Genomic DNA, 102,759 nt, shown 5'->3' with positions numbered 1-102,759 from the left:
GGCTTTGTTGCGTAATTCGGACAGAAAAACAAACCGCCCGAAATTGTGCAATTCTTAAACAACAAACTGAGTTTCAGGCATACCAAGCCCTGTAAGCTTGTTCAGCGCTTTAATCATGGCGTAGGTTTCGCCAACCTGAGCATTGTAGTTTCGCAGGCTTAACCTCCCACCTAGCAACTGCTTCACTCGATACATGGCTGTTTCTGATAGTGAACGTTTGTGATAACCATACCGCTTTTTCCACTTCTTGTTGGAGCCGTAGAGCTTTTGGCAACCCACTGCTAAATTGCGAGGATGTCCTTGTTCCCAGAAGGCTGCCCCTTCTCTTGGTGGGATAAGCGGAATAGCTCGCTTAATCCGTATGGCATCATGGCAGTTCCTTGTGTCGTAAGCACCATCTCCAGATATCTCGATGATTTGTCGACGTGTTTGCTTGAGCAAATTAGGAAGGACTTCTGAATCAGTGACATTAGATAAACTCAGTTCTGCTGCTACTATCTCGTGAGTACTGGTGTCGACTGCTAAATGCAGCTTTCTCCAGACTCTACGCTTCCCGTCAGTACCGTGCTTCTTGACCTTCCATTCACCTTCGCCATAAACCTTGAGACCAGTGGCATCAATGGCCAGATGCTGTATCGCACCTCTGGTTTTAGTTTTAAATGAAACCTCAACCTGCTGGGCTCGACGGCTTATACAGGTGTAATGCGGACAAACAAGCGGTATGTTAGCCAGCTTAAATACTGAGTCTAGAAAACCTTGCAGCGCTCTCAATGGCATAGAGAAAACGCGTTTTACCATCAGTGCGGTAGTAATGGCTAGGTCGCTGAATCGACGAGGCCTGCCGCGCTTACTCTGTTTGCTTTGCTTCCACTCGCGTATGGCTTCCTCATCAATCCAGAAAGTGAGTGAACCACGGTTGATTAGGGCTTTGTTGTACTGTTTCCAGTTAGTTGTTTTGTAACGAGGTTTCGGCATAAGGCTACGATGATTAACTGATGTAGCCGATCAGATCGTAACTTCCTGATTTAGTTCCATCGAATTACGCAACAAAGCCAAAGAAACTTCATCGTAAGATTTAGAACTGAATACCGCGACATCTATCATAAAAACCTCTCTAAGATAGCGGGGAGAGTAATCCCTTTATTGAATACTTAATTCCGGCAAAAATAAACCATGAATTATCAAGGGCTATTTTTAGACTTGGAATTAGGTAAGCCTTTGAACTATATTGATTGACAAATTTCATATGGTTGAATCGTTGACATGGTGAAACTCATTCCATTGAGAACGGAATTACTTGAAGATGTAATTAAATTATCGGTTGAAGAAAAGCAGTTGCCGTACGTGGGTACTGTCGATCAAGTGTTAATTAATGCCGACGAAAATACGCATCCACATATTGTACTTAACGATGATCGGGTAATCGGCATGTTTCTCATTGATAGACTCTATTCACAGGCGTATGAATTTGCACAAGGTGGCAGTCTGGGTTTTCGAGCATTTCTGATTGATCAGCACCAACAAGGTAAAGGCTATGGCGGGGAAGTGATGAGTCAATTGCAAGACTATCTTGCCCTGTACTATCCAAGCTATCATTCCATTTACCTTACCGTTAATTGCAAGAATGTAGCTGCCTACCAGTGTTACGTGAAAAATGGTTTCTGCGACACCGGTGAGTGTTATTTAGGTGGAGAGGCGGGACCACAGCATATTATGTTGATGAAGTTGCATACATAAGGCAAATATCAATTACTTGAGGTGACTGTTTTATTAATACCGCTTAAGTATTACTAATTTCATGTCATTGTTACACAAAGCATAAAAATTACTGCTACGTTGAAATTAATAAAAATTTAAATCGACCCTTTCTAACCATTAAATTAATAAGGCTTTAAGGGTCGGGAATTCATTATAATTTTGGTTAGGGTAAATAACTATGTTGGTAACGAAACTTAAAGAAGCCTCTATTGCTGTGAGGGCATGGTCAATTCTGGGACTGTTTGCGATCAGTCTACTTACAAATACTTTTCTGAATATCGATGCATCTCGCCAGCACATGCGCGAGAATTATGAACGTGGCGTAAAAACCATGGTTGAAAGTGCATTAGGAGTTGTTAAATTCTATCACCAGCAGAGCAAAAATGGTGCATTGTCGGAGGCTGTTGCTCAAGCCAGAGCATTAGAGACCATTACGGCGATGCGTTTTGATGGCGATAACTATATATTTGTCGGTGACAGAGAGGGAATCCAGCTTTCGACGGGTGTTGTTGCTCTGCTTGGCACCAATATAATGAACTTACAAGACAGTAGTGGTCAGTATTTTGTACAGAAACTCTATCAGACAGCGCAAAGTGGTGGTGGCTTTGTTGATTACTACTGGCGATACCCCGGTAAAGAAACGCTAGAGCCTAAAACCAGTTATGCAGCGATGTTTGAACCTTGGGGGTGGATGGTCGGGTCAGGTATGAATATGGATGCGCTACAGTCTGTAACTCAGCGTTCAGAGGTTAGCTCACTCAGTTATGCCGTTGTTATTCTATTGATCTTGTCGATTGTGGTCGGGTTCTTTATTAAGACGATTACGTCACCACTTAAACGAACTCTTAGAGCCATGAAAGTGCTTGCCCATGGAGAGGGGGACTTGACACAAAGGTTGCCAGAAGAGGGCAGCAAAGAACTCATTGTTTTATCGCGTAATTTCAATCGGTTTATCGCATCCATCCAGTCTATTATGCTTAATATTAACGATGCGGGCGCTCAGGTTTCTTCGTCTGCAGTGCAACTCTCCAACTCGGTGCATCACATCGATGATAGTTTGAATCAGCAGCAAGCGGATGTAGATATGCTTGCGACGGCTATGACAGAAATGCTCGCAACCGTGGAAGAAGTGGCGGGAAGAACGACAGAAGCGAACGATGCGAGTTGTCTCGCGGCGAAAGAGACACAAAATAGCCGCAATATCATCCAAAAAAATGTCGACGAGGCGAACCGATTATCTGAGCAAATCGGGGCAGCGAGTGAAGCGGTTCAACAGCTTGCTAACGATGCTCGAAACGTCGATACCGTGTTAGAAGTGATTCGTGGTGTCGCAGAGCAAACCAACTTACTGGCTTTAAATGCGGCAATCGAAGCGGCAAGAGCCGGTGAGCAAGGCAGAGGGTTTGCGGTGGTCGCTGATGAAGTACGTACATTGTCGCAACGCACTCAAGAGTCGACATTAGAAATCCAAAGCATTGTTGAACGACTTCAAGTTGGCGCCGAAAATGTGGTGGTGGTGATGAATCAAGGAGCTAGTAAAGCTTACCAAGCGGCAGAGTTATCTAACCAAGCTGGAGAAACTCTCAAGCAAATCGACCAAGAAGTGCGCACCATTCAAGAGATGGCTCAGCATATTGCGACTGCTGCTGAGCAGCAAACTGTGACGGTGAATGACATCAATAGAAATGTGGTGAGCTTAAGTGATATGGCTACATCTGTGTCAGGTGAGTCGTCACAAATGGCCAGCTCTGGGCGAGAGCTGAGGTCTGTGTCTGATAATCTGGTCAACATGATTCGCAAGTTCAAGTTGGCTTAAGCAAGTCAAGAGGCAATCTAATTGGAAACCGTGACTCGGCTAGTGTTAGAATCGCACAAATTTTCCAATAGATTGCTTCATGAGACACCTAAAAACTGCTGTACACCCAGACCTTCAACACCTAGATGATAAGGTTATCTTCAAGCGCAATGCCGCGCGCGCGATTGTCGTTGATGGTGAAGATATCTTGCTGCTCTACACTGAGCGCTACCATGACTACACCATTCCTGGTGGCGGTCTAGACGATGGTGAAGACATGATTGCGGGTATGGTGCGTGAGTTGGAAGAGGAAACCGGAGCCCAGAATATTCATGGTATTAAACCATTTGGGGTCTTCGAAGAGTTCCGCCCATGGTACAAAGATGATGCGGACGTGATGCACATGATCTCTTACTGCTACACATGCAAAATTGATCGTGAGTTAGGTGAAACTAACTATGAAGATTATGAAATTAAAAACGGCATGAAAGCAGTTTGGATGAACATTCATGACGCTATTGCGCACAATGAGCAGACCATCGCTAAGAGTGAAAAGAAAGGTATGAGCATTGAGCGTGAGACCTATCTATTGCACTTGATTGCGAAAGAAATGATTTAAAAGAAGCCAGCAAATTCGCTGGCTTCTTTTATTTAATCAGCCGAACACAATAGCTGAGCTGCTCAACGGTGGCAATCTGGCTAAATCATCGTCGTGTGCATAAGCATGGGCTAATTTGCTTCACAGAAACCGCTAAGGGCTTCTATACTTTCCCAAGTAATTGAATTATTAATATATTAATTATCTTATATTATGCGATTGTACGGAAACGACTGAGGGATTAGGGTATGAGAATGTGGCGACAGATTGCTTTAAGTGGGCTAGTTGCTTCAACGGCGACGTTTGGTTGTTATGCCGCTGTGGTTGAGACAACAACGTTGGTTGGATTTGGGGAAGCTAAATACGCCGAAGGATTCTCCCACTTTGACTATGTTAACCCTGATGCGCCGAAGTATGGCAAGGTCACTTATGGCCGAGTCGGTACTTACGATAACTTCAATCGATTTGCGTCACGTGGTGTTGCGGCGGCTGCAACAGGTGAACTCTACGACACCTTAATGTTCTCTCCGAGCGATGAAATTGACGCATACTACCCAATGATCGCAGAGCGTGTGCGCTACTCAGATGACTTTTCTTGGCTTGAACTTGATATCAACCCTAAAGCTCGTTTCCACGATGGAAAACCTATTACCGCTCATGACGTCGCGTTTACGTTTGAAAAGTTCATGTCTGAAGGGGTTCCTCAATACCGCGTTTATTATCAAGACATCAAATCAGTCACTGCAAAAGATGATCTAACAGTTCGTATTGATATGGTGACGCCAAATCGCGAAAAAATGTTCAGTTTTGCCCAGGGGACACGCGTATTACCTAAACACTTTTGGCAAGATAAGAGCTTATCAGAACCACTTTCAAGCCCGCCAGTTGGCAGCTCCGCGTACAAGATCACCGACTATAAACCTGGCCAGAGTGTCACTTACTCATTAGTTGAAGATTATTGGGCAGCGGATCTACCCGTCAACGTAGGTCGCAATAACTTCAAACAGGTTCAGTACGATTACTATCGTGATGACACTGTGATGCTCGAAGCCTTCAAAGCGGGTGAGTTTGACTTTCGCTTAGAAAACTCAGCTAAGTTTTGGGCCAACTCCTATACCGGTGTGAATTTCGACAAAGGGTATATCTCTAAATCTGAGATACCTCACCAGAAGCCAGAAAATACTCAAGCCTTTGTATTTAATACCAAGCGAGCTATGTTTAGCGACCCGAAGGTTCGTGAAGCGTTGACCTATGCGATGGACTTTGAGTGGATGAACAAGAACATGTTCTATGGCCAATATAGTCGTACTCGTAGTTACTTCCAAAATACGGATTACGAGGCGAAAGGCACACCGTCAGCAGCAGAGCAAAAAGTGCTGGCTCCATTTAAAGAACAGCTACCACCTCGTCTATATTCAGAAGAATATCAGCCACCTGTGACGGATGGCTCTGGCCGAATTCGTTCACAAATGCGCACAGCGTTTAAGTTACTCAAAGAGGCAGGTTGGGAGCTTAAAAACAAAGTGATGACGAATGTTGAGACAGGCGAACCACTGGCGTTTGAACTGCTGATCTACAGTCCAACCACTGAGCGAATTGCGATTCCAGTACAGAAGAACCTTAGCCGTATGGGGATTGATATGAAAATCCGTACGGTGGATACCACTCAATACATCAAGCGTTTAAGAGACCGAGATTTTGATATGGTGTCGTCGGCCTATAGTGCGAATCCATACCCAAGTCCAAACCTGATGATTGCTTGGAACTCGAACTACTTAGACTCTACTTATAACACCGCAGGCGTAACTGACCCTGTTGTCGATTTCCTAACGATGGAAATCTCCAAAAAGCAACAAGACCCAGAAGCGTTACTGACATTAGGACGTGCCTTAGACCGAGTTCTTCAGTGGAATTTCTATATTATTCCTCAGTGGCACGTTGGTGAGTATCGTGTTGCTATGTGGGATAAGTTTGAACGACCAGACATCTTGCCTAAGTATGATCTTGGCCTAGATACTTGGTGGGTTTCAAAAGAGAAAGCCCAAGCGCTTCCTGAAAAACGTCGTTAAAGAGGGTACATGGCTGCTTATATATTCCGACGTTTGTTACTGGTGATCCCTACATTGTGGGCGATCATCACTATCAACTTCTTCATCATTCAAATTGCGCCCGGTGGACCAGTCGAACAGGCAATTGCCCAACTTGAAGGTCATACATCAGGCATTATGGAGCGCTTTGCTGGTGGCGGGAGTGAGGTCAACTTAAGCACTGGCGATGAAGCCGATGCATCTGGTTATAAAGGCTCACGAGGCTTAGATCCAGAAGTGGTCGAAGCGATCAAAAAGCAGTTTGGTTTTGATAAACCAATGCATGAGCGTTACTTCGACATGCTGAAAAACTACGCCACCTTTAATTTTGGTGAAAGCCTGTTTAAAGGCGGCAACGTAATAGACCTGATTGTAGAGCGGCTACCAGTATCTATCTCTTTAGGGCTGTGGAGTACTTTAATCATCTATTTGATTTCTATTCCACTGGGGATATTAAAGGCCATTCATCATGGCAGTCGATTTGATATTTGGTCGAGTGCTGTCGTCATTGTTGGCTACGCCATTCCTGGCTTTTTATTCGCTATTATCCTGATCATTCTTTTCGCTAGCGGTAACTACTTTAGCTGGTTCCCTTTACGTGGCTTGGTATCAAGTAACTTCGAACAGCTCACTTGGTACCAACAAATCATTGATTACTTTTGGCACTTAGCACTGCCTATCTTTGCGATGGTGATTGGTGGTTTTGCAACGCTAAGTATGCTGACAAAAAATTCGTTTCTGGATGAAATTAATAAGCAATATGTCGTGACCGCAAGAGCGAAAGGGCTTGATGAGCGCGATATCCTCTACAAGCACGTATTTCGTAACGCAATGCTAATTATTATTGCGGGTTTTCCTGCCGCATTTATCAGTATCTTCTTTACCGGTTCTATGCTGATTGAAGTGATGTTCTCTCTGGAGGGTATTGGCTTGCTTGGTTTTGAGTCGACGATTCAGCGTGACTATCCAGTGGTGTTTAGCTCTTTGTATATCATGACTTTATTGGGACTGATTCTAAGCATTATCTCTGACCTTACTTATACATGGGTCGACCCTAGAATTGATTTTGAGGCGCGTTGATGCGGAAGAAAAAAACACCAAATCCATTAAATGAAGCTAGATGGCTAAGGTTTAAAGCCAATCGACGAGGATTCTGGTCATTGTGGATTTTCTCAACTCTGTTTGTATTGAGTTTGTTTGCAGAAATCATCGCCAATGATAAGCCGCTATTGGTGGAATACGACAGCCAATGGTTTTACCCAATCATCAATCAATATGCGGAAACCGAGTTTGGTGGTGAGTTTGAAACCGAGGCGGACTATACCGACCCTTATGTTATTGAGCTTATCGAAGAACAAGGTTACATAGTTTGGCCGCTTATCCGTTTTAGCTATGACACCATCAATTTCAATATCAGCGGGTCTGTGCCGTCTGCCCCGGACAGCGTTAACTGGCTCGGGACTGATGACAAAGGGCGGGATGTCCTCGCTAGGATCATCTATGGCTTTAGGATCTCAGTGCTGTTCGGCTTTGTTCTGACCATAGTTTCAAGTGTGATTGGCGTTGCCGTAGGCGCGACGCAGGGTTACTACGGTGGTTGGTTAGATCTCTTTGGTCAACGCTTTATTGAAGTCTGGTCGGGTATGCCGACACTGTTTCTGTTGATTATCTTGTCGAGCTTTGTTGAACCGAACTTCTGGTGGTTGCTTGGCATTATGGTGGCCTTCAGTTGGATGAGCTTAGTTGGGATTGTCCGCGCAGAGTTTTTGCGCTGTCGAAACTTTGATTATGTTCGCGCTGCACAAGCGATGGGTGTGTCTGATAAGCGTATTATGCTGCGCCATATGTTGCCAAATGCGATGGTTGCGTCATTGACCATGATGCCATTTATCCTTTCGGGCTCGGTGACGACGCTGACTTCTCTCGATTTCCTTGGCTTCGGTCTGCCAGCAGGGTCTCCGTCATTAGGCGAGCTCCTCGCTCAAGGTAAGTCAAACCTACAAGCACCGTGGCTTGGTTTTTCTGCGTTTTTTGTTTTATCTGTCATGCTGACATTGCTGGTGTTTGTCGGTGAAGCGGTACGTGACGCGTTTGACCCTCATCACCAAGGACGATAAACATGGCTGAAACAGTATTATCAATCAATGGGCTTTCGGTTGGATTTGGCCGTAAAAATGACGTTGAGGCAGTGACGCACGACGTGTCCTTATCGATCAAGAAAGGTGAAACGCTCGCGTTAGTTGGAGAAAGTGGCTCAGGTAAGTCGGTAACGGCCAACTCCATTTTAAAACTCTTGCCTAAGGGCTCATCGCACTACCTATCAGGTTCGATAGATTTTGATGGGGTCGATATGCTGAGCTGCTCAGAGCGCAAGCTAAGAGGCATTCGCGGCGGACGAATCGGCATGATATTCCAAGAGCCGATGGTGTCATTAAATCCACTGCATAAAATTGGCAAGCAACTTGTCGAAACGTTAGCAATTCATAGAGGTATGAGGCAAAGAGCCGCAGAACAGCTTGCCGTGGAGTGGCTAGCAAAAGTTGGGATACGTTACCCAGAGCAGAAGGTGAATGCTTATCCACATGAATTATCGGGGGGTGAGCGACAGCGTGTCATGATTGCTATGGCGTTAATCAATGAACCTGAACTGCTTATTGCTGATGAGCCAACCACAGCATTAGATGTATCGGTGCAGGCTCAAATATTGGATCTGCTCAAAGAGCTACAGCAAGAGCTGGGCATGGCGATGTTATTTATCACTCATGATCTGAGTATCGTTAGACGCATCGCTGATACCGTAGCGGTGATGCAGCATGGCCGTTTAGTTGAAACTGGGGCTTGTCATGATGTGTTTACCTCTCCAACTCACCCTTACACTCAGCAGCTCATTAACTCAGACCCGAAAGGTTTGCCTGTACCTGTTAGTCAAAATGCCCGCCCACTGTTAGAAGTGAATCAGCTTCGTGTCTGGTTTCCTATTACTGGGGGGATCTTCAAACGTGTGGTCTCTCACGTAAAAGCGGTAACGGATATGGCCTTTACCCTCAAAGAAGGGCATTCAATAGGGCTTGTGGGCGAAAGTGGCTCTGGTAAGTCAACAACCGGAATGGCGATACTCAAATTGCTCAAATCTGAAGGCTCTGTCTCTTATCAGGGCGTTGAGCTGCAAGGCTTAGACAGAAAAGCGATGTTGCCTTATCGAAGCAAGATGCAGGTTGTTTTCCAAGACCCGTTTTCTGCGTTAAATCCACGTATGTCAGTTGCACAAGTGATCGGCGAAGGTCTTAAAGTTCATCAGGAAATTGATGATGACGAAATTGATCAGCGTATATGTGAGGTGATGGCGGAAGTCGATTTGGACCCAGAAACACGCCATCGTTATCCCAACGAGTTTTCTGGTGGTCAAAGACAAAGGATCGCGATTGCGCGTGCGCTGATCTTAAAGCCTGAGTTTATTCTATTAGATGAGCCAACATCCTCATTGGACAGAACTGTACAAGCCCAAGTACTAGACTTGCTGAAGTCATTACAAGAAAAGTACAAGCTCACGTATCTGTTTATTAGTCACGATCTTAGTGTGGTCAAATCCTTGTGCCACTACACGATTGTGATGAAACAAGGTGAGATTGTAGAGCAGGGCGATACGCTACAGCTCTTCACCCAGCCTCAGCACTCCTATACGCGTCAGCTAGTCGATTTGTCGATGGTCTAGCGAGTTGCAGAGCTGAAAAAAAAGCTGCCGGAGATGGGCAGCTTTTTTTGTATTACATAATCACGCTAGTCGTGCTTGACCAAATGTGCTCGAACTCTTTGCTAATGTCGAACTCATTTAGGTGAGCGACGTGGAAGTTGAGTAAGTCTAAGTCGTATGATGGGGCAGTATAAACGCTGCCGCTATCAATGGCTGCAACTACACGGTCTGCTTGATTACGGGTGTAGTTATCTGGATCGTTCAATCGAGTTTGGCGTTCAAGTTGTTTGCGAACTTGGCTAACAACCATTTCGTATTCTGTCTGGGTAAAGCCTGACGCGAGCGCGCGTTTAATCTCTGACTTAACCACTTTTTTCACTTCAGTTTTGTCTGTTTCTTCAAGGCTTGCCACGCGTACCTGTGAAAGTAGACGATGATCAAATAGAACCTGGTTGTCGACGTCTACTTGAGCTTGTAGATGTTGTTTGTTTAGCGCGTCTTGGATGCGCTGTTCTAGCATTTTGTTCGCGAGCGTTGTCATTAGAAGCTCTTTACGATGAAGTTTACTGTCTTCTTCGTCGTTAAATGTACTTAAAGAGCTAATAGCAATTGGGCTTGTTTCTTCTTCTTGGCTGATAAGTTCAAGTTGAGGAGTAGAGCGTACAGATTCCGCTTGAGCGGTTGTGCGCCAGAATGAAAACTGACGTTCAATCGCCTTGATAGCTGACTTTTTCTTAATACCACCAACTACAACGATGGAGACTTGGTCTGGTGTAAAGTAAGTCTGCTTAAACTCTTTCACTGACTCTAATGGCGTTTGGTTTAGTGACTGCTCGTCTAGTGGCGCTAGTGCGTGAGTTAAGGTATCTAGGTGACGTTGACTAATCAAGTCATTAATGTCCTTGAGTGAACCTTGTGCTGACTCTAACAACTGCTCTGCGTTTGGTTGTTTAACTTCTTGGATTAAACCTGCATAAAGCGCTTCTAGTGCTTTTTCGATGTCACTGTTTGTCGCCGACGCGAAATCAATATCAAACACAGTTTGCTGATAGTCAGTCGAGACGTGCCAGTCAGTGTTTTGAATCGTATCTAAAGCGACAATACGTGCCGTTGGGAATTGGTTGTTTTCTTGTGCAACACCCGCATTAACACGCACACGGATTGATACTTCATCTGAGCTGCGAGTTGTAGGGAGAACAACGTATCTTAAGCCATTGTCCAAACGGTCAACTGTGGTCGATTTAGGCATGTTAATGTCAGTACTTGGGTACCAAAGTGATGTATTGCTAGCGGCAAGTACAGTCGGTGACGCAAGGGCAGTGCAGGCGAACAGAGTACTTAGGATTTGGCGGTATTGAATAGACACTTTCTTCTCCGGAGCAAGGTTAATTTCTCCTTGTTCAAAGCCTAAGTTATTGATTTTAGGCTTTAGTCTCTATCCTTGATACAGCATACGCAATGCGTGAAGCATGAACATGCTTTTATAAATTTGTGCGAATTCTCTACAACTTTAGTTAATTAGTCAAATGGAAATATAAACTTGCTGAATGTGTCTTAAGTTTGAGATTTGAATGGCTAGACTTTGGTGTAGTGGCTAGCACTAGCAAGAGAAAGGGGTTTTGAAAACCAATAGCCTTGTAGATAAGAAGCGCCCATATCAGTAAAGACACGCTGCATGGCGGCATCTTCAATACCTTCAATGACGATGTCAATGCCGTACGAATTACATAAATTAGTAATAAATGACAGGTACTCGAATGTCACTGGATTTTCAAGTGAACGCCAAGCGATGGACTTGTCGATTTTAATCTGTGAAAGAGGGAGATCGAAGAAACTGTTCAGTGAGCTATAACCGGCCCCAAAGTCATCAAGAGAAAGTTGAAACCCTAAGTCTTTGAGGGCGTTTAATTGAGTAATAGCGCTCTTGTTATCATCTAGACTGATTGTTTCGGTAAGCTCCAGAACGATAGAGGAGCTCTTAATGCCATGTTGCTCAGCTAGGCGCATTAATTCTTGGGGGAACTGTTGGCTTAGCAACTGGAGAACAGACACATTAACGTTCACACGCACATCACCAGTATGCGTTAATTGATACTGCTTAATAAACTGACAAGCTTTATTAAAAACAAAATAGCCCAGCTCACTGATTAAGCCATTCTTTTCTGCGACAGAGATAAATTCATCCGGATAAAGCTCTCCGAGTTCGTCACTTTTCCATCGAACGAGACTTTCAAAGCTCGCAATGCGTTGAGATTGAGAGCAAATGATAGGCTGGAATTTAACAGAAAGTTTGCCGTTATTAAGCGCATTCGCCAGTTCTTGTTCAATGAAGAAGTATCGATCCACTTTAGCTTTTGTCGAGCCAGTATAAACACGAATGAAACAGTCTTTTTGTTTATTGGCAAACTGACTGGTTTGCGCGGCAATTTTAACGACTTCTCCTGGGTTCTCGTGGCGAGAAATATTAGGGTAGATGCCGACACTGATGTCAGTCGCGAATAACAGATCAATGGCCTTGTTCGACTCTTGATATGCAGTATGTATACGCAGAGCGAGCTCTTTTAACTCAGCCTCGTCATACTGCCCGTAGAGAAGGATAGCGAAGTCATGGGACTGAATTCGATACAAATCAACGAACTTATCCGGAAAGCGATTCAAGGTGTTAGCTAGATGGGAAAGCATATTGCGTACTATTTGTGAACCATAGACAACTTGGTACGATCGAACGTTATCGAGCTGAACATACATCAAGTGGTAGCTTTCATTTGCCGATAGGTCATCTAAGTCCATCATTAGCTTTTGTTCGTTTGATAACCCAGAAGCTCCATCGCGAAGAGAGGCTTGCTGCACATAGGTTTCCATCAGCTTGCGATCGGAGATGTCTTTATGGCAGCCAATCATAAACCGTTTGCCATTGACCGTTTTGGTTATCGCCGTGCCTTCAAGCCAAACGTACTGCCCATTCTTAGAGCGGATACGATATTGGGTTGTGACTTTCGATTCGTTGTCTCGAATATGATCACCGACCTCGTCGCGTAAGGAGTCTCGGTCAAGTGGATGAACTAAATCGAGCCAATCTTGTAAGCAGGTGTGTCCTGATTTGATGCCGAACTTAGAGTAGAAAGAGGGGTTGTATAAACAAACATGTTCGGTATCTGCCATATAGAAAATACCATCATTCATCACATCAACCATGTGACAAAATTGGTTATCCATAAGATCGTCAAGCTGAGCGCCAGTCAACCCGATAGGCAGCTCGACCTCTTCATCGGTGCGATCGACACTCAATTCAGAGACAAGTGTTATCTTTGGTCGAGGCTGAATGCTTTTGATGGGTTGCGACATTGACGAGCGTTTACCTATTTAAACAAGAAAGTGATGTTACAAATCTATAGTTAGAGTAATACATTAAATATTTATGAATTCCTATCAAATTGATACTAATCTTGGTTTTATGATTAAAAAGTATTAACTGGAGCTCACTGGTTGAGCGAAAAAGTTGAAATTTTAATTAAATGACCGTATCGAAAATGAACTCTGCTTGTTTGACTCGAATTGAATAAATGGTAAATTTGTTGCTTAAAATGAGCCATGCTAAGGCGTTGTTTACTCGCTAGTTTGTCGTATTTTTATCCACCTAAACTCAACAATATCTTTATGGAGTGAGAATGAAATCTCAGCTTGACCTTAATCTGCTTAAGGTATTACCGCTGCTTGATAAGCATCGCCAACTAAAGCCAGTAGCAAAAGAGTTAGGTAAAACAGAAAGTGCGGTGAGCAAGCACCTTGCTAAACTACGGGAGCAACTTGGTGACCCGCTTTTTGTAAGGGGCGCATTTGAGTTTGAACCGACCGATTACACCATCAATCTGTTGCCGAAAATATCGGCGGGTCTCAACCTTATTGGTGAGGCTGTGCAACATGAAGAGTTTGATCCTGCCAGTTACGAAAAGACGATTTCTATCGCTTTACCTAGTCTTGCTCAAGACTTAATAGGTAAAGAACTACTCCTTGAGTTACTGAGCACCTTTCCAAAAGCGAAAATATCAATTACGACTTGGTCCGATACTTCGATCAATGAGATTTTGGATGACAATATCGATTTAGGTGTTCAATACTTCAATGAAGAGCTGACCAAAACCATTTATCAAAACCACCTTGGTAAGTACAAGGGTGCGATTGTTTGTTCTAAGAAATACGCAGAGCGCTCATTAGAAGAAAAGCTCTCTATGCCGTATGTCTTTATGGAAATGAAAGGTTGGCGCGATAAAGTGCAAGTTGGCCTAAGAGCCTTACAATCCAATGGTCTAGAAGTGAATAACATTGCTACGGTAGACAATATTACCTGTCTTTTTGACGTGCTCGAGGAAATTGAATGTGCAACACTGCTCCCGGCAGCTCGTCAGATAACATCTTCTACTCAGTGCCAAGCCACAGTGTTACCTGAAGAGCTGCAATTGGAGCATCCGCCGTCTGTTGTCGCTAACTATAAACTAGTTAACTATGATAGCCCGATGCACAACATGATTGTTGATATGATTAAGCGGCATCTCTTTTAAGTTCAGTCATATCAACATCGACATGCTGTTGAAGTCGAATTAATTCCACAATAGAGTCCACTTTGTACTTATCTAAGATACGTGACTTATAAGTACTGATAGTTTTAGAGCTTAGAGTCAGTATTTCTGAGATCTGCTTATTGGTATGACCTTTTAACAGGTAGTTGAATACGATCGTCTCACGTTTCGACAACTTAGTATGTCGACGTTGCGTACTGCCTTCATCGTTTTTAAATACGTTGAAACCACGAGTTACGCTAACAATCGCTTCTTTCAACATGGATATGTTTTCGGCTTTAGTGATGTAGCCGTTCGCGCCAATTTTTTTAGCCGTGTTGGAAAACATTGGATGTTGATTGGCAGAAATAAATAGGATCTTGCCACGGTAGCCGTGTGCTCGTGAGCGTCGAACAAATTCAAAACCGTCTGAGCCTTGAAGGTCAACATCGAGAATGACAAGCTCAATAGGGTGGTTATTAATAATCTGCAAACCAAATGATGAAGATGATGCTTGATAGACTTGGGTACTGACTGATAAATCATGAACTATTTGGCCAATTGCTTCACGCATGATTGGTTGGCTGTCGATAACTAAGACTTTAGAAATATGCATATACATTTTCTCCACTGACTAATTTGATTTGAACTATTGATCTATTCGTTAAGCGGGGTGCAATGTAAGGCATAACTGACGGAAAAGGGGGAAAGGCAAATTTTCCAAATTGGAAAATCAGTCAGCAACAAGTCAACTATGTCAGGGCTTAGTTACTAAGGTTATAGCGATGAAGGATCGCTTCTAAGGTTCCATCTTGCTTTAGCTTTTTAAGACTTGTGTTGAAGTCGTCAATGAAATCATCTTTATATGGGTAGCGTTCTGGGGTGACGTTGGTAAAGCCAAGGTAGCCGTGCTCACTCGAGACTGATGCACTCTCTATTACCATCCAGTCTTTAGGTAAAGAGCCTTCTTGAATCAGCTGCTTTATTTCCCACAAGATCGATATACGGTCGTTGATATAGCAATCGACTTTGTCATTGTGCAAGTTAAGAATGTTCTCCCGGTTGCCTTGGGCTTCTTTGATCTTTATTTGACCTTTTTTAACAGCCTGCCAGAACTCTCCGCCTCCTAAAGAAAACGACTCATTGATGCCAATGGTTAATCCGAAGTAGCTCTTTGGCCAAACGGAGAGTTCACGGCTACTTGCTGTTTTTTTAGAGCAAAATACGGATACTTCTTCTTTAAGGATTGCTTCTGAATATGGGGATATATAAAGCCTTTGTTCTGGATAATAATAGGGAGGGAAAAGCGCAAAACCTTCGCCGACTTCAAGCATTTTTAGGCCACGCTTCCATGGAAGGAGTTGAATTTGCACTTGGTAGCTAGGCATGGTTTCAAAGACAGTTTGTAGGATGTCGACATAAATACCAGCAGGTTGGTTATCGCTTAAATAACTGTATGGAGGGTACCCACTGTCACCATAAACCACCACCTTTGTTGGCGGGTGGTAAGCTGCGCTTTCAGCACTGTAAACTAGACTAATGAAAAGTAACCATCTCAAAGTAAATAGTCCTTACAAGTATTTTATACTTATTGGTAACTTTAGTTTATTTATAGAAGTATTGAGATTAGACTCTCTTTTTTTGTGAGTAAATCGACCTAAGGTAAGGTATGAGCCACGAGTATGAACAAGGCGAAGAAATAGAGATTGAAGCGATCGGTATCGAGGTGTCTTCACATCCGATCGAACTCTATAAAGTGTTTAAAATTGCTAACTTAGTCGGTGGCGGCGGTGAAGCTAAACACCTTATTTCTGAAGGCTTTGTTGCTGTAAATGGTGAGCTAGAATCAAGAAAGCGCCGCAAAATGTATGACGGAGATTTTTTCGAGTTTAACCAAGAATATTACGTTGTGATCTGTGATGCGCCAGTGACTGAGCCTGAAGCGAAGCCCGTAAAGCAAGAAAAGAAAGCTGAGAAAAAAACTGCCAAGAAGCCGAAATCACCATCAGCTAACACCTCTAAACAGAAGAAAAATGTTCAACAAGACAAGTCCGCGAGCAAGTCAAAGAACAGCAATGGACGTGGCTCGATAGATTTCTTCTAACAGATCATGATTGTTATTAAGGGGCTTTGAGCCCCTTTTTTGTGCCTGCAGTTTAAGGTTTGCCTTACGTTAGAGTGATGAATGTAAAAAACGTAAAGGGAAGATGACATAGTTACAAATCTAAATGATAATGCATTGCATTTGTAATTATGGAGTCTAACAATGAAAATGTCTACAGCAGTGCTAGTGACGGGGTTACTAGCGTTTGGCACTCAAGCAAAAATGGTCGAAATTGAGCATGCGCAGGGCACAACGAAAGTAGAATCAAACCCTGAACGTGTTGTGGTTATTGGCCTCGGTGCACTTGATACCGTGAAAGCATTTGGTATTGAACCTGTAGCGATTTCTACCGTAAGTATGTTCCCTGATTACCTATCGGAATACCGTGATTACAACTTCATTTCGGCGGGCAGCCTGCACGAACCGGATTTCGAAACTATCTACACGCAAAAACCAGATTTAATCATCATTGGTACACGCGCTGCGTCTCAGTTCAAAGAGCTTTCAGAAATCGCTCCAACGATCGTCTACGCATCAGACGCTAAGAAGGGTTACTGGGCAAGCACGCAAGAACAATGGCGTAACCTAGGTGAAGTGTTTGAAAAGCAAGACTTTGTAGAGAAGAAAATCGAGCAACTTGATAGCCAGTTTAAAGCAATCAGTGCGTCGAATCAGCACAACAACACAGACGCACTTACCGTTATGAGTGCAGGCGGCAACATTACCACGTTTGGCACGCAATCGCGTTTCTCAGCGATTTACAAAGACTTTGGCTTTAAAGAAGCCGTCGCAGGCATTAAAGAAAGCCGTCACGGCGATCTAGTCTCGTACGAATTTATTCGTGAGAAAAACCCAGACACACTGCTGATCATCGATAAAGATGTCCTTATCAATAAAGGCAAGCCAAGCACCGTAAAAAGTGATTTTGAGAACGATCTAGTGAAAGCGACAGATGCTTACCAAAACAAGAAAATGGCTTATTTAGACATTAATGCTTGGTACTTATCAATTGCTGGTATGCGTGCCACTGAACAGATGATCTCAGATGTTAAGTCAGCATCGTCAATAAACTAATACCTATTACAAAAAAATAAGAATAAAGCCTCAAGTTATTACTTGAGGCTTTTGTGCTGAGAGGCAAAGAGTGAAAAAGTTACTTCTGACGCTGGTTATATTGAGTTTAGCGTCATTGTTTGTTGGTGTCGGGCAGCTCAATCTAACATCCCTTTTGGCAGGCGATTCTGCTAGCTGGCACCTACTATTTACCAGTCGTATTCCGCGTCTATTTGCCGTACTATTGGCCGGTGCAGGCCTAAGTATTGCTGGGCTGATCATGCAGCAAATCAGTCAGAATAGATTTGCGTCTCCATCTACATCCGGCACGATCGAATGTGCCATGCTCGGTTATATCATCAGCTTAGTACTGTTTGGCAGCGAACAGCTTTGGCTAGTTTTTGCTGTGGCAATGGCTGGAACACTATTGTTTGTCCAGTTCATCAACCGAATTCAATTTAAGAACGCCATCTTTGTCCCCTTAGTCGGCATCATCTTCGGTAACGTAGTTGACTCACTCGCCACCTTTATTGCTTACAAATACGATGCGTTGCAAAACCTTTCTAGCTGGACAGTGGCTAACTTCGCCAACCTTCTTCAAGGCGACTATGAATTACTTTATATCGCGATTCCATTTGCGATATTCAGCTACCTATACGCTGCTCGTATCTCCGCGGTTGGCCTTGGTAAAGATTTTGCGACTAACCTTGGCTTGAACTACCAACAGGTACTGATCATTGGTGTATTGCTGGTTTCGGTGATGTCCGCTTCTGTGGTGATGATTGTTGGTATGTTGCCATTTCTTGGTCTAATTGTGCCGAACCTTGTCAGTCACTTCTTCGGCGACAATTTAAGACGCAATATTCCGCTTACGGCGATTCTTGGCGCATTGATTGTACTGTGCTGTGACTTAGCTGGTCGCTTAATTATCTTCCCATATGAGATTCCAATTTCGACCATCATCAGCATCTTGGGTGGCTCTGTGTTTATCTTCTTCATCTTGAAAGGGCAGAAAGATGCAAGATAGAACCAAACTCGTTTTGCTGGCAGCAACGGCAATCGTCTTTTGCTTTCTGTTCATAGGCATTGGCCTCAATGCGGACAACTACCAATACTTTTTGTCACGCCGCGTTCCTAAAGTGTTGGCAATGGTGATCGCAGGCATCGCCATCGGCCAGTCTGCGCTAGTGTTTCAAACCATCACGCACAACCGCATTTTGACGCCGAGCATTATGGGTTTTGACTCGCTCTACATGTTCACTCAAGTGCTGGTAGTTGTTTTGTTTGGTGGCATGAGCGCCATGGCGTTAAACGCGTACCTCAACTTTGGCTTGTCTGTGGCAGCGATGCTAGGGTTCTCTGTGTTGCTATTTAGCTTCTATTTCAGAGGTGAGCGACAGAACTTGATGGTATTGCTGCTTCTCGGGGTTATCCTCGGGCAGCTGTTCTCAAGTATCTCATCATTCTTCACTATGCTGCTCGATCCTAATGATTTCGCTGCAGTACAAGCGAATATGTTCGCCAGCTTTAACAACGTCAAGGTCGAGCTCGTTTATCTTTGCGCGCCACTGCTGCTGGGTATCAGCCTTCTGTTGTTCCGCTTGCACCGTACACTTGATGTATTTTGGTTAGATAAAGATAACGCAACCAGTTTGGGCGTCGACGTGAAGAAAGTGACGCTGCAAGTACTGATATTGAGCGCGGCACTTATCGCTGTCTCGACGGCCTTAATTGGGCCAATTATGTTCTTTGGCTTGTTAGTGACCAACCTTGCAAGAGAGCTGTTTAAGTCGTTTCAGCATAAGGTTTTATTGATCGGCGTATCTTTATTGTCAGTCGCTTCACTATTAAGTGGTCAGTGGATTGTCGAAAATCTATTTGGATTCTCAACCACCATCAGTGTCGTGATTAACTTTGTCGGCGGTATTTACTTCTTAACCATGTTGCTGCGCAACAAAATTGTCTAGGTTTCTATGATTTCATTAAAAAGCCTGACCAAAGCGTTTGGTCAATCTAAAGTGGTCGATAGCGTGAGCGCTGAGTTTAAAAAAGGCAAAGTGACCTCAATCATCGGCCCAAATGGTGCAGGGAAAAGTACTCTGCTATCTATGGCGAGTCGCCTAGTCAGTAAAGACAAAGGTGAAGTTTACATCGATTGTAAAGAGCTGAGTGATTGGGATACCAAAGAGCTCGCTAAGCGACTTGCGGTGCTGCGCCAAGCCAACAACATCACCATGCGATTTACTGTTCGAGAAATGATCGCCTTTGGACGTTTCCCTTATTCAAAGGGCAAGCTCAATGATGAAGATAACCAAATCATCAATAAAGCGATTGAGTACTTGGACCTAGTAGAGATTCAGCATAAATACCTAGATGAACTCAGTGGTGGTCAAAGACAGCTTTCTTTTATCGCGATGGTGATGGCGCAAGATACCGACTATGTATTTCTCGATGAGCCGTTAAACAACTTAGATATTAAGCATTCGTTGCAGATTATGCGCAACGTTGGCCGTTTAGCCCATGAGATGAATAAAGCCGTCGTCGTCGTGATTCACGATATTAACTTTGCTGCCTGTTACTCAGATAAGATCATTGCGCTTAAGAAAGGGCAGGTAGTGGCGCAAGGTAAAGTGGAAGAAGTGATTCAGTCTGACATTTTAGAAAGTATCTATGACACGCCGTTTAACATCATCGAAGTCGATGGCAAACGGATGTGTACTTACTACTAATGAAATTAAGGCCTTGAAATCAAGGCCTTTTTTGATCACTTGGTTAAATCTTCAATGATTGGACACTGGCTACCAGAATCACCTGGGCAAGCAGAGAGCCAGTTTTTGAGCTGACGCTCAATCTCTTTGAGCTCTTGTATCTTCACTTCTACTTCAGCCAGCTTCTCTTTTGCTATTGCCTTTACTTCGCTACTTTTACGGTTTGGGTTGGAAGCAAACTGAACAAACTCTTTACATTCGATCAGTGAAAATCCTGCATTTTTTGCCCGAGAGATAAGGTTAAGCTCTTGGACTTGTTGCTCTGAATATTCACGATACCCAGCATCACTGCGGCTAGGCGGAGTAATCAAGCCTTTGTCTTCATAAAGGCGAATAGACTTACTCGATAGTCCAGTTAGCTTTGATACAGCTCCGATGTTCATGTGTCGATCCTCAAGCTCAAGTCAAAATAGGGTTTAGAGTGTTTTACCACTATTGTAATGAGATTTGCAGCAATTTAATTACTAAGAGGCGATTGAAAATTAAAAGCCTACCTAGAATGAGGTGGAGGTGCTGTATAATTCAGCAATAGGGTGGGCAAAAGTGAACGGTTTGGTGTCACCCGTTTAAGTGTTAAATATCTATGGAGCCGCTTTTTTAACTTTATTTTGAGTGAGGGTTTCATAGTGGGCAGCGTCGCGGCTTAGAGTCCAGTTGATAGCTCGCTCTAACGGTAAAGCAGGGCTATAGTAGTAACCTTGGACGTAATCACAGCCATATTCTTTTAGGATGTTGATGACTTCTTCATGCTCGACACCTTCTGATACCACGGTGTAGCCAAGGCCATGAGCCAAAGAAATAGAGTTCGCAACAATTGAACGGTTTCTCTCATTTCTTTGCATCTGAGACACAAAGGACTGATCGATTTTGATTTGGTCGACAGGAAGATCACGAAGCAATGAAAGAGAAGAGAAACCGGTACCAAAATCATCAAGGCTAATTTTAAATCCCATTTGTTTTAATCTCTCTAAAAGAGGTGCAGGGCTGCGTAAGCGATTAATCGCCGTTGTTTCAGTGATCTCTAACACGACCATATTTACAAAGTGCTTGTTTAAAAAAGCCAAGCGACTCAACTGATTTTCAAGGTTCTTGGTCATCAAATCTTTAGCAGACAGATTGACATGTATTGGGCAGTGAATACCCGCCTTGATAAGCTTTTCAATATCACTAGCTACCTTATTTAGCATCCACTCAGTGATTGATGTGATCTTATTGCTTTGCTCAGCAATGTTAATGAAGTCAGACGGTGTGATTGGATTACCATCTTCATCTAACCACCGCATTAACGCCTCATAGTTGCATACAATATCGCGCTCCAAGCAGATAATCGGTTGATAAAATAAATCAAATTTATTGTTCTCGATCGCTTGATCAATTTGGCGAGAAATCTGTAGTTTTCGGCGCGCGTCTTGGCTCATATGTGAAGAGAAGTGTGCGACCTCATTACCATGTGTTTTGGCCCAATACATCGCGACATCTGCGGCATTAATAATCTGATCAACGCTGGTCCCATGTTTTGGGTATGAGCCGATACCGATGATAACGCTGCTGGTTAACTCAAATCCATCTATCGAAAACGGCTTTTTGAGTGATTGGTTTATTTTATGCGCAATGTCGAATGCATGATCCAATGATTGATTTGGCATGACGACTACGAACTCGTCCCCACCAATACGGGCAATAAAGTCGCCTTTACTTAAGTGCGCTCTTGAGCGATGCCCAATCTGAACCAGCAGTTGATCACCGCAAAAATGTCCCATACCGTCGTTAACTTGTTTAAAATTGACCACATCGAGCAGCATTAGTTGGAAAGGAATGTTGTCTGCAACGAGGAAGTTAACCGTTTCAATGCAGTGTTTACGGTTGGGCAGGGCAGTGAGTGGGTCATGAAGAGCATTGTGCTTTTCTTCTTGGGCGAGCATACGCAACTGTTGAATAGTACTTAGGCTAAACTTAGTGACCATAAACACAAAAATACTGCCTGAAAACAGAATCGTCGATAGACCAAATAAAATAGGGTCGACAGTTTTATCGATCAGCAGTGAACCTAAAACCAGAGAGTAGCCGACGACGAAACAGGCTATCAGCAGACTCAACAACCTCCACCCAGTGTGCTGGGTCTGAGCGCATATTTTTTTTGCTTGAGCTAACCCATAAACAAGAAAAATAATGCCGATGATGATGAGCGTGACCGCGAGTATAAACAAATAAATATCCAGTAACCGAATGTTGCTCTGCTAAGTTGTAGTTAGGTCGTTGTGAATATCAAGAAGGAGTATTCATAGATTAAATTTTAGTCATCAAATCCCTGTTTACAAAGATGACATTAATTTTCTTAGTCGAATTAAATCAACTGTTGCTCCAGATCAACAAAATTTATTTATATTGTTGAATCTTTCAAATAAAAGTTGAAAGATTAAAAAATTATTGAATAATGACTTAAACACTACAATAGAAGCACTACGCTTCATCAAATTGCTCTGATACAGGAACATACCCATGTCGAATTCGTTTGTGCTGGTCATTAACTCTGGTAGCTCATCATTAAAGTTTGCAGTGATTGACTCTGCGTCTGGCGACGCAATTGTCAGTGGTTTAGGTGAGTGTTTCGGCTTACCAGAAGCCGTAATCAGCTGGAAGTATAACGGTGAGAAAACTGAAGAAGCTATCGATGCTCCAGACAATCATCACCAACATGCTATCAACCGAATCGTAGCATTGATGGAAGCGTTAGGTTTCACAAAAGATTTAGTTGCCGTGGGTCATCGTATCGTACACGGTGGTGAAAAGTTCACTTCTACCGTACGAATTAATGATGAAGTACTAGCAGAAATTGAAAACTTGTCTGATTTGGCACCGCTCCACAACCCAGCAGGCGCAAAAGGTATTCAAGCTGCTATGCAAGCTTTCCCAAGCCTACCTCAATTCGCTGTATTTGATACTGCATTCCACCAAACAATGCCGAAAAAAGCATTCACAGGTGGGATTTCAAATGAGCTTTATAAAGAGTACGGAATCCGTCGATACGGTTTCCACGGCACTAGCCACTATTTCGTAAGCCGAGAAGCTGCGAAAATGCTGAATAAACCAGTTGAAGAAGCGAGCTTTATCTCTGTTCACCTAGGTAACGGTGCATCTGTATGTGCGATTGAAAAGGGTGAGTCAGTCGATACCTCTATGGGCTTCACGCCGCTTGCTGGTCTAATGATGGGTACACGTTCTGGTGACCTTGATCCAGGCGTTATCGAATTCCTAATCAAAAAAGGTTGGACGACAGAGCAAGTATTCGAAACTCTGAATAAGAAATCAGGTTTCTTAGGTGTTTCTGGCCTAACATCGGACGCTCGTGGCATTCTAGAAGCGATGGAAACTGGTCACGAAGGTGCGAAACTCGCATTTGAAGTGTTTACCTACCGCGTAGCGAAGTACATTGGTTCTTACCTAATTCCACTTAGCAACCTTGACGCAATTATCTTTACGGGTGGTATTGGTGAAAATTCACTACCTATTCGCCGTGAAATCTTAAACAACCTAAAGCTTCTAGGTTTTGTTGAAGACGAGAAGGGTAACGAAGACGCACGCTTTGGTAATGCAGGTATTATCGCGAAGTCTCATATTCTTGATGCGGTCGCCATGGTTATTCCAACCAATGAAGAGTTCGTTATTGCTCAACAGTCGGTAGACCTTCTGTAATCGATTTTAAGAAAATCAGATAATGAAAAGCGAGCCCAAGTGGCTCGCTTTTTTGTTTTATATGTTGGTTAAACCATCACAAACGATAGTTTCTTTGTCTAGTAGACCTTTGAGTTAACGAGGCTAGAGCTGACTTATTTTTGCCCCGAAACGTTTTAGCTGAATGATTTCTCTTAAAATGCTGATCTTCATTTTTTCTTAGAAAATGTTATCTGGAATGCGTGCGCAAATTGATCAATTGATGCCGCACCAATACACGGGTAGCTACATCGACGGCAACAATGGATTGGTTCACCTTGAGTAAGATCAGGGTGAAGTGATCCAAGATACCACACTCACCTACATTCACGAGCAAGCGGGCTATGTCTCGGTAGTGAAAGCCACTAAGGGGTATTTCTAAGCAGCTTTAGACGCCTATCGAGTAACGAGGCAAAGCGAACAGATTAAGAAGGAAGAGCAACAAGTAGAGCGAACGGTTGGGCCTCCCAATCTGCCTAATAAATAGCACTCCGACTCACACAAGCTAAGCTTGCTGCGTGTTAAATGCAAAAGCCCTAGTCTAAGGCTTTCTTTTGAATTAAACGGGTTTTAAACAATAGTGGTCATTGCTTTGAAGTCTTATTTCTTTCATCTAATAAGCTAACCACACAACTGGACTGATCCGTTGGCTCTAAATATACCGAAACCGATTTTTCGTGTTCTTCCGTTTTAACATTCATATTGAAGTATGTATGTTCAATTTTGAGAAAATCAAAACTTGTCCCAAATACGGTAGGGATTGGACTGTTTTCTACAAAAGAAATCTTATCAAGTGGGAACTCGCTTCCCTGATCGGGTAGCCGTTCGTAATGTTCTTTTGGCATTGAAAAGTCAAATGAGCCGACATCAGTGCCACTCGTGTGAATATTCCCCTCAGTTAATGAGCTAGCGGTAGTAAGTGCTATAAACTCATTTTCGGGAATTTCAAAGTCACAAAAAGTTGGCTCTGGTAGTTTGAAGTGAGATGAAAGTTTCTTAACGCAATCGACGACATGGACTAACTCTCCAATACTGACAAAAAAACGTTTTGTTTCACTAGAGAAATCTTTTTCGGCCTCAAATGGATTGAGTTCATACCCCTCTTCAAACTCAATACTGACCCCTAGGATACCGCCATTCAGCAAAATATCTTTTGCAGACAGAAGTCTCTTAAAGTACGGAATTTTGTTTAGGCTTTTATTACCCCATTGCTCAACAGATGCGACGAAGTTGTATTGGAGAGTTCCTCTGTCTGCGTGATAGAACATTGTGATCTTAAGAAATTTATTGAAAGCATAGGCCGTAAACTTAAGCCCATTTTCCAAAATGTATTGTTTTCCGTTGAACTCACCCAAGTAAAGATGTTTGTCATTCAATATCGCGTACAAAGACAACTTAATTTTTGTCGCATGTGGTTCTATTCGAAGCTCGCCACTTTCACCGAAGCCATCAGTAACCGCTTCGAATAGTTTAGAACCTGAAAACGAAATTGAACTCGTAGGTATTGTTACAGGCTTACCGGATGTTCTCATTTCTTTGAGTTGGCTATCGAAAGATAGGCCAGTCTCGTGGTCCATTGTCACCTTTACGCTAACATTGTCAGCAATGGGTGTAATAAGTGTTTGGGTATTACCATTTATGACATTTGTTTGAACTGAGAACCTATTGTCTAGTTGACTTAAATGCTTGTCAAAATGCTTGACTGCCATTGCACCTTTATTGAATAGCGAAGCGGGGTCTCGACCTCCGACATAGTTTAAAGTTTCAGCTATAGCTCTAGTCTCAATTTCTTCTTTTGGAAGCATCTGTTTTCCGACATTACTTCTTACATATTCAATGGTTTGGCTTTTCCAACTATTGAGTAACTCCACTGAATATGAAGCCGCATCGTCATCTATCAATCGCGAGCAATTCGAGCAGAGCCATACTCCGTTCTCATAGGATCGCCTTTCATCCTTTGTTTGATCTGGGTTATATCTTGGTCCACCAGGTGCAGCAGCACATATATGAGCAGCAACCCCAGTGTTTAAGGTTTTGTCCTTATCGGATACAGATGCAATAGTTAAAACACGACAGTTAGGATTTGAACAATAGCCAGCAACATTTTCTCTTAGTGTGGTGATTGTATTTTTTAGGAAATCATGTCTTGGGTGGGTCTTCATTTTATATGGATCATCCTTTGAAACCTTGAACATAAAATAACGTATGTTGTGTTCTGTTTTCTATAACTTTCATCCACTTTTGGGGTTTAGGAAAAACTTCATACAATCCACCACTTGGATGCCAGATATGACCATCATAACTTATCTATCACTTTGCTTTGAACTGCCAGCGGGTAGCGATGGCCGCCAGTTTAACAACGACAACCCAACCGCCGTTCTAGAGCACTTCAAAAACAAAAAGCGCCAAATCCCACTCGATATCGAGCACGCTACCGAACTCAATGGCCCGAAAGACGAACCTGCTCCTGCACAAGGTTGGTTGAGCGATCTTGAAATGATCGACGGTGAAACCTAGGCACCCGTTGCACTCAGTTCAGACGGTGAACGCCTCATCGAAAATGAGAACTACAAGTAGATCATCCCTGCGTTCTTGCACAACAAAGACGGGCAAATCATCGGTATTAGTATTGTCGGCCTCACCAAATACTATCAGGTTCAAGTCTTGCTTTTTTCTTGGCGGAGTTTCCTATACTTGAAGTTATCCATTAATTACTAATTTAGTAATGTAACTAACAAGGTTTTGTCCAAATCCGTGTTAGTAGGTGCAATACTAATAGGTTGCCAACCAATGAAGAGTTTGTGATTGCTCAACAGTCGGTAGAGCTTCTGTAATCTATTTTAAGAAAATCAGATAATGAAAAGCGAGCCCAAGTGGCTCGCTTTTTTGTTTTATATGTTGGTTAAACCATCACAAACGATAGTTTCTTTGTCTAGTAGACCTTTGAGTTAACGAGGCTAGAGCTGACTTATTTTTGCCCCGAAGTGTGCCGGCATCAATATATTCAAGGGTCTTCTAACCACAAAAGCCATGAAATTTGTTTATGTATGTGGCCAATTAAATTGACCACGACACCACAATTATTTAGATCTCCTTCGTAAGTGGATAAGATTATAGAATGAGCAAAGCGAGCTATGGTAGTTTTAGTGTCACTAGCTCGCATTGTTGAATTCTAATAACGATGGAAAAGCGTCTTCGGTAGATAACAGCGGGAAGTCACCCAATGAAGTGTAAGTTCGAATTTGTATGTGACCGCAACTAGGAGGACTTGGAACCTACGTCTAATGATACATTGTGAACTTCGGACATAACAGGATAAGGAAAGCGCATGTTTTATTTGTTTCTCATAGCATTGGCAATTACAGGAGAAGTTCTCCCAGAGGAGCACAACAGGTTTTATGCTTTGGGTACGGGCCAACCGCCGATTGTGTTGCTTAGAGAAGATGATGAACTTTGGAATGCAAGGATGATGGACCGAAAGAACTTGCAGCATATCCCTCAAGGCTTATTTCATCTCAATGGTTTGGCTGTTGGTAAGAAGACAAAAGAAGACTTCAATTATTATGATATGTCTGAATTACTGTCGATAGAAACAATCACCCAGTTGGTAACGAATAAGCGGTTTGATGTTCAAGGTGGCCGAGTTTATATCAATCATGATTATGAACTTGATGAACGAGAGGGGATAGAAGTTCGTTACTCATCAAATGATATTCGTGAGGAAGGCTTTTCTGTAGTCATATTGTGGGATAAACAGTTTGACGATGAAATGGTACTTCCAGCCAGTAAACATACCAAACTAAACCATGCGAATATATCGGGTTTTTCACCAGAAAAACTAAGAGTGGCACGAAACGAAATTTTTGCTCGCCATGGCTACATTTTTAGCTCTAAAGAGCTTACCTATTATTTTTCCACTACCAGCTGGTACAAACCTGAAACCAAAAATGTGTCGTTAACTGAGATTGAAAAGTACAATGTTATGTTCCTCAAGCAGCTGGAGCAGGAACAAGAAACGCAGTCTCAATCACCCAAAGCCAATCAACAACGCTCAGTCTATACCGATGACGAATTGATGCCGGGTTCTGATAAAAGGCCATTGAAGAAAAGTGAACTGACGGGTTTCTCTGCTCAGGAGTTACGTTTTATACGGAACGAGATATTCGCGCGGCATGGTTACATATTTAAATCTGAAGATCTGACAGAGCACTTTTCAAAAAGAACATGGTATTACCCGATTTTTGATTCGGTTGAGTTGTCCGCGATTGAAGCTGCGAATGTAAGGTTGATTAAGTCGCTGGAAGGTGGTCAGTAAGAATATTGAGTAAGTGAGTGTAGTGGATGAACAAAAATGGGCACTAAGATCGAGGTTTTGCCGTACCTCTGGTAATTCGTGAAATGCTAATTTAACAAAGTCACTGACACGTTTCTCTGTCCAAATCCGTGTTAGTAGGTGCAATACTAATAGGTTGCCAACCCATGAAGAGTTCGTTATTGCTCAACAGTCGGTAGAATTGCTGTAACAGCTTAAACAGGAACATAAGTCAATTTAAGGCCAACCATCAGGTTCGCCTTTTTTATTAAGTTAAACGACAATCCTGCGTCCATTCACAAGTTCACTTTCTTCTGGTACCTCAAATTTAGGATCCATAAAGTTGAACATCATGTCTGTTACTTCGAAAGAGTATACGGTAGGATCATTTTTAACATTTCGTTTAGCGACCCGCTGTCTTCGTGTCTCTTTATGCGCATCGAGGTAATGAATTTCAGCGTAGATACCTAAACCTCGAGCCTTATTTATAAAGATGCCCCGTTGTGCCTTAGTTGTAAAACCCAGATCAAGCACGACATTTCCGTCTAATGATAGAACTTGCTCACTGACTTCCCAGATTTGCTCATAACAGCGATTAACACGTTCCATCATCCATGAAAAATCAAGTGAATCCATATCTTTCGCAAATAATGTCTGCAACCAGGGATCTATTGAGAATTTCACTGCTTTGAGCTCGTCACATAAATTTATCGAGTACGTTGTCTTACCTGCGCCTGTAGGCCCACACACCAGAATTAACCTAGCCACTTTTAACTCCTTTTCAACCTATCCTGAGTATTACGCCAGTTATTAAATACAACTGAACACGTGATGCTCATTACTGTTCCCATTGCGATGGAATAACGGCTGCTTGGCCGCCTAACTTAACGACTTTTCCACCATGTTGGTTAGAGTAGCCAGTTGCTTCAGTGGCATTGGAGAACCAAAGAACAGGGTAACCAGCATCACGTAACTCAATACTATTGGGAAGTATTGAACCTTTAGGAGCTGTAACGATTTGTTGTTTGAAGTCTGCCCAACAACTCGCGCCATTTTCTGCCGCCAGCATTTGCAACAAATGCTTACGTTGGATAATCGAACTATTTTTCTTGAGTTCAACCAACGAGATATTGGTTAGCACGTTTGAATTGAGTAAACGTCTAAGAACAGGTAACGCGTCAGACAGTGACGTTGACTGGGTGAGTTTTTGTAAGACTTTTGCTTCTCGAAGCCAAAGTTGAAGATCGGGATTATTTTGTTGGCACATATCGTCCTCCTTTTAGTCAACCTACTCGCTGTCGGTGATGGGATGATATGCAAGTGAAAGGCTTGCTATAAATTTTTTAATCGTTGGTACTATCGTTTTTGCGAGGTAGGCATCCAACCGGCCTGTCTAAAGGCTACTACGCTTTGCAAGGTATAGCAACATAGCTGGGAGAATAGACCCCAGTAGTTTAAGCAATGGGAAAGGGTTGTATGGCATGTTTTGCGGCTCTCAACCCCATTTGATATCCAGCATCGAGCTTGTCTTTGTTCGTTGTGAGCCTTCCTACGGCAAAGTTATCTTCTGGGGCAATAACGTGAACCCTGCAGTCATGAGGCGGGTTATTAATAAACGCTAGAGTGTCGTTGTATTGCTGAGCTCGATTGATCATCGCATCAGCAAGATGCGGCGTGTTTTTCATCAGTCGACGTATTAACCAAGGAGCCTTTGGCGGTCGCTTCATATAGCCTGGCTTTTGCGACAGGATAACAGTGATTTCTTTTGCACCTCGCTTGTAGGCTTCCATCACCGGAATGGAATCAGCGACGCCTCCGTCGATCATTGTTTTTCCTTCAACATTAATCGGAGTGCGATAAGCCATAGGCAGTGAACATGACGCTTTTAGAATCATCTCTAAATTACTTTCATGTCCTAGGGTATAAACGGGTTCACCAGTCGAGACATCGGTTGTCACTATATGAAAGGGGATAGACTGCTCGGAGAAAGCTTGCATATCATAGGGATTGTGCAGCGCTATGTAATCCCATAGCCAATCAAGATCGAGCCAGTGACCACCTTTGGCAAAACGGCGGAAGTTAATGAACTCAGGGCGGCAAGAATAGTCTGCGATGATGGTATAGGTTCGACCCCGCTGGTTAGAAAGCCAAGAGGCGATATTGGTCGAACCCGCAGAAACGCCAATGCAAAAATCAAAAGGGTTGTAGTCGTAGTCAATAAAGCCGTCTAAAACCCCAGCTGCAAATATCCCTCGCATTGCACCACCTTCAACGACTAAGGCATGCTTTGTTTTTTGTGTCATGTGAAGTCCGTTTCCTGCATATTCTTGGTCAAAATAACAGAATTGGAATAGGAACTCTATTGCCTATTAAGCGGTTCATGTAGATTTCAACTTACTGAATGGTTTTCAGTCTATTCGGGTAATAAAGGTCTGCTCGTCATCGACAAAAGCGACAAAGCCGCCGTGATAGATAAATACTCGACCACGCCCTTCAACTAGGCAGGCAAGCTGTGGGTTCAAATCTTCTTCATTATCCGCGCTTTCAAATGTGCCAGTATCGGTGATTACGCCGTTAAGTGGAGGCAGATATCCATAAGTACGCTTGGCTTGATCAATCAGGCTCAATTCGCTGTTGATAGAGAAGCAAGAGGGGATCCTGCCAGCGTCTTCTATAAACATAGGTTTCAGTTCTTCAAAAGCGGTAATAACCAGCCAGTCGATGCCGTTAACGTGATGGATAAACATAGGGTATCTCGATATTTTTGATGCGGAGAGTCTATCACTATTTAGGGGAGAACCTAGTAGAGATTTAGTTGTTTACTCCTTCACGATAGCGCTGCGCAATATCGTTCAATACTGTTAATCCCATTCTCATTATCTTGATAGGTAGCAACTAGTGTCTTACAAGGAGAGAGTGTGAATAGCGTATTTTTAGCAATGGTGGTTTTCGCGCTGGTTGGAGCGGTGACTCCGGGGCCAGTCAACCTAATCGCAACTTCGACAGCGGCGCAATTTGGTAAATCCACTGCCGCTAAGCACGTTCTCGGTGCATCAGTTGCTTACGCGCTGGTGGTATTTATTACGGGTAATACGTTGAACAGTCTTGTCGAATGGCTACCGCGAATAGAGTTAGCTATGCAGATTGTTGGTAGTGCCTTTCTCAGCTATTTAGCTTACAAGATTTACACCGCGCCATTTGCCCGCTTGGATATCGAAGGTGAACGTCATTCTAGCTGGCTGAGCGGCGCATTGGTTCAGCTACTAAACCCTAAAGCGTGGTTGGTGGCGATGTCTGGCGTCAGCCTTTATGTAGTCGGGCAAAGTGAGCAGCAAGTTTGGTTATGGATGTACACATTAGTATCACTTATCGCGTGCTTAATCGGTGTAGGATTATGGGCTGTGGTCGGTACGATGTTTACCTGGCAGCTACAGGAGCAAAGAAAACAACTGTTCTTTAATCGTTCAATGGCTAGTATATTGTTAGCCTCAGTGCTAATGATTTGGCTTTGACAAGGAATGTCACAATGAAAAGAGATAACAGCGCTAGCTTTAAGCAAAACCAAGTTCTACCTTGGATTGAACTGAGAGTCGCTAATCGAAGTAGTGCCTGTTATGACGCTCATTCTCATGATGAGTTCTCTTTTGGAGTGATTCTCCAAGGCGCGGCAGACTATAAAAATCGCAATAAGTCCCATGTAATTAGTGTGGGGGACTTGGTCACGATTAACCCTTCCGATGTGCATGCATGTAACCCTGCGGCGGGCCTATGGTCATATAGTATGTTGTTCGCAAATGCGACAAAAATGGGCCAGTTACAGCGCGATATTTTGCGTGAGAATAACCTGCACATGCAGATGGATTACCAGGCATTCAATAATGACTTCGAGCGCAATGATGCGTTAAAAGCGCAATATCTGAACCTGTTTGATGTCTTGGAGAGTGAGCAATCAAGCTTAGACATTGAAACTTGCCTGTACAGCTTTGTTGAATCCAGTTTTCAAATAACCAGCCCGACAAGCCGACACAAGCAAGCAGAGCCGATTAAACGCGTTCGCGAAAAGCTGCTGGATGAAGTGACCGAGCACCATGAGTTAGAAAACCTAGCGGAAGAGGCGGGGATGAGCCGTTATCAGTTGCTGCGCGCGTTCAAAAACCAATACGGATTGCCACCATACGCCTACTTGATGGATGAAAAGATCAAACGCTCGAAAGTAATGCTAAAAGCGGGTGAGTCTCTGTCTGAGGTGGCACATAGCTTAGGTTTCTCCGACCAAGCGCACTTTCAACGTCAGTTTAAAAAGCGTTTGGCCGTGACTCCGAAATATTACCAATCGCACTTTGTTGGTGGCTAGCTTTCGGCGTTTAGCCTCTTGGTGTAATTAACCACACTATTTGCAACAAATTAGCGCTTATCTAAAGCCATTCAAAATGTATAATCATCAGTTCATTCTAGCCTATCGACGCGATGTTAAGGCTACTCAAACAATGGACTATTGATGAAACTACAAAAGATCGACAAGCAGTTATACCGTTCACGTTTAAACATTGTCATTGTCGCGTGTATCGCACTTTTGGCGGTATCAAGCCTTGCTATCTCTCAGGCGCTTATTTTCCTGTTTCCATCAGAGTCTGGCTCGCATTTCCACTGGAATTTATTGGGCGTGATTGTCAGCGCAATAGGCGTAGTGATGACGCTCATTAAGCTCAAAACACACTCCAAAATGCATGAAGTCGCTTACGTTTGGGATCTTAAACAGGCGTTAAACCTCATCTACCGTAAGAAGAGAAAGCTCGATGCCGCAGCAGAGCAGGGTAATGTCGATGCTATGCTCGCGCTTCAATTTAGCTATGACGGCTCTCGTCAACTTTGGCAATTGGACGACAACACCATCACTATGGATAGTTTGAATAAGGCTCAAGCTAAACTGGATGAGCTACTGGAAGAGTACGGTGTGACGTTAGATATTGAGAATTATGATTCGGCGATTCTTAAGGCGTTTTAGGCTGTCGTAGGTTAGATTCACGCTAACCATTTTCTTCCAACCCTTGTTTGATATGAATTCGCCTATATCAGGTTTTCTGCTTGCTGTTAGAAATCCCCCAACTCGGTCGTGCCTCCCTCTCGGGGATGACAGTGGCAAAGTTACCGTCATTCCATAGAGAGACGAAGGAGCGAGTTGGGAATCTTTTGAAAGATGTGAGACTTGCTTTAATCGCGGTGGTTAGAAAGGATGGTTAGAAAGTTGATTGCTGCTTTCTAGCATCTTCTCTGCAACGTAGCGGTGTGTCGCGGTCGTAGGGTGGGTTACATCCCAGAATACGAACTTCTCAGACCCCTCATAAGCACACTCAGAGCGTAGTGAATGGTTGTAGAGATAATCAGCCGCAGACGAACGGTTAATGTCCAAACATGCTTCACTCGCGTTAACAAAGCCATGCTCTTGCGGTGCAGAGGTTAACTCTTCAAACAAGGCATGAGTATCGTATAGCGTGATGCTATAACCCTGCATCGTGTAATACTCCACTTGTGATGTGATAAAGGTGTTCATCTCAACGATCTTTGCTCGGATCGCATTAATTTCCTCTTGGGTCGAATATTTAAACTGCGGAGCTCGCGTCGCATCCGGCAATGTCATTAAGAGTAAATTAGTTGCTCCTGCATCCGTTAGACGAATTAAAGCTTCGGCATAATCAGACTTCACTTCGGCCACACTACGGCCGTAGTTCATGAAATCGTTTAAGCCGAATTCTAATGTGAAGAGGGTGTTTTCTGGTCGGTAGTTCTTAGCTAACTTCGCGTAAGTTAAGTAAGAAGAAACCTGATCACCAACCCCAGTTAGAGCTATGTATTGGTTTTCACCCGCAGCGCCGCCAACCGCCCAGTTGTACAGAGGCAGTCCTTTGGCTTTAGCAATGTACTCTGTCCAAACAAATCCGTTTGAGAAATGACCTAAGAACCAGCTATTTGGATTAGGGAAGCGCCACTGCGAGGCATTAAAAATGTTACCTGTGTCAGAGAGGCTATCACCGAATGCGACCACTTTATTGATCTGCGATGGCTGCATCACAGGGTCATTGCTCCAAATTGTATGGTTGTAAGAGAAACGGTTATCAGCAGCAAAGAAGGTAATATCAGCGTTGTCGTTAGCAAGATCTAAGGTTTGCTCACAGCGCTGCTGAATAACACTTTGTGGTGTGTCGGTATAAAACATGTTTTTGAAAGAGACGGCACTCCACCAATACCCATCAATAGTGAAATAGCTACCATCAGGGTTTTCGGCCCATTCCCAGTCTGTCGCAGGTTCGTCTCTAGAGTAACTGGTTCGATACCAACAACGTACATAAGTATAGGTTTGATTGCTTCTCGCGCTCTCAACTAGTGCAGAGCTAACCATTTCTGGAGAGACGGAGGTTTCTGATGCGGTTGCAGTGAGTGGCAGCAAAGCACTCAATAAAATCATTGTTCTATTCATAATAGTCTCGTTATCAGTCGCAATAAATGAGAAATCCTCTCATCTAAAGGTCAGTTTCTGACTAAATACTCTAATATGTCAAATATCCATAGACTGAATGTTTCAGCTTTGGGTTGAAGGTCTACTTTCAATAGATTTAGTAAATGTCAACAAGTCCACTCATTTAGAATATCTACTCAGTTATGATGAAGTGTCTTGGTTGTTAAGTAATTGCTTTATAGGGGAAATGTAACGTTTCTATTGTTAACGGAAATTGTTGAGTCCGTAAAACATAAGGCGAACCAAGTGTTCGCCTTTTTCTTTGTTTATCAGGTATTTTTGAATTTGAACTGTGCTGTTTGAGCGGTCTTAGTTTAGTATTGAACTTAGTAGATAAGCACATGGAATTGATTTAATGCCCAATCTTAAGCGTAGCGCTGTTATTGCTCTTGCTGTTATATCCCTTGCTGGTTGTGGCTCTTTGCCAGAACAAGTAGTTCACTCAAACGAACCTGTGATCTTTGCAACCAGCACCTTGTCTCAACTCAGTGCTAAGTCTGAACCGAGTGAAGCAGCTGCAGAGGCCAGCTCTGTTGTGTTGCTAGAAAGCGGTTGGGATGCGCTTGCTCAAAGGCTCGCTTTAGTCGAGCTGGCCGAGCATACCATTGATATTCAATACTACATTTGGAACTCAGATGCATCGGGGTTGTACTTAGCCAATCGCTTATACGCCGCGGCGGACCGCGGAGTGAAAGTGCGCGTGATGCTTGATGACATTAACCTCAATGAGCGAGAAGATTTGCTAACGGCACTGGATGCGCATCCAAATATTGAGATTCGAGTGTTCAACCCCATTCCAACTCGGCGAGGCGTGACGAAATGGCTGAACTTCCTGGGTGATTTCTCTCGCCTAAATCGCCGTATGCACAATAAGTCATTTACCGTCGATGGGGCGTTTTCAATTGTCGGTGGACGCAACATTGGTGATGAGTACTTTGATCTTTCCGAGCAGATTAACTTTAAAGATCGTGATGTATTAGTCAGTGGCAATGCGGTGACGGATATCCAGTCTGGCTTTGTCGACTATTGGAACAGCCGTTGGGCGTACCCGGTCGAGCTGTTAGGGGGAGAGGTTGATACTTCATTGCCTACCTCCGATCAAATCGCGAAGCCGAGTTATGCAAACTATCCGCAGTTACCGGACAACAAAGTAGACTCTGCTCACTTGCTGACCGGAGTGATGCAGGGTGCTCATTGGGTAGAAGCGAACTATGTTTATGATGACCCCATTCCTCAAGAGGTCAGTGATACTGATACGCCAAAGCGTACTGCACAGTACTTATCTGAGTTAGTTGATACCGCAACAGATAGCGTGGTTATGGAATCTGCCTATTTGGTGTTTGATGACAATCAGTTAGAAGAGTGGCAAAAGCTTGAGCAAAGTGGCGTCGATGTTAAAGCGCTAACCAACTCAATGGCCTCTAATGATCTTGTGACTAACCATTCTGCGTATGCGGGTCGCAGGCAAGACATGCTAGAGCATGGCATTGATCTGTATGAACTCAAACCCGACAGCGAGCTATGCGTAGAGTCGACAAAAGATAGTAATAAGTGTGAGCCGTCTGTTGCTTATGGGCTCCATACTAAATCAGTTGTGATTGATGATCGTATTGCCTCTATTGGTTCGTTCAATTTTAATCTGCGCTCAACTTACTTGAATACCGAATCTATCCTTGTTATTCGTGATAAAGAGGTTGCTGAACTGCTAAACGTTAACATGGAGCACGCTTTGACTGATGCTAATAGCTGGCATTTAGAGTTAAAAGATGGCGATGTCTATTGGCTATCAGGAGGCAATGAATGGGATAAGGAGCCTGAAACAGGTAAGTGGCGTCGTATGCAGTCTGGATTCTTACAATTATTGCCAATTGAAAAATATCTATAAAAAGTTGAAATTAGCCCTTTACCTCAACTTAACTTGAGGTAATAGCATGTTCTCAGTTGCTTAAACGAATCAAAAATGAATAACCTAAGGAGAGCGCTATGATTCAACTAGAACATGTAAATTTGGTCGTAAAAGATATTCCAGAAATGCTCAAATTCTATCAAGCGGCGTTTCCCCATTGGTACGTGCGCGATGAAGGCCAAGGAGAGTGGTCGGGTAAGCCCCGTAACTGGCTCCATTTTGGTGATGAATACCAGTACATTGCGCTCAGCGATCACGGTGAAGGCGAAAATAGATATTTAGCAGGGCACCAGGTCGGACTCGCGCATTTTGCTTACGTGACACACAGTCTCGACTCAGTTATTGAAAGGCTGGTCGAAGCTGGGTTCCCGATTGCGAAAGATGGCGCAGAAGAGCCTTATCGTAAGAACATTTACTTTGTTGACCCAGCAGGGTTTGAAATCGAATTTGTCGAATACTTGAGCGATGATCCTAAGAAACGAAACTTAAGCAGTTAGTCGGTAATAAGTAAGAAGCGAACCAATCAGGCTCGCTTTTTCAATTTTTAGCTGTTCACTATGACTACTCTTGAGCCAAGGATTCTGCATCGCACACGACGTTGTAGACTAGGTCATTCAGTCGCTCGGGGCGCAAAATGTATTTGCTCGGTACTTGGAATCGACAAGCCATTATATTGTTGTACATTTCCCAGTGCTTAAGTAAGCACACTTCAATGTCATCGGTTTGATCGGCCCAAGTTTCTTTCATAAATGGCGTAAGGCTGGCAGCGCCGTGAGCAAACATCATCATTTGCCATTTTATCTCCCAGATTTTCACTGGTGTCTCTGGGTGATTTTCATTGTACTGCTCTGCTAGTCCCTGAACTAACTGCTCAATTTCACCTGAATTATCGATGAAGTAATCGAATAGGGCATCTTCTTGACGTACCGCATCAGCAATCAACTGGATCGGTTGTTTGCAATCAAGCATATGAGCGAGTAGACGAACGGAAAAGTGGTATAGCTTAACGCTAGAGCCGACACCTTCAGGCATATTCGCGATGATCGTGCGAATATACTTTTCCATGTAGAGGTGTAAGCCGTCACTGATCGAATACCAGATCTGCTCTTTGCTACCAAAGTGATGGCGAATAAGGCTGTGCGATACGCCTGCTTTTTCACTGATGTTTCGCAGAGAAACACGCTCATAGCCAAGCTCACAAAATAGCTCAGTTGCGACACGCATAATCTCACATTTGGTTCTCTCAGCGTCTTGAGCGCTTCGTCTGCCTTGCTTTCTTTCCGTCATAGTACCTAGTCAATTCGGTTCAACGCCTTCTTTCTACCAGAAAATCAGCATCATTTCATTAAAGAATCCGCTTAACGGTATAGCTACATAAAAATTATATTGTACAGGTGGAAAATAAATATTGATCTCACTCATATAATTAATATACTGCACGTATGTGTAATATAAGCAATGAACAGATCTCCAAAAGAATATGATCAATGGTGCGTTTCGTTGCTATCGGGTTATCCGTATTGGCGATTCCTGCGCGATTTAAAGAGATCTCGACTAAACCTGGCAGTGATACCAACAGCTACTCTGCCAGTGTGTCTATTGATCGCCCTAAGATAATGAACCTTCTTCCGGATATGACTGCGCAAGAAGCATTTTTTGGCTCAATGGCGATCACCATAATGGCAGGTTTAGGCTTTGCTACGGTGCTAACACTGATTGTTGTACCAGTATTATTCGCTATTTTTTTATCGAATCAAACCATCCACTGCCGGATAGTTCAAGGATTGAAACCGATTCGTTTAATGCCAGCCCGGATTTATTCCGGGCTTTTTTTTCATGTATTTAGGTCTGGAAAAGTCGACTGGATTTGATGATTTTTCACGGCGGAGAGAGTAAGATATTACTCTTCAATCTGCTTTCTAAACATTATCTTAAAAGCAGTGTGTTCAACACCTTCGCGTACTGAAATGCCACATTGAATTGCATAATAAAACTTTCTAGAAAGAACGAGTCGTATGACCAAAACTGAGTTTTTCGCGCATTACGTGCGTATGAATCGCAAATCGTATCTGCTTGCGATTGTATTTATCTTTCTTGTTAACTGGCTACAGGTCGAGATCCCTCATTACATTCAATTAGCGATTGATTTGATTGAAGACGCATCAGTAACAGGCCATGCACAGCTCAAAACCTACGTTGGTATTGTGGTCGCAATGTCGATTGCGATGGTGGTCGTGCGTATCTTATCTCGCATTTATGCATTGAACCCAGGTAGGATTACAGAAGCGGCACTCAAAAATACATTGCTTCAAAAGCTCAATCGCTTGCCGAGTAGCTTTCATCAGCAGTTTGCTTCTGGTCGCCTCATCTCAATTATCAATAATGACCTTAACGGAATTCGACTTCTATTCGGTGTCGGATTTTTGCAGTTTTTTAATGCCTTGTTAGCACTGTCATTAACCCCTCTGTATATGTGGCACATCTCTCCTGAGCTGACTTTGTATTCAGTTATTCCCATCTCAATTGCCTTCGTCATATTTCGAGTGGGTTTTACGCGCATGAAAACTTTGCACCTAGAGCACATGAGTCGACTGCAAAACTTGTCAGCTCAAATGATGAATTACTTGTCAGGTATCGACTTGATTAAGAGCCAGACCATGTCTCCTTGGGTGAAAGCTGAGATAGAAAAGCTTAATCAACAATTACTCCGTTGCCGCATGAGAATCATGCGTATACAAGTCTACTTTATGCCGGTGTTGGATTACGCTAATGACTTAATGAAGATTATTATTCTAGGTCTAGGCGGATACATGCTGATGGCGCAAGAACTCACACTGGGCGAGATAACGGCATTTTTAACCTATTCAGTGTTACTTGCTATGCCATTAATGCAGTTGGGCCGTATTGCGACTATTTACCAGCGAGGGATTGTTGGTATTCAAAGCGCTCAAACAATCTTGAATGCTGAAATGCCTGAGTTAGATGAAATTAAACTCTCTCAGCCTGAAGTTGATCAGCTCATGGGGAAAACTATCTCCGTCCGTAATTTGAGTTTTAAATATGATTCAGATGAAGAAAATGTTTTGTCCAATGTTAGCTTTGATATTCCGAAAGGGAAGAAAGTCGGGGTGCTGGGAGGGATCGGTGCGGGTAAAACGACGCTGGTTAACTGCCTAAACCATCATCTAGAGGTGCCCGCAGGAAGTATTTTTATTGGCGATAGAGACATTACCTCTTTTTCTCGTTCAGACTTGCGTCGCTATATCAAAACAGTAACCCAAGATCCGTACTTGTTTTCAGCAACGGTTGAAGACAACATCCGCTTTGGTAGCCAGAGTGAGGTAGCAAAAGCGCAAGTCGATGAAGTATTAGAACTCAGTCAGCTGGCCGGTGATGTGTCTCGTTTTGAACATGGTGACCAAACCCTAGTGGGTGAAAAAGGGATTATGCTGTCAGGCGGCCAAAAGCAAAGGCTTAGTATCGCGCGTGCGCTTCTAGAACCAGCAGAGTTGATCATTATGGATAACGTACTCTCTGCAGTGGATTACGAAACAGAGAGAAAAATCTTAGAGAATCTATTCGACCATTTAGGCGACAAGTCAGTTTTGGTTGTGTCTCATCGCGTCAATGCGCTTGAATATATGGATGAGATTGTTGTTTTAAATAACGGTGAAGTGATTGCGCGAGGGGATCATCAAACGTTACTAAAAACGTGTGATTACTATCTAGAAACTTGGCAACTTCAACAAAATGAGACAGAGGCAGCAGCATGTTAAAGGGTGTCGACGTCAAATACCTTAAGCACTTCTTTAAGTTTGCTAAGAAGTATAAAAAGTCAGCGATTTTAGGCATCGCAATGTTGCCGCTCACTGTGCTGACGAGTTTATTGTTTCCTTGGTTGATCATCCAAATAATCGATGTTCACCTCAGTCAAGGAGACATGGGAGGCTTGCTTGAATATGTTTCGTATTTAGTCGCGGTTCTGGTGATGAGTTACGTTGTTGATACGACTTACTCATACAACTTACGAAAAACGGGGCAAAATACCGTGACTGACATGCGCAGTGTCCTCTTTGATCGCGTATTAAAGTTACCACGCAGTTACTTTGATAGTACGCCTATTGGTGTCACGCTGTCTCGGCTAACAAGTGACTTAGAAACCATCGGAGAGACGTTTGTCCAATCGGTTGTGGGCTTAGTGAAGGATACGTTGAACACCATTGCCTTGCTGGTGATGATGTTTTTAATCGATTGGCAGCTGACCCTGATTGTATTAATTGTCATGCCGCCAGTGATGTATTTAACGGTATACGTGAGAAATCGATTACGAGAGCTGTATCTATTGACTCGATCTGCATTAGCAAGGGGCGTTGGCTTTTTACAGGAAGTCCTGTTTGGCATGAAAACCGTTCAAATGTATCGAGCAGAAAAACAAGTAGAAGAGAAGTTTAAAAGCTACACGGATGAGTTTTTACATGCGCAGAAAAAGATCAACAAATATGATGCGATTCTGTTTTCGTTTATCTCTGGTATCACCTCGGTAACGATCGCTCTACTGATTTGGTATGGTTCAGAGCAAGTAATTGAAGGTGCTTTGACTCTTGGTGTTCTGATTGCTTTTATCAACACACTGGAAAAAGTCTTTGTCCCGATACGCGACTTCACCTCCCAAATTGCCTCAATACAAAGCTCATTCGCTGCGTTTGACCATATTGAAGAGCTTTTCGCTCAACCGACAGAGGAAGAAGGGCGTGAGCTATTGCCAACTAAGGAAGTGAAACACCAACTAACACAGTTCGAAAGATTGGAGTTTCGTAATGTGAGTTTCCGCTACAAGAATGATGCCCCCTATGTATTAAATAATGTCTCCTTTGTACTCGAAAAAGGTCATCAAATTGCGCTGGTTGGTTCAACAGGTTCTGGGAAGTCGACAATACTTCGGTTGATCTCTAGGACTTATCTAAACTACGAAGGCAGCATCCTATTAAACGGTATTGAGTTGTCTGAAATTGCCGTAGAGGACTCCATGCACCTGTTTTCGTTAATGATGCAAGAGGTGCACTTATTTGAAGAGAGTATCGAGTTTAACATTGCTTTAGGTAAACCCGAGATTGAAAGTAAGGATGTTGAGCAGTCGGCTGAATATGTGTACGCAAATCGGTTTATCGATAAGCTCCCTGGGCGATATGATTTCAAAATCGAAAAGAATGGCTCGAACCTGTCAGTAGGGCAAACTCAGCTGATTTCATTTGCTCGTGCCGTTGCACAAGGTGGCCAGGTTATGATGTTAGATGAGGCGACGAGTTCGGTCGACTCCATCACTGAGTCCCTTATTCAACAAGCGATGCAGCGATTGTTTAATGATAAGACAGTTATCGCAATTGCTCACAGGTTGAGTACTGTAAGGCACTCTGACATGATACTCGTGTTGGAAAAGGGTGAGATCGTCGAGCGAGGAAATCATAAACAGCTGCTGGCCCATAATGGCTTGTACGCGGGCCTGTTAAACGACACTATCAAGTCGCCGACTCAAAATATCGAAACCGCAAATCCATAACGTAATAGCTAACTTAGCGACAAATCTAAAAAACACGTCAGTCCGGATCAGTTCCGGGCTTTTTTATATCTTTAAAACTTGAGTGTTAGCCTAATATTTAGCACGGATAAATAGAGAGGAATATATAGTGTGTATTTCTCCTTTAATAATCATTTATACAATAGTATAAATAGAAAATATTTAACGAACCATTGTTAATCATAATCTTATAAATCATGTGTTTATATCCTGTCTGAACTATTACCTCGATCTAATACTAAGGTTTAATCCGTATTGATAACATACCTACTAAATTTGATTAGGTTATGGAAAATTGCTAATTGATATTTTACGTAACGGAATTTTTATGCAACTTTAGTGGGGTTTTAAATTACTTGTTTTTTAACAATAACTTACATCTTAATGATTAAGTTGTAGATTAAAAAATGGCCAGTGAAAACATGCACTTAAACATAGTTAACATTAATATAACATTTCATTCCATATGAGACTTCGTTCAACTTTACGAACTAATTTTTAGAAAATATTTGAAGTGTAATAATTAAGGATTAATTTTAATAATTAAAGGGCGCAAGGAAGCCTTATTTGATTTCTATTTTATTTTAGTTTTTACGTATTGAGTTACGTATAAATTAGAAACTATCAATTTATATTTGTTTCTTGTTAGGAATGGAGTCCATTAATGAAGAAAATTGCTTTGATCACGGGTTCGAAAGGTGGGATAGGTTCCGCTATTTCGGAGCAGTTAGTGAATGACGGATATCGAGTCGTAGCGACGTACTTTACTGGTAATTACGAATGCGCTTTAAATTGGTTTAATGAGAAGCAATTTAATGAACAGCAAGTACGTTTGTTTGAACTGGATGTGACTAATACAGAGCAGTGTGCAAAGCGACTGGCGGTTTTGCTTGAAGAAGAAGGTACGGTTGACGTTATCGTCAATAATGCAGGCATCACTCGTGACGGTACGTTTAAAAAGATGCAAGCATCAGCGTGGAAAGAAGTGATTGAAACAAATCTCAATAGTGTATTTAACGTTACTCAGCCGTTGTTTGCCGCTATGTGTGAAAAGGGCAACGGTCGAGTCATCAACATCTCATCGGTTAATGGACTTAAAGGGCAGTTTGGGCAAACCAACTACTCAGCAGCGAAAGCAGGCATGATTGGCTTTTCTAAAGCACTTGCTGCAGAAGGTGCACGTAGTGGTGTAACCGTAAACGTTGTTGCACCGGGTTATACAGGTACGCCAATGGTGGAAGCGATGAAACCTGAAGTTTTAGACTCCATCAAAGCTCAAATTCCAATGGGTCGTCTTGCAACTCCAGCTGAAATTGCAAAATCGGTCTCTTTCCTAGTTAGTGATGCAGGTGCGTACATTACAGGGGAAACACTCTCTGTAAATGGCGGCTTATACATGCATTAAAAGGAGTTTGATCATGGAAAAAGCATTCATTGTAGCGGCAAAACGTACACCGATTGGTTCATTTGGTGGGACTCTAAAAGACATTTCTTCTGGCAACTTAGCGTCAATTGCAATTAAAGGTGCGCTGTCTGAAGGTTGTGTTGACGTGAACCTCGTTGATGAGGTCATCGTTGGTAATGTGATTAGTGCAGGCCAAGGGATGGGAATTGGTAGGCAGGCGTCTCTCTATGCGGGAATTCCTAATGAAGTGCCAGCATACTCTATCAATATGGTTTGTGGCAGCGGTATGAAATCGGTGATGGATGCCGCGAGTCACATTAAAGCTGGAGACGCTAACATCGTTGTCGCTGCAGGTGTTGAGGTGATGTCGCAAATCCCATTTACTATCCCTTCTGGTATTCGTGATGGCCACAAGATGGGCAATTTGAATCTGACAGATTTGCTGATCAATGATGGTCTGACGGATGTGTATAACCAATATCATATGGGTGTTACGGCTGAAAACATCGCGAAAGTCGTAGACCTTAGTCGTGAACAGCAAGATGAATACGCGTTAGGTAGTCAACTTAAGGCTGTATCAGCGATTGAAGCTGGAAAATTTAAGCAAGAGATTGTGGCTGTCGATGTAAAAAAACGCCGCGAAACCGTTGTCTTTGATACGGATGAATATCCAAAAGCGGAAGCAACACTAAGTGGATTGGCAAAGCTACGACCTGCGTTTGATCGTGAAGGTACGGTGACGGCAGGGAATGCTTCGGGCCTAAATGATGGTGCGAGTGCGGTTATTGTTGCCAGTGAATCAGCGGTTAAAAAACATGGGCTAAAACCTATTGCAGAAATCGTGAGTTATGGCCAGTCAGGCCTAGAGCCGGAGCTAATGGGGCTCGGTCCTGTAGAAGCAGTGAGCATTGCACTTGATAAAGCTGGTCTAACTATTGAAGACCTCGATTTGTTCGAACTAAATGAAGCGTTTGCAGCGCAAGCTCTCGGCGTTATCCATAAACTTGCGGATAAACACCAAGTATCGATTTCAACCATCTTAGATAAAGCCAACGTAAACGGTGGGGCAATTGCTTTAGGCCATCCACTCGGAGCGTCTGGTAACCGAATTCTTGTATCACTCATCCATGAACTCAACCGCCGAGGTGACCAATACGGTGTGGCGTCTCTATGTGTTGGTGGTGGTATGGGTACCGCGCTAATCATCAAATCAACCCTGTAATTATTAAATGGAATTAACCCAGGAGTAATACTTATGTACACAGATTTTTTTAAAACATTTAGCGATCAAACTGAAAAAAGCCTAGAACCATACCTAAAGTTCAACAAGCTAGTGACTAAGAATGTTGAAGTATTAACTGAGCTTCAGCTTAACGCGATGCGTACATACAGCGAAATGGGCTTAGCTCAAATGAAAGCGGCTAGCGAAATCAAAGATGTAACGTCTTTGACCGCGTTTAACAGCCAACAGCTAAGTGTTCTTACTAAGTTGTCTCAGCAAATGATGGACGATAGCAACAAGCTTCAAGCCGTTGCTAAAGAGTTCAAAGACGATGTGGAACAGATGACGACGGAAAACCTTAAGACAGTGACTCCCGCATAACACTGCCTATACTAGCCGTCGAAAGGCGGCATTTTTTCCGATCGTAGGAGTCAGACCATGTTACAAAACTTCTTTTCGGACTACCTTGTTAAGCTCCAAGAAACCAATCAAAAGTGGTGGGAAGATCTAGAACTCAGCAGGGCAGCCGCAAATACTCCTCTTAATAAAGCAATGCAAGAGGTGAACCTCGAAGACACCGTTAAGTTGTTAGAGGGCGCAGCCAACCAACCGGCAGCAATGCTTAAAATCCAAGCCGATTGGTGGCAGCAACAATTACAGATTTGGCAAAGTGTTGCTCTGAGCGCAAATACTGAGGATGTCATTAAGGCAGAGAAAGGCGATAAGCGCTTTACTCACGAAGAATGGCAACAAGATATTTTCTTCAACTTTATCAAACAATCTTACCTGCTTTTTAGTAAAACCTACCTTGAGACTATCGATAGTATTGAAGGTATCGACGAAAAGGCCAAAGAACGTATCAGCTTTTTCTCGCGTCAGGCTATTAACGCACTCTCTCCAAGTAACTACATCGCGACCAACCCAGAGCTGCTAAAGCTGACACTTGAGCAAAATGGTCAGAACTTGTTGGCAGGTCTAGAGCAGTTGAAAGAAGATGCGGAGTCTAGCGCCGATATTCTTAAAATTCGTATGACCAACAACAATGCTTTCCGCATTGGTGAAGACGTTGCTAACACCGCGGGTGATATAGTGTTTAAGAATGAGTTGTTTGAGTTAATTCAATACCGACCACTGACCGAGCATGTTAACTCAACACCTTTGATGATCGTGCCACCATTCATTAATAAGTACTACATTCTAGATTTGCGTGAAAAGAACTCGATGGTGCGCTGGTTACTAGAGCAAGGTCACTCAGTATTTATGATCTCTTGGCGTAACCCAGGGGCTGAGCAGCGTGATGTTGAGTTTGGTGATTATGTAACTGAAGGTGTTGCCAAGGCTGTTTCAGCAATTGAAGAAATTACCGGTCAAGATCAAGTTAATGCGGCAGGTTACTGCATTGGAGGTACTGTGCTTGCGAGTACCATTGCGTACTACGCAGCGAAGCGTATGAAAAAGCGTATCAAAAGTGCATCATTCTTTACGACATTGCTTGATTTCTCTCAGCCAGGTGAAGTTGGCGCATACATCAACGACACCATACTCACAGCTATTGAAGCTCAGAATGATGCCAAAGGTTACATGGATGGTCGTTCGCTCAGCGTGACGTTCAGCTTGCTGCGCGAGAACAGTCTGTACTGGAACTATTATGTTGATAATTACTTGAAGGGTAATAGCCCGGTTGATTTCGACCTGCTTTACTGGAACAGTGACAGCACAAACGTGGCAGCGAAAACACACAATTTCATGCTTCGAGAGTTGTATTTGAACAACAAACTAGTTCAGGACAAAGGGGTTAAAATCGGTGGCGTTTGGATTGATCTAAACAAGATTAAAATCCCTAGCTACTTTGTTTCGACCAAAGAAGACCACATTGCTCTTTGGCAAGGGACGTACCGCGGAGCTCTTAACGTGGGTGGCAACAAGACGTTTGTTCTTGGTGAATCAGGCCATATCGCAGGTATCGTGAATCATCCTGACAAAGAGAAATATGGTTATTGGACAAGCGACACACTAGATGAAAGTGCTGATGAATGGTTGGCTAACGCGAATCATACAGAAGGCTCTTGGTGGAAACATTGGCATCAGTGGCTAATGGCTTTCAATGCTGACGAACAAGTTACGCCTTTCGCGGTAGGTAGTGAGCAGTTCCCTGTATTGGGTCCAGCTCCTGGCAACTATGTGAAGCAAGTTCTGCCGATAAGCTCAGAATAACTGTGTAACTAAGTAAAACACGACAAGGCTTTCAAACTCTGTTTGGAAGCCTTTTTTATTTGTAATGTTTCATGGGATCTGTTTATTTATTTGTAACAAATAAACGCGAGGGTGAAGGGATGAAAACGATAGGGATCATTGGCGGTATGAGTTGGGAGTCTACTGCTGAATATTATAAGCAGCTCAACGAGGGCGTAAAACAGCACAAAGGCGGACTACATTCGGCGAAGATCATCCTCAATAGTGTCGATTTTGCAGAGGTAGAACTGCTGCAGCGTAGCGGAGAGTGGGACAAAAGTGCCGTATTGTTGTGCGATGCCGCTCAGTCAGTCGAACGAGCGGGCGCAGACTTCGTTTTGATTGCGACCAACACCATGCATAAGGTTGCCGAACAAGTGCAAGAAGCGATATCAATCCCTCTGCTTCATATTGCTGATACTACCGGTGACGAGCTAGTTAAGAAGGGCATTACCAAAGTGGGGCTGCTAGGAACCGCGTTTACAATGGAAGAAGCCTTTTACAAACAACGCTTAAGTGAAAACTTTGGGATTGAAGTCGTTGTGCCAAACGGTGTGCAGAGAAAGTTGGTACATGATGTTATTTACAACGAACTGTGTCTGGGTAAGGTAAACCGTCGTTCGAAAGATGATTTTCATACTATCATCAGTGATCTTGCCGAAAATGGTGCACAAGGTGTGATTCTAGGTTGTACAGAGATTGGATTGTTAGTCTCACAAGATGAAACGGAGACACCACTATTTGATACAGTTGAGATTCATGCTTTAGCCGCAGTCCAGGAGGCGGTGAGTTAATGAATCGCAATGTATGGCTATTGTCTCTCTGTCAAGCTCTGTTGATGACGGGCAATATACTCCTTATCTCGGTGATTGGTCTCGTCGGCAAAGCGATAGCACCCATCTTAAGTCTGATCACCTTGCCAGTCGCTTTACAGTTTTTAGGCTTAATGAGTGCCACGATTCCTGCTTCATTGATTATGGGGAAACTCGGTCGACGAAAGGGATTTAGCATAGGTAATCTTATTGGTATCGCGGGGGCTAGCGTTTCGACTTATGCGCTCTCTCAAGAGATATTTTACCTGTTTTGTGTCGGTACATTCCTGCTAGGGGTAGGCATCGGCTTTGGCACACTTTACCGATTCGCGGCGATAGAAGTTTGTGACGAAAGCGCAAGGCATAGGGCGATTTCGATTTCTATGGCTGGTGGCCTATTAGCAGCGATGCTTGGACCTAATTTGGCGATCTATTCGCAGCAGTGGTCGGCTGATGGCTTGTATGTTGGTGCATTTATGGCATTAATTGCTTTGAATATTCTAGCTTTGTGCTTGCTTCAGACGATTCAGTTTCCGCCGAGCCACCAAAACCAAGAGCATACTCAAACAGAGCCATTGTTAGACATTATCAAAGCGCCCAATTTTATGTTGGCAGTATTCGCAGCAATGGTGGCGTATGCGGTGATGAACATTCTGATGACTGCAACGCCTTTGGCTATGATTGGTTGCGGATTTGATTTTGAAAAAGCGGCAGGGGTGATTGAATGGCATGTATTGGGTATGTTCGTTCCTGCGTTTTTTACCGGGCGTTTGATTGAACACTTTGGTGCAAAGAACATGATCATATCTGGTGGCATACTGTTTGTGCTATGCATTGCCATCAACATTCACGGACAATCAATCTGGCACTTCAGTTTGGCTCTTATTCTACTCGGTGTAGGTTGGAACTTTATGTTTATCGCAGCGACAGGACTATTTAGTCAGTCTTACTCGCCACGTAACAAATCTAAAGCACAAGCTTTCAATGAATTCTTTGTCTTCAGTTGCGTAACCGTAACAGCGCTCCTATCAGGCTGGCTTGAATCTACAGTTGGATGGGAGATGATGAATATCTACGTGTTGCCGTTTGTATTAGCCGTGTTAGCCCTGTTTGGCGTAAACACATACAAAACACGACAATCTATCGCTTAGGTAAGAAATGTTATTGCTTTATCAAATAAAGGGCTACACGTAGCAGCCCTTATGCTTTTATTGAATTCATTCTGAGAGGAGGTTATTTAAGATTGTGTTGAATGAGCTCAATAAGTTCGTTTTCAGTTTCCGGCATTTTCTTTAGATCTACAGCACATGATGCGCCACCCTTGAGCATATAAGCGCTGGTTGTGCAGTGATCATGGTGAAACCACCTTCCATCAATACAAACATCTGTATAACAGCGAGGGTCTTGTTTCAATTCCATAACTTAATCCTTTGTTAAAAAGCTATTAACATACTATCAACATAGCCTTGTTTTAAATATAGTTAATTGATTTAGATCTATTTTACTTGGCCTATATACCAAGGTAGTAGTGATACTGACCACAAGTTGTGGCGATAAAAAAGGGGGAGCGAACGCCCCCCAAGTGCAGTGTTTGTGCTGGTTACGCTTGTGCGTATAGATAAGTACGGTATCCGCCAATAAGGTTTTTAGCTTTATAACCGTTGTTAACCAATTGTCTGTAGGCAACGTTACCGCGTAACCCAACTTGACAATAGATTAGGATCTCCTTGTCTTTTGGTAGTTCGTCCATACGGTGTCGCAATTGGTCTACAGGAATGTTGATCGCATCTTTGATAAAGCCAACATTTTCAAGTTCGCCAGGGTTACGTACATCGAGCAGGACTTGCTCTTCAGTTAGTGAGTCCATTTCATCAAAGTGAATCGGAGTGGCGTCACCCTTAATGATGTTGTTTGCCACAAAGGCTGCTTGGTTGATCACATCTTTAGCACTGCCATACGGCGGCGCGTAAGTGAGCTCAAGGTGTTGAAGCTGCTCGACAGTCATGCCCGCACGTTGTGCAACAGCCATTACATCAATTCTTTTATCGACACCGTCTTTACCCACTGCTTGAGCACCGAAGATCTTGCCTGTTTTTGGATCGAACAACATCTTGAATGAGACAATCTCAGCGCCTGGGTAGTAACTTGCATGGCTTGCGGTATGAACGTAGACCTTTTCGTACTCAACACCATCACGTTTAAGTTGTTTCTCGTTTTTGCCCGTTGAAGCAACCGCGAGGTCAAATATCTTACAGATAGCGGTGCCTTGTGTACCTTGATAGGTTTCACTGCGTCCAAGCATATTATCGGCAGCCATGCGACCTTGACGGTTAGCAGGGCCAGCAAGCGGAACCAAAGTTTGTGCACCTGTGACAAAGTCTTTTTCTTCGACCGCATCACCCACAGCGTAAATGCTAGGATCGCTGGTCTGCATCATTTCATTGGTGTAGATACCACCGAGCTCACCAACTTGAAGCCCTGCTTCTTTTGCCAACTTAGTCTCAGGGCGCACACCGATAGCCATGATTAAGATGTCAGTAGTTAGTGACTCACCATTGCTTAGAGTAAGATTGAGTTCACCTTCAATATGCTGGTGTTCGGTATCTTCACCAGAGCCGATGTTGGCTATATGCTCGTTCGGCACGTACTCGATAGCTTGAAGAGCAACGCCTAGTTTAAGGTCAATACCTTTTTGACGAATTTCAGCGTGAGCAAAGCCCGCCATTTCACGGTCGACAGGTGTCATCACCTGATCGGCCATCTCAATTAGCGTGGTTTTAATTCCCAATTGATGGAAGGCTTCCATCATTTCTAGACCGATGAATCCACCACCGACAACCGTTGCGTGCTCTGGCTTGTTCATCTGGATCGTTTGAATGATACGATCCATGTCTGGGATGTTACGCAGCGAATGGGTTAGTGGGTTATCAATACCAGGGATTGGCGGTACGATAGGGCCTGCGCCAGGGCTAAGGAGTAAGAAGTCGTAGCTTTCAGTATACTCGCTATTATCCAATAGGTTCTTAACATTAACCTGCTTGTTGTGTCGATCAATGGATATGACTTCGTTCATAACACGAACATCAACGTTAAATCGAGCTAAGAAGCTTTCTGGAGTTTGCAAGAGGAGCTTACTTCTATCCTTAATGTCACCACCTATGTGGTATGGCAAGCCGCAATTGGCGAACGAGACGAAACTTCCTCTTTCGAACATGATGATTTCTGCATCTTCACTCAAGCGACGAGCACGTGCTGCGGCTGATGCTCCACCAGCAACGCCACCAACAATAAGAATCTTTGTCATTACCTAACTCCAAATTTAATCGAAAGTACTTAATAAACCACTCTCTGTAAAAAGAGTGGTTTATTATTTACTTTTCTAAAGATACGAAAGGGCCGCGCTCGAACATGATGATTTCTGCATCTTCACTTAGACGACGAGCACGAGCAGCAGCAGAAGCACCACCAGCAACGCCACCTACGATAAGAATTTTTGTCATTTGAAACTCCGATTAATGAAAGCCAAGCTTTTTAAGGAAGAAGGCAGCAGGGCAAATACCCGTGAATGCACTTTGGATTAAGTTAACACCGACAAATACTGTTAACCATACAAAACCAGTATGGACAGTTAATGTTAATACAACTGATATCAAAACCATGCTACCAGCCAGTACACGAATTGCGTTATCAAGTGTCATAGTATCTTCCTTTACATGTTGTCTGTTTCCATAACTATAAGTTTATGTATTAGTATTGTCTAATGTTATTTTATCTAATTTGAATTATGCTAAATTAGGGTTGACTAATAAATGTATTTTAGTAACATCTAAATTAGATAAGCGAGTAGAGGTTGATATGGTTGAACATGAAATGAACCTAGCGGAAATGCAAGAGAGTGCAAGTGAAGCTGCCGAGTTGCTGAAGGTTATGGCGCATCCAGAACGTTTGATGGTGCTGTGCCAGTTAATCCGAGGTGAAGTTGGTGTTGGACAGCTGAAACTGAGTTCAGAGTTAAGTCAATCTGCCTTTTCTCAGCATTTGACTGTGCTACGCAAACATAATTTGATTCAAGCGCGCAAAGCCTCTCAGCAAGTATTTTATTCTCTGGCGGATCCTCGAGTGGAGCCGCTAGTTCAAAGCTTACACAGCGTTTTTTGTAAATAAGAAGGTGTTGATTTATATGTTAGATATCGTTCCCTGGCAGTCGTTATTTGGTGGGATGCTCTTAGGAGTATCCGCAACTCTATTAATGCTCTTCAACGGAAAGGTCGCTGGTATTAGTGGCGTTATTAACGGCCTGCTTACACCAAAAGAAGGTGAGTTTTCATGGCGATTGCTATTCTTCGCAGGCATGGTAATAGGGGGGCTTGTTAGTGTTATCGCGTTAGGGGTCTCTAGCCCTGTTACAGACGGGATTTCGCTACCTACGATAGCCATCGCGGGAATATTAGTTGGCATGGGTACAAGATTAGCGAATGGTTGTACTAGTGGACACGGGATATGTGGCATTGGTCGTTTATCAAAACGTTCGTTAGTGGCAACAGTTGTCTTCATGCTTGTTGCCGCTTTAACTGTTTTTTTCCGCTTACATGTTTTCCAGTAGGGGATGTTTGATGAACAAATTAGTATTTCGAATTTCAGCTTTGATTAGTGGTGTTCTATTTGGGGCTGGTATGGCAATTTCTGGCATGATTGAGCCCAAAAAAGTGATTGGTTTTCTGGATGTAATGGGTGCGTGGGATCCAAGTCTAGCATTTGTGATGGGGGGAGCATTGATGGTTTTTATGCCGTGCTACTTTTTAATTATCAAGCCAAGACATCAGGCACTGAGTGGCTGCGAGTACAGTCTACCCAAAGGACAGCGTATTGATTCGAAATTGATTTCTGGATCTGCTCTGTTTGGGCTTGGTTGGGGGATTGCAGGTATTTGTCCTGGCCCCGCAGTAGCGAGCTTAGGATTGGGAAATGGGTTAATAGTGATTTTTTTCTGCTCTATGGTTATAGGCTCTTTATTGGCAAAAATGATATTTGGTAAGAACAACAACCAACCACAAATAGTAGGCTCTAACTAACAACTGCGGGAGGTAACATGGAACGAAAAGAAACCAAGGATGGTGTTATTCATTCAGTGATGAATAGTTTCTTTCCAGCCATACTTATTATTCTCTTGCTGGCGGTAGGTGCGGCTGCTCTGTGGTTAACGCCAAAAGAGGAAGACCCGCAAATCGTTGTCCCTATGGCTGATGTGTTGATTTCTGCGCCAGGATTGAGAGCTGAACAAGTAGAGAATCAAGTCACCGAGCCGTTAGAAAAGCTTCTTAGCCAAATCGATGGCGTGGAGTATGTCTATTCATCTTCTATGGAAGGGGCAGCTCATGTTATCGTCCGCTTTTACGTTGGTGAGCCTCGTGAGGCGGCATTAGTCAAACTCTATAACAAGCTCTACTCCAACCAAGACCATATCCCTCCTTCTGTTACTCGTTGGTTAGTCAAACCCATCGAAATTGATGATGTACCGATTGTGGTAGCGGCAATTTACTCGACTGATGCCTCGAAAGTCGATCGCTATCAGCTACGCCGATTAGCCGAGCAAGCGACGTTAGGTCTTAAGTCTCTCCCTTCGACCAACAGTGTTGCCGTAATTGGCGGAGAATCCCGCAAAATTCACATCGAACTTGATTCAGTCGCAATGGCGAACTTTGGCGTAACAGTCGGTGATTTGAATTACGCATTAAGGGTAAGCCACAACAAGTCGCAAGCAGGTGGCGTTCAAATATCGGGTCAGCAATATCAGCTAGAATCAGGACAGCTGTTTAAATCAGCGCAAGAGATCCGAAACTTAGTGATCGCGGTGGTCAATAACAAGCCAGTCTATTTACAAGATGTTGCAGATGTCGTTGATGGTGCGACTGAAGCGGCAACAGATACTTGGTATATCTCCAAAGATAGCGCGACTGAGTATCCCGCGGTTTTTATCTCGGTTGCAAAACAAAAAGGCTCTAATGCGGTAGAGGTTGCGCAATCTGTCGTTGATAAACTCACTAGCTTGCAAAACGAGCAGTTCCCCAGAGAAGTGAAGGTCAATATTATTCGCAATTATGGTCAGACTGCAGATGACAAGGTCTCCAATCTTGTTTCTAGCTTGGCTATTTCGATAGTGACTGTGGTGGTGTTTGTCGGCCTATTTTTAAACTGGCGTAGTGCCTTGGTGGTAGGGATCGCGATTCCAATCAGCTATGGTGCGGCGCTGGGTATGGACCTGTTATTTGGTTATTCGATCAATCGTGTAACGCTATTTGCATTGATTTTGGCACTCGGTTTAATCGTCGATGATCCAATTGCCAGCATTGATAACATAGAGCGTTATCTTAAGCGTAAAGAGTTATCTCGTTCTAAAGCGATAGTATATGCGATGGCGGAGATTCGCAGTGCTTTGTTGATGTCGACAGTCGCTATTGTCATTGTATTTACACCGATGTTTTTCATCACAGGTATGATGGGGCCATATATGGCACCGTTAGCGTTCAACGTGCCAATCAGTGTCATCTTTAGCACCATAGTCGCGTTCTTTATTACTCCTTGGCTAGCGAAAAAAATCCTTAAGGCTGCACAGCAACAGGGGCACTATAACGTTGAAAATACGTCGCTTTATAAATTCTATGCCAAGTTGTTAACGCCACTATTGGTTAGTCGTAAAAAAGCGTGGTTATTTCTCGGATTAGTGGCAGTGCTGTTTATGGTCGCGGCTATGTTACCAGCGCTACGCTTAGTGCCGCTAAAGCTATTGCCGTATGACAATAAAAATGAATTCCAGTTGATCGTTAACATGCCTGAATCTACAAGTTTTGCCGATACTTCAAATACGTTACGTGTCTTTGCAGATTACCTATTGGATGTACCAGAAGTAGAATCAGTATCGGGGTTTTCTGGTGTCGCATCCCCTATGGACTTCAATGGTATGGTGCGTCACTATTTCATGCGTAGTGAACCGCATCAGGGGGAACTACGTATCGTGTTAGTCGATAAACATAACCGCTCCATGCAATCGCACCAGATTGTTACTCGCTTAAGGTATAATTTGGAACAAATTGCGGCACGTCATCACGCTGACATTCAATTGGTTGAAGTTCCACCAGGGCCTCCAGTCATCGCGACAATAGCTGCTGAAGTGTATGGTGATGAGCAAACAAGCTACCAAGAGTTGATTGCTCAGGCCGATATTGTTGCTAACCGTCTGAGAGATGAAGCATTTGTCACTGAGGTCGATACCAGTGTGCAGCAGAAATTGGAAACTTGGCAATTTATTATCGATCAAGAGAAAGCAGCTCTATCTGGGGTATCCATTGAGGATATTAATGACACCATTGTTGCTGCAAATAACGGTAAAGTGTTGGGCTATCTCGCAGCCCCTCGCGAAGTCTCTGCATTACCGATTGAGATCCGTCTGCCAGCCGCTGAGAGAGACTCCCTTGAAAGCATTAAACAGTTATATGTCCGTGGTCAAGCAGGCGTAGTAAAAATCACTAACCAAGGAACATTTAGTGATGCGCCTCAGCCTTTGGTGCAGCTGTCGGAGTTAGGGGAATTTGTTAAACGGTCTGTCGATACGCCGATCTATCATAAAAACTTAAAGCCTGTTGTATATGTGTATGCGGAATCTGTTGGTCGAGTTCCGGGTGAAATCATTGCTGATGTGATTGCCGATTACAATCGTGGAGACGAGGCAGACTTAATTGAATGGCAAGAGCGAACTTATTTATCTAACGGCTCTGGCCAAAACTGGCAGCTAGATGATCACATCAAAGTGGTTTGGAGCGGAGAAGGAGAATGGAAGATTACGGTCGATGTCTTTCGTGATTTAGGTATTGCTTATGGCGCGGCTTTATTGGGGGTATTTGTCGTGATGCTAATCCAGACTGGCTTGCCTGCGGTATCAGGGATCATCATGCTCGCTATTCCGCTCACTGTTATCGGTATCATGCCTGGGTTCTGGCTGCTAAATAGCTTATCCGCTGACATAAATGGCTATCCTAATCCAGCTTTGTTCACCGCTACCGCGATGATCGGCATGATTGCACTGGCTGGGATCGTCGTGCGTAACTCGTTAGTGCTGATTGAATTTATCCATCAGTCTTTAGCTAGAGGTGCGTCATTGCAAGACGCGTTGATCCAGTCGGGGGCGGTAAGAATGCGACCAATACTATTAACCGCTGGTACAACATTACTTGGTAACATTGTGATTACCCTTGATCCAATCTTTAATGGCCTTGCATGGGCAATCATCTTTGGTATTTCAGCATCAACCGTTTTCACTCTGTTGGTGATACCAGTTGTTTATAATCTCGCTTACCAGAATACGAAGGGACACGGACTTCCAGTAACGGAGGAAGAATAATGATGAATCGTAAGTTTTTTTGGGGCTTAGTTCTGTTCGCTGGATTAGCCCTAATGTTTCTCTACATGGCTGGAGTGTTTAGCCCCAAGGTTCCCGTCCAGATGCAAGCTCGTCAGTCGGTCATTAAGCCTCAACAAGTGGTGACCCTAGTAGCCACAGAGCAGCGTGTGATGCGTGATTTTCCGGGTACTGTCGTTGCTGACCAAAAAGCTACGATTGCATCTAGACTCACTGCTACGGTAGTGGAGGTACTGGTTGAAGTAGGTCAGCCGGTTAAGAAAGGTGATGTACTGTTGAGATTAGAAAGTGATGATCTTGACGCAAGAGTCAGACAAACAGAGCAGAGTTTGTCATCGTCACAAGCTCAACTTAATGCAGCAAGAAAAGAGTATGCACGAATTAAAGAGCTGCTTGCTAAAAAACTGGTTCCACAATCGCAATTTGATCAAGTTGAAAGCAAGCTAAAGAGCGCCACTGCAAATTTAGAGCAGGCGAAAGCTGCAGTATCTGAAGCTGAAACAACTTTTGGCTTTAGTGTCATTACCGCACCGTTTGATGGTGTCATTACCAATAAATCCGTTGACTCGGGTGACACATCGACTCCAGGTATGGCGTTGCTTTCAATGTATAACCCTGACTCCTTGATTGTTGAGGCTGATGTTGCTGAGTCAGTGATGCCAGTATTATCCATCGGTAGCACGTTGGCATTAGAAATCCCCACTTATGGCCTAGTATTAGATGCGACGATAAATGAAATCGCGCCTGCAGCGGATAGTGGCTCAAGAAGTTATCGAATTCGGCTTGGTTTTGATAGTGAATATACGCTTTATCCGGGGAATTTTGCTCGAGTGTCCATCGACCTTGGTTCGGAAAGAATTTTAAAAGTACCTGTGGCGGCTATTTACCAAGTAGGCCAGCTTGATTATGTCAAAGTTGTCGAACAGGGAACCTTACATACTCGATTGGTTCAACTTGGAGATGGTTTCCGAGTACGTAAGGGGCTAAGTGAAGGTGATAGGGTAGTGCTAAATCCTCGTGATTTTTAATTAGCGAATATAGGCGGATAGAGGACAGTGGTCACTTAACTGATACTTAAGTACATCCTGTACGGGAAAGATGTCTTGCTTAGGTGTTGAAGCCGTAAGGACTTTGCTGACAATAATATGGTCGATCAATGAACGAAATTGGTGAGTCTTATTAGGATTGTTTCGAGATCTCACCTTACATTCTGCTTTGCTTGACTTAGATGCCAGTACGGCTTTTGTACCTTGAGAAATTTCATTCCAAAGCCAGTCTCCTTGATAGCCCATATTATGGTTAAAATCACCAAGGATGACATAAGCGTCGTTATCTCTCTCACGAGCCTTTATCCATTTATTGAGTTCTTCACCTTGCGCTTTTAGCGTTCGGCACGCTTTACTCCCATTATAAGCTCCCGAACAGCGAGCTTTTAAATGGATCGACAGAGCATGGATGGGCTTGTGTGAGTCTGGGTGTAGCATGACGTAGCTAGCAAATCTAAGCTTACTATTGCGGGATGTGTCCAGTTTCAAGTCTGGCATATCTTTTACCACAATGCCTTTTTTAACCGCAAAACCAGTGTACTGATTAATGTCACTAAATTGATGGTGCTGATTGGCGGTATTTGAACGATGAGAGAAAAAGATTTGGTAATCACTGCCTATGACCTTCTTTAAGGCCTGCTTATCATTGACCTCTTGAAACGCTAAGACTTCACTTTCCATAGATGAGAAGTGGTGATGCAAAGATTGGTAGTCCTGATCATATCTCTGTGAGGATTTAAACTTGTTAGATGGTGTACTGCTCAACCACTCTAAATTCCAAGCTGAGTAAACAGTATCCGCATGACTGTTAAATGATCCGAATAAAGCGAGGATGCCAAGAATTGGCCATGTTTTTTGCATAATAGTTGACGCAATGTTTTGAATTCTACTGCAACCTTTATCCTATAAGTCATCGCAAAAAATCAAGTCTCAAATGCTCCATTTTTGCAATTTTCATGAATTACTTTCTAACTTGGATCAATGCCACCAAGATTGATTTGATCTTGAGCTAGGCTCTCTTTTTATTGATCGAAATCAATACTCGTAGCTGTGTCATTTCGTTAAATACGCCACAACATCTTGTGTCAGCAAAATAATAAATCGCCTATATAGTGTATTTGTGGATAACTCTGTGAGTATGCTTAGGGTAAGGAGAATCAGTGAAACCAATCGTAATCAAGCGTGATGGGTCGAGAGCACCATTTAGTCGAGACCGTATCCAAGCAGCAGTGGAAGCAGCAGCGGATCACAATAGCCAAGAGATCGCTATTTATGCCCTAAATGTGGCATTAGCAGTTGAGCTTAAGCTACAAGATCGCGATGAAGTTGAGATCACTGAAGTTCAGAATCTTGTTGAAGATGAATTAATGCAAGGCCCTTACAAAGAGCTAGCTCGTTCATACATTGAATACCGCCATGACCGCGATACTGCACGTGAAAAACAGAGCGCGTTGACGCAAGAGATCGAAGGTTTGATCGAAGAGAGCAACTTAGATCTTATCAATGAAAATGCCAACAAAGACGGTAAAGTGATTCCAACGCAGCGTGACCTGCTTGCGGGTATTGTTGCTAAGCATTACGCGAAAACTCACATCCTGCCGCGTGATATTGTTCAGGCACATGAACAAGGTGATATTCACTACCACGATCTGGATTACGCACCATTCTTCCCAATGTTTAACTGTATGTTGATCGACCTACAGGGCATGCTGACACGTGGCTTTAAGATGGGGAATGCGGAGATTGATACACCTAAATCAATCTCTACTGCGACAGCGGTGACGGCGCAAATCATTGCACAAGTAGCAAGCCATATATACGGTGGTACAACGATCAACCGTATTGACGAAGTGCTAGAGCCGTACGTGATGACGAGCTACGACAAACACTTCGAGATTGCAAAAGAGTGGAACATTCCTGATGCAGAAGCATTTGCCACCGCACGAACTGAAAAAGAGTGTTACGATGCATTCCAGTCGCTTGAATACGAAGTAAACACGTTACATACCGCTAACGGTCAAACTCCTTTTGTTACTTTTGGCTTTGGTCTTGGTACTAGCTGGGCATCTCGTTTGATCCAGAAATCCATCCTTAAGAACCGTATCGCGGGCCTTGGTAAAAACCGTAAAACCGCTGTGTTCCCAAAACTTGTGTTTGGCATCAAAGACGGATTAAACCACAAAGCGGAAGATCCAAACTACGACATTAAGAAGCTTGCTTTAGAGTGTGCTTCTAAGCGTATGTACCCAGACATTCTTAACTACGACAAAGTCGTTGAGATCACGGGTTCGTTCAAAACGCCAATGGGCTGTCGTTCATTCCTTGGTACCTACGAAGAGAATAGCGAGCTGGTTCATGAAGGTCGTAACAACCTCGGTGTTGTAAGCTTAAACTTGCCACGCATAGCGATTCAAGCCAACGGCAGTGAAACTAAGTTCTACGAACTACTGAATGCGAAGCTTAAACTGGCTCGACGTGCACTAGAGACACGTATTACTCGCCTTGAGAACGTGAAAGCGCGTGTAGCCCCAATTTTGTATATGGAAGGAGCATGTGGCGTTCGTTTAAAAGCGGATGACTCTATTGCGGAGATCTTTAAACATGGCCGCGCTTCAATTTCGCTTGGTTACATCGGTATCCATGAAACCGTGAACGCACTGTTTGGGACTGAAGTCCATGTTTATGATGATACAGTACTGCGTGAGAAAGCGCTTGGCATCATTAAGCATATGAAAGAAGCGGTAAATTCGTGGACTGACGAAACAGGTTACGGATTTAGCCTATATGGCACGCCAAGTGAAAACTTATGTAGCCGTTTCTGCCGTATCGACAACAAAGAATTTGGCGTGATTAAAGGTGTGACTGATAAAGGTTACTACACCAACAGTTTCCACTTAGACGTTGAGAAGAAGGTAAACCCTTACGATAAGATCGATTTTGAGATGCCATACCCTGAAATCTCAAGCGGTGGCTTTATTTGTTACGGCGAGTTCCCGAACATGCAACGCAACGTTGAAGCATTAGAAAATGTCTGGGATTATAGTTACAGTCGCGTGCCATATTACGGAACAAACACTCCGATTGATGAGTGTTACGAATGTGGCTATAACGGTGAATTTGACTGTACCAGTAAGGGCTTTACGTGTCCGAGTTGTGGCAATCACGATTCAACCAAAGTGTCGGTAACACGCCGTGTATGTGGTTACTTAGGCAGCCCAGATGCACGACCGTTTAATTTCGGTAAACAAGAAGAAGTTAAGCGCCGAGTGAAGCATCTTTAAAGGCTCACTTCCTCTCTCATACTTTGAAAATCAACCTGTAATGGGTTGATTTTCTTTTCGTAGATAAGGTTCCCTAATGAACTACCACCAGTACTATCCAATTGATGTTGTTAATGGCCCAGGTACTCGCTGTACGCTGTTTGTGTCAGGGTGCGTTCACCAATGTCGTGGTTGCTATAACCAATCGACTCAGCGTTTAGATTCTGGTATCTATTTCACTCAAGAGGCCGAAGACCAAATCATCGCCGACTTGAAGGATACTCGAATTAAAAAGCGTGGCTTGTCGCTATCGGGTGGTGATCCTTTGCATCCTGCCAATGTGGCGGACATATTGAAGCTCGTGAAGCGCGTCAGAACGGAGTGTCCTGGAAAAGACATCTGGGTTTGGACTGGCTACACATTAAGCGAATTGGATGAGGTGCAGAGAGAAGTCGTTGAATACATTGATGTGCTGATTGATGGCAAGTTTGAACAAGACAAGAAAGACCTCAACTTGGAGTGGCGCGGAAGCTCAAACCAAATCATTCATACCTTCAAGCTTTCGTGAATATAGTCTCAATAGCAAGTAGGGAATGTTGCGTGTGTGTTAAGTTCTACAGATTTTAATCCTGATTTGCTATTGGTCGCTAAAATTTGTTTCTGAATTTGTAAGTTAGATGATAACGTATCGGCTGTTACTTGAATTTCAAAGGGTTATGACTTTCATGTTTTCTAATCTACCAACTCCAGTATTAGATCCTATTTTATCTCTTTCCGTTGCATACCGTAACGACGAACGCACCAACAAGGTTGACCTTGGCATTGGTGTTTATAAGAACAGCGCAGGCGAAACGCCGGTCATGAAAGCTATTCAAATGGCTCAAGACGTTGTTATCGCGAATCAAAAAACCAAATCTTATGTCGGCCTTGCCGGTTGTGAAGAATTCAACCAAAGCATGATTGACCTGCTACTGGCGGGTACATCAACAACCGATCGCGTTGCTGCTATCCAAACGCCAGGTGCGAGTGGTGCACTTCGTATGTTGGGTGACTTAATGAAAATAGCGCAGCCAGATACGACTGTTTGGATCTCTAATCCAAGCTACGTTAATCATAAACCTGTTATGGAAGCGGCTGGCCTTAAGGTTAAGTTCTACCATTACTTCTCACCAGAGACTAAGCAAGTCGATACAGCGAAGATGCTAGAAGACCTATCAAAAGCAGGTCCATCTGATGTTGTTCTACTCCATGGCTGTTGTCACAACCCGACAGGGGCAGACATCGACTTTGAAGCTTGGCAAGCAATCACTAGGCTATCGCAGAAAAATGGTTTTACGCCATTTGTTGATATTGCTTATCAAGGTTTCGGTGACGGACTAGAAGAAGATGCAAAAGGCCTTCGTTATATGGCCGACAACGTAGAAGAAATGCTGATCACGACGTCGTGTTCGAAAAACTTTGGTCTATACCGTGAGCGTACTGGTGCGGCGATTGTTATCGGTAAATCTCAGCAAGATGTTGGCAATGCCAAAGGTAAACTTCTTACACTAGCGCGTTCGACTTACACTATGCCACCTGACCACGGTGCGGCGTTAGTGAAAACCATTCTTCAAAATCAAGAGCTAACGGCGATTTGGAAGCAAGAGTTGATTGAAATGCAGCAGCGCTTGTTAAACTTGCGTCAGACTTTGTGTAATGAATTGAGAAATACCCACAATACTTCACAATTCGACTTTATAGAGAGCCACAAAGGCATGTTTACTGTGCTAGGCTTTACGCAAGACCAAATGACGCAACTCCGTGATGAATATGGTATTTATGGGGTGGGCGATGGTCGTATTAATATCGCGGGCCTGACTGAAAAGGACATTCCTTACGTAGCCGAAGCGATTATCAAAGTATCATAAATATAATGGGGCGCGATGCGTCCCTTATATTATTTTGTCTAGATTAGGTGGTCGAATGAATAAACCATGGAAAGTGCTGATTCCAATTTTGTTCAGCTGTGGCTTAATGGCATGTTCCACAACAGGTACTACGCCAATCAAGCCTGAAGAAAAGCCTGTTGTCGAAGAGCCCATCGTTGAGCCTGAAGTTGCACAGCCAAAGGAAGAGGTTGTCGAGCTAGCCAAGCCGACAAAACCGAAAGAGCCAGTGGTTGAAGTGCAGGCAAAGAAAACATCCGATGGTAAGTTACTGTTAGGTGAAGAAGAGTGGGTCTATGTTCCTGGACTAGAGCAAAGCTTTAAGTCACGTGTTGATACAGGTGCAACCACTTCTTCAATTAGCGCTGTTGATGCTATTCCATTTGAAAGAGACGGCAAGGACTGGGTTAAGTTTAAAATTGAGCATGATGGTGTGAAGAGTAAAGAAATTGCACTTCCAGTTAAACGTTGGGTCAAGATTAGACAGTCTAATGCAGAAGGAACGCAAAAGCGTGCCGTTGTTGAAGCTTGGATTCAGCTTGGTGACTTGAAAGAGAAAACCGATTTTACCTTAGCTGATCGAACGCACCTATCATACCCATTGTTACTTGGACGTAGCTTTTTCAAAGATGTCGCTGTTGTCGATGTGAGCAAGAAATTCGTTCAAGATAAACATAAATAACCTATTTATGTTCTAGATAAAAAACCAGCACGATGATGATGTGCTGGTTTTTTTATTTCTAGATCATACTTTTTCGACCCATATCTGCATACTCTTTTCTCATAGGTTACTATTCGCACGTTTAGTCGGCCCCTCAAGGCGCTTGCGTTCCCCTACATAAAAATTAAACACGCAGGTTGTACGTACAAATAAAATAATAAGGAATATGGTTATGAAACACTTGTCTAAGGCTATTGTTGTGCGAGATGGCAAAGTTTTGGTTCAAGAGACAGTTAAGTCATCAAGTGGGGCTAAAGTCATCGACTTTCCACTTGGTCTAGTTAGCGACAATGAGTCAGCAACCGATGCTGCGCGCAAGCTAATTGTCGAAGCAGATGAGAATCAAGTTCAACATACTGCGACATTCAGTGGTGTTAATGAAAAAGGTGGGCGTACTTACTACGCTATTTTTAAGGCGGATGCCAAAGCTAAGTTGAAGCTTGCTTTGTCAGACATGCCTGAAAGTGCTCGTTGGGTTGAGCCAAAAGATTTGCCGCTCAATGATTTCTACGCAGGAGATATCGATTTTATTAAGACTCATCTGCCTCAATACAGCTAAATTATCTATTTGTTGCGAATAAAACCATTCCAGTGACAATAAAAAAGCCAACCGAATTTACCTCGATTGGCTTTTTGTTTACCCATGGCTGTTACTGAATTTCAAGTAGCTCCACGTCGAAAATAAGTGTTGACGCTGGTGGGATTGGACCCGAACCGTTTTTGCCGTAGGCCAGTGGGCTAGGAATATAAAGGCGGAACTTGTCACCCACACTCATGTAAGTTAAACCTTCTTGCCAGCCTTTAATGACTTGATTTAGCTTGAAGCTGATAGGCTGGCCGCGGTCCACTGAACTATCAAACACCGTGCCATCGATAAGAGTGCCGTGGTAATGCACCTTCACTTTGCTAGATGCTGTTGGCTTTTCTTTACCTTCGCCTTTGTGAAGAATTTTGTACTGAAGGCCACTTTCAGTGGTGATAACGCCTTCTTTCTTACCGTTCTCAAGTAAGAAGCTTTGCCCAATCGCAAAATTTTCTTCACCTGCTTTATTGTTTGTCCACGTACGGTAGATAAAGAACGCCGCTAGAACGAAGATAATAATTGGAAAAATAATCTTAGACATAAATCCTTTCCGTCGAATTATGGTTGAGTAATTAGGAATTTGATGGTGTTGGCGATACCTTCAACATCTTGGTGGGCGCTAGTATTGACGATGTATTTACCTTTTACAATGAAAGTAGGAACTGAATTGATCTCGCCTTTAGTGGTGATGTCATCTGCCAGTTGGATCGCAGCGAACAGTTGCTTTTTTTGCTCTTCATTGAAGTTATATGGGCTAGTTAGGCCTCGGATTTCAAAAGCTTGGTCGATTGCGAGTTTCTTATCGCCTAGTGACGCGCCGTCACCCATTTGAGTCGCAGCAAATAGTTCTAGCATCATGTCATGATCAGGCTTTTTACCCAATTGCATTTCAGCTGCGTAGTAAATCATCGCACCAATCTGGGCGCTTTCATTAAAGGTTACGTGAACTTTACCAATGCTTTCTCCAGTGAGCTTCTCGATAGTAGGCATTTCGTTTTCCATCTTACGACAATGGCCACAATTGAGAGAGAAGACTTCAGTGACAAGAGGTAGACGGAACGTAGCAAGGTTCGCTGGCAGTTGTTGGAAATGGGTGCCTTCTTGTGGGGTAGTGGTTTCCGAACACCCAACAAGCAATGTTGATAACGCAATCAGCGCGAAAGTAACAAGCTTTTTCATATTAGATTCTCATATCGGTACTACTGTTGCGCGAACACAATATGACAGTAGTTCGTAAATAGTTGATCAATTTTACTTTGTCCAAGTCAGAAGAGAAACAGCTAGGTTACTGAATTTGAAATAAAGTATGACTAATAGTTACACCAGTGCAAAGATTAGTCACCCGAATCAAAGATTTTTAGTTGGTAGGCTAAAGTCTTGGTAAATTGGCCGATACAGTTAGAGAACAGTAAAGGACTCACAGGTGAACGAATGAAGCGCTTGGTATTACCACTTATTTTAACATTGGCTGGCTGTAGCAATATGGCAGATGAGATAGCGACACTCGGCAATGATATGCTTGATACAGCGCCACGCTCTGATTTTGATGTTAGATACCCAGAGTGGGGTACACCAACCAATATCTCGCCTTCGGGAGTTAAAGGCCCGATGGGGCAGCAACGTACACAGAGCTATCACAATCTACAAAGCTTTTTGACCAGTAACGGTGTTGACTATGAGTTACTGCCTGGCAACCACGTTATGGTAAAGCTTAAAGACACTATTAAATTTAATACTGGCTCGTCAAACGTATCACCTGACTCACAATACTGGCTTGATATGATGGGCAGCTATCTCGCAACTCAGCCAGGAATCGATATCGTTATTGATGGTCACGCAGACAGTACGGGCGCATCGACGTTTAACGACGGTCTTTCAATGAAACGAGCGAGCGCAGTAAAACGTCTGTTGGTGCGTAATAACGTTGCGATGGATTCCATCTTTACGCGTGGGTATGGTGAGTATGTTCCTGCTTGTAGCAATAAAACAAAAGCAGGCAAGGCGTGCAACCGCCGTGTGGAAGTGCTCTTTATTGTTTCAAATAACTAGAATCTAACTGCTTTTTCGCGTATTTGACGCATTAAAAAGCCCCTGAATACGCTATTCAGGGGCTTTTTGATAACTTGTATTTTAGTTATGCGGCGCTTTTAACTTGATCGTCTTTTTTTTCGCTTTGCATCTTTGCTAGGAAATAAACGTTAACACACGCAATGAAGCCGTTAGTTACGACTACAGGCCAGGCATCAATCATAAGGCCGTATGCAGTAAACAGTGCACAACCGATGAAGTTAAGAACACGCAGTTTCACGATATCTTTCATCGTAAGTGAAATAGCGACCATGATAGACGCTGCATAACCTAGAATTTCAACCATATCCATAATTTGACCCTCTTAATTTTTGCCGAACATTGTCGGTACCAATTCTTCTCTTCTTGAGATAACTGAGGAAGCTCCGTGCCTCGAATGGTCTAATTGATTAACTGGGATGAACTATAACAGGGGTAAATGTGTGATGAAACCCCCAGAAATGTGAACGGAGAGGGTTAGCGATTACGCAAACGTTTTACGTATGTTTAACTCAATAAATAACCAAATTTGTTGGTAGCAAGTCTCAATAAAAAGCCCGCTGATTTCAGCGGGCTCTAAGAATATAGGTGAAACAAGAATTACTTCTTTTTACCTTGGATTACTTTATCTTCTTCAGTCAGTTCACGGATACGACGGCTGATGTCACGGCGCTCTTTAGAGATTTCAGCGCTCTTGATGATGTGATCATCGACGCGATCTTCGTAGTCAGCTTTCATGTTCTTAATAATGCCGACAATCTCGTCTGTGCTCATGTCTGAACTGATGTAATCAAGCAAGTTTTCTAGTAGGTCAACACGCTTACGGTTATCACGAACTTTCTTCTCGTTGTCGATAAGTTCACGTTTTAATTTATTTTTACGACGTGCTTCAGATACGATTTCAAATACACCGATCATAAGTCTCTTTCCCTAATTTTTGGTTAACTGTTATCGATTAAATCACAACATCTACTGTGATAACAGTCTTTAGATCAATCATTACAATGTGTTGACGCTTTTCTAGCCAATCTACAACGAGACAATTGAGCCTCTGCAAGGAACAATATATGATTTGTCCAATGTTAGTTAATTTAAGCGCAAGCAATGCGTACGTCCCAGATTGTCATTCCTCAACCTAAAGACGCTCCTGAAGGTAGAGCAAGTAAACTTGTATCAGCGTATAAAAAAGAGCGGACTCAGCAAGAGATTACAGAAGTAGAACTGAATCGCAGTAAAATTGTAATGATTGATGAGAACGGAGAGTTCAAGTCCGTCCCAATTTTGGCTGAGCACTAGTGGAATCACGTAACAAGAATAAGATAAGGAAACGGTATGAATATTGAGCTTAACCCTATTGAGGCGCGTGTTATCGGCTGCTTGATTGAGAAAGAAGTCACCACACCTGACTACTACCCGTTAACTCTTAATAGCTTAACAACCGCTTGTAATCAAAAGAGCAACCGAGACCCTGTGGTGGCACTGACCGATGATGATGTCCAGAAGGCCGTAGACGCGTTAATCTCTCGCCGTTTAGTTAGTGATGAAAGTGGCTTTAATAGTCGTGCTAATAAGTTTCAACATCGTTTTTGCAATACCGAGTTTGGTGATCTCAAATTAACCAAACAGGAGAAAGGTATTGTGTGTTGCCTGCTCCTACGTGGTGCGCAAACACCGGGTGAACTGAGAACACGTACTAACCGCTTAGCTGATTTTAGCGACGTTAAAGAAGTCGAAGCAGTGCTTGATAAAATGGCATCTCGCGAAGAAGGTGCGTTAGTCGTGAAACTTCCTCGTGAAGCAGGTAAACGCGAATCTCGTTACATGCACCTTTTTAGTGGTGAAGTGGATATCGAAGCGTTAGCTGTTGCAGCGCCAGTATCGTCCCCAAGTAATGATCGCATCGAACAGCTTGAGCAAGAGGTTGAATCTCTGAAAGCGGAAATGTCAGAGCTTCGCGCTATTGTTGAGCAGCTTAAAGCTTAATGAATTCAGCGGCCGAGACTTCAATTTCGGATTGGTACATCTATTTAATCCGAATGCGAAATAATGCGCTCTATTGCGGTATTACCACCAATGTAGAGCGCAGGTTTTCAGAGCATCAAAATGGTACTGGTGCTAAAGCATTAAAAGGCAAAGGGCCTCTTGAATTAGCTTGGTTTCATGAAGCTGGAAGTTCAAGAAGCAGCGCTTCTAAACTTGAATATAAAATCAAGCGCTTAAGCAAAAGCCAAAAAGAAACGCTCGTTTCTGGAGTAAAAGAGCTCTCTGATTTGGTAGAACTAGCACTAATTGACTAAAAAACGCTCTAAACCTCAATATTTGTATTAACCTTGGTAATGATAAGTATGCAACTTATAAGGTTAATAAGGATATGAATCAATTAAGTAAAATGTCATTAGTGGTGGGTTGTCTCGGCTTTTCAACAGTGAGTATCGGTGCAAACGTGATCGCTGATGGTCGAGGTAACGGTATGGGTAATACCGGTGTAACAAGTGCCGATTATCTATTAGCACCTTTCTATAATCCCGCGTTAACTGCTGTCCATCGAGATAGCGACACATTTGGTATTTTAGTTCCAGCGATTGGTGCTAACGTGCGTGATACCGACGGTTCACTTGATACCATCGATAGCCTACAAGATACCATCGAAAGCTTCGAAAACAGTAATAACCTTGATCCCGCTATTGCTACTCAGTTGAACGGCTATTTGACCGATTTGTCGGACGATAAGCCTTTAGCGGTAACAGGTGGGGCTGGGATCGCGGTGGCGATTCCAATCAATACACTATCAGCCAATATTTTCACTCGTGGTTATGCGGAGGTCATCGCGGTTACTGCAATTGCACCGAACAACGGTGATGGTTTAAACGAGGTGACAACCCGTTATGAAAACTCCGAAGTGGATATGATCGCCTTTGGCTATACAGAGTTTGGTGTTGCACTCGCTAAGCGTATGACTGTCCGAGGTCAGGATGTGTCATTTGGTGTCACGCCTAAGTATCAACAGCTAAGAACCTACAAACAGAACCTCTCCGTTGAAGATTTCGATGTCAGTGATTATGACGAAAGTGAAACGAAAGAAAACGCGTTTAACATAGATCTAGGTGCGGCTTGGTTTTATGACGCTTACCGAGTTGGTATTGCAATCAAAGACCTGTTTTCTAAAAAAATAGATACATTAGACGTCGGTAGTGGGGTGAGTACATATAAGTTGGATACTCAAGTTACAGTGTCCGGATCTTACGCAATGGAATACTTAGTTGCGAGTGTGGACTTGGATCTAACTTCCCAAGAACGTTTTTCTGATTTGAACGATGACACTCAGTATTTACGCCTTGGTATTGAAGGAAACGCGTTTGGTTGGGCTCAACTAAGAGCGGGTTACGAAATGGATCTAGAAAGTACCGTGGATGACTCAGTAACGCTGGGCATCGGTATCAGCCCAGGTGATTTAGTGAGCTTTGATTTAGCGGGAAGTTATTCTGGCAGTAACCAATTCGGTCTTTCAGGCAATTTAGCTTTTACGTTCTAGACACTATTCGGCATAATAGAAAATCTGAGATAAATGAATGAGTTGGACTCATTCATTTTGTCTCATTTTATAAATAACGAATAAGGCGCTAGAAACTCTAATATAATAAATAGTGCTCAGTCTGGTTGGTTACGAGAGAAATTTGCATGTCAAAAACGCTAATATTATCGATATTCGCTCTATATTCTTCGGCTTCATTTGCCCACACGACTCAAGTACTGAATGGTTACTGGCAGTACGATGAATACTTAGAAGCTCATCCAAAACAGAAACAACTTACGACTCAACTCAGCGACGAAGTTCGCCGTTATCCCACTCCCTTAGCGGTTCAGCAGCAAAAGCCAGTGACTATCTCAGTTGTCTATCCTGGGCAACAGATCTCAGATTACTGGAGCCGTAACATTAAGGCGTTTGAAACTCGTCTGGAGAAATTAGGCGTCAGCTACAGCATCAACCAAGTGTTTACTCGACCTAATATTGACGTCAGGCAACAGAGTCTTTCGTTACTTGAAGCGGTGCAAAATGACTCCGATTACTTAATCTTCACACTCGACACGACGCGCCACCGCAAGTTTATTGAGCATGTTCTTAGCTCAACGGATACTAAGTTGATACTGCAAAACATCACGACTCCAGTTCGTGCGTGGGATCATCAACAGCCATTTATGTATGTTGGTTTTGATCATATCAAAGGCACGCGTGTACTTGAAAACTACTATAAGGATCATGTAGACAAAGAAAGCCGTTACTCGGTGCTCTATTTTTCTGAAGGCTACGTGAGTGATGCTAGAGGTGATTCCTTTATAGAAGAAATGAGCCATCATGATGGCTATAAGCTCTCTTCATCGTTTTACACCAAAGCAACACGAGACTCAGGCTATCAAGCTGCGTTGGCCGCAATTGAAAAGGACCCTAATCTTAAATTTATTTACGCATGTTCAACAGACGTAGCATTAGGCGCAGCGGACGCATTAAACGAACTTGAGCGTACAGACATTTTATTAAATGGTTGGGGTGGTGGAACTGCAGAGCTCGAAGCTATCGCTGATAAGCGCTTAAATGTGACCGTAATGCGTATGAACGACGATACCGGTATCGCGATGGCTGAAGCTATCAAATGGGACATTGAAGGGCGCGAGGTCCCAAATGTCTACTCAGGGGGTTTTGAATTAGTGACCAGCGAAGATAGTGCTAGCAAGTTAGAGAAACTAAAACAACGCGCGTTTAGGTATTCGGGTCAGTAATGAGTGAATTTTTCTCACAGGGTAATAAGAACCGACTTGCAACGATACTTACCAACTCCATCTTTTTAGTGATTGGCGTATTGATCATTGTGATGGTGTTGCAAAATTATCAGGTCAATCGAGAGGTGGTCTCACAAGAAATCGGCCGTACTAAGCAACAAACCAAGAGTTTGGTCCAAGAGATTTTCAACCTTAGAATTAAGTCTTTAGAAATCCAGCAAGACAGTTATAGCCGAAACCGTGTCCTTCTAGAAGCGCTGCTGAGTGATGATGATCTAGCCCTTGGTCGATTTTTCAATGGAATTGACCAAGCCTCCCCTGAACTGGCTCCGGATTTTCGCTTCATTTATAGCAACGACGCGATTGTTTGGGATGATGCAAACTATCAGTTCTATGGGATATCAGAGCCACAGGTACTTCATTTAGCTGAAGATATGGTGAGTGGTACTGACTGGTATATTTCGCAAACGCCATCGAGCATGGGTATGCGTTACTTGATGATGCGTCGCACTGCGATTATCGATCTCTATACGGGTGAAGTGGTTGGTTATCTATTCATCGGAGTCGTACTGAATAATAACTTCTCTTTAGTTAATGCGATAACTAAAGGTGGCAATGCCGATGAGATACTGTTGGCGGTCGGCTCGCAAGTGATCGCTGCCAGTACCAAGGACCAAGACTTTCAGCATATCGAGTGGCTTGAGCAATCTTCGCATTCCTTAAACGCAAGCAGTTACATGGTGTCAAAAACGGATCTGACCATTAATAATGTGCCAACTTTTCTATCGGTTTATACCATTCAGGGCAATGAACACGTTGTTCAATTTGTTCGCAGTCATTACGTGTGGATCGCTGTCGCGAGTTTGTTAGTCATATGTATAGCCATCTATACGCGTATTTGGGTTGGAAAACGGGTATCTAAAGAACTGCAGAGTCTGATGAAATACGCTGATACTTCGATTCAACGCCAAACAGTTAGTGATTTTAAGGGCTCAAGTATTGAAGAGTTCGACCAGATAGGGCACTCATTCCAGCGTTCTTTTAAACGATTAAACGAGCAAGAAAAGCAGTTTGCTGATCTGTTTAACTTTTCTTTATCGCCAGTGACGTTATGGGATGTTGAAGGGCAGTTAGCTCAATTCAACCCTTCAGCTGAAAGGTGCTTTAAAACTGATAAAGCGCGTCAATTGCTGATTGAAAGTCTTCAACCACATATCAGAATGTGTGCGCAAGGGGTGACATTAACTGGTATTAATACCACCATCGTGAATAAGACTTACCGTTGGAACTTATCACCAATCACGACTGACAACAGTGTCATGCGTATTATGGCGCAGGGACAAGATATCACCAGTTTTATTGAAGCTGAGAAGCAGAGTGAGGCGGCAAGAGAAGAAGCTGAGGAATCTGCGCGAGTACGAGCTGACTTCTTAGCTAAAATGAGTCATGAGCTCCGCACTCCGCTCAATGGAATACTGGGTGTTTCTCAATTGTTAAAGAGCAAAATGGACGACCCGCGAGACGTCGAACATATGGAGGTGCTGTGTAATAGTGGAGAGCACCTGCTGGCGGTACTTAACGATATTCTTGATTTTTCAAAGATTGAACATGGTAAGTTTCATATTGAGAAATCAGCATTCAGGCTAGGGGAGTTAACCAATACGGTTGAGAAAATTTTCAAACCATTGTGTGATAGCAAGGGTGTTGAGTTTACTGTTGAAAGTAATATTGACTCTGAGAACTGGGTATTTAGCGATCAAATTCGTTTAAATCAGATAATGTTCAATCTAGTGAGTAATGCGGTTAAGTTTACTCATCAGGGGCACGTTCAAGTGAGTATTAATGCACTAGAACGAGATGGGACGAGGCTACTTAAGGTTGACGTTTTTGATACTGGGATTGGTATTGATCAGAGTAAACTAAAAGATATTTTTGAACCGTTTGTACAAGCTGAATCAACGACGACCCGTGAATATGGCGGTAGTGGTTTAGGTCTAGCTATTGTGCGTAGCCTAGTGTCGATTATGGATGGTGAAATTGAAATTGAAAGTGAAGTCGCGAAAGGAACACATTTCACTGTACATATGCCTATTCAGTTAGGTATGAATCCGACCTTCCTACCTGAAAATAATGGCCTTTTGGCTGAGCCAGCGACGATGTTTGATGAGCAAATACATGTACTACTTGTCGAGGACAACCACACCAATGCCTTTATTGCCAAAGCATTCTGTGAAAAATATGGTATGAAAGTTACATGGGTTAAAGATGGTTTACATGCGATCGATTTCTTGAAAAAAGAGAGCCAAGTCGGGCTTATTCTAATGGACAACCAATTACCGAATTTAGGCGGGATAGAGACCACCGAGATTATCCGCAATGAACTTGGATTGAACATTCCTATCTACGCATGTACCGCAGATGGTATGCAAGAAACACGGCATTCGTTTTTAAGGGCGGGTGCTAACTATGTGATTGTTAAACCAATAAAGGAAATCGCGTTAAACAAAGCGTTCTTGCACTTCAAAAAAATTACCACCAAATGGATGAAATAAAATAGAAAAAGGGCTGTGGTTACACAGCCCTTTTTTGTTTTTTCTAATTAGAGCGTTAACGAGCAAGTTTTTGATGAGCGCGCGAAAAGTGACCTGCGCAAAAAGCGCCAACAATGGATAGTTCTCCAGCAAGGCACAGTGCGGCAGCGACTTCTGCGAGTGCTTTCGCTTTGCCATTGCCATGCAAATTCATCAAATCTAGGCATGACTTTTGAGAAGGTAAACTTGTACCGCCACCAACGGTGCCCACCATGATATTAGGCAAGGTTACACAAGCATAAAGTCCACCTGTTTTGCTCACTTCCATACGGGTAATACCTACGGCGGATTCCGCAACGCAGGCCGCATCTTGACCACAAGCAATGTAAAGCGCGGCAAGTGCATTGGCGTAGTGAGCATTGACGCCGATGCTGCCACTTAGCGCTGCTCCGGTTGTTGTGACTTGACCGAAGCGAGACATCTTTTCTGGCGTCGTGTGTAGATACTTTTCCACAAGGTGACGCTCAATGTGAACTTCTGCGGTAACCTTTTTACCACGAACATGGCGCAGTGTATGAGAATTCGCTTTCTTGTCACCGGACAAGTTTCCATCTAGGAAGGCTTCCTCAGGAGTATGAGGGGAGTTCTCTAATATGTAATGAAATACTTCGTTGGTTGCGATGGTGACCATATTTTGACCTGAAGCATCGCCAGTGCAGTATTCAAAGATGAGGTAAACATGATTACCTTCAATATTGACATTGATGTCATGCAGTTGGCCATGAGAGGTTGTGGACTCAGCAATGCGCTTGAAATGATCATATTGAGTGACAACCCAGGCAACGAACTGACCAGCATCGATCAAGGATTCGAATAAAAATACCGGTGTACGTGTGACCCCTTCGTTGATCAGCATCGCACTAGCGCCACCAGCTGCGGTGATTAGCTGAGCGCCGCGATTATAAGAGGCAACGAGGGCGGCCTCTGTGGTTGCAAGCGGGATCAGATAGTCCTCTTTGGCATGCAAACCATTCACACGTAATGGGCCTGCAAGGCCGACAGGAATTTTAACTGTGCCTATAAAATGCTCGATGTTCTTATTGTACAGAGAGGCATTTTGTAGGGTTTGTTCGTCTAGTAATATGTCTTGATCTGTGAGTTGCTCAATCTTTGCCCATCGTTTTGATAATGCTTTTTCTGATATGTATGGGCTAGGGGTTAACCTTAATGCAGGTCTGGCAAAGTTAGGACTGAGCTTTTGTTCTAAAGTGGAGGTGCAGTGTTCTGGTTGTAGAAATTGAGTGATATCGCGATTAGATAGATTGAGTTTCGGCATTACGAATTAAAACGATAAATTTGTCTGCATTCTAACGTATAGGGTAGGGAAAACAACGACTGTTTAATGTATTGCTACAATTTAGCACGCGCTGAGTGTTAAACATGAATATCAAGCAATGTACCGATCATATCTTGATCGCGTTGCATCACATTCGTACCCACACGGGAGTAACGTTCGGAAGAATTTAACTTATTGATGGCGTCAAGGTAAGAAGTGGGAGGCTCTGAGTGGAACTCAATTTTATTGAATTCGTATGTATTATCTTTTGGGATTGAAAGTTCACGCTGAGTTTGCTGTATTTCGAGCGCAGCTTCTTCGGCCATCTTTGATGACATATCAATGATTTGATATCCAGATTGGACGGAAGATACTGTCATACACACCTCCACTTAATTATAGCTTAAATGCAGCTATAAGATTCAGCAAGTTTGTTTATGCAAACAAGCTCGAAATCAGCTTAAGTTCTTCGTCGGTGATAGCGACTTTCTTATCTGCGTTTAACTCACTGTTGATCTCATATTTCAGTACGCGCAGTTGCTGAGTCGACAGCTTTTTAAGCTGTTTCTTCATTAGTTCGAATTGTTGTTGAGTCATGGGCTGTTACCTTCGACATTTCAGAAAAATCCGTTCTTCTGTATAAGAATTAACTGACTTTATTTTATTTGGCACAGCTTAAATTTTGTCTGAACAATGTCAGGGCGTGTAAAGAGTAAGTGGGGCGGTTATGAATTGAACGAATTACGTAACCGATGATGATAAATCGGTTACGTAACGAAACAGACGGATAGGCTAGGTTATTGCTGATCGCTATGGTTTACTCTGACGGCAAACTTACTCGCTAACGAATGTAACTCTGGCAACATGCGATAGATTAAGTGAAGTTGCTGTAACACCATACGAACGGAGCTATCGTCCTCATCACGCCACTCTGCTAGGCGTTGCTCTAGTGCTGGGTCATCGATATCACTGGTATCGCAAGTGTCACAGTGCTGGTTGAGTTGAGCAAACAGAATGTCCAAATGCTGGTGGATCACGCGGTGCGCATCAAGGATCAGTTTATGTGTCGCTTCATCCGCAATCTGGGTTCTGTGCGCACCGAGTGCAGAAACGTAACTAAGCAGGGCATGGTTAAGGGTTAAGAAACGATAGCTTTCATCGATAGCCGATTGATAGCGACCAGGTTCAGCTAACATCGTGCTAATGGCATTGGTTAGGTTAGCATCTTGGTTGTGTGCACTTCTACGAGAGATACGGTAAGGCAAGCTGTCCTTTTTGCCGATGCGATACTGGCCAATAATCTGAGCAAGGTAATTCTTGTTTGCCTCTATGGCGTCTGCCATCACTTTGTGTAATCGCTTAGACTGCCAATCAGGTAGAATTAAAGCAACGGCGGCTACAGCCAACGCGCAGCCAACTAACGTATCAGCTAACCTTGGTAGTACAACCGCGTAACCTTCACCAAGTTGGTTAAAACAAAACAGAACCAGTATCGTAATAAAGCCAGTCGCATAGCCATAGTTGGCTAAGCGGAATGCGAAGAAGGCAACGCCGGAGACGACTATAAAGACCAACTGACTCTCTTGCGACGGGAAGAACGTTAAAAGAGGTACACCGATAAATAGACCCGCAAATGTGCCGAGAACTCGCGCGACGAGTTTTTGTCTGGTTGCACTGTAGTTTGGTTGGCAGACGAACAATGTCGTAAGCAAAATCCAATAGCCACGTTCAATATCGAATAACTGAATAATACCGTAGCCGACAGTCAATGCAATCGACATACGAACAGCATGCCTAAACAGCATTGAATCCTTACTGAAATTAGATTTTATTTTCACCCACATCGCTTTAATCGAGTGAGCCTCGGTATCATCTAAAACATCTTCTTCAAGTTGGTTCGTGTCAGGGTTATTGACGTTACTGAGCTGCTTTTCGACCGTCGCGAGGTTATTAAATAGGTAGCCTAACTGCCCAAGCAATAAGCGCCATTCAGGGTTCCTTTGTTCCTGCAGATAATTGAGTGAATTTTGCAGCTCATCAAGAGCGATAACCGAGCCATCGTTATGTTGATATTCCTTACCCAATAAAATGGCTTCAGCGATTTCTCGGCATGATTGAGCTTGTGTTTCCATCAGATGTTTGAATCGAAACAATACATCAGAACGCTCGAAATGATGGGCTAACTCTTGGTAACGGTAGTGCGTCGAACTGATACGTTCATGAATGTCTTGAGCAAGAAAGTAGATATTTAGAAAGCGGTCACTTGCTCCATCTACGTGACCACGCTTAGATCGACTGAGAAACGTTGCTTTGCAAGAGTTCAAAGCATTTACCGTTGCGGCATTGAGTTTCGCTTCAGCAATGCGGTGAGGTTGAGGAATCATAATGCTCACGGGATGAAACAGCTGGCTTTTAGAATCAAAGTAGTTCGCCATTTGCAAAAAGACATTCGCAAGGCTCTGCTGTACAGGCTGCATTGGCCAAAACGCATGCCAAATCATTGAGACGAAATAGTACCACGCGGCACCTGTTAGTAGCATTAAGGGTTGGAACCATAGATTGGTACTTTCATGCGCGCCAAGCATGGCGTAAATCGCAATAAGCAGTGAGCCAAATGCGATACTTGCGTAACGTGGACCAATTGCACCAAGCATGATGAAGCCAAATGTCGAACTAAACAGGCCTAGAGCAAAAAGCCATGGGGTACTGAACAGAAGTTCAATCGATAAAGAAGCGATGGCAAAGCAGATAAGAGTGAGAGATTGAGATTTAAGTCGACCAGTGAAACTGTCGTCGCTTTCTGCCAGCGCTGCGGCGATAATGCCGAGGATCAACGGAATGATCAGCGAGTTTAGCTGAAAGTGCCAAGCGGGAATCACAACCCCAAGCAAGGCAATTAATATCAAAAAGCTATAGTTGATGGTTTTGTTCGCCCAATGATGGCGCAACTGGCTAATAAAATTCACTAGAAACTACTTTTGACCGATGTTTGTCTGCAATGTATCGATTTGTCTATCGTAACGCCCTGATCCAAATAAAGATACCGAAGAGTTTGATGAAGTTTTACCCAGTTTGGGCCTTGACTATTCATCATCAACTCAGTACGAATTGGCGTCATGCTCAATAGTCCGATATTTTTGTCTTTATTTTGTCACAAGCAAAATCAATTGCGTTATGATGTTTGCAAGGGAATTTAAAGGCTTAGAGATAATGCAGCTAACAGCAAACAAGACTGCACAGTTTTTCATCCAACGCGAATACAATCAAATTGAAATCACCCAAGATGCGCTCATTCTAAATTCAGAAACTCGCCAAGAGACGATTCCATTCAACGTATGGAACGGCCGAGTACAAGTTAAAAATGGCCTAGTTTGGGGTAGTTTACTCTTCTATGCATACAGTGAACAGGGCACTGAGCAAGCTTGGCTAGTCCAAGGTCTTCCTTTATCCAAATGCCGTGAATTTGCTCGTTTCGCCGTAGCGACTTATCAGCAGTGGCATAAGAGACAGTGTGTTCAGCTATTGGAGCACTTACCAAAGTGGGAAGAGAGCTTAAATCTTCTTCGCTATCAGCCGTCCTTTCTTACGCACTCTGCACTGGATGAGTGGCGTACGAACCTGAACAGCGATTTCGACTCTATGGAAATGGACCTTGAGGATGCATGCTTGCGTATGCCCAATCGAATGAAAGATATCGAGTCGTGGTTGGTAGAAGAAAATGGTGCGTTACCACAACGTAACGATGAGTGGATGGCTAATGAGTTAGAAAACTGGCAAGTTCTTTTCTCCCAGATTGAATCTTCCCCCCTTAATTTAAGCCAAAAGCGTGCTGTACTGCTAAACGATGATAACAATCTAATTCTTGCCGGTGCAGGCTCGGGTAAAACCAGCGTACTGACAGCAAGAGTCGCATACTTATTACAAAGCCACTTAGCACAAGCCAGTGACATACTGATGTTGGCCTTTGGCAGAGATGCTGCGTCGGAAATGAGCCAGCGATTGAGCGATAAAATTGGCAGTGGTACGGAAGGGATCAAAGTTAATACTTTCCACCAACTTGGTCTTTCTATCTTAAATCAGGTCGATGGTCAGGGGGCAATCTTGTCGCCATTGGTCTCTGACGATAACCAACGTCATAACTGGTATATTGATTGGCTGAAAAAACACTGGATGACGCCAACCAACTTTAAACGTTGGCAAAAACACCTGTCTAAATGGCCTATTGCTTACCTAGCGGGTGATGAAGAGTTAGGTAGCCACGTAGAAAACCCGAAATTGATTGCTTGGCTTGAAAAACAAGTTTCTCAATTAGCGACAATGAGTCTCACGAAAAAAGAGCTTCAGCAACTGCTGGTGGATAATTCAGAGTACACGCGCTTAAACAGTGAACTCGGTTTAGTGTGGCCATGCTATCAGGCTTGGCAGCAGCAACTAAAAGAGCAGGGGCACATCGATTTCAATTTGATGATTTCGAAAGCTACTCAGCATGTCAAAAGCGGTAAGTTTAAATCTCCTTGGCGCTATATCATGATTGATGAATATCAGGATATTTCTCCTCAGCGTTTGCAACTTGTCGAAGCGTTATGCCAACAAAACGATGGCCAACATTGCGTGCTCTTCGCGGTGGGTGATGACTGGCAGTCCATTTATCAATTTGCTGGTTCAGACGTCGATTTAATCACTGGCTTTGATGTGCGTTTCCCTCATTCTACGGTGCACTACCTAGACACGACTTATCGCTTTAATAGCAAAATCGGGGAAGTGGCTAATCGTTTTGTACAACAAAATCCAGCCCAAATAGAGAAAGAGCTTAATAGTCACAAAGAACAGAAAGCTAAAGCGGTTAATTTAATCCCGAGCAATAATGTAGAGAAAGTTCTTGATAAATTGAACCGTAGTGCTAAATCAACCCAAAGTGTGTTGCTGCTCGGACGAAATCATTACCACAAGCCCGAGCTTCTTTCAGATTGGCAGAAAAATTTCGCCTTACTGAAGATCGATTTTATGACTTGCCATGCCAGTAAAGGTAAAGAAGCGGATTTCGTTATTATTGTTGGCGTTGATGAAGGCCAGTTCCCAGCAAGGGTTAAAGCGTTACACTTAAGCGACGCATTGACGAAATCGAAAGATACGTTTGCTTATGCTGAAGAGCGACGACTGTTTTACGTAGCATTAACCAGAGCAAAGAGAAAAGTTTGGGTCTCCTACTCAGGTTCAGGCTCATGTTTTGTAAAAGAGTTAATTGAACAAGAGTACCCAGTGACGGTTTCGAAATAATTGAGGATCTAATGAGCGGCCAGTTTTGTATTGTATTAACCACGACAAATACGGAAAGTAACCGTAAAGAAATCATCGAACAGGTATTAAAACGTGGGTTAGCTGCGTGTATTCAAGCGATGCCAATTGAGAGTCACTACGTTTGGAAAGATGAAGTGTGCTCAGATAAAGAAACGCTACTCATCATGAAAACAAAGAAAGCTTGTTATGCAGAGCTCGAGCAAGTGATTGTGGAACAACATAGCTATGATGTCCCACAAGTGGTGCAGGTGCCATTTATTGAGGGCTTTAACCCTTATCTAACTTGGATTGAGCAAAACACACGTTGCTGAGCGGTGAACAATAACAGCGATGAAATTGCCCCTAAGGTATCCGTTAACATATCTTTTTGAGCATCCCAAATATCTCCTTGCGAACCTAAAAATGCAATGCCCTCATCTCAGCTGGCGAGGGCAGCATACCCCATTCGACATAGCATTTAATAAAACGCTGTACAATTGTAATCTACGCTAGTCGACCTAGCTAATTACAGTTCTTGTTGAAAAGTCGTCACCATGCACACTCTTAATGCAAATGAAATGCGTATTCGGTTTATCGTTTGCTTTACTAAAATGTCACATTTACAATCTGCGTTTCACATACATAACTATTAAAAAGTAAAGTCATGAAACTGGAAACTGTCGATTATCAAGCTGAAAATGCTGCCGAGCTATTTGTTACCTCTCTCCGTGAAACGGGCTTCGGTGTACTGAAAAATCACCCAATTCCAAAAGAGCTTGTAGAGTCAATTTACGAAAATTGGTACAAGTTCTTCACTTCAGAGCGAAAAGAAGAGTTCCATTTTAATGTTGAAACTCAAGATGGTTACTTCCCACCGAATGTTTCTGAAGTTGCCAAGGGGCACACTGTTAAAGACATTAAAGAGTATTTCCACGTTTACCCTTGGGGTCAGATCCCAGAAGAGTTGAAAGAGCAGATCTTAGATTATTACAGCCGCGCTAATGCATTCGCAGAAGAGTTGCTAGGTTGGGTCGAAGCGCATGCTCCTGCAGACGTTCAGGAAAAATTCTCTATTGCCCTGTCTGAAATGATCAATGGTAGTGAAAAAACACTGCTACGTATCCTTCATTACCCACCAATGACTGGTGACGAAGAGCCAGGTGCGATTCGCGCAGCGGCTCATGAAGATATTAACCTTCTCACGGTACTACCTGCGGCGAATGAGCCTGGTCTGCAAGTATTAAGCAAAGATGGTGATTGGTTAGATGTACCATGTGACTTCGGCAATTTGATCATTAACATTGGCGATATGCTTCAAGAAGCATCAGGTGGTTATTTCCCATCAACAACGCACCGAGTGATTAACCCAACTGGTGCGCGCCAAGAGCATTCACGTATTTCACTGCCTCTGTTCTTGCACCCGAAACCAGAAGTTGTTTTATCTGAGCGCTACACGGCAGATAGCTACCTAATGGAACGTCTAAGAGAGCTTGGTGTTATCTAAACGCTAATAACTAGTCGGTAACGAATGTCGTAGGACCGGGGATATCGATAATGGATATCTCCGGCTTTTTTGTTGAAGGTGTGTCTGATAACACTGAGAGGTTGTTGCACCATTATTTTTGCCATTTCTTGAAACTGTCCAACATACATCGTTGTTAGGGAGTAAACTCTCAAAAACGTAGAAAATATTCCTGTTTACTCTTTCTATACTCGACAAATAGCCTCGGGTGAATTTCAATTAAAGTACGTTCAATAATTAGTTAACCGTATGTCACAACAATCAGGCGTCGCTGCGCAGTTTCAGCAGTACATGGAAAACCCCTTACTCTGGCCAATCCTTGAGGTACTGAGGAACCAATCGAGTGGATGGAAGGTACATACGCTCGCTTCTCACTTGACTGAAATTGAAATCATGCCATTGCTTGATGCGAGACCTGAGAAGGACTTATTCAAGCGAAACTTCCTAATTATGAACGCGCTTTATCAACTTCAAGAGACCCTATATCCGGATAACTGGCTGCAAGTACAAGCGATGGATATAGTGCTAATGTCAAGTCAACAGGTGTTTGGTCATGAAGTTGACCATAGTGACCCATTGCGCGATTACTATCTTGATTGGCTTAACTACGAAGCGGAAGAAGGAGAGGTGAAGCGCCTATTGAACGAGTTCTGGACGCGTTATCGAGAGTTTGTCGGTAGTACAAATGGTAAAGATATGGATAGGGCGAAAGCGCTAAGCCTATTTAAATTGCCACATGACGCAAGCCAAACGGAAATTAGAAAAACGTGGCGTCGATTAGCGCTCAAGTGGCACCCAGATCGTCAATCAGGCAATAGTGAACAGTTTAGAATCCTGTGTGAAGCTTGGAATGTGTTAAGGCACTAGGTGTCTGTCTAACCATTCTTGGCGCAAAATCGCCAGTACGGTGCTATCCCACCAACACTCTTTAAAGTATCTGTTTTGTAAAAACTGAGCTTCAACTCGCATACCTAAGCGCTGACATAGTCGGATAGCTGCTTTGTTTTGGCTTAATGTTTCTGCGTATGCTCGGTGAATATCCAAGTGGTTAAATCCGTATGAGAGCAAAGCACTCATGGCCTCTTCACTTATCTTCTTTCCTTGATAACCTCTGACAAGGCCACAGCCTATCGAAGCTTGCTTGTCCGGTTCCACTCTTAATGCTGCGATACCAATATATTGCCCGGTCGCTTTATCAACTATGGCTAAATGGTACTGAGTGCGCGGGGTTTCAAACGCCTGTTGTCTGAAAAGTTCAGCCAAATGAAGCGATTTTTCCTCAGAGCAATCCTCTTCACTATAAAACCGCTGATACTTGGGATCTTGGCATTGATTAACGTAGCGTGCCGCATCGGCTTTGGTAAAGTCTCTTAATAGGAAACGTTCGGTCGAAAGGGTAAAACTCTTCATCATACAAAAAATAAAAGCGCCATATTAGGCGCTTTTATACATGAAAAACGAGTTAACTGTTAATGCGATGGCTTGAACTGCGACTTACGCATGCGGTTTAGTGCTGCCATAACATCTAATGTGCGTGGTTTCGCAAGATCACCTTGATTAGGCATTAGGCTCGACCAATCACCTTCCAGTTGCTTTGCGACCTCTTTTGCAGGGTTCTTAGACCAACCTGCCTGTTGTGCTAGCTGGAACCAAACCCAACCAATCGCCTGCAACTCACTCGTTGATTCCAACTGCTCAAGAGCACTTAAATCTGCGAACTCTTTGCCAAAGCGTAGCGAATCTTTTCCTTTAGCAGAAATTCGAAACTTGCCTTCAGCGAGAATCTTTTGCAGTGAAGCGCAGTTTAACTGGCGTGGAGGAAACGTCTCTAACAGTGATTCACTTTCATTGGCACGCTGAGTAGGGTGCTGAGCAATAACCTGCTTAGCCTTTTCTGTTACGTCTAAGGCTTGGTAATCATGCATCTGAATAACAGTATCAGCGACGTCCAAGTAGTCACCTGAGCCGCCCATAACAATAACGGTTGAAACGCTAAGCTCATCTCTTAATTGACCGATACGATCAACCAGTGGGGTAATCGGCTCGTCACCCTTAGATACCAAGGCCTGCATGCGTTCATCACGAATCATGAAATTAGTTGCCGATGTATCTTCATCAATCAGCATTGCTTGTGCGCCAGCTTCAATAGACTCTTGGAGCCAAGCTGCTTGAGATGTAGAGCCTGACGCGTCTTGAGTAGCAAAGTCGGCGGTATTTTTACCCATCGGCAGGTGGTTAATGTAGTTAGATAAGTTTAAGTTGTGAACACAGCGTCCATCTTCCGCACGGATCTTCATTGCTTCGGTATTCGTCACAATCCATTCGCGACCATCACCTGGAATATGGTTGTAGATAGAGCGTTCAATTGCATTTAGTAGGGTTGATTTACCATGGAAACCACCACCAACGATCAATGTGATGCCTTTTGGAATACCAAGACCGGAGATTTTACCTTGGTTAGGTGTCGTCAATGTCACTTCCAGTGATTTAGGCGCATTGAAGGCAACTGCATCTTTCATTGGTAAATCACAGTTGCCTGCGATACGTGGCAGAACTGAGCCATTCCCCACGAAAGCAATCAATCCTTTATCATCAAGTTGCTCACGCATAGTGACTTGGTCTTCGATGATTTGGCAATGTTTGATCAACGCGTCTTTGTCTAGCGCACGCTCTAACGTTGCGCGGCGAATGAATTTAGGCAGATGGAACGTTAGGATGTTGTCGGTCTTCTTACCAAGAACTGATCGACCTTCTGCAGGTAGATTAACTCTAAAACGAAGCTCGATACCTTGCTCTGTAAACAATACCGCCGTGCTATCGAGTACCGTTTGACCCGTTAACGCGATATCGATGCTTTGTTCCTGTTTCGCAAACTCAGCAAAACTGCGAGCAATGAAGTCGCGCGCCGCAATCTGGTAAGCATCAGACCTATCACGTAACCAAGCGAGACCAGTCACAGACCAAGGTCTTACCGCTCGTACGCGTGATGCAGAGGCATATGGGTCGCCTTGTACATAATCGATATAAAAGGTGTAATCAGTGAAATCGTATTGGCCTTTGATTTGCTGATATGCACGATAGTTCTGTTTTTCGATTTTTTTTAAGGTGGCGGTAAGTTGGTCCATAAAGAGGTATCACTGATTGAGAACAGGAAAGGCGAGGATTATAGGAATCGCACGCCTGAGAGTAAAGACCTTACTGATTATCTATTAAGAAGAGTAGGCATAATGTTCCGGTCGATAGTTTTGATTGATCAAACTGTTTTCAAATTCATCGCAAGGCATAGGTTTACCGTAAAGATAGCCTTGGCCTACATCACATCCTTCGCTGAGAATAAATGCCTCATGCTCTAGGTTTTCGATACCTTCAACCGTAACTTCAAGATCGAGTTTCTTAGCGATACTGATTATTGAACGCACAATCTCTTTGTCTTCTTCGCTGGTGTCGAGTTGTTGCACAAAGCTACGGTCAACCTTAATCGCATCAAAAGGAAACTTCTTGAGATAGTTGAATGAAGCGTAGCCAGTACCAAAGTCATCAAGTGACAACGTCACTCCGAGGTCGCTTAATGATTGCAAGGTGTTTTTGGCGACCACTTCATCAGCAATCAATCCGCTTTCAGTAATCTCAAGTTCTATGTAGGAGCCAGGTAATTGATAGGCTGCCAATAGATCTTCTATCTGAGTGGTAAATTGAGGGCTTTGTAATTGCACGGCAGAGACATTGATACTCACTTTGAAATCTTGAACTTTCCCACGCCATTCAGCCGCTTTTTGAATCGCAGAACGTAATACGAAACTACCAACTTCAAAGATAAGACCATTTTGTTCAGCTAGGTGAATTAACGTTTCATTAGAGATGTCGCCAAGAATTGGATGACGCCAACGAATTAAGGCCTCTGCGCCGATCCACTTATGCGTTTTCGGTGACACTTTGGGTTGGAAGTAAAGTAGCAAATCATCATTTCGTACAGCTTGGAGTAGGTAGCTTTCTAATTGATTGATGTTCTTTTGAGTATCAGAGATATGTTGGCAGTGGAAGCTAAACTTATGTCCTGAGTCCTTGCAGGACTGCATCGCGCCAACCGCGTATTTGAGTAAGGTTTTTGAGTTCGAAGTATCATCTGAGCTCGCTATGCCGATATAGCTATGTAAGTGCAGATGTTCTCCATCAAGATAAAACGCAGATTGACTGACTTCTACTAATTCCCTACATAATTGATTGATGTCTTCGTCTAGGTTATGACTCTCAAAAACAAACACTAAATCGGTAGAACGGGGACGAGCAGTCACCAACTTATAGTTACTATGGGAGGTCAGGCGCTGTTTAAACTCAATCAGGATGTTCTCCCACATCGCGTAACCATGTTTTGCTTGGATACGGCGACCGTTAGTAAACCCGATATGTATAACACCAATTTTGTGTGTTGAATGGGGCGTTAACGTAGCAAGCATCTGATTAGTATGTTGTTCAAGCGCGATACGGTTAAGAAAGCCAGTGCCAAGATCATGTTTTTTCTGGTAACGGATAGTACGCTCAGCCGCTCTTCGTTTATCAATTTCTAAGTTAAGTGAGTAGTTCAAATCGACCAAGTCTTGAGTACGAGTTGTGACCCTAGATTCGAGCTCAGAGTTTAACTGCTGTAAGTGATGGTTTTGATATACCGTTTTTAATTGCGCTTCAACCGAGACTTTAAATGCGTTGAGGAGCTGCTGGTAAGTGGTCGAAAAGTGATTTTCTTTATCATCAAGCACACAGATAGTGCCAAATGGATCACCATTAGGCCATTGAAGGGGTAAGCCGCAATAAGCAAGAAGTCCAAAGTGCATATCAGGATTGTTACACCATTCGTCATCAATTTCGGCGTTTGGCACTAACAGTTGGCGATTCTCGTTAATGACGGTTTCACAATAGAGGCCGTGGCCCAATGTTTCGGTATCGCCAATATGGTAGGGATGCTTACGGTTATTGTTTGCGGAAAATACTTCGATATGATCCTGATGAACGCGCATAATCAGAGCCGCCGGAACGGAGATGATTTCTGCTAATAGATTCACAACTTCTTGCCATCCTGAAGCTAACTCGTCAGGAACGACCATGTTACTTGTGTTCAGTTTGGACATACAAAATCCCTATGCGCAATTTGACCAACAAGAGCATTCCTTGCTCTGATTAATCTAATAATAGTCGGTATAATTATAATGAAACCACTTATCGCGTGGGTTAGGTTAAGGATGCATGACCAAACCGATAAAAAAAACCCCTAAGCTGAGCTTAAGGGCCTTTGTGTGAGCTTGTATCAAAAATAAGACAGCTTTTAAATCATAAGCTTTTACTTATATAACTATCAATATCAACTTTCTTTGTGTAGTCAACGTTGTCAAAACCAAATCCATTCAGATTCAAAAACTCTCTCTTAAATCCTTCGTAATCAGCAAGTTGCATAAAGTTGGTTTCGTTGAGTTGAGCCAGCAATCCGCTCACTTCTTTTTGCGTCTCTGGATCAAGTTCAAAGTTATCGATACGAATCAGGCGCTCATTATCAACAGGAACATGGTCAACGTTGTATAGCTTAGTCGTGAAAAGGCGTTGCATCTGTTCAATACAACCTTCATGAGTGCCTTTCTCTTTCATTACCTTGAAGAGGGCTGTGATATAAGGGCTAAACCCTGGAATATATGCACTCGCCTTGGTGACTAACGCCTTACACACAGTTGCGTACGCGCCGCCGTCAAAATTCGCGAGCTTAAGATTGAGTGAATGGCTGGTTTGATGCAAATCGGCTTTGGCTGCCCCTAATGTCCCTTCAAGGTAGATTGGGTGGGTGACACAAGGACCAATATAAGAAAAAGCGATAGTTTTGCACCCAGAGCCAATAGACTCCGAATTGATAAGCGCATCAATCCAAGCTTCCCAGTCTGCACCGCCCATGACTTTGACGGTTGCATCCACTTCATCTGCTGATGCCGGTGTTAGGGTTGAGTCTTGCCACTGATCGTTTTCAAGCACAAGCGTTGACCCTGAAACAGGCTCGCCAATAGGTTTGATTACTGAGCGCCACACTTTGCCTGAGTCGTGGCGAACACCACTAGCCAGACTGTAAACGATGAGGTCAACTTCGCCCTCAAAATAGGTTTCTATCGCTTCAACGACTTGAGCCTTGGTTTCTGGTGAGAACGCATCGCCTTGAATGTTGACCGCGGTACGACCTGCTTGCTCAGCAAACTTTTTAAAGTAGTGATTGTTATAATAACCAGCTGTGCCCACACCCTTTTCAGAAGGGCCTTTTTCATATGAGACACTAATGGTGTCAGCTTTGGAACCGCCGAAGGTCAGGGCAATACGTGAAGCTAAGCCAAACCCTGATGAGCCACCAATAATAAGAACACGCTTAGGGCCATCGACAATTTGTTGAGATGATTGAGCATATTCTATCTGCTGACGTACTGCTTCTTCACACCCGAGTGGGTGAGCGGTACGAGCGACAACTCCATCTATTACCGATTTAATAATCATAGTTATTCCTTTAAAAGAAAGCGTACGAATTAAGTTAGCGTAAAGCTTTGTAAAGTTTATTGAGCTAGGGCAATTAGAGGTGATTAATTAGCTGCTCAGCTACAAAGTCCGATATCCATGCTTGTGCTTGAGGCTTAGGGTGAAGTCCGTCATCCATCATCCATTCTGGCTTTATGATCACGCCTTCAAGGAAAAATGGCAGTAGTGGAATATCAAGGGATTGAGAGACCGCAGGATAGACTGCAGAGAATGCTTCTGTGTAACGTTTACCATAGTTGGGCAAAATGTGAATTTGCATCAGCAATGGATTTGCACCTGATTCTCTAATCAAACGTATGATCTGTGTTAGATTGTTTTGAACTAGCCCGGGAGGAAAACCACGTAAACCGTCGTTTGCCCCGAGTTCAATCAAAACATAGTCTGGTTGATGTTGCTCAAGAAGGTTAGGCAGACGAGCCAAACCATTGCCAGTGGTATCGCCAGAAATACTCGCGTTCACTACAGTAACTGTTTGGCCTCTACTCTTTAGGTCAGCAGGTAACAAAGAAGGCCACGCTTCAGCGATTGGCATTTGGTATCCGGCACTTAAGCTATCGCCCAATACCATTAACGTTTTACTGTATGCAGGATTTAGAACAAGAATTAAAACTAGAAAGGAAAGTCGTCGAAACATGCAAACATCCGTAATTAAAGCAGAATCATTATCTAAAGTAGTCTCTACTAATCAGGAACAATTAACAATCCTTGATAATGTGAGCCTAGACATAAAATCTGGTGAGAGTGTTGCGATAGTTGGAACGTCTGGTGCGGGCAAGTCGACGCTGATGACGCTTCTTGCAGGGCTAGATACGCCGTCAAAAGGGGAGGTTGACTTACTGGGGCAGCAGTTGCATACCTTAGATGACGAAGCGAGAGCAGCCATTCGAAGCGAATCTGTTGGATTCGTATTTCAAAGCTTTCTACTTATCCCTAGCTTAAGTGCGTTAGATAACGTGACACTGCCTTGCCTATTGAAAGGTGAAGCGGAAAATAAGCAAAGGGCGATCGAGCTTCTTACCTCCGTTGGCTTGGAACATCGAGTTAACCATTCACCTTTACAGCTCTCAGGTGGCGAGCAGCAACGAGTCGCGTTAGCCCGAGCATTTATGATCGAGCCCAAAATTCTATTTGCAGACGAACCGACGGGGAACTTAGATCAACAGACCGCAAGCAACGTCATCAAGCTGTTGTTCGATTTAAATAAACAGCATGAAACGACTTTAGTACTTGTGACTCACGACCAAAACTTGGCTCAGCGTTGTGACCGTATATTCACAATGAAAGCTGGACAGTTGGAGGAGTCATAATGGCTGTTCAGGGAAAGGCAGAGCTAAATAAACGCTTTATACGCTGGAGTTTAAGTGAGATTAAACAGGGGCAGCTTTGGCCTGTCACCATTGCTCTTGTTCTAATCATTGCTTGTATTTTTGCGTTGAGCGCCCTTGCTGAACGTATGGAGCAGGTGGTCGTAAAGCAAGGTAAAGAAGCATTGACGGCTGATACGGTTTTCGTGTCAGCAAATCCGATTGATGAATCTTTTGAGAACTTAATAGAATCTTATTCATTAACCCATACGACACAAACTCGCTTCGCCACAATGGCATTTAGTGATAACGGCATGAAGCTTATTACTGTTAAAGCGGTTGATGAACAATATCCGCTGCAAGGGGAGTTTAGGCTAACTGATGATCAGTCCGTGTTTGGCAAAGTAAAGCCTGGGGAACTATGGCTTGATGAACGTCTGTTTAACCAACTTGACGTTACGATTGGTGACGCGGTCACGGTTGGCGATGCTGATTTTGTCGTTACAGGACGTATTTTAGAAGAGCCGGGTCTAAGTTTTAACCCATTTCAGCAAATGCCATCTGCGTTTATCCACTCTGCAGACTTGGATAAAACGGGGGCAATTCAACTGGGTAGCCGAGTTCGTTATAGCGTCTTCCTTAATGGGGATAGTGATGTTATTGAGCAGCTTAAACAAAATGTAGAGCTTACGCCGAGTGATCGTTGGCGTGATCAAAACAGTGCCAGCCGTACTAATGAAGTATTCCAGCGCACCGAACAATACCTTTCTTTAACTGTCGCTATCGTTGTCATTATGGCGGCAACAACGCTGGTATTGACCTGTCAGCATTATGTCGCCACACGTCGCAAGACAATAGCAATGCTGAAAAGCTTAGGGGCGAGTAAGGCTTGGGTGATTCGTTGGCTGATAACGCAAGTTACCATCTTATTAGTAACCGCAGTTGTGGTAGGAGTTGTACTTGGCATTGGTCTCGAGTTTTTGCTGAGGCTTCCTTTGGTCGATTTGTTGCCAAATCCGCTACCAAGTTACGGTATAGCCCCTGCTTTGATTGCGATTAGCACCAGTATATTCATTGCAGTACCAGCGTTAGGAATCCCGTTAATTGGTTTAGTCAATGTCAGTGCTGTTAGCGTGATGCAAGAAGGTGAATCACCTAAAGTTGGATTAAGGCGTTTTGCGCTAACTTTAGTGCCAGTTATCCCTATGCTGATCGCCTACTACGACAACTTGTTCGTTTGGATTGTGCTCGGTGGTATGGTCGCATTATTTATTTTACTAGCAGTAATTAGCGTGATGATTACTCGATTGTTGGCAAAGGTACCGCTAAACACATCATTTAAGTTAGCCCTGAGTCGAATCAACCGCTCAGTCTCTGCGACTGGCGTTCAATTTGGTGCGTTGGCGTTGTCTTTAATGCTGCTGTCAACGATGTGGTTGGTGAGAACTGATTTACTAACCGATTGGCAACGAACCCTACCTGCAGATGCCCCCAATGCTTTTGCGCTCAATATTGCGCCCTATGAGAAAGACTCCTACTTAAAGGTGCTTGATGATAATGCGATGTCGCGCTCAGAAGCTTACCCGATTGTGAGAGGACGTTTAGTCAATATAAATGGAAAGGACGCTAAGTCGTTGGCTCAAGGAGAAGAAGGCTCTGACGTTTTAAGGCGAGAGATTAACTTTACCTGGGCTGACGCCAATCCTGATCACAATGAAATCGTTAGTGGGGAGTGGAGCAAGCAAGGAGGGGTGTCCGTTGAGGCCGATGTTGCACGTGACTTCGGCTTAAAAGTGGGCGATGAACTTAGCTTTGTTATTAATAGCCATGAGATAACAGCTAGTGTTAACTCGATAAGAAGCGTTGAGTGGCGAGACATGAAGCCCAACTTCTATTTCATCTTTACTCCCGATGTACTGGCAGAGATTCCAGCGACTTACTTAGTGAGTTTCAGAGTAGAGGAAGCTAACAATCAAGTATTAAACGCGCTCTCTAGGCATCACCCAACTGTGAGCCTGATGGATATCAGAGTAATGGGAGAGAAGATTCAGCAACTACTGTCTCAAATAGTTTGGTCAATCACCCTGTTGGCTGCAATCGGTGTAGTGTCTGGCTTATTGTTGATATTTACTCTCTTACGATTGAGTTTGGGCCAAAGACAAGACGAGATTCAGCTATATCGGACCTTAGGTGCGAGCCGAAAGCGCGTACAAAAAACCATCTGGGCAGAATATGGCTTGATGGCACTTGTCGCGAGTTTTATTGCAATTATTGGTTCAGAACTGGTTGTTGGCGCCATTATGTCATATGGGTTTGACTTAACACCAAACCTTCATCAATGGCTTTGGATTGCTTTACCTAGTGGCACGTTTTTCACACTTGCTTTAGTTGTGAACAGTCTTATAAAACGGCTGTTAACCCCTGTAAATAAAGCGTTTGGCTAAATACTCACAGGCCTAGATATTTAGTTATCCACAAAAACAGTGGATAAAGTTTGGGATAACTAGGCCTGTAGATAACTTCAATCGTCGGCAAGCCCCAGTTTATAAAAGCGTTGGCGATTGCTGTTATTCACAGTGATGATTTATTCAGAATTCTCAATTTATCAGTCAAGTTTTTTTTTGATTTTTTTTATCGTGAAATTATCTCATTTCACCCTGCAAAAAATGTGATTTTATTCGTCGTTTATAAACAGTAAAATGTCCCGAGAATGAAAGGATTAGCGACATAAATGCAACCTCATAACAACAACTCGATGTACACTAAAATTGCCATTATCGGTGGTGGTATAGCTGGTGCAACAGCCGCATTACACTTAGCAGAGCTTGGTCTAAACGTCACTTTGATTGAAAAAGGGGCAGGCCTAGTTAGCGGACCTCCCATCTGTCACTTGCATGCTGGTGGAAATTTGTACAGGGAAATTGATACGGACCAGTGTATAGATCTGCTAAAGCAATCTATCGAAACTGTTCGCCTATATCCAAACACGATTAATCATCGACCTACTGTGATAGCGGTTCCCTATAGCGATGGCGGGAGCCCAGAAGAGCTTTATGAACGGCTGATTACGATTCAAAAGTGCTACACAGAGTTAGTGGAGCTCGACGGTGCGAACAAAGTGTTAGGTGAACCCAACGACTACTATCGCTTTTACTCTAAAGAAGAGCTTGAAGCGTTGGCGGCAATGTCTCAGCCAGTAAACCCTCAAACGATCGATGAATGGATGATTCCATTTGCCAAACATACCGACCTCGAAGGCTTAAAGTTCCCTGTCGTAGCTGTTCAAGAGCATGGGTGGAGTGTTTTTCGTATTGCTGCATCAGCAACGCTGGCGTTAGAGAAAATGCCCAATTGCCAGTTATTAACAAACACTGAAGTTGTTGGTGTAGAAGAAGAAGCGAATGGCTGGAAGATTGAATACCTAGCGAGTAATGGCGAGTGTAAAATCACAGAGGTTGATTACCTAGTCAATGCATGTGGTTACGAAACCGGTGCAATCGATGATTTAGCCAACAAGCCCCGTGAGCGTCTAGTTGAATTTAAAGCGGCTTACGTCACACAATGGGATTCATGTGCTGAACTGTGGCCGGAAGTCATCTTCCATGGGCCAAGAGGGACGCCGAATGGCATGGCGCAACTAACGCCTTATCCGAATGGTATCTTTCAGCTGCACGGTATGACGAAAGATATTACCTTGTTTGATGACGGCTTGGTCGCAACGCAGGGGCAATCTTCGCAGCCTTTGCTACCAAATCGTCTGATTAAAAAAATCAAGAAGGGTTGGAATGACGATGTGATCATTGATCGCAGTCGACGTGCCATCGATCATATGGCTCGTTTTGTTCCGGCATACGGAAGTGCACATGAATATGGCACGCCATTATTTGGTGCTCAGCAGATTCCGGGTAAAGATGATACTTTGCGCGCAGCCGATGTGACCTTTGAAGGCGAGCATTACGCACGCGTTGAAGTGGTAAAAGGGTCTTCAGCGTTGGAAGCCGCGACCAAACTTGTTGAAACATGGGGGCTGTATGAATATGGTGAAAAATCTATAGAACAGCTTCATCCTGTCAGCATGGCTTTGAAGCCCCAAGACGTAGAAATTAAAGCCGTTCAACTTGCGATAGAAAGGGGTTACCCAGAAGGGCTAGCGCGTTATTACGGCGCACAACAGTAGAGGTGGTATTTATCACCTCTTACCTTTAGTAGCCAAAGAAACGAGCCCACTGCGACCAAACGTCTTGTAATCCTAATAAGTCGCCCTTAACAAAGCGCACTTTCTGGCCTGGTTTGGCTTGCGCAAGCCTCGGTAAATCAATTCTGGCCACACAGCCCACTTTTGGGTATCCGCCGATGGTCTGTCGGTCATTAAGCAAAATAATCGGCTCTCCATTAGGAGGAATTTGTACCGCGCCTAGCGCAATACCTTCACTTAAGTACTCTTTATTTGGGACTTGGATTCTACCATTAGTCATTCGATATCCCATGCGATCAATGAGTTGGCTTACTTCAAACTCGATCTTGTACAGTAAATCTACTTGATCACGATTGAAGTCATCTACTTGATAACCTTCAATCAGACGTAGCTCAATAGGCAGATCGTAGTCCGGTTTATAGCGGAAGGTCATTTGTTTAGTCTGCAAGGAAATCTTATGTGGAGTAAAACTAAGTACGTCACCAAGAGCAAGTGGGTGACCTCCACTCATGCCTCCGAGTTTATCACGTGTGACAGTCGCAACACTTCCGAGTTGGTGAGGTATGCAAAAACCTCCTTTAATCGCTAAGTAAGCGCGCAAGCCATTTTTAGGTAATCCGAAGGTCAGTCGTTGTCCCTTAAGTGCTCTGAATGTTGACCAGTTTGTGATAGGTTCACCGTCTAGGCGCGCGTTGAGATCCCCCCCTGCAATGGCCATTTCGCACGAAGCGTGAACGAGAAACTCAGCTTGTCCGAGTGTGACCTCTAGTGAAGCCGCATTAATGGAGTTACCGAGCAGGTGATTGGCCCAACTATAGGCGTAATCGTCTACCGGACCGCCTTGAGCAATCCCAAAATGTGAATAGCCGAAGCGGCCAAAGTCTTGGATTAGTGTTTGTTGTCCTGGCTTGATGACTTCAATGCAATAGGATTTATTCATTGCCAACCCTCCGATATTGTTCCGCCTAGCTGTGTAAATTCCTTCAAACCGATTGGGTAGAACTTTATCTGAGAGCCAATTGAGAACGGTGAGATCGGCGAAGCGTCTGGATAATACAGATCTATTGGGCAGTTACCAATGATGTTCCAACCTCCAGGGCTTTCGCAAGGATAAATAGCTGTTTGGTTATTGGCGATGCCGACACTACCTTTAGGCAGCATCACTCTTGGGCTATCTTTACGCGGTTGACGGATACGCTCATCAACATCGGTCAAAAACGCAAACCCTGCGGTGAAGCCGATTGCACCGACGGTATAAATTTGGTCGTGGTGAGCTTGAATGACGTTTTCTATCTCTAGCCCTTGCTGTCGATAGAGTTCTAGGTCTGGGCCGACAGAAAGGTCATAGTAAACAGGTAACTCAATTATTGTTGAGCGATGGTGCTCAGGTATCTCTTTTAGCGCTTCGGTGACGAGGTGCTCCAAGTAGGGAACGAACTCGAAGATGGAAATACGGTGCGGGAGATAGTCAATCAAGATTGTCGTAAAAGAGGGGGTGACGTTCATAACCCATGGGCTGAGCTGGTTACTAAGGCTCTGGCTAATCTGGCCTATGACCCAAGAAAGGTGATCATTAGGTTCGCTGTTGAATTTGATCAAGATGGAGCACTCGGCTACTGGATCGATGGATGTTTCTATATTCATTCAGCACCTTCTTCGGCTTTAATCAGATTACGGATATCTTGAATGAGTGAAATACTCTCGTCGTTATCTCCATGGACACAAATGGTGTCAGCTTCAAGCGGTATTAAAAAGCCATCAATAGTACGAACTTTTTTATAACGAATAATTTGCTGCACCTGACTGAGTAAGTCATCTCGGTTATGAATGACTGCGTCTGGTAGGCTTCGAGGTGCGAGTAACCCGTTAGCTTGATAGCGTCGATCAGCAAAAGCTTCGAATAGAAGAGGGACATTGTACTTATCAGCAATATCGAGCAATGCTTGGTTATCGGTAACCGCGAGTGTCATAAGAGGAAGACCGAAGCTTGAGGTCGCATCAACCACAGATTCGAAAACGGCGAGGTCGGTCTGCATATCGTTGTAGAGTGCGCCGTGAGGCTTGATGTACGTCACTTCAGTATTATGACTTTCACATAAAGCCTTTAGAGCCCCGACTTGATAGATGACCATCGCGGTAATTTCTTCTGGATCCATTGAAATACTACGACGGCCAAAGCCTTGTAGATCCGGATAACTTGGGTGAGCGCCAATTTTGACATCGTGAGCGACAGCAAGTCGGATTGTGTTGCTCATTATGATGGGATCGGAGGCGTGAAATCCACATGCTATATTTGCCATATCAATATGCGGCATGACGGCGGGATCATTTCCCATTTTCCAAGAGCCGTAGCTTTCACCCATATCACAATTGAGGTATGTAATATTTTTCGCTATCACTAGTTACTCCGATGTAAAAGGGGTTTTAAAAACATATATATGATAGATGTATTCTGGCGACTACATGTGCTTATTTTTTAATAAATAAAATATGATATATAGTATGTAAATAAGCCATAATTGATGAAATAATGGTGTTGTTTATTTCATTGTTTTTGCCAACTCAATCATGAAATTTGGTACTATGCCCAAACGAACGCTTATATCATCAATTGTCACACTGTGCAGTTTTTCAGTCTACGCTGATGACGATCTTACTGAATTAATGTCTATGAGTTTAGAAGAACTTTCTATGCTCGATGTGACTCTGGAAACTGCTTCAAAGTTTTCACAAAAGCTAACGGATATCCCAGCTGCTGTGTACGTTCTTGATGGTGAACGAATCAAGCGTAGTGGCGCAAAATCAATCGCAGAAGCTCTTGCGCTTGTTCCAGGTTTAAGGGTAAGTAGTATCTCTGGCACAGAATCAGCGGTATCGAGTCGCGGTTTTCATAGTGGCTTATTCAACAAAATGTTGGTTTTACAAGATGGACGTAGTTTATATAGCCCGATCTACGGAGGTGTTTATTGGCCCGAAATCGACTATATGCTCGAAGACATCGATCGCATTGAAGTGCTTCGAGGTCCTGCAGGTACAATTTGGGGGGGAAATGCCGAAAATGGTGTGATTAATATTGTGACTAAGTCGGCAGAGAAAACTCAAGGGGGTTTAGTATCAGCAACTTATGAGCAATATGGAAGATACAATGTCGGCATTCGGCAAGGCATTCAACTGTCCAATAATATTTACGCTCGTGCATTCTATAAGTATAAGTCAACAAAGCGTGATCCTATTAAAGATCCGACGTGCTGGAACACTCATGTTGCCGGGATGGTGTTTGAAAAAGTAGATGATTGGAGCTTAAGAGTTGGTGGCGAACAAGCAAGCTATGATCAAGATATCTATAAGGTACGCTATCAAAATGGCTATTTTTCAGATATTCGTTCTGAAACGGAAGAAATTGATAGTTACTCTTATTATGTTCAGTATGACAAAGCTATTCAACTTTCTCCGGCAACTGACAGCACTTATAGCCTTAGCTTTCAGCAAAATCATGATTCATCGTACGATGCTCCGGGGAAGTATCTTACGGTTGACGCCGAAGCCAATTTTATTACTGTACTAAATGATAGAGACACAATTACTTATGGTGGTGGCTACCGCTTTATTGATTTAGATTTTTATCATCAATTAAGTGATTATGACTTTACTGACTCGTACTCTGCTATACGTCTTTACAATATAGACTCCGCGTCAGATAACATAATCAATGGTTTTGTTCAGTATACCGCCTCTTGGACTTCAAAGCTCACTACTGTTATTGGTGCTAAGGCCGAGTACTTTGGACAAAATCAAGAAGTAGAAATATCACCACAAGCACGTGCTATATATAAGTTTGACGATGCAAATAGCATTTGGGCCGGAGTTGGTCGTAGTGCCATTGCCCCATCTTATATGGATACCAATTCATCATTTGTTTTAGTCGAGGCATACTGCCCAATTGGAAAAGACTGTTCTGCTGATCCTACTAACAATCAATATGTTTATTCAATGTCGTTGCCTAATGAGTCTGGAAGAATTGAGACTGTGCTGACGTATGAACTTGGCTATCGTTATGTCGCGAGTGTTTTTGAATTCGATAGCACGTTCTTTTTAAGTCATTATGACAATATTGTTGGTCAAGAATACGTCGGAGTTAACCCTGAACTTATCAATATCTATCAATCCAGTGCAGACTATTTTGTTGACTCTGTTGGGGTTGAAGTTGCTGCTCACTGGAACATTTCAGATACCTTCAGCTTATATGGAGCCTATAGTTATGTAACTCTTGAGCAGGGTTGGAATAACTCTGGGAGTAGCTCTGGAAGCGCTATTGATTTTTATTCAATCGACTCTCAGCATATTGCGTCAATACAGGGCTTATGGAGTATCACAGACCAGATTAAATTTGACATGGTTTTGAAGAAGCAAGCGACCGAGTATAAAGGTCAACCAGAACTTGATGATTTTGTTGTGTTGGATTTACGTTTAGCTTGGCAACAGACTTCATCCTCACCATTAGTTGAAGCACTAGTGACAGGCTTAGGTCAGGGTGAAGGGGCCCATATGGAAGCTTATGGAGGCTACAATCAAGAGCCAAGTGTTGCGCTAAGGCTGAGTTATGCTTATTAATCACCTCCCTACTAGGATATTGACTTTATTAGTTTCACTTGGTGTGTCAGTACCCGCATGGTCGAGTTTTAGCCCAGAGCAAGTGAAGGCCGTCTACCTATATCGAATAGCAACATTCGTATATTGGGATCAAGAGTCAGCAATGAATAGCATCAACATTTGTGTTGCCGATGACGCTGAAATTCAAAAAATCTTAGTACAAATTACTCGTGGCAAAAAAGTACGAAACAAACCACTGAATATTACTGATGTAGATTGCGATGTGCTCTACATCAGTGAACCCAGTAACTTGAACTTGTTAGCCAGCCTTCCAAAGGGGACTGTGACTATCGGCGGTATGGAGCAGTTCACAAATAATGGTGGGGCAATAGCGCTGGTCGAAAAACAAGGAAAAATAAAACCAAAGGTGAATCTCAAAAACATTGCGGGTTACCAACTGTCTTCTAACTTCTTACGTGTTGCAGAGATTGAAGGGGGTAAACAATGAAGCTCCCGACCAACCTCTCCTTGAAGAGCAAGTTGATCGTTCCGATCATCGTATTTACCGGGATGATTTTTGTGGTTTCACAAAGCTATGCGTTCTTTAACGCTTTTGAAACTCAGAAAGAGAACTTGATTAATCGAGTTAGTGTATTGGCAAAGGGTGTTGCCTATAACCTGCAGGCTGCAATCTTGTTCAGTGACAGCGTAAGTGCAACAGAATTGCTTGATGCTTTCTCTGCAGATGACGAAGTGTATCGTGTTAAGCTCTACACTTCTGATGGTCAATTGTTTGCGATGTATGAACGTGATGGTTCTGTGGCTCCAGTACCCACCGAGCGCCAACGAGAAGAAATCGCATTGAATAGCTACTCGATTGGTAATGAATATATCTTCCTACTTGTTCCAGTAGAGCTAGAAAAAGAAGTTATTGCCAATCTTAGGGTGACGATTTCAAAAGCGTCATTCGATAGCCTATACACGAATGCGTTACTTAATAGCCTAGTATTTTTCTTATTACTTGCAACTGCAGGTTTAGTTCTGTATATGACGGTTCAGAAATACATTCTTGGTCCAGTATATAACTTGAATGTCGGTATGCGTTCGTTTATCGATCGTAAACAGACGGCACCAAACATATTACCCGCTGCGAATGATGAAATTGGTGCGCTTGTTAAGGCGTTCAACACCATGCTTTATAGATTGAAGCAACGTGAACAGCAGGTTGCATTCACGCTTGATAAGCTTGAGGAAGAAAAGTCGTTTGCGAATGAAGTGGTAGAGACGGTTAAACACGCGCTGATTGTTGTTAATTCTCGTGGTGAGATCATTCACTTTAACCCAGCGGCATGTGACGTGTTCCGCTGCACTTCAGCGTACCTGAAGGGAACAAAACTTGTTGATATCATCAATAAGGGTGAGTCATCGGTGATTTCTGACGCGATTAATCGTCGTTTGGAGTTTACGGATAAACAAGTGTGGGTCATGGATGTGTTTAAACACCATCAATTGCTCAACATCAGCTCCACACAGTTGAGTAAGGTCGGGCAGGTTCTGTTTGCAATTCAAGATATAACCGAAGTCGAAGCCGCATTAAGACGCCAGCGCTTAGCTGCGGGTGTATTTGAAAACAGCCAAGATGGTCTTATAGTGACTGACGATAATGACGTGATCACTATGGTTAACCCGGCAGTCACTCGTTTACTTGGCTATACACAAGAATTCTTGCTTGGCAAGAAACCTGAAAACTCTTTCGAATGGCAGCAGTTTTACTCATTGATGCCAACGATCAAAGAGTCTGTAGAGCAGTATGGGCAGTGGCAAGGTGAGATCTGGGAAAAACACCTCGATGGGCACAAGGTACCCATGTTCGTCAAAGTGTCGCGCATTGTGAGTAGCGAAGGGATTAATAATTACGATTACGTTTATATCCTTTCTGATCTCTCTAACCTCAAAGAGATGGAAAGGCTAGAGTACCTAGCGCACCATGACTCTTTAACGGGGTTGGCTAATCGTGCCAAGCTGTATCGAGTGCTAGATGAAACGTTAACGATTGAGCGTGATACCGACGATGGAGTTGCACTTTTGTACCTTGAGCTGGATGGCTTTAAAGGGGTTAATGATACTTATGGCCACGACGCCGGGGATGAGGTACTAAAACAAGTTGCTGAGCGTCTGTTATCAACGTTTACCAGTCATGACTTAGTTGCACGACTTTCTGGCGATGAGTTTGTTGTGCTTGTTACCAAGACAACCGTGACTAATATATCTTCGATTGCTGAACAGTTAATAGACGCCATTCAGCGCGATATCGTCTATAGAGGACGAGTACTTAAAGTCGGCGCAAGTATTGGCGTTCACTATTCTACTGACTTGAGTGAGAATTTGGACCAGAGGCTTAAAGCTGCGGACACCGCGATGTATCAAGCAAAAAGTAGTGGTAAAGGTCGATATGTCATCAGTCAGGGTTAACTTTGTTCTTTAATGTAAATATGGCCTATGTTTTGTAGTAATACTTCTTTATTATACGGTTAGTGATTTCAAAAGGTTAGCAATATGAATGTTCTAGTAACCGGTGGCATGGGTTATATCGGTAGCCATACCTGTATTCAGATGATTGAAGCAGGGATGAAACCTGTCATTTTCGATAACTTGTACAACAGTAAGTCTTCTGTGCTTGAGCGCATTGAGAAAGTATCAGGGGTTAGACCACATTTTATTGAAGGTGATATTCGTGATAAAGAGCGACTAAAAGAGGCGCTTAAGGCACATGATATCGAGGCTGTGATTCACTTTGCTGGCCTAAAAGCGGTTGGTGAGTCGGTTGAGAAGCCGCTTGAATACTACGACAACAACGTAAACGGTACGTTAGTTCTTGTGGATGCGATGCGCGAGGTGGGCGTGAAGTCGCTGGTATTCTCATCGTCAGCGACAGTATATGGCGACCCAGCATCTGTGCCTATCACAGAAGATTTCCCAACCAGCGCCACCAACCCTTATGGTCGTAGCAAACTTATGGTCGAAGAGTGCTTAACTGATTTTCAAAAAGCGAACCCTGATTGGAGCATTACGCTACTGCGTTACTTCAATCCGGTAGGCTCGCACCCTAGCGGTGAGTTAGGCGAAGATCCTCAAGGTATTCCAAATAACCTAATGCCTTTCGTCTCTCAAGTCGCAGTCGGTCGCCGTGAGTTTCTATCTGTTTTTGGTAATGATTACCCAACGCCCGATGGCACGGGTGTGCGTGACTATATCCATGTAATGGACTTGTCAGATGGTCACATTGCCGCGCTGAAGAAAGTAGGGCGTAAAGATGGTCTGCATATCTACAATTTAGGTACAGGTAATGGCTCAAGTGTTCTTGAAATGGTCAAAGCGTTTGAGCTTGCGTCTGGAAAGCAGGTGCCATACAAGATAGTAGAGCGTCGTCCTGGTGATATTGCTGAATGTTGGGCAAACCCTGCTAAGGCGATGAATGAACTAGAGTGGAAAGCTGTACGCTCGTTAGAAGAAATGACCGCTGATACTTGGCGTTGGCAATCAAACAACCCTCAAGGTTATCCAGAAACTTAATTAAAGCCACTAAACAAAAAAAGCCACCGTATACACGGTGGTTTTTTATTTACGCTTGATACAAAATAGGCAAAATTGAATAAGCGTTAAAGGTTTAATGACCGAGGTTCAGTCAATTAAACCTCTTTATCTTTACTAAGCGATAGTAGCCAAACGCAGATAGCAGCGACTACGGCAAAGCCCGATAAGATAATGAAAGGCATAGCACCATAGCCTAGGATATGCCAAATTACAGATTCTAATGTACTCATAATTTAGTTCCCTTATTGCCAGCCTTCGACGCCATGCATGTCAGGTAGTTTGTGTGCGATACCTTTATGGCAGTCTACACATGTTTTATCACCTGATGCTAGGGCTGTTGAGTGTTGCTTCGCACTACGAGTGCTTTGCTCTGAGAAATCCATGTACTCGAATTGGTGACAGTTGCGGCACTCAAGAGAGTCATTTTTCTTCAAGCGAGCCCACTCACGTTCAGCTAAGTGAGCACGACGTTCCTTGAATTTTTCAGGGGTATCGATGGTCTTAGCAATAAAGTGAGCATAAAGTTCTTTAGACGCCTGAACTTTACGTACAATCTTATCTGTCCATTCATGTGGAACGTGACAATCTGAACAAATTGCACGCACACCAGAACGGTTAGAGTAGTGAATCGTTTCTTGAATTTCTTCAACGATAGGTGCGTGACAACCAGCACAGAACTCTTCTGTGTTGGTTGCTTCCATACCTGTGTTAAATGCGCCCCAGAATAGAAGACCACCGGCAAAGCCCATAAATAAAACTACGCCAACGGCAGCTTTACTTGGACTCGCTAGTCTCTTCCAAAACGCTTTCAATAATTTCATAGGTAACCTCTTATTTACTCACGTGCGCTTATTTAAGCGCATCAACACTCTTGTATTCATTTTCAACAAGCGGTTTTGCGGTTGCTTGAGGAACGTGACACTGAAGACAAAAGTAACGGCGAGGTGATACGTCAGCTAGTACAG

96 protein-coding genes and 1 pseudogene (1 of these 97 cut by a window edge) are annotated in these 102,759 nt (G+C 43.4%); 58 read left to right on the top strand and 39 right to left on the bottom strand.

All coding sequences use genetic code 11. The features are described from left to right. Positions 1-54 precede the first annotated feature (54 nt). A complete protein-coding gene (locus ACU01J_RS14670) occupies positions 55-975 on the bottom strand; it encodes an IS5 family transposase (RefSeq protein ID WP_481085133.1) in 921 nt (306 codons plus the stop codon). A gap of 288 nt (positions 976-1,263) precedes the next feature. Between ACU01J_RS14670 and ACU01J_RS14665 the strand changes: the two genes are divergently transcribed. From ACU01J_RS14665 to yejF, 7 genes are all read left to right on the top strand, one after another. Continuing rightward, positions 1,264-1,737, top strand: a complete 474-nt coding sequence (locus ACU01J_RS14665) for a GNAT family N-acetyltransferase (RefSeq protein ID WP_481086374.1) — start codon at positions 1,264-1,266, stop codon at positions 1,735-1,737. Between the two features lie 199 nt (positions 1,738-1,936). Further along, on the top strand, positions 1,937-3,574 hold the full coding sequence (locus tag ACU01J_RS14660; protein WP_481086373.1) for a methyl-accepting chemotaxis protein: 1,638 nt from the start codon (positions 1,937-1,939) through the stop codon (positions 3,572-3,574). Positions 3,575-3,653: 79 nt separating this feature from the next. Further along, positions 3,654-4,172 (top strand): NUDIX hydrolase, encoded by a 519-nt coding sequence (locus ACU01J_RS14655; RefSeq protein ID WP_481086372.1) that lies wholly within the window; start codon positions 3,654-3,656, stop codon positions 4,170-4,172. A 233-nt stretch (positions 4,173-4,405) separates the two neighbouring features. Next, positions 4,406-6,220 carry an extracellular solute-binding protein gene (locus ACU01J_RS14650; protein ID WP_481086379.1) on the top strand — a complete coding sequence of 605 codons (1,815 nt, stop codon included), beginning with the start codon at positions 4,406-4,408 and terminating at the stop codon, positions 6,218-6,220. A 9-nt stretch (positions 6,221-6,229) separates the two neighbouring features. Continuing rightward, positions 6,230-7,318: a microcin C ABC transporter permease YejB gene (locus ACU01J_RS14645; RefSeq protein WP_481086371.1), complete on the top strand. Its 1,089-nt coding sequence runs from the start codon at positions 6,230-6,232 to the stop codon at positions 7,316-7,318. After that, the gene (locus ACU01J_RS14640; protein WP_481086370.1) at positions 7,318-8,355 is read left to right on the top strand and encodes an ABC transporter permease; all 1,038 of its coding nucleotides are present in this window, start codon (positions 7,318-7,320) and stop codon (positions 8,353-8,355) included. Before ACU01J_RS14645 ends, ACU01J_RS14640 begins: the two co-directional genes overlap by 1 nt. 2 nt (positions 8,356-8,357) lie before the next feature. Next, complete coding sequence (gene yejF / locus ACU01J_RS14635; RefSeq protein WP_481086369.1) at positions 8,358-9,950, top strand: microcin C ABC transporter ATP-binding protein YejF; 1,593 nt, start codon at positions 8,358-8,360, stop codon at positions 9,948-9,950. Between the two features lie 52 nt (positions 9,951-10,002). Here yejF and ACU01J_RS14630 read toward each other — a convergent pair whose 3' ends face one another. After that, on the bottom strand, positions 10,003-11,295 hold the full coding sequence (locus tag ACU01J_RS14630; RefSeq protein ID WP_481086368.1) for an insulinase family protein: 1,293 nt from the start codon (positions 11,293-11,295) through the stop codon (positions 10,003-10,005). A 209-nt stretch (positions 11,296-11,504) separates the two neighbouring features. After that, positions 11,505-13,274 carry an EAL domain-containing protein gene (locus ACU01J_RS14625; protein ID WP_481086367.1) on the bottom strand — a complete coding sequence of 590 codons (1,770 nt, stop codon included), beginning with the start codon at positions 13,272-13,274 and terminating at the stop codon, positions 11,505-11,507. A gap of 323 nt (positions 13,275-13,597) precedes the next feature. Here ACU01J_RS14625 and ACU01J_RS14620 point away from each other — a divergent pair, with 323 nt between their 5' ends. After that, positions 13,598-14,488 (top strand): LysR family transcriptional regulator, encoded by an 891-nt coding sequence (locus tag ACU01J_RS14620; RefSeq protein WP_481086366.1) that lies wholly within the window; start codon positions 13,598-13,600, stop codon positions 14,486-14,488. Here the strand turns inward: ACU01J_RS14620 and ACU01J_RS14615 are convergent. Both ACU01J_RS14615 and ACU01J_RS14610 read right to left on the bottom strand, forming a co-directional pair. Then, positions 14,469-15,101 carry a response regulator gene (locus ACU01J_RS14615; RefSeq protein ID WP_481086365.1) on the bottom strand — a complete coding sequence of 211 codons (633 nt, stop codon included), beginning with the start codon at positions 15,099-15,101 and terminating at the stop codon, positions 14,469-14,471. The two genes, ACU01J_RS14620 and ACU01J_RS14615, sit on opposite strands and share 20 nt — an antisense overlap. A gap of 148 nt (positions 15,102-15,249) precedes the next feature. Further along, complete coding sequence (locus ACU01J_RS14610) at positions 15,250-16,044, bottom strand: substrate-binding periplasmic protein (protein ID WP_481086364.1); 795 nt, start codon at positions 16,042-16,044, stop codon at positions 15,250-15,252. 110 nt (positions 16,045-16,154) lie between these two features. Between ACU01J_RS14610 and ACU01J_RS14605 the strand changes: the two genes are divergently transcribed. The 5 genes from ACU01J_RS14605 (at position 16,155) to vctC (ending at position 20,371) form a co-directional block, all read left to right on the top strand. Then, entirely contained in the window at positions 16,155-16,589 is a 435-nt protein-coding gene (locus ACU01J_RS14605; protein ID WP_481086363.1) for an RNA-binding S4 domain-containing protein, read from the top strand. A gap of 162 nt (positions 16,590-16,751) precedes the next feature. Further along, positions 16,752-17,663, top strand: coding sequence for a siderophore ABC transporter substrate-binding protein (locus ACU01J_RS14600; RefSeq protein WP_481086362.1), 912 nt, complete (start codon positions 16,752-16,754; stop codon positions 17,661-17,663). A 70-nt stretch (positions 17,664-17,733) separates the two neighbouring features. Beyond that, positions 17,734-18,669 (top strand): iron chelate uptake ABC transporter permease subunit VctD, encoded by a 936-nt coding sequence (vctD, locus tag ACU01J_RS14595; RefSeq protein WP_481086361.1) that lies wholly within the window; start codon positions 17,734-17,736, stop codon positions 18,667-18,669. Continuing rightward, positions 18,659-19,609, top strand: coding sequence for an iron chelate uptake ABC transporter permease subunit VctG (gene vctG / locus ACU01J_RS14590; protein WP_481086360.1), 951 nt, complete (start codon positions 18,659-18,661; stop codon positions 19,607-19,609). The genes vctD and vctG overlap by 11 nt, the downstream gene beginning before the upstream one ends. A gap of 6 nt (positions 19,610-19,615) precedes the next feature. Next, positions 19,616-20,371: an iron chelate ABC transporter ATP-binding protein VctC gene (gene vctC, locus ACU01J_RS14585; protein WP_481086359.1), complete on the top strand. Its 756-nt coding sequence runs from the start codon at positions 19,616-19,618 to the stop codon at positions 20,369-20,371. A 35-nt stretch (positions 20,372-20,406) separates the two neighbouring features. On the opposite strand, the gene cueR is transcribed toward vctC, so the two are convergent. Both cueR and ACU01J_RS14575 read right to left on the bottom strand, forming a co-directional pair. After that, a complete protein-coding gene (gene cueR, locus ACU01J_RS14580) occupies positions 20,407-20,793 on the bottom strand; it encodes a Cu(I)-responsive transcriptional regulator (protein ID WP_481086358.1) in 387 nt (128 codons plus the stop codon). Between the two features lie 198 nt (positions 20,794-20,991). Then, positions 20,992-22,617, bottom strand: a complete 1,626-nt coding sequence (locus ACU01J_RS14575; RefSeq protein ID WP_481086357.1) for a putative bifunctional diguanylate cyclase/phosphodiesterase — start codon at positions 22,615-22,617, stop codon at positions 20,992-20,994. Between the two features lie 292 nt (positions 22,618-22,909). Between ACU01J_RS14575 and ACU01J_RS14570 the strand changes: the two genes are divergently transcribed. Beyond that, positions 22,910-24,103 (top strand): acetate/propionate family kinase, encoded by a 1,194-nt coding sequence (locus ACU01J_RS14570; RefSeq protein ID WP_481086356.1) that lies wholly within the window; start codon positions 22,910-22,912, stop codon positions 24,101-24,103. A gap of 602 nt (positions 24,104-24,705) precedes the next feature. On the opposite strand, the gene ACU01J_RS14565 is transcribed toward ACU01J_RS14570, so the two are convergent. Further along, complete coding sequence (locus tag ACU01J_RS14565; RefSeq protein ID WP_481086355.1) at positions 24,706-26,283, bottom strand: hypothetical protein; 1,578 nt, start codon at positions 26,281-26,283, stop codon at positions 24,706-24,708. A 127-nt stretch (positions 26,284-26,410) separates the two neighbouring features. On the opposite strand from ACU01J_RS14565, the gene ACU01J_RS14560 reads away from it, so the two are divergent. Then, a complete protein-coding gene (locus tag ACU01J_RS14560) occupies positions 26,411-26,638 on the top strand; it encodes a phage protease (protein WP_481086354.1) in 228 nt (75 codons plus the stop codon). Positions 26,639-27,449: 811 nt separating this feature from the next. Then, a complete protein-coding gene (locus tag ACU01J_RS14555) occupies positions 27,450-28,436 on the top strand; it encodes a YARHG domain-containing protein (RefSeq protein ID WP_481086353.1) in 987 nt (328 codons plus the stop codon). 270 nt (positions 28,437-28,706) lie between these two features. On the opposite strand, the gene ACU01J_RS14550 is transcribed toward ACU01J_RS14555, so the two are convergent. From ACU01J_RS14550 to ACU01J_RS14535, 4 genes are all read right to left on the bottom strand, one after another. Next, positions 28,707-29,201, bottom strand: coding sequence for a P-loop nucleotide/nucleoside kinase family protein (locus ACU01J_RS14550; RefSeq protein ID WP_481086352.1), 495 nt, complete (start codon positions 29,199-29,201; stop codon positions 28,707-28,709). Positions 29,202-29,271: 70 nt separating this feature from the next. Continuing rightward, on the bottom strand, positions 29,272-29,700 hold the full coding sequence (locus ACU01J_RS14545; protein ID WP_481086351.1) for a hypothetical protein: 429 nt from the start codon (positions 29,698-29,700) through the stop codon (positions 29,272-29,274). A gap of 187 nt (positions 29,701-29,887) precedes the next feature. Then, a complete protein-coding gene (locus tag ACU01J_RS14540; RefSeq protein WP_481086350.1) occupies positions 29,888-30,736 on the bottom strand; it encodes a patatin-like phospholipase family protein in 849 nt (282 codons plus the stop codon). A 105-nt stretch (positions 30,737-30,841) separates the two neighbouring features. Beyond that, on the bottom strand, positions 30,842-31,180 hold the full coding sequence (locus ACU01J_RS14535) for a cytosolic protein (protein WP_481086349.1): 339 nt from the start codon (positions 31,178-31,180) through the stop codon (positions 30,842-30,844). Positions 31,181-31,351: 171 nt separating this feature from the next. Here ACU01J_RS14535 and ACU01J_RS14530 point away from each other — a divergent pair, with 171 nt between their 5' ends. The 3 genes from ACU01J_RS14530 (at position 31,352) to ACU01J_RS14520 (ending at position 33,438) form a co-directional block, all read left to right on the top strand. Then, positions 31,352-31,945 carry a LysE family translocator gene (locus ACU01J_RS14530; RefSeq protein WP_481086348.1) on the top strand — a complete coding sequence of 198 codons (594 nt, stop codon included), beginning with the start codon at positions 31,352-31,354 and terminating at the stop codon, positions 31,943-31,945. 14 nt (positions 31,946-31,959) lie between these two features. After that, positions 31,960-32,787 carry an AraC family transcriptional regulator gene (locus ACU01J_RS14525; RefSeq protein ID WP_481086347.1) on the top strand — a complete coding sequence of 276 codons (828 nt, stop codon included), beginning with the start codon at positions 31,960-31,962 and terminating at the stop codon, positions 32,785-32,787. A gap of 144 nt (positions 32,788-32,931) precedes the next feature. Continuing rightward, on the top strand, positions 32,932-33,438 hold the full coding sequence (locus ACU01J_RS14520) for a DUF3087 domain-containing protein (RefSeq protein WP_481086346.1): 507 nt from the start codon (positions 32,932-32,934) through the stop codon (positions 33,436-33,438). Positions 33,439-33,657: 219 nt separating this feature from the next. On the opposite strand, the gene ACU01J_RS14515 is transcribed toward ACU01J_RS14520, so the two are convergent. After that, complete coding sequence (locus tag ACU01J_RS14515; protein ID WP_481086345.1) at positions 33,658-34,908, bottom strand: SGNH/GDSL hydrolase family protein; 1,251 nt, start codon at positions 34,906-34,908, stop codon at positions 33,658-33,660. A gap of 394 nt (positions 34,909-35,302) precedes the next feature. On the opposite strand from ACU01J_RS14515, the gene ACU01J_RS14510 reads away from it, so the two are divergent. Beyond that, on the top strand, positions 35,303-36,832 hold the full coding sequence (locus tag ACU01J_RS14510) for a phospholipase D family protein (protein WP_481086344.1): 1,530 nt from the start codon (positions 35,303-35,305) through the stop codon (positions 36,830-36,832). A gap of 98 nt (positions 36,833-36,930) precedes the next feature. Beyond that, positions 36,931-37,350, top strand: coding sequence for a VOC family protein (locus tag ACU01J_RS14505; RefSeq protein WP_481086343.1), 420 nt, complete (start codon positions 36,931-36,933; stop codon positions 37,348-37,350). A gap of 64 nt (positions 37,351-37,414) precedes the next feature. Here ACU01J_RS14505 and ACU01J_RS14500 read toward each other — a convergent pair whose 3' ends face one another. Further along, positions 37,415-38,140, bottom strand: coding sequence for a TetR/AcrR family transcriptional regulator (locus ACU01J_RS14500; RefSeq protein WP_481086342.1), 726 nt, complete (start codon positions 38,138-38,140; stop codon positions 37,415-37,417). A 200-nt stretch (positions 38,141-38,340) separates the two neighbouring features. On the opposite strand from ACU01J_RS14500, the gene ACU01J_RS14495 reads away from it, so the two are divergent. The 9 genes from ACU01J_RS14495 (at position 38,341) to ACU01J_RS14455 (ending at position 49,250) form a co-directional block, all read left to right on the top strand. Then, positions 38,341-38,724 (top strand): hypothetical protein, encoded by a 384-nt coding sequence (locus ACU01J_RS14495; RefSeq protein ID WP_481086380.1) that lies wholly within the window; start codon positions 38,341-38,343, stop codon positions 38,722-38,724. 144 nt (positions 38,725-38,868) lie between these two features. Continuing rightward, entirely contained in the window at positions 38,869-40,629 is a 1,761-nt protein-coding gene (locus tag ACU01J_RS14490) for an ABC transporter ATP-binding protein (RefSeq protein WP_481086341.1), read from the top strand. Then, on the top strand, positions 40,623-42,410 hold the full coding sequence (locus ACU01J_RS14485; protein ID WP_481086340.1) for an ABC transporter ATP-binding protein: 1,788 nt from the start codon (positions 40,623-40,625) through the stop codon (positions 42,408-42,410). The genes ACU01J_RS14490 and ACU01J_RS14485 overlap by 7 nt, the downstream gene beginning before the upstream one ends. Before the next feature lie 682 nt (positions 42,411-43,092). Next, complete coding sequence (locus ACU01J_RS14480) at positions 43,093-43,833, top strand: SDR family oxidoreductase (protein ID WP_481086339.1); 741 nt, start codon at positions 43,093-43,095, stop codon at positions 43,831-43,833. Positions 43,834-43,846: 13 nt separating this feature from the next. Then, entirely contained in the window at positions 43,847-45,055 is a 1,209-nt protein-coding gene (locus tag ACU01J_RS14475; RefSeq protein WP_481086338.1) for an acetyl-CoA C-acetyltransferase, read from the top strand. A 33-nt stretch (positions 45,056-45,088) separates the two neighbouring features. After that, positions 45,089-45,436 (top strand): phasin family protein, encoded by a 348-nt coding sequence (locus ACU01J_RS14470; protein ID WP_053439070.1) that lies wholly within the window; start codon positions 45,089-45,091, stop codon positions 45,434-45,436. Between the two features lie 57 nt (positions 45,437-45,493). Continuing rightward, complete coding sequence (phaC, locus tag ACU01J_RS14465; RefSeq protein WP_481086337.1) at positions 45,494-47,269, top strand: class I poly(R)-hydroxyalkanoic acid synthase; 1,776 nt, start codon at positions 45,494-45,496, stop codon at positions 47,267-47,269. Positions 47,270-47,388: 119 nt separating this feature from the next. Beyond that, a complete protein-coding gene (locus ACU01J_RS14460) occupies positions 47,389-48,081 on the top strand; it encodes an aspartate/glutamate racemase family protein (RefSeq protein ID WP_481086336.1) in 693 nt (230 codons plus the stop codon). Further along, positions 48,081-49,250, top strand: a complete 1,170-nt coding sequence (locus tag ACU01J_RS14455; protein WP_481086335.1) for an MFS transporter — start codon at positions 48,081-48,083, stop codon at positions 49,248-49,250. Before ACU01J_RS14460 ends, ACU01J_RS14455 begins: the two co-directional genes overlap by 1 nt. Before the next feature lie 82 nt (positions 49,251-49,332). Here the strand turns inward: ACU01J_RS14455 and ACU01J_RS14450 are convergent, their stop codons facing one another. From ACU01J_RS14450 to ACU01J_RS14435, 4 genes are all read right to left on the bottom strand, one after another. After that, positions 49,333-49,518 carry a hypothetical protein gene (locus ACU01J_RS14450; protein WP_481086334.1) on the bottom strand — a complete coding sequence of 62 codons (186 nt, stop codon included), beginning with the start codon at positions 49,516-49,518 and terminating at the stop codon, positions 49,333-49,335. 181 nt (positions 49,519-49,699) lie between these two features. After that, the gene (locus ACU01J_RS14445; RefSeq protein ID WP_481086333.1) at positions 49,700-51,403 is read right to left on the bottom strand and encodes an FAD-dependent oxidoreductase; all 1,704 of its coding nucleotides are present in this window, start codon (positions 51,401-51,403) and stop codon (positions 49,700-49,702) included. Between the two features lie 67 nt (positions 51,404-51,470). Then, positions 51,471-51,599: a hypothetical protein gene (locus ACU01J_RS14440; RefSeq protein WP_025587119.1), complete on the bottom strand. Its 129-nt coding sequence runs from the start codon at positions 51,597-51,599 to the stop codon at positions 51,471-51,473. 12 nt (positions 51,600-51,611) lie between these two features. Beyond that, the gene (locus tag ACU01J_RS14435; RefSeq protein ID WP_481086332.1) at positions 51,612-51,797 is read right to left on the bottom strand and encodes a YgaP family membrane protein; all 186 of its coding nucleotides are present in this window, start codon (positions 51,795-51,797) and stop codon (positions 51,612-51,614) included. A 172-nt stretch (positions 51,798-51,969) separates the two neighbouring features. Here ACU01J_RS14435 and ACU01J_RS14430 point away from each other — a divergent pair, with 172 nt between their 5' ends. The 5 genes from ACU01J_RS14430 to ACU01J_RS14410 are packed head-to-tail and all read left to right on the top strand — an operon-like array spanning position 51,970 to position 57,540. Then, positions 51,970-52,263, top strand: coding sequence for a metalloregulator ArsR/SmtB family transcription factor (locus ACU01J_RS14430; protein WP_481086378.1), 294 nt, complete (start codon positions 51,970-51,972; stop codon positions 52,261-52,263). Between the two features lie 16 nt (positions 52,264-52,279). Then, complete coding sequence (locus ACU01J_RS14425) at positions 52,280-52,702, top strand: YeeE/YedE family protein (RefSeq protein ID WP_481086331.1); 423 nt, start codon at positions 52,280-52,282, stop codon at positions 52,700-52,702. Positions 52,703-52,712: 10 nt separating this feature from the next. After that, a complete protein-coding gene (locus tag ACU01J_RS14420) occupies positions 52,713-53,171 on the top strand; it encodes a DUF6691 family protein (RefSeq protein WP_481086330.1) in 459 nt (152 codons plus the stop codon). 17 nt (positions 53,172-53,188) lie between these two features. Further along, positions 53,189-56,494 carry an efflux RND transporter permease subunit gene (locus ACU01J_RS14415; RefSeq protein WP_481086329.1) on the top strand — a complete coding sequence of 1,102 codons (3,306 nt, stop codon included), beginning with the start codon at positions 53,189-53,191 and terminating at the stop codon, positions 56,492-56,494. Further along, complete coding sequence (locus ACU01J_RS14410) at positions 56,494-57,540, top strand: efflux RND transporter periplasmic adaptor subunit (RefSeq protein ID WP_481086328.1); 1,047 nt, start codon at positions 56,494-56,496, stop codon at positions 57,538-57,540. Before ACU01J_RS14415 ends, ACU01J_RS14410 begins: the two co-directional genes overlap by 1 nt. Here ACU01J_RS14410 and ACU01J_RS14405 read toward each other — a convergent pair whose 3' ends face one another. Then, positions 57,541-58,419 (bottom strand): endonuclease/exonuclease/phosphatase family protein, encoded by an 879-nt coding sequence (locus tag ACU01J_RS14405; RefSeq protein WP_481086327.1) that lies wholly within the window; start codon positions 58,417-58,419, stop codon positions 57,541-57,543. It lies immediately after the preceding gene. Positions 58,420-58,718: 299 nt separating this feature from the next. Here ACU01J_RS14405 and nrdD point away from each other — a divergent pair, with 299 nt between their 5' ends. The 5 genes from nrdD (at position 58,719) to ACU01J_RS14380 (ending at position 64,023) form a co-directional block, all read left to right on the top strand. After that, complete coding sequence (nrdD, locus tag ACU01J_RS14400; protein ID WP_481086326.1) at positions 58,719-60,839, top strand: anaerobic ribonucleoside-triphosphate reductase; 2,121 nt, start codon at positions 58,719-58,721, stop codon at positions 60,837-60,839. A gap of 76 nt (positions 60,840-60,915) precedes the next feature. Continuing rightward, positions 60,916-61,386 carry an anaerobic ribonucleoside-triphosphate reductase-activating protein gene (nrdG, locus tag ACU01J_RS14395; protein ID WP_481086325.1) on the top strand — a complete coding sequence of 157 codons (471 nt, stop codon included), beginning with the start codon at positions 60,916-60,918 and terminating at the stop codon, positions 61,384-61,386. A 157-nt stretch (positions 61,387-61,543) separates the two neighbouring features. After that, positions 61,544-62,725, top strand: coding sequence for an amino acid aminotransferase (locus ACU01J_RS14390; RefSeq protein WP_481086324.1), 1,182 nt, complete (start codon positions 61,544-61,546; stop codon positions 62,723-62,725). 55 nt (positions 62,726-62,780) lie between these two features. After that, positions 62,781-63,425: an ATP-dependent zinc protease family protein gene (locus ACU01J_RS14385; protein ID WP_481086323.1), complete on the top strand. Its 645-nt coding sequence runs from the start codon at positions 62,781-62,783 to the stop codon at positions 63,423-63,425. 211 nt (positions 63,426-63,636) lie between these two features. After that, complete coding sequence (locus ACU01J_RS14380) at positions 63,637-64,023, top strand: NUDIX hydrolase (RefSeq protein ID WP_481086322.1); 387 nt, start codon at positions 63,637-63,639, stop codon at positions 64,021-64,023. A gap of 91 nt (positions 64,024-64,114) precedes the next feature. On the opposite strand, the gene bamJ is transcribed toward ACU01J_RS14380, so the two are convergent. Further along, positions 64,115-64,588, bottom strand: coding sequence for a BamJ family beta-barrel-assembly machinery protein (gene bamJ / locus ACU01J_RS14375; RefSeq protein WP_481086321.1), 474 nt, complete (start codon positions 64,586-64,588; stop codon positions 64,115-64,117). Positions 64,589-64,605: 17 nt separating this feature from the next. Further along, the gene (locus ACU01J_RS14370) at positions 64,606-65,226 is read right to left on the bottom strand and encodes a thiol:disulfide interchange protein DsbA/DsbL (protein ID WP_481086320.1); all 621 of its coding nucleotides are present in this window, start codon (positions 65,224-65,226) and stop codon (positions 64,606-64,608) included. Between the two features lie 252 nt (positions 65,227-65,478). Between ACU01J_RS14370 and ACU01J_RS14365 the strand changes: the two genes are divergently transcribed. Next, the gene (locus ACU01J_RS14365; RefSeq protein WP_481086319.1) at positions 65,479-66,096 is read left to right on the top strand and encodes an OmpA family protein; all 618 of its coding nucleotides are present in this window, start codon (positions 65,479-65,481) and stop codon (positions 66,094-66,096) included. Between the two features lie 85 nt (positions 66,097-66,181). On the opposite strand, the gene ACU01J_RS14360 is transcribed toward ACU01J_RS14365, so the two are convergent. Both ACU01J_RS14360 and ACU01J_RS14355 read right to left on the bottom strand, forming a co-directional pair. Then, the gene (locus tag ACU01J_RS14360; protein WP_004411668.1) at positions 66,182-66,427 is read right to left on the bottom strand and encodes a YgjV family protein; all 246 of its coding nucleotides are present in this window, start codon (positions 66,425-66,427) and stop codon (positions 66,182-66,184) included. A 287-nt stretch (positions 66,428-66,714) separates the two neighbouring features. Then, positions 66,715-67,032 (bottom strand): DUF496 family protein, encoded by a 318-nt coding sequence (locus ACU01J_RS14355; protein WP_481086318.1) that lies wholly within the window; start codon positions 67,030-67,032, stop codon positions 66,715-66,717. A gap of 186 nt (positions 67,033-67,218) precedes the next feature. Here ACU01J_RS14355 and ACU01J_RS14350 point away from each other — a divergent pair, with 186 nt between their 5' ends. From ACU01J_RS14350 to luxQ, 6 genes are all read left to right on the top strand, one after another. After that, positions 67,219-67,410 (top strand): hypothetical protein, encoded by a 192-nt coding sequence (locus ACU01J_RS14350; RefSeq protein ID WP_481086317.1) that lies wholly within the window; start codon positions 67,219-67,221, stop codon positions 67,408-67,410. A 36-nt stretch (positions 67,411-67,446) separates the two neighbouring features. Then, positions 67,447-68,097 carry a YceH family protein gene (locus tag ACU01J_RS14345; protein WP_481086316.1) on the top strand — a complete coding sequence of 217 codons (651 nt, stop codon included), beginning with the start codon at positions 67,447-67,449 and terminating at the stop codon, positions 68,095-68,097. Next, complete coding sequence (locus tag ACU01J_RS14340) at positions 68,097-68,411, top strand: GIY-YIG nuclease family protein (protein ID WP_481086315.1); 315 nt, start codon at positions 68,097-68,099, stop codon at positions 68,409-68,411. The genes ACU01J_RS14345 and ACU01J_RS14340 overlap by 1 nt, the downstream gene beginning before the upstream one ends. 74 nt (positions 68,412-68,485) lie before the next feature. Beyond that, positions 68,486-69,646, top strand: a complete 1,161-nt coding sequence (locus ACU01J_RS14335) for a conjugal transfer protein TraF (protein ID WP_481086314.1) — start codon at positions 68,486-68,488, stop codon at positions 69,644-69,646. A gap of 146 nt (positions 69,647-69,792) precedes the next feature. After that, a complete protein-coding gene (locus ACU01J_RS14330) occupies positions 69,793-70,890 on the top strand; it encodes an autoinducer 2-binding periplasmic protein LuxP (protein ID WP_481086313.1) in 1,098 nt (365 codons plus the stop codon). After that, positions 70,890-73,442 carry a quorum-sensing autoinducer 2 sensor kinase/phosphatase LuxQ gene (gene luxQ / locus ACU01J_RS14325; protein WP_481086312.1) on the top strand — a complete coding sequence of 851 codons (2,553 nt, stop codon included), beginning with the start codon at positions 70,890-70,892 and terminating at the stop codon, positions 73,440-73,442. Before ACU01J_RS14330 ends, luxQ begins: the two co-directional genes overlap by 1 nt. Positions 73,443-73,497: 55 nt before the next feature. On the opposite strand, the gene ACU01J_RS14320 is transcribed toward luxQ, so the two are convergent. From ACU01J_RS14320 to yccS, 4 genes are all read right to left on the bottom strand, one after another. Next, positions 73,498-74,757, bottom strand: a complete 1,260-nt coding sequence (locus tag ACU01J_RS14320) for a hydroxymethylglutaryl-CoA reductase (protein WP_481086311.1) — start codon at positions 74,755-74,757, stop codon at positions 73,498-73,500. Positions 74,758-74,855: 98 nt separating this feature from the next. After that, positions 74,856-75,137 carry a hypothetical protein gene (locus tag ACU01J_RS14315; RefSeq protein ID WP_481086310.1) on the bottom strand — a complete coding sequence of 94 codons (282 nt, stop codon included), beginning with the start codon at positions 75,135-75,137 and terminating at the stop codon, positions 74,856-74,858. A 55-nt stretch (positions 75,138-75,192) separates the two neighbouring features. Then, the gene (locus ACU01J_RS14310) at positions 75,193-75,354 is read right to left on the bottom strand and encodes a hypothetical protein (RefSeq protein WP_481086309.1); all 162 of its coding nucleotides are present in this window, start codon (positions 75,352-75,354) and stop codon (positions 75,193-75,195) included. A 200-nt stretch (positions 75,355-75,554) separates the two neighbouring features. After that, on the bottom strand, positions 75,555-77,723 hold the full coding sequence (gene yccS / locus ACU01J_RS14305) for a YccS family putative transporter (protein WP_481086308.1): 2,169 nt from the start codon (positions 77,721-77,723) through the stop codon (positions 75,555-75,557). 244 nt (positions 77,724-77,967) lie between these two features. On the opposite strand from yccS, the gene helD reads away from it, so the two are divergent. Further along, positions 77,968-80,034 (top strand): DNA helicase IV, encoded by a 2,067-nt coding sequence (gene helD, locus ACU01J_RS14300; protein WP_481086307.1) that lies wholly within the window; start codon positions 77,968-77,970, stop codon positions 80,032-80,034. An 11-nt stretch (positions 80,035-80,045) separates the two neighbouring features. After that, positions 80,046-80,366, top strand: a complete 321-nt coding sequence (gene cutA, locus ACU01J_RS14295; RefSeq protein ID WP_481086306.1) for a divalent-cation tolerance protein CutA — start codon at positions 80,046-80,048, stop codon at positions 80,364-80,366. Here the strand turns inward: cutA and ACU01J_RS14290 are convergent. Continuing rightward, positions 80,330-80,473, bottom strand: a pseudogene (locus tag ACU01J_RS14290) (DUF2238 domain-containing protein); the annotation flags it as partial. The gene cutA and the pseudogene ACU01J_RS14290 sit on opposite strands and share 37 nt — an antisense overlap. Positions 80,474-80,698: 225 nt before the next feature. Here ACU01J_RS14290 and ACU01J_RS14285 point away from each other — a divergent pair. Beyond that, positions 80,699-81,538: an isopenicillin N synthase family dioxygenase gene (locus ACU01J_RS14285; RefSeq protein ID WP_481086305.1), complete on the top strand. Its 840-nt coding sequence runs from the start codon at positions 80,699-80,701 to the stop codon at positions 81,536-81,538. A gap of 267 nt (positions 81,539-81,805) precedes the next feature. Then, positions 81,806-82,423, top strand: coding sequence for a DNA-J related domain-containing protein (locus ACU01J_RS14280; RefSeq protein ID WP_481086304.1), 618 nt, complete (start codon positions 81,806-81,808; stop codon positions 82,421-82,423). Here ACU01J_RS14280 and ACU01J_RS14275 read toward each other — a convergent pair. From ACU01J_RS14275 to tesA, 5 genes are all read right to left on the bottom strand, one after another. Further along, positions 82,412-82,969, bottom strand: coding sequence for a GNAT family N-acetyltransferase (locus ACU01J_RS14275; protein WP_481086303.1), 558 nt, complete (start codon positions 82,967-82,969; stop codon positions 82,412-82,414). The genes ACU01J_RS14280 and ACU01J_RS14275 overlap by 12 nt on opposite strands. A 56-nt stretch (positions 82,970-83,025) precedes the next feature. Beyond that, on the bottom strand, positions 83,026-84,681 hold the full coding sequence (locus ACU01J_RS14270; protein ID WP_481086302.1) for a P-loop domain-containing protein: 1,656 nt from the start codon (positions 84,679-84,681) through the stop codon (positions 83,026-83,028). A gap of 84 nt (positions 84,682-84,765) precedes the next feature. Continuing rightward, positions 84,766-86,679: a sensor domain-containing phosphodiesterase gene (locus tag ACU01J_RS14265; RefSeq protein WP_481086301.1), complete on the bottom strand. Its 1,914-nt coding sequence runs from the start codon at positions 86,677-86,679 to the stop codon at positions 84,766-84,768. A 199-nt stretch (positions 86,680-86,878) separates the two neighbouring features. Next, on the bottom strand, positions 86,879-88,072 hold the full coding sequence (gene fabV / locus ACU01J_RS14260; RefSeq protein ID WP_481086300.1) for an enoyl-ACP reductase FabV: 1,194 nt from the start codon (positions 88,070-88,072) through the stop codon (positions 86,879-86,881). A 73-nt stretch (positions 88,073-88,145) separates the two neighbouring features. Next, entirely contained in the window at positions 88,146-88,745 is a 600-nt protein-coding gene (gene tesA, locus ACU01J_RS14255; RefSeq protein ID WP_481086299.1) for a multifunctional acyl-CoA thioesterase I/protease I/lysophospholipase L1, read from the bottom strand. Between tesA and ACU01J_RS14250 the strand changes: the two genes are divergently transcribed. From ACU01J_RS14250 to ACU01J_RS14240, 3 genes are all read left to right on the top strand, one after another. Continuing rightward, positions 88,744-89,418 carry an ABC transporter ATP-binding protein gene (locus tag ACU01J_RS14250; RefSeq protein WP_481086298.1) on the top strand — a complete coding sequence of 225 codons (675 nt, stop codon included), beginning with the start codon at positions 88,744-88,746 and terminating at the stop codon, positions 89,416-89,418. The two genes, tesA and ACU01J_RS14250, sit on opposite strands and share 2 nt — an antisense overlap. Further along, the gene (locus tag ACU01J_RS14245) at positions 89,418-91,859 is read left to right on the top strand and encodes an ABC transporter permease (protein ID WP_481086297.1); all 2,442 of its coding nucleotides are present in this window, start codon (positions 89,418-89,420) and stop codon (positions 91,857-91,859) included. The genes ACU01J_RS14250 and ACU01J_RS14245 overlap by 1 nt, the downstream gene beginning before the upstream one ends. 287 nt (positions 91,860-92,146) lie before the next feature. After that, positions 92,147-93,592, top strand: a complete 1,446-nt coding sequence (locus tag ACU01J_RS14240) for an FAD-dependent oxidoreductase (RefSeq protein WP_481086296.1) — start codon at positions 92,147-92,149, stop codon at positions 93,590-93,592. 25 nt (positions 93,593-93,617) lie between these two features. On the opposite strand, the gene ACU01J_RS14235 is transcribed toward ACU01J_RS14240, so the two are convergent. From ACU01J_RS14235 to ACU01J_RS14225, 3 genes are read right to left on the bottom strand one after another with little or no spacing between them, the layout of a single operon-like run. Then, complete coding sequence (locus ACU01J_RS14235) at positions 93,618-94,550, bottom strand: 5-oxoprolinase subunit C family protein (RefSeq protein WP_481086295.1); 933 nt, start codon at positions 94,548-94,550, stop codon at positions 93,618-93,620. Further along, positions 94,547-95,254, bottom strand: a complete 708-nt coding sequence (locus ACU01J_RS14230; RefSeq protein WP_481086294.1) for a 5-oxoprolinase subunit B family protein — start codon at positions 95,252-95,254, stop codon at positions 94,547-94,549. Before ACU01J_RS14230 ends, ACU01J_RS14235 begins: the two co-directional genes overlap by 4 nt. Beyond that, positions 95,251-96,006: a 5-oxoprolinase subunit PxpA gene (locus ACU01J_RS14225; RefSeq protein ID WP_481086377.1), complete on the bottom strand. Its 756-nt coding sequence runs from the start codon at positions 96,004-96,006 to the stop codon at positions 95,251-95,253. The genes ACU01J_RS14230 and ACU01J_RS14225 overlap by 4 nt, the downstream gene beginning before the upstream one ends. Positions 96,007-96,280: 274 nt before the next feature. Between ACU01J_RS14225 and ACU01J_RS14220 the strand changes: the two genes are divergently transcribed. The 4 genes from ACU01J_RS14220 (at position 96,281) to galE (ending at position 101,773) form a co-directional block, all read left to right on the top strand. Then, positions 96,281-98,221 (top strand): TonB-dependent receptor plug domain-containing protein, encoded by a 1,941-nt coding sequence (locus ACU01J_RS14220; RefSeq protein WP_481086293.1) that lies wholly within the window; start codon positions 96,281-96,283, stop codon positions 98,219-98,221. After that, positions 98,211-98,708, top strand: coding sequence for a YfiR family protein (locus tag ACU01J_RS14215; protein WP_481086292.1), 498 nt, complete (start codon positions 98,211-98,213; stop codon positions 98,706-98,708). The genes ACU01J_RS14220 and ACU01J_RS14215 overlap by 11 nt, the downstream gene beginning before the upstream one ends. Next, on the top strand, positions 98,705-100,672 hold the full coding sequence (locus tag ACU01J_RS14210) for a sensor domain-containing diguanylate cyclase (protein WP_481086291.1): 1,968 nt from the start codon (positions 98,705-98,707) through the stop codon (positions 100,670-100,672). The genes ACU01J_RS14215 and ACU01J_RS14210 overlap by 4 nt, the downstream gene beginning before the upstream one ends. An 84-nt stretch (positions 100,673-100,756) precedes the next feature. Next, on the top strand, positions 100,757-101,773 hold the full coding sequence (gene galE, locus ACU01J_RS14205; protein WP_481086290.1) for a UDP-glucose 4-epimerase GalE: 1,017 nt from the start codon (positions 100,757-100,759) through the stop codon (positions 101,771-101,773). Between the two features lie 116 nt (positions 101,774-101,889). On the opposite strand, the gene ACU01J_RS14200 is transcribed toward galE, so the two are convergent. The 3 genes in view from ACU01J_RS14200 to ACU01J_RS14190 are tightly spaced (at most 28 nt apart) and all read right to left on the bottom strand, a layout consistent with a single transcriptional unit that may run on beyond the window. Continuing rightward, the gene (locus tag ACU01J_RS14200) at positions 101,890-102,024 is read right to left on the bottom strand and encodes a TIGR02808 family protein (RefSeq protein WP_481086289.1); all 135 of its coding nucleotides are present in this window, start codon (positions 102,022-102,024) and stop codon (positions 101,890-101,892) included. Between the two features lie 12 nt (positions 102,025-102,036). Beyond that, on the bottom strand, positions 102,037-102,615 hold the full coding sequence (locus ACU01J_RS14195) for a NapC/NirT family cytochrome c (RefSeq protein WP_481086288.1): 579 nt from the start codon (positions 102,613-102,615) through the stop codon (positions 102,037-102,039). Between the two features lie 28 nt (positions 102,616-102,643). Beyond that, positions 102,644-102,759 carry the end of a nitrate reductase cytochrome c-type subunit gene (locus ACU01J_RS14190; protein WP_481086287.1) on the bottom strand. Its footprint extends 340 nt past the window's final position, so only the last 116 of its 456 coding nucleotides appear in the window; the start codon falls outside the window, past its right edge; it ends in the stop codon at positions 102,644-102,646.

Source organism: Vibrio sp. 2433-A1 (assembly GCF_056726085.1).
Note: the sequence above shows the minus strand (reverse complement) of the source record. Positions and strands in the feature narration are given on the sequence as shown.

What these genes read in the sequence shown, in the direction of transcription:
- ACU01J_RS14605 (WP_481086363.1), top strand. Translation starts at nt 16,155, where the DNA reads ATGAGCCACGAGTATGAACAAGGCGAAGAAATAGAGATTGAAGCGATC.
- vctC (WP_481086359.1), top strand. Translation starts at nt 19,616, where the DNA reads ATGATTTCATTAAAAAGCCTGACCAAAGCGTTTGGTCAATCTAAAGTG.
- ACU01J_RS14515 (WP_481086345.1), bottom strand. Translation starts at nt 34,908, where the DNA reads ATGAATAGAACAATGATTTTATTGAGTGCTTTGCTGCCACTCACTGCA.
- cutA (WP_481086306.1), top strand. Translation starts at nt 80,046, where the DNA reads ATGAGCGGCCAGTTTTGTATTGTATTAACCACGACAAATACGGAAAGT.
- ACU01J_RS14365 (WP_481086319.1), top strand. Translation starts at nt 65,479, where the DNA reads ATGAAGCGCTTGGTATTACCACTTATTTTAACATTGGCTGGCTGTAGC.
- ACU01J_RS14370 (WP_481086320.1), bottom strand. Translation starts at nt 65,226, where the DNA reads ATGAAAAAGCTTGTTACTTTCGCGCTGATTGCGTTATCAACATTGCTT.
- ACU01J_RS14660 (WP_481086373.1), top strand. Translation starts at nt 1,937, where the DNA reads ATGTTGGTAACGAAACTTAAAGAAGCCTCTATTGCTGTGAGGGCATGG.
- ACU01J_RS14565 (WP_481086355.1), bottom strand. Translation starts at nt 26,283, where the DNA reads ATGAAGACCCACCCAAGACATGATTTCCTAAAAAATACAATCACCACA.
- ACU01J_RS14440 (WP_025587119.1), bottom strand. Translation starts at nt 51,599, where the DNA reads ATGACAAAAATTCTTATCGTAGGTGGCGTTGCTGGTGGTGCTTCTGCT.
- ACU01J_RS14430 (WP_481086378.1), top strand. Translation starts at nt 51,970, where the DNA reads ATGAACCTAGCGGAAATGCAAGAGAGTGCAAGTGAAGCTGCCGAGTTG.
- ACU01J_RS14670 (WP_481085133.1), bottom strand. Translation starts at nt 975, where the DNA reads ATGCCGAAACCTCGTTACAAAACAACTAACTGGAAACAGTACAACAAA.
- ACU01J_RS14415 (WP_481086329.1), top strand. Translation starts at nt 53,189, where the DNA reads ATGGAACGAAAAGAAACCAAGGATGGTGTTATTCATTCAGTGATGAAT.
- ACU01J_RS14215 (WP_481086292.1), top strand. Translation starts at nt 98,211, where the DNA reads ATGCTTATTAATCACCTCCCTACTAGGATATTGACTTTATTAGTTTCA.
- ACU01J_RS14475 (WP_481086338.1), top strand. Translation starts at nt 43,847, where the DNA reads ATGGAAAAAGCATTCATTGTAGCGGCAAAACGTACACCGATTGGTTCA.
- vctG (WP_481086360.1), top strand. Translation starts at nt 18,659, where the DNA reads ATGCAAGATAGAACCAAACTCGTTTTGCTGGCAGCAACGGCAATCGTC.
- ACU01J_RS14525 (WP_481086347.1), top strand. Translation starts at nt 31,960, where the DNA reads ATGAAAAGAGATAACAGCGCTAGCTTTAAGCAAAACCAAGTTCTACCT.
- ACU01J_RS14425 (WP_481086331.1), top strand. Translation starts at nt 52,280, where the DNA reads ATGTTAGATATCGTTCCCTGGCAGTCGTTATTTGGTGGGATGCTCTTA.
- ACU01J_RS14620 (WP_481086366.1), top strand. Translation starts at nt 13,598, where the DNA reads ATGAAATCTCAGCTTGACCTTAATCTGCTTAAGGTATTACCGCTGCTT.
- cueR (WP_481086358.1), bottom strand. Translation starts at nt 20,793, where the DNA reads ATGAACATCGGAGCTGTATCAAAGCTAACTGGACTATCGAGTAAGTCT.
- ACU01J_RS14210 (WP_481086291.1), top strand. Translation starts at nt 98,705, where the DNA reads ATGAAGCTCCCGACCAACCTCTCCTTGAAGAGCAAGTTGATCGTTCCG.
- ACU01J_RS14480 (WP_481086339.1), top strand. Translation starts at nt 43,093, where the DNA reads ATGAAGAAAATTGCTTTGATCACGGGTTCGAAAGGTGGGATAGGTTCC.
- ACU01J_RS14200 (WP_481086289.1), bottom strand. Translation starts at nt 102,024, where the DNA reads ATGAGTACATTAGAATCTGTAATTTGGCATATCCTAGGCTATGGTGCT.
- ACU01J_RS14240 (WP_481086296.1), top strand. Translation starts at nt 92,147, where the DNA reads ATGCAACCTCATAACAACAACTCGATGTACACTAAAATTGCCATTATC.
- ACU01J_RS14510 (WP_481086344.1), top strand. Translation starts at nt 35,303, where the DNA reads ATGCCCAATCTTAAGCGTAGCGCTGTTATTGCTCTTGCTGTTATATCC.
- ACU01J_RS14650 (WP_481086379.1), top strand. Translation starts at nt 4,406, where the DNA reads ATGTGGCGACAGATTGCTTTAAGTGGGCTAGTTGCTTCAACGGCGACG.
- ACU01J_RS14410 (WP_481086328.1), top strand. Translation starts at nt 56,494, where the DNA reads ATGATGAATCGTAAGTTTTTTTGGGGCTTAGTTCTGTTCGCTGGATTA.
- ACU01J_RS14230 (WP_481086294.1), bottom strand. Translation starts at nt 95,254, where the DNA reads ATGAATATAGAAACATCCATCGATCCAGTAGCCGAGTGCTCCATCTTG.
- ACU01J_RS14285 (WP_481086305.1), top strand. Translation starts at nt 80,699, where the DNA reads ATGAAACTGGAAACTGTCGATTATCAAGCTGAAAATGCTGCCGAGCTA.
- ACU01J_RS14645 (WP_481086371.1), top strand. Translation starts at nt 6,230, where the DNA reads ATGGCTGCTTATATATTCCGACGTTTGTTACTGGTGATCCCTACATTG.
- ACU01J_RS14405 (WP_481086327.1), bottom strand. Translation starts at nt 58,419, where the DNA reads ATGCAAAAAACATGGCCAATTCTTGGCATCCTCGCTTTATTCGGATCA.
- ACU01J_RS14485 (WP_481086340.1), top strand. Translation starts at nt 40,623, where the DNA reads ATGTTAAAGGGTGTCGACGTCAAATACCTTAAGCACTTCTTTAAGTTT.
- ACU01J_RS14640 (WP_481086370.1), top strand. Translation starts at nt 7,318, where the DNA reads ATGCGGAAGAAAAAAACACCAAATCCATTAAATGAAGCTAGATGGCTA.
- ACU01J_RS14500 (WP_481086342.1), bottom strand. Translation starts at nt 38,140, where the DNA reads ATGACGGAAAGAAAGCAAGGCAGACGAAGCGCTCAAGACGCTGAGAGA.
- ACU01J_RS14570 (WP_481086356.1), top strand. Translation starts at nt 22,910, where the DNA reads ATGTCGAATTCGTTTGTGCTGGTCATTAACTCTGGTAGCTCATCATTA.
- ACU01J_RS14505 (WP_481086343.1), top strand. Translation starts at nt 36,931, where the DNA reads ATGATTCAACTAGAACATGTAAATTTGGTCGTAAAAGATATTCCAGAA.
- ACU01J_RS14520 (WP_481086346.1), top strand. Translation starts at nt 32,932, where the DNA reads ATGAAACTACAAAAGATCGACAAGCAGTTATACCGTTCACGTTTAAAC.
- ACU01J_RS14235 (WP_481086295.1), bottom strand. Translation starts at nt 94,550, where the DNA reads ATGAATAAATCCTATTGCATTGAAGTCATCAAGCCAGGACAACAAACA.
- ACU01J_RS14245 (WP_481086297.1), top strand. Translation starts at nt 89,418, where the DNA reads ATGGCTGTTCAGGGAAAGGCAGAGCTAAATAAACGCTTTATACGCTGG.
- nrdG (WP_481086325.1), top strand. Translation starts at nt 60,916, where the DNA reads ATGAACTACCACCAGTACTATCCAATTGATGTTGTTAATGGCCCAGGT.
- ACU01J_RS14265 (WP_481086301.1), bottom strand. Translation starts at nt 86,679, where the DNA reads ATGTCCAAACTGAACACAAGTAACATGGTCGTTCCTGACGAGTTAGCT.
- ACU01J_RS14345 (WP_481086316.1), top strand. Translation starts at nt 67,447, where the DNA reads ATGAATATTGAGCTTAACCCTATTGAGGCGCGTGTTATCGGCTGCTTG.
- ACU01J_RS14320 (WP_481086311.1), bottom strand. Translation starts at nt 74,757, where the DNA reads ATGCCGAAACTCAATCTATCTAATCGCGATATCACTCAATTTCTACAA.
- ACU01J_RS14450 (WP_481086334.1), bottom strand. Translation starts at nt 49,518, where the DNA reads ATGGAATTGAAACAAGACCCTCGCTGTTATACAGATGTTTGTATTGAT.
- ACU01J_RS14355 (WP_481086318.1), bottom strand. Translation starts at nt 67,032, where the DNA reads ATGATCGGTGTATTTGAAATCGTATCTGAAGCACGTCGTAAAAATAAA.
- yejF (WP_481086369.1), top strand. Translation starts at nt 8,358, where the DNA reads ATGGCTGAAACAGTATTATCAATCAATGGGCTTTCGGTTGGATTTGGC.
- helD (WP_481086307.1), top strand. Translation starts at nt 77,968, where the DNA reads ATGCAGCTAACAGCAAACAAGACTGCACAGTTTTTCATCCAACGCGAA.
- ACU01J_RS14555 (WP_481086353.1), top strand. Translation starts at nt 27,450, where the DNA reads ATGTTTTATTTGTTTCTCATAGCATTGGCAATTACAGGAGAAGTTCTC.
- ACU01J_RS14665 (WP_481086374.1), top strand. Translation starts at nt 1,264, where the DNA reads ATGGTGAAACTCATTCCATTGAGAACGGAATTACTTGAAGATGTAATT.
- ACU01J_RS14380 (WP_481086322.1), top strand. Translation starts at nt 63,637, where the DNA reads ATGAAACACTTGTCTAAGGCTATTGTTGTGCGAGATGGCAAAGTTTTG.
- ACU01J_RS14310 (WP_481086309.1), bottom strand. Translation starts at nt 75,354, where the DNA reads ATGACTCAACAACAATTCGAACTAATGAAGAAACAGCTTAAAAAGCTG.
- ACU01J_RS14600 (WP_481086362.1), top strand. Translation starts at nt 16,752, where the DNA reads ATGAAAATGTCTACAGCAGTGCTAGTGACGGGGTTACTAGCGTTTGGC.
- ACU01J_RS14390 (WP_481086324.1), top strand. Translation starts at nt 61,544, where the DNA reads ATGTTTTCTAATCTACCAACTCCAGTATTAGATCCTATTTTATCTCTT.
- ACU01J_RS14625 (WP_481086367.1), bottom strand. Translation starts at nt 13,274, where the DNA reads ATGTCGCAACCCATCAAAAGCATTCAGCCTCGACCAAAGATAACACTT.
- ACU01J_RS14350 (WP_481086317.1), top strand. Translation starts at nt 67,219, where the DNA reads ATGCGTACGTCCCAGATTGTCATTCCTCAACCTAAAGACGCTCCTGAA.
- fabV (WP_481086300.1), bottom strand. Translation starts at nt 88,072, where the DNA reads ATGATTATTAAATCGGTAATAGATGGAGTTGTCGCTCGTACCGCTCAC.
- ACU01J_RS14220 (WP_481086293.1), top strand. Translation starts at nt 96,281, where the DNA reads ATGAGTTTAGAAGAACTTTCTATGCTCGATGTGACTCTGGAAACTGCT.
- ACU01J_RS14535 (WP_481086349.1), bottom strand. Translation starts at nt 31,180, where the DNA reads ATGTTTATCCATCACGTTAACGGCATCGACTGGCTGGTTATTACCGCT.
- ACU01J_RS14270 (WP_481086302.1), bottom strand. Translation starts at nt 84,681, where the DNA reads ATGGACCAACTTACCGCCACCTTAAAAAAAATCGAAAAACAGAACTAT.
- ACU01J_RS14385 (WP_481086323.1), top strand. Translation starts at nt 62,781, where the DNA reads ATGAATAAACCATGGAAAGTGCTGATTCCAATTTTGTTCAGCTGTGGC.
- ACU01J_RS14615 (WP_481086365.1), bottom strand. Translation starts at nt 15,101, where the DNA reads ATGCATATTTCTAAAGTCTTAGTTATCGACAGCCAACCAATCATGCGT.
- ACU01J_RS14470 (WP_053439070.1), top strand. Translation starts at nt 45,089, where the DNA reads ATGTACACAGATTTTTTTAAAACATTTAGCGATCAAACTGAAAAAAGC.
- ACU01J_RS14445 (WP_481086333.1), bottom strand. Translation starts at nt 51,403, where the DNA reads ATGACAAAGATTCTTATTGTTGGTGGCGTTGCTGGTGGAGCATCAGCC.
- luxQ (WP_481086312.1), top strand. Translation starts at nt 70,890, where the DNA reads ATGAGTGAATTTTTCTCACAGGGTAATAAGAACCGACTTGCAACGATA.
- galE (WP_481086290.1), top strand. Translation starts at nt 100,757, where the DNA reads ATGAATGTTCTAGTAACCGGTGGCATGGGTTATATCGGTAGCCATACC.
- ACU01J_RS14280 (WP_481086304.1), top strand. Translation starts at nt 81,806, where the DNA reads ATGTCACAACAATCAGGCGTCGCTGCGCAGTTTCAGCAGTACATGGAA.
- ACU01J_RS14540 (WP_481086350.1), bottom strand. Translation starts at nt 30,736, where the DNA reads ATGACACAAAAAACAAAGCATGCCTTAGTCGTTGAAGGTGGTGCAATG.
- ACU01J_RS14195 (WP_481086288.1), bottom strand. Translation starts at nt 102,615, where the DNA reads ATGAAATTATTGAAAGCGTTTTGGAAGAGACTAGCGAGTCCAAGTAAA.
- phaC (WP_481086337.1), top strand. Translation starts at nt 45,494, where the DNA reads ATGTTACAAAACTTCTTTTCGGACTACCTTGTTAAGCTCCAAGAAACC.
- ACU01J_RS14250 (WP_481086298.1), top strand. Translation starts at nt 88,744, where the DNA reads ATGCAAACATCCGTAATTAAAGCAGAATCATTATCTAAAGTAGTCTCT.
- ACU01J_RS14560 (WP_481086354.1), top strand. Translation starts at nt 26,411, where the DNA reads ATGACCATCATAACTTATCTATCACTTTGCTTTGAACTGCCAGCGGGT.
- ACU01J_RS14315 (WP_481086310.1), bottom strand. Translation starts at nt 75,137, where the DNA reads ATGACAGTATCTTCCGTCCAATCTGGATATCAAATCATTGATATGTCA.
- bamJ (WP_481086321.1), bottom strand. Translation starts at nt 64,588, where the DNA reads ATGTCTAAGATTATTTTTCCAATTATTATCTTCGTTCTAGCGGCGTTC.
- tesA (WP_481086299.1), bottom strand. Translation starts at nt 88,745, where the DNA reads ATGTTTCGACGACTTTCCTTTCTAGTTTTAATTCTTGTTCTAAATCCT.
- ACU01J_RS14360 (WP_004411668.1), bottom strand. Translation starts at nt 66,427, where the DNA reads ATGGATATGGTTGAAATTCTAGGTTATGCAGCGTCTATCATGGTCGCT.
- ACU01J_RS14545 (WP_481086351.1), bottom strand. Translation starts at nt 29,700, where the DNA reads ATGTGCCAACAAAATAATCCCGATCTTCAACTTTGGCTTCGAGAAGCA.
- ACU01J_RS14455 (WP_481086335.1), top strand. Translation starts at nt 48,081, where the DNA reads ATGAATCGCAATGTATGGCTATTGTCTCTCTGTCAAGCTCTGTTGATG.
- ACU01J_RS14340 (WP_481086315.1), top strand. Translation starts at nt 68,097, where the DNA reads ATGAATTCAGCGGCCGAGACTTCAATTTCGGATTGGTACATCTATTTA.
- ACU01J_RS14495 (WP_481086380.1), top strand. Translation starts at nt 38,341, where the DNA reads ATGGTGCGTTTCGTTGCTATCGGGTTATCCGTATTGGCGATTCCTGCG.
- ACU01J_RS14490 (WP_481086341.1), top strand. Translation starts at nt 38,869, where the DNA reads ATGACCAAAACTGAGTTTTTCGCGCATTACGTGCGTATGAATCGCAAA.
- ACU01J_RS14275 (WP_481086303.1), bottom strand. Translation starts at nt 82,969, where the DNA reads ATGATGAAGAGTTTTACCCTTTCGACCGAACGTTTCCTATTAAGAGAC.
- ACU01J_RS14420 (WP_481086330.1), top strand. Translation starts at nt 52,713, where the DNA reads ATGAACAAATTAGTATTTCGAATTTCAGCTTTGATTAGTGGTGTTCTA.
- ACU01J_RS14460 (WP_481086336.1), top strand. Translation starts at nt 47,389, where the DNA reads ATGAAAACGATAGGGATCATTGGCGGTATGAGTTGGGAGTCTACTGCT.
- ACU01J_RS14435 (WP_481086332.1), bottom strand. Translation starts at nt 51,797, where the DNA reads ATGACACTTGATAACGCAATTCGTGTACTGGCTGGTAGCATGGTTTTG.
- ACU01J_RS14330 (WP_481086313.1), top strand. Translation starts at nt 69,793, where the DNA reads ATGTCAAAAACGCTAATATTATCGATATTCGCTCTATATTCTTCGGCT.
- ACU01J_RS14655 (WP_481086372.1), top strand. Translation starts at nt 3,654, where the DNA reads ATGAGACACCTAAAAACTGCTGTACACCCAGACCTTCAACACCTAGAT.
- ACU01J_RS14335 (WP_481086314.1), top strand. Translation starts at nt 68,486, where the DNA reads ATGAATCAATTAAGTAAAATGTCATTAGTGGTGGGTTGTCTCGGCTTT.